67 protein-coding genes and 1 other RNA gene are annotated in these 83086 nt (G+C 59.7%); 26 read left to right on the top strand and 42 right to left on the bottom strand.

Annotated elements, in window-relative coordinates:
* The coding region (gene sucB, locus HMPREF2928_RS05085; protein WP_246823565.1) for a 2-oxoglutarate dehydrogenase, E2 component, dihydrolipoamide succinyltransferase at positions 1-1374 on the top strand (1374 nt) is incomplete at its 5' end.
* A 191-nt stretch (positions 1375-1565) separates the two neighbouring features.
* Here sucB and HMPREF2928_RS05080 read toward each other — a convergent pair.
* Complete coding sequence (locus HMPREF2928_RS05080) at positions 1566-3302, bottom strand: peptidase (RefSeq protein ID WP_070687532.1); 1737 nt, start codon at positions 3300-3302, stop codon at positions 1566-1568.
* A 139-nt stretch (positions 3303-3441) separates the two neighbouring features.
* Here HMPREF2928_RS05080 and lipB point away from each other — a divergent pair, with 139 nt between their 5' ends.
* The 5 genes from lipB to budA all read left to right on the top strand — a co-directional run bounded on the left by lipB (position 3442) and on the right by budA (position 9424).
* A complete protein-coding gene (gene lipB, locus HMPREF2928_RS05075) occupies positions 3442-4200 on the top strand; it encodes a lipoyl(octanoyl) transferase LipB (protein ID WP_256370608.1) in 759 nt (252 codons plus the stop codon).
* Between the two features lie 164 nt (positions 4201-4364).
* Entirely contained in the window at positions 4365-5372 is a 1008-nt protein-coding gene (gene lipA / locus HMPREF2928_RS05070; protein WP_049349534.1) for a lipoyl synthase, read from the top strand.
* A gap of 209 nt (positions 5373-5581) precedes the next feature.
* On the top strand, positions 5582-6298 hold the full coding sequence (locus tag HMPREF2928_RS05065; RefSeq protein ID WP_049358567.1) for a DUF4191 domain-containing protein: 717 nt from the start codon (positions 5582-5584) through the stop codon (positions 6296-6298).
* Between the two features lie 311 nt (positions 6299-6609).
* Entirely contained in the window at positions 6610-8034 is a 1425-nt protein-coding gene (glnA, locus tag HMPREF2928_RS05060; RefSeq protein WP_005508615.1) for a type I glutamate--ammonia ligase, read from the top strand.
* 640 nt (positions 8035-8674) lie between these two features.
* On the top strand, positions 8675-9424 hold the full coding sequence (gene budA / locus HMPREF2928_RS05055) for an acetolactate decarboxylase (protein WP_049327712.1): 750 nt from the start codon (positions 8675-8677) through the stop codon (positions 9422-9424).
* A gap of 108 nt (positions 9425-9532) precedes the next feature.
* Here budA and HMPREF2928_RS05050 read toward each other — a convergent pair whose 3' ends face one another.
* Entirely contained in the window at positions 9533-9961 is a 429-nt protein-coding gene (locus HMPREF2928_RS05050; protein WP_005505456.1) for an HIT family protein, read from the bottom strand.
* Between the two features lie 53 nt (positions 9962-10014).
* Positions 10015-10692: an MBL fold metallo-hydrolase gene (locus HMPREF2928_RS05045; protein WP_005505455.1), complete on the bottom strand. Its 678-nt coding sequence runs from the start codon at positions 10690-10692 to the stop codon at positions 10015-10017.
* Positions 10693-10849: 157 nt separating this feature from the next.
* On the opposite strand from HMPREF2928_RS05045, the gene HMPREF2928_RS05040 reads away from it, so the two are divergent.
* A complete protein-coding gene (locus HMPREF2928_RS05040) occupies positions 10850-11314 on the top strand; it encodes a Fur family transcriptional regulator (protein ID WP_005505454.1) in 465 nt (154 codons plus the stop codon).
* A gap of 266 nt (positions 11315-11580) precedes the next feature.
* On the opposite strand, the gene HMPREF2928_RS05035 is transcribed toward HMPREF2928_RS05040, so the two are convergent.
* The 5 genes from HMPREF2928_RS05035 to HMPREF2928_RS05015 form a co-directional block, all read right to left on the bottom strand.
* Positions 11581-12501 carry a metal ABC transporter permease gene (locus tag HMPREF2928_RS05035; RefSeq protein ID WP_005505453.1) on the bottom strand — a complete coding sequence of 307 codons (921 nt, stop codon included), beginning with the start codon at positions 12499-12501 and terminating at the stop codon, positions 11581-11583.
* Positions 12498-13397 (bottom strand): metal ABC transporter ATP-binding protein, encoded by a 900-nt coding sequence (locus HMPREF2928_RS05030; protein ID WP_005508610.1) that lies wholly within the window; start codon positions 13395-13397, stop codon positions 12498-12500. The genes HMPREF2928_RS05035 and HMPREF2928_RS05030 overlap by 4 nt, the downstream gene beginning before the upstream one ends.
* Positions 13398-14405: a metal ABC transporter solute-binding protein, Zn/Mn family gene (locus tag HMPREF2928_RS05025; protein ID WP_070687530.1), complete on the bottom strand. Its 1008-nt coding sequence runs from the start codon at positions 14403-14405 to the stop codon at positions 13398-13400. It lies immediately after the preceding gene.
* A 354-nt stretch (positions 14406-14759) separates the two neighbouring features.
* Entirely contained in the window at positions 14760-15842 is a 1083-nt protein-coding gene (locus HMPREF2928_RS05020; RefSeq protein ID WP_049361912.1) for a hemolysin family protein, read from the bottom strand.
* Complete coding sequence (locus tag HMPREF2928_RS05015) at positions 15839-17173, bottom strand: hemolysin family protein (RefSeq protein WP_070687528.1); 1335 nt, start codon at positions 17171-17173, stop codon at positions 15839-15841. Before HMPREF2928_RS05015 ends, HMPREF2928_RS05020 begins: the two co-directional genes overlap by 4 nt.
* A gap of 590 nt (positions 17174-17763) precedes the next feature.
* Here HMPREF2928_RS05015 and HMPREF2928_RS05010 point away from each other — a divergent pair.
* The 8 genes from HMPREF2928_RS05010 to HMPREF2928_RS04980 all read left to right on the top strand — a co-directional run bounded on the left by HMPREF2928_RS05010 (position 17764) and on the right by HMPREF2928_RS04980 (position 27782).
* Positions 17764-21441, top strand: a complete 3678-nt coding sequence (locus HMPREF2928_RS05010; protein WP_070687843.1) for a multifunctional oxoglutarate decarboxylase/oxoglutarate dehydrogenase thiamine pyrophosphate-binding subunit/dihydrolipoyllysine-residue succinyltransferase subunit — start codon at positions 17764-17766, stop codon at positions 21439-21441.
* A gap of 220 nt (positions 21442-21661) precedes the next feature.
* Complete coding sequence (locus tag HMPREF2928_RS05005) at positions 21662-22261, top strand: GDSL-type esterase/lipase family protein (RefSeq protein WP_005505446.1); 600 nt, start codon at positions 21662-21664, stop codon at positions 22259-22261.
* Between the two features lie 230 nt (positions 22262-22491).
* Entirely contained in the window at positions 22492-22566 is a 75-nt protein-coding gene (locus HMPREF2928_RS09320; RefSeq protein ID WP_095343185.1) for a 50S ribosomal protein bL37, read from the top strand.
* Positions 22567-22723: 157 nt separating this feature from the next.
* Positions 22724-23464 (top strand): sigma-70 family RNA polymerase sigma factor, encoded by a 741-nt coding sequence (locus HMPREF2928_RS05000; RefSeq protein WP_070687524.1) that lies wholly within the window; start codon positions 22724-22726, stop codon positions 23462-23464.
* A gap of 88 nt (positions 23465-23552) precedes the next feature.
* The gene (gene rsrA / locus HMPREF2928_RS04995) at positions 23553-23885 is read left to right on the top strand and encodes a mycothiol system anti-sigma-R factor (RefSeq protein ID WP_083311382.1); all 333 of its coding nucleotides are present in this window, start codon (positions 23553-23555) and stop codon (positions 23883-23885) included.
* A gap of 261 nt (positions 23886-24146) precedes the next feature.
* The gene (gene aroA, locus HMPREF2928_RS04990) at positions 24147-25637 is read left to right on the top strand and encodes a 3-phosphoshikimate 1-carboxyvinyltransferase (protein WP_070687521.1); all 1491 of its coding nucleotides are present in this window, start codon (positions 24147-24149) and stop codon (positions 25635-25637) included.
* Positions 25638-26765, top strand: coding sequence for a ribosome small subunit-dependent GTPase A (rsgA, locus tag HMPREF2928_RS04985; RefSeq protein WP_070604484.1), 1128 nt, complete (start codon positions 25638-25640; stop codon positions 26763-26765).
* An 81-nt stretch (positions 26766-26846) separates the two neighbouring features.
* Entirely contained in the window at positions 26847-27782 is a 936-nt protein-coding gene (locus tag HMPREF2928_RS04980; protein WP_070604482.1) for an inositol monophosphatase family protein, read from the top strand.
* A gap of 114 nt (positions 27783-27896) precedes the next feature.
* On the opposite strand, the gene HMPREF2928_RS04975 is transcribed toward HMPREF2928_RS04980, so the two are convergent.
* The 17 genes from HMPREF2928_RS04975 to glf form a co-directional block, all read right to left on the bottom strand.
* Positions 27897-28496, bottom strand: coding sequence for a hypothetical protein (locus HMPREF2928_RS04975; protein ID WP_070604480.1), 600 nt, complete (start codon positions 28494-28496; stop codon positions 27897-27899).
* Between the two features lie 1246 nt (positions 28497-29742).
* Positions 29743-30115: a transfer-messenger RNA gene (ssrA, locus tag HMPREF2928_RS04970) on the bottom strand.
* A gap of 313 nt (positions 30116-30428) precedes the next feature.
* The gene (locus tag HMPREF2928_RS04965; protein ID WP_049345766.1) at positions 30429-31316 is read right to left on the bottom strand and encodes a DUF4190 domain-containing protein; all 888 of its coding nucleotides are present in this window, start codon (positions 31314-31316) and stop codon (positions 30429-30431) included.
* Positions 31317-31555: 239 nt separating this feature from the next.
* A complete protein-coding gene (locus HMPREF2928_RS04960) occupies positions 31556-32011 on the bottom strand; it encodes a DUF4190 domain-containing protein (RefSeq protein WP_049349499.1) in 456 nt (151 codons plus the stop codon).
* Positions 32012-32138: 127 nt separating this feature from the next.
* Positions 32139-32633, bottom strand: coding sequence for an SsrA-binding protein SmpB (smpB, locus tag HMPREF2928_RS04955; RefSeq protein ID WP_005505423.1), 495 nt, complete (start codon positions 32631-32633; stop codon positions 32139-32141).
* An 18-nt stretch (positions 32634-32651) separates the two neighbouring features.
* Positions 32652-33779: a peptide chain release factor 2 gene (gene prfB / locus HMPREF2928_RS04950; protein ID WP_005508590.1), complete on the bottom strand. Its 1128-nt coding sequence runs from the start codon at positions 33777-33779 to the stop codon at positions 32652-32654.
* Positions 33780-34041: 262 nt separating this feature from the next.
* Positions 34042-34665: a pilus assembly protein TadG-related protein gene (locus HMPREF2928_RS04945; RefSeq protein WP_083311381.1), complete on the bottom strand. Its 624-nt coding sequence runs from the start codon at positions 34663-34665 to the stop codon at positions 34042-34044.
* The gene (locus tag HMPREF2928_RS04940; RefSeq protein ID WP_168165532.1) at positions 34628-35134 is read right to left on the bottom strand and encodes a pilus assembly protein TadE; all 507 of its coding nucleotides are present in this window, start codon (positions 35132-35134) and stop codon (positions 34628-34630) included. Before HMPREF2928_RS04940 ends, HMPREF2928_RS04945 begins: the two co-directional genes overlap by 38 nt.
* Positions 35100-35555, bottom strand: coding sequence for a TadE family protein (locus tag HMPREF2928_RS04935; protein WP_070687519.1), 456 nt, complete (start codon positions 35553-35555; stop codon positions 35100-35102). Before HMPREF2928_RS04935 ends, HMPREF2928_RS04940 begins: the two co-directional genes overlap by 35 nt.
* Positions 35555-35782 (bottom strand): hypothetical protein, encoded by a 228-nt coding sequence (locus tag HMPREF2928_RS04930; protein ID WP_070615005.1) that lies wholly within the window; start codon positions 35780-35782, stop codon positions 35555-35557. Before HMPREF2928_RS04930 ends, HMPREF2928_RS04935 begins: the two co-directional genes overlap by 1 nt.
* Positions 35783-35890: 108 nt before the next feature.
* Positions 35891-36823, bottom strand: coding sequence for a type II secretion system F family protein (locus tag HMPREF2928_RS04925; RefSeq protein WP_070629383.1), 933 nt, complete (start codon positions 36821-36823; stop codon positions 35891-35893).
* Positions 36820-37674, bottom strand: coding sequence for a type II secretion system F family protein (locus HMPREF2928_RS04920; RefSeq protein WP_070687518.1), 855 nt, complete (start codon positions 37672-37674; stop codon positions 36820-36822). The genes HMPREF2928_RS04925 and HMPREF2928_RS04920 overlap by 4 nt, the downstream gene beginning before the upstream one ends.
* Positions 37674-38936 (bottom strand): TadA family conjugal transfer-associated ATPase, encoded by a 1263-nt coding sequence (locus tag HMPREF2928_RS04915; protein ID WP_070687517.1) that lies wholly within the window; start codon positions 38934-38936, stop codon positions 37674-37676. Before HMPREF2928_RS04915 ends, HMPREF2928_RS04920 begins: the two co-directional genes overlap by 1 nt.
* A 468-nt stretch (positions 38937-39404) precedes the next feature.
* Positions 39405-40178 carry an ABC transporter ATP-binding protein gene (locus HMPREF2928_RS04910; protein WP_005505398.1) on the bottom strand — a complete coding sequence of 258 codons (774 nt, stop codon included), beginning with the start codon at positions 40176-40178 and terminating at the stop codon, positions 39405-39407.
* Positions 40179-40182: 4 nt separating this feature from the next.
* Complete coding sequence (locus tag HMPREF2928_RS04905; RefSeq protein WP_005505397.1) at positions 40183-41064, bottom strand: ABC transporter permease; 882 nt, start codon at positions 41062-41064, stop codon at positions 40183-40185.
* Complete coding sequence (locus tag HMPREF2928_RS04900) at positions 41061-43067, bottom strand: glycosyltransferase (RefSeq protein ID WP_070687516.1); 2007 nt, start codon at positions 43065-43067, stop codon at positions 41061-41063. Before HMPREF2928_RS04900 ends, HMPREF2928_RS04905 begins: the two co-directional genes overlap by 4 nt.
* 2 nt (positions 43068-43069) lie before the next feature.
* A complete protein-coding gene (glf, locus tag HMPREF2928_RS04895; RefSeq protein WP_005508581.1) occupies positions 43070-44257 on the bottom strand; it encodes a UDP-galactopyranose mutase in 1188 nt (395 codons plus the stop codon).
* A gap of 644 nt (positions 44258-44901) precedes the next feature.
* Here glf and HMPREF2928_RS04890 point away from each other — a divergent pair.
* A complete protein-coding gene (locus HMPREF2928_RS04890) occupies positions 44902-49392 on the top strand; it encodes an FtsK/SpoIIIE domain-containing protein (RefSeq protein WP_246823564.1) in 4491 nt (1496 codons plus the stop codon).
* Positions 49393-49403: 11 nt separating this feature from the next.
* Here HMPREF2928_RS04890 and HMPREF2928_RS04885 read toward each other — a convergent pair whose 3' ends face one another.
* On the bottom strand, positions 49404-49844 hold the full coding sequence (locus HMPREF2928_RS04885; protein ID WP_070687514.1) for an alpha-N-acetylglucosamine transferase: 441 nt from the start codon (positions 49842-49844) through the stop codon (positions 49404-49406).
* Between the two features lie 472 nt (positions 49845-50316).
* Between HMPREF2928_RS04885 and HMPREF2928_RS04880 the strand changes: the two genes are divergently transcribed.
* Complete coding sequence (locus HMPREF2928_RS04880) at positions 50317-50565, top strand: WhiB family transcriptional regulator (RefSeq protein ID WP_005505386.1); 249 nt, start codon at positions 50317-50319, stop codon at positions 50563-50565.
* A gap of 154 nt (positions 50566-50719) precedes the next feature.
* Here the strand turns inward: HMPREF2928_RS04880 and HMPREF2928_RS04875 are convergent, their stop codons facing one another.
* The 3 genes from HMPREF2928_RS04875 to HMPREF2928_RS04865 all read right to left on the bottom strand — a co-directional run bounded on the left by HMPREF2928_RS04875 (position 50720) and on the right by HMPREF2928_RS04865 (position 55025).
* On the bottom strand, positions 50720-52294 hold the full coding sequence (locus HMPREF2928_RS04875) for a sensor histidine kinase (protein WP_070687513.1): 1575 nt from the start codon (positions 52292-52294) through the stop codon (positions 50720-50722).
* A 350-nt stretch (positions 52295-52644) separates the two neighbouring features.
* Positions 52645-54336 (bottom strand): CpaE/TadZ family protein, encoded by a 1692-nt coding sequence (locus tag HMPREF2928_RS04870; protein ID WP_070687512.1) that lies wholly within the window; start codon positions 54334-54336, stop codon positions 52645-52647.
* Positions 54333-55025: a CpaB family protein gene (locus tag HMPREF2928_RS04865; protein ID WP_070615027.1), complete on the bottom strand. Its 693-nt coding sequence runs from the start codon at positions 55023-55025 to the stop codon at positions 54333-54335. The genes HMPREF2928_RS04870 and HMPREF2928_RS04865 overlap by 4 nt, the downstream gene beginning before the upstream one ends.
* Positions 55026-55387: 362 nt before the next feature.
* On the opposite strand from HMPREF2928_RS04865, the gene HMPREF2928_RS04860 reads away from it, so the two are divergent.
* A complete protein-coding gene (locus HMPREF2928_RS04860; RefSeq protein WP_044150292.1) occupies positions 55388-55621 on the top strand; it encodes a helix-turn-helix domain-containing protein in 234 nt (77 codons plus the stop codon).
* Between the two features lie 183 nt (positions 55622-55804).
* Here HMPREF2928_RS04860 and HMPREF2928_RS04855 read toward each other — a convergent pair whose 3' ends face one another.
* Positions 55805-56473 (bottom strand): hypothetical protein, encoded by a 669-nt coding sequence (locus HMPREF2928_RS04855; protein ID WP_005508573.1) that lies wholly within the window; start codon positions 56471-56473, stop codon positions 55805-55807.
* Positions 56474-56680: 207 nt separating this feature from the next.
* On the opposite strand from HMPREF2928_RS04855, the gene HMPREF2928_RS04850 reads away from it, so the two are divergent.
* Positions 56681-57625, top strand: a complete 945-nt coding sequence (locus HMPREF2928_RS04850; protein ID WP_070687833.1) for a LysM peptidoglycan-binding domain-containing protein — start codon at positions 56681-56683, stop codon at positions 57623-57625.
* Between the two features lie 93 nt (positions 57626-57718).
* Positions 57719-58396, top strand: coding sequence for an Rv3235 family protein (locus HMPREF2928_RS04845; RefSeq protein WP_049342198.1), 678 nt, complete (start codon positions 57719-57721; stop codon positions 58394-58396).
* Between the two features lie 124 nt (positions 58397-58520).
* Here HMPREF2928_RS04845 and secA read toward each other — a convergent pair whose 3' ends face one another.
* From secA to HMPREF2928_RS04795, 10 genes are all read right to left on the bottom strand, one after another.
* Positions 58521-61136 (bottom strand): preprotein translocase subunit SecA, encoded by a 2616-nt coding sequence (secA, locus tag HMPREF2928_RS04840; protein WP_049342199.1) that lies wholly within the window; start codon positions 61134-61136, stop codon positions 58521-58523.
* Between the two features lie 372 nt (positions 61137-61508).
* Positions 61509-62150 (bottom strand): ribosome hibernation-promoting factor, HPF/YfiA family, encoded by a 642-nt coding sequence (hpf, locus tag HMPREF2928_RS04835; RefSeq protein ID WP_246823563.1) that lies wholly within the window; start codon positions 62148-62150, stop codon positions 61509-61511.
* A 209-nt stretch (positions 62151-62359) separates the two neighbouring features.
* Complete coding sequence (locus HMPREF2928_RS04830) at positions 62360-63286, bottom strand: ComF family protein (RefSeq protein WP_083311380.1); 927 nt, start codon at positions 63284-63286, stop codon at positions 62360-62362.
* 42 nt (positions 63287-63328) lie between these two features.
* Positions 63329-65035, bottom strand: a complete 1707-nt coding sequence (locus HMPREF2928_RS04825) for an LpqB family beta-propeller domain-containing protein (protein WP_070687510.1) — start codon at positions 65033-65035, stop codon at positions 63329-63331.
* A 234-nt stretch (positions 65036-65269) separates the two neighbouring features.
* On the bottom strand, positions 65270-67024 hold the full coding sequence (gene mtrB, locus HMPREF2928_RS04820; protein WP_070634794.1) for an MtrAB system histidine kinase MtrB: 1755 nt from the start codon (positions 67022-67024) through the stop codon (positions 65270-65272).
* 34 nt (positions 67025-67058) lie between these two features.
* Positions 67059-67760 (bottom strand): MtrAB system response regulator MtrA, encoded by a 702-nt coding sequence (gene mtrA / locus HMPREF2928_RS04815; RefSeq protein ID WP_012903206.1) that lies wholly within the window; start codon positions 67758-67760, stop codon positions 67059-67061.
* Positions 67761-67815: 55 nt separating this feature from the next.
* Positions 67816-69120 (bottom strand): uroporphyrinogen decarboxylase/cobalamine-independent methonine synthase family protein, encoded by a 1305-nt coding sequence (locus HMPREF2928_RS04810; RefSeq protein ID WP_049358411.1) that lies wholly within the window; start codon positions 69118-69120, stop codon positions 67816-67818.
* A gap of 150 nt (positions 69121-69270) precedes the next feature.
* Positions 69271-69660, bottom strand: coding sequence for a chorismate mutase (locus HMPREF2928_RS04805; RefSeq protein ID WP_049342203.1), 390 nt, complete (start codon positions 69658-69660; stop codon positions 69271-69273).
* A gap of 101 nt (positions 69661-69761) precedes the next feature.
* Positions 69762-70985 carry a tRNA 2-thiouridine(34) synthase MnmA gene (gene mnmA, locus HMPREF2928_RS04800; protein WP_049358409.1) on the bottom strand — a complete coding sequence of 408 codons (1224 nt, stop codon included), beginning with the start codon at positions 70983-70985 and terminating at the stop codon, positions 69762-69764.
* 195 nt (positions 70986-71180) lie between these two features.
* Positions 71181-72428 carry a cysteine desulfurase family protein gene (locus HMPREF2928_RS04795; protein ID WP_070687509.1) on the bottom strand — a complete coding sequence of 416 codons (1248 nt, stop codon included), beginning with the start codon at positions 72426-72428 and terminating at the stop codon, positions 71181-71183.
* A 160-nt stretch (positions 72429-72588) separates the two neighbouring features.
* Here HMPREF2928_RS04795 and HMPREF2928_RS04790 point away from each other — a divergent pair, with 160 nt between their 5' ends.
* Positions 72589-73056 (top strand): tRNA (cytidine(34)-2'-O)-methyltransferase, encoded by a 468-nt coding sequence (locus HMPREF2928_RS04790; protein WP_005508556.1) that lies wholly within the window; start codon positions 72589-72591, stop codon positions 73054-73056.
* 1 nt (position 73057) lies between these two features.
* A complete protein-coding gene (locus HMPREF2928_RS04785; RefSeq protein WP_070687508.1) occupies positions 73058-73705 on the top strand; it encodes a uracil-DNA glycosylase family protein in 648 nt (215 codons plus the stop codon).
* 205 nt (positions 73706-73910) lie between these two features.
* Here HMPREF2928_RS04785 and HMPREF2928_RS04780 read toward each other — a convergent pair whose 3' ends face one another.
* On the bottom strand, positions 73911-75239 hold the full coding sequence (locus tag HMPREF2928_RS04780) for a S1C family serine protease (protein ID WP_070543765.1): 1329 nt from the start codon (positions 75237-75239) through the stop codon (positions 73911-73913).
* Between the two features lie 374 nt (positions 75240-75613).
* Between HMPREF2928_RS04780 and HMPREF2928_RS09150 the strand changes: the two genes are divergently transcribed.
* The 4 genes from HMPREF2928_RS09150 to HMPREF2928_RS04765 all read left to right on the top strand — a co-directional run bounded on the left by HMPREF2928_RS09150 (position 75614) and on the right by HMPREF2928_RS04765 (position 81861).
* Positions 75614-75781 carry a hypothetical protein gene (locus HMPREF2928_RS09150; protein WP_168160863.1) on the top strand — a complete coding sequence of 56 codons (168 nt, stop codon included), beginning with the start codon at positions 75614-75616 and terminating at the stop codon, positions 75779-75781.
* 308 nt (positions 75782-76089) lie between these two features.
* A complete protein-coding gene (locus HMPREF2928_RS04775) occupies positions 76090-78492 on the top strand; it encodes a non-ribosomal peptide synthetase subunit (protein ID WP_070687507.1) in 2403 nt (800 codons plus the stop codon).
* Between the two features lie 269 nt (positions 78493-78761).
* On the top strand, positions 78762-80831 hold the full coding sequence (locus HMPREF2928_RS04770; RefSeq protein ID WP_070687506.1) for a TPM domain-containing protein: 2070 nt from the start codon (positions 78762-78764) through the stop codon (positions 80829-80831).
* Between the two features lie 265 nt (positions 80832-81096).
* Positions 81097-81861: a PspA/IM30 family protein gene (locus HMPREF2928_RS04765; RefSeq protein WP_070543768.1), complete on the top strand. Its 765-nt coding sequence runs from the start codon at positions 81097-81099 to the stop codon at positions 81859-81861.
* 120 nt (positions 81862-81981) lie between these two features.
* On the opposite strand, the gene HMPREF2928_RS04760 is transcribed toward HMPREF2928_RS04765, so the two are convergent.
* Positions 81982-83086: S-layer homology domain-containing protein (locus HMPREF2928_RS04760; RefSeq protein ID WP_141754958.1), on the bottom strand; the 1105-nt coding region annotated here is incomplete at its 5' end.

Here is an 83086-nt window from a genome sequence, read left to right as displayed (position 1 = left end):
CCCGCTGCTGCTCCGGCTGCTCCCGCAGCTGCTGCTGCAGGCATCGAGGTCGTACTGCCCGCACTGGGCGAGTCCGTCACCGAGGGCACCGTTACCCGCTGGCTGAAGGAAGTTGGCGAGCAGGTTGAGGTTGACGAGCCCCTGGTTGAGGTTTCCACCGACAAGGTTGACACCGAGGTTCCCTCCCCCGTAGCAGGCGTTGTTGAGCAGATTCTCGTCCCCGAGGACGAGGACGTCGAGGTCGGCGCTGCTCTGGCTATCATTGGCGACGGTTCCGGTGCTGCTGCTCCGGCTGCTCCCGCAGCTGTTGAGGCTCCCGCAGCTCCCGCTCCGGTTGCTGAGGCTCCCGCTGCACCCGCTGCTGCTCCGGCTGCTCCCGCAGCTCCTGCAGCTCCCGCTGCACCTGCCGCTCCGGCAGCTGCTGAGGGCGAAGCATACGTGACCCCGCTGGTCCGTAAGCTCGCTAAGGACAACGGCATCGACCTGTCCACCGTCAAGGGCACCGGTGTTGGTGGCCGCATCCGCAAGCAGGATGTTCAGGCTGCTATCGCTGCTAAGGGTTCCGCTGCTCCCGCCGCTGCTGCACCCGCTGCAGCTGCTGCTCCGGCTGCTGGTTCCGCAAAGGCACCGCACACCTTCGAGGTTTCCCCCAAGCGTGGCACCGTCGAGAAGACCGCACGTATCCGCCAGGTTATTGCAAAGCGTATGCGTGAGTCCCTGGACATCTCCACCCAGCTGACCCAGGTCACCGAGGTTGACGTGACCCGCATCGTTCAGCTGCGTGCAAAGGCTAAGGACGGCTTCGCTGCTCGTGAGGGCGCTAAGCTGACCTTCCTGCCCTTCTTCGTCCAGGCATCCGCTGAGGCTCTGCAGCAGCACCCCGCTCTGAACGCTTCCATGACCGAAGACTACAAGCAGATCACTTACCACGGCTCCGAGAACATCGCGATTGCTGTGGACACCCCCAAGGGTCTGCTGGTTCCCGTCATCAAGAACGCTTCTGACCTGGGCATTGCTGGCCTGGCAAAGGCTATTGGCGACCTGGGTGGCCGTGCACGTACCGGCGACATCTCCCCCGAGGAGCTGTCGGGTTCGACCTTCACCATCACCAACATTGGTTCCTTCGGTGCACTGTTCGACACCCCGATCATCAACCAGCCGAACGTTGCAATCCTCGGTACCGGTTCCATCGTGAAGCGCCCCATGGTTGTTAAGGATGTTGATGGTAACGACGTTATCGCTATCCGCTCCATGTGCTACCTGTCCCTCACCTACGATCACCGCGTGGTCGACGGTGCGGACGCTGGTCGCTTCCTGCACACCCTCAAGACCCGCCTGGAGGAGGCAAACTTCGAGTCTGAGCTGGGCCTCTAAGACCTGCATAGATTCAAGGAAGTTTCCTTGTGGCGGTGCCCTGATGGGTAACCGAGCGTAGCTCTCCGGGTTTTCCCGGACAGTGAGCAAAAGGCGGCGGTTCCATCCACTTCGGTGGGTGGGGCCGCCGCCTTTTGTTGCGTCCGCGTTTCTACAGCGTCAGTTACACAGTGTTAGTTACTCGGTGTCAGCTATGCCGGTACGGGTTCGGCGCGGGCGATCTCCCAGCCTTTCTCACCTCGATGCAGGTCGAAGATGACTTTCTGGCGAGTGACGCCGTTTTCTTCGCTGAGTTTGCGGGCTTCCTGCTCGGTTTTATCGGCGCGGTAGCCGGGCGCAGAGACTACCGCCATCACGCGGATGTTCTCGCTGTCGCGGCTGAGTTCTTCGGCGGTGTCGACGGTGAGCTCTGCACCGCCTCGGGCACGGCGTTCTTGGTTTCGCTGGTCGATCAGGGCTCGTAGAATCTGATCGCCCTGCGCGCTCTGATCCTGTGTGCTCTGATTCTGTATTGCCGTGCCACCGGGGTCCTGCTCCCCCGTTGCGTTCACGGCTTGAGCGGAGACGGGCTGTGCCGTTGCCGGGGCGTTCTGCCCGTAGAGGGTGAACCCGAGAGGCAGCGCAATAGCCCCCAGTGCGAGCGCGGCGAGTCCCAGGCGTGCAGCCAGTCCCAGGCGCGCGGAGGGGCGGGCGAAAGCACCGCGTAGCACCGTCAGGCGGGATGTGCCCGTCGCATCTGCGTTCTTTAGAGCGGGCGGCGCAGTCTTTGCGAAGCTTGCCGTGGGGCTCACAGTGGGGCTCAACGGCTTAGAACCTGCGGTAGCTGCGCGCCCCGATTTCTTCACGCCCGGCTTCTTCACGCGAGGCAGATGCTCTGCCAGGTAGCGTTGAGCCTTCTGCGCCTTTGAGAGCTTCTGTACCGGCGCGGGCTCCACAGCTGCGGGAATGAGGGCGCGGGCTCGTTCTGAACAGCTCAGGTAGACGTTGAGCGGGCGAGGCGGCACCTCCTCCGCCAGGGCGACCACGGAGCTGAGCCCTGCGAGCGCCGCATCCTGGGTGGGTGCGTCCAGCAGGTATTCGAGGGCTCTGCCGAGGCGCTCAATCCACTCGCTGCTGGGTGCCCCATCGGTTGCAGTACCGACCACTCCCATGCGCTGTGAATCCATGCGCAGTGAGAGGGGTACGCGGGCGGCGGAGGGTTCCGGTGCGTGCCCGCAGGCGGCTTGCCAGAGCAGTGCCGCTGCGGAACGTGCGTAGTTGCCCCGAGCGGCGGTGAGCTGTTCCGTATCTAGAGGAGCCGCTTCACGATAGACGGCATCAGGTAGCAGGAGTTTGGGCACTCCGGCGGCGCTCAGAGCGATATATTCGGCGCTTAGTTCGGCGCGCCCCTCCCCCACCTTTTTGAGACTGCCGAGCGCCCGGTGCAGGGTGCGTGCCAGGGTCATGAGCTCGGCGGGTGTCAGGGCGCGAGCGCGCAGGAGCTTGTCAAGGGTGCCCGCATCGAGGGGCTCGTACCAGAGGCACAGCTGATCGGCGCTATCGGCGCTCTCACTAGTAACGGCGTGGAGCTTGGCGAGTCCGGGCGCGTTACGTAGAGCGGCGGCTACCTGCGGGGTCTGGACGTGCCTCTGGGCGGATGCATCCGTATTTTCCTCGAATCCGTACCCGTTGGCTGCCGCGCGCAGAGTGGGCGCGGCGGGAGCCAGCTGGGTGGAGGGAGCTACAGGGGTGGAGGGAGCAGGCGGGGCAGGCTGAGAAATGGTGCGCAGGGTGTAGCGTCCGGGGTGCGCGGAGGGTACGGAACGTACGGCGGGTGCGCTCTCGGTGGGTGCACTTGCGGTGGTTTCGCCCCGGTACTCGACAATCTGCAGGGTGGGTAGAGCCGGGTTGGCGATGCTTTCCAGAACGTGTGCTTCTTTGCTTCTCATACCATCATGTTATCAAATTACATCAAACAATATCTTTAAGCACACTAAAACAGTTTAAATACCCCAAAGAACCCCAAAGGTGAATTCAGGCATTTATCTGCTTATTCGCCCTTCCTCCCATTGAGCATACCCTCACGTAATATTCCGACGTGTTCGCTCATCACGTGATTCAGGGCGCCCTAATTTTCTTCCCTCCACCAGCAGTACTAAGGTAGAAAGTATGTCTGTGACGATTGAACGCGTGGGCTTCGCCCCGAACTATGTGAACTATGTTGAGTGCCTGGACGAGCAGTACCGCATCCACGATGAGGTGGCTAACCGCACCCGCCAGAATACGATTCTTCTGCTTGAGCACGAGGCAGTGATTACTGCCGGTAAACGCACCGAAGACCACGAGTACCCCGCAGACAAGTCCACCCCCGTCGTCAAGATTGACCGCGGCGGCAAGCTGACCTGGCACGGCCCCGGCCAGCTGACCGGCTACCCGATTCTGCGCCTGCCCGAGCCCATTGACGTGGTGGCGTATGTGCGCATTATCGAGGAAATCATCATTAACGTCCTTGCCGGTCTGGGCATTAAGGGTGAGCGCGTTGAGGGCCGTAGCGGCGTGTGGATTCTGGGCAACGGCATCACCCAGGACAAGAAGATCGCGGCACTGGGCATGCGCGTTTCCCGTAACACCACCATGCACGGCTTTGCGATTAACTGCTGCAACGACACCGCACCCTTCCAGCAGTTCATTCCCTGCGGCATTAGCGATGCGGGTGTTACCACTATTTCGGAGCAGCTGGGCCGCACCGTCACCCCCGCCGATATTTTGGAGCCGCTGGAGGCGGAGCTTCTGAAGTACCAGGACCGCCTGGCGGAGTCTTTCGAGCCCATTGCGGCGCAGGACTAAACGCAGGGTTAGACGCAGTCAAGAAGCATCGAACGGGCCGTACACGTAACGCGTCCGGCTTTGTTCGTCATATACGAAAATCAGTTTCACCTACGCCTGAGCGGGCGTAAAATAGAAGATGGCCCACCTGCACAGAGGGCACATCTAGACCAAGGAGAAGACTTTTGAGCACCGCACCTGAAGGACGCAAGCTACTGCGTGTGGAGGCCCGCAACGCTGAGGTTCCCATTGAGAAGAAGCCTCACTGGATTAAGACCAAGGCTATTGTTGGCCCCGAATACAACGAGATGCGCGAGCTGGCTCGCGGTCAGGGCCTGCACACCGTGTGTGAAGAGGCAGGCTGCCCCAATATTTACGAATGCTGGGAAGACCGTGAGGCAACCTACCTGATTGGTGGTTCCGAGTGCACCCGCCGTTGCGACTTCTGCAATATTGCGACCGGTAAGCCCGTTGCTGTTGACTACGCTGAGCCGTTCAAGGTTGCTAAGAACGTGAAGGTCATGGGTCTGCGTTACGCAACCGTGACCGGTGTTGCTCGTGACGATCTGGAAGACGGCGGTGCGTGGCTGTACGCAGAGACCACCCGCCAGATTCACAAGATGTGCCCGAACACCGGCGTTGAGATGCTCGTCCCCGACTTCAAGGGTGTTCCCGAGCATGTTCAGAAGGTGATTGACGCTAAGCCTGAGGTTTTCGCGCACAACCTGGAGACCGTCCCCCGTATCTTCCGTCAGATTCGCCCGGCGTTCCGTTACGAGCGTTCCCTGGATGTTATTACCCAGGCTAAGGAAGGTGGCATGGTCACCAAGTCCAACCTGATTCTGGGTATGGGCGAGACCGATGACGAGATTTACGAGGCGCTGTGCGATCTGCACGATGCTGGTTGTGACATCATTACCCTCACCCAGTACCTGCGCCCCGGCCCGCTCTTCCACCCGATTGAGCGTTGGGTGAAGCCGCAGCAGTTCGTGGATTTTGCGAACATGGCTGAGGAGATTGGTTTCGCTGGCGTTATGGCGGGCCCGATGGTTCGTTCTTCGTACCGCGCAGGTCGCCTGTGGGCTCGTGCAATGCGTAAGAACGGCTACCCGATCCCCGAGAACCTTGCCCACATTGAGGGTGAGGGCGCAGCCCTGCAGGAAGCCTCCACCCTGGTGGCTGCAGGCTACTAAGCCTTTTCAGAATCTTTCTGAGAGCGTTGAGGCTCCTCGAACCCGGTGTTCGTCCGGTGTTCGGGGAGCCTCCCCTTATACCCCGTCCCTTGTGCGGGTAGGGTAAACTAGAAAAATTGCAGGCATACACTGCATCGTTACGTCACTATGGTTCCGTGAGCGTTTGAGGCGCTTCTCGGGGCCGCGGAAGAACCAGCCGAGGAAGAATCGTGGCAGATAAGCGCGAAGAGAAGAAAAAGAAGAAGGAACGCACTCCGGGCACTTTCGCCCAGATGAAGCAGGTCTACCAGATGACCAAGAAGTCCGACCCGAATATTGGTTGGATTCTGAGTCTGTCGGCTCTGGGCACCCTTTTGGTTTTCCTCCTCATCGGTATTGCTCTGGGTAACTGGGTTACTTTCCTGATTCTGGGTCTGGGCGTTGCCGCTATTGTGGCGATGCTTCTGCTGGGTCGCCGCGCGCAGACTGCGGCTTTTGCTCAGATTGAGAACCAGCCCGGTCGTAGTGGTGCGGCGATGAACTCTGTGCGCCGCGGCTGGATCGTTGAGGAGCAGCCCGTTGCTGCGAACCGCAACCAGGATCTGGTGTTCCGTGCGCTGGGCCGTCCCGGTATCGTGCTGGTGACCGAGGGCCCTCACAGCCGCGTGAATTCCCTGGTGAACACTGAGAAGAAGCACCTGAACCGTGTGGCTCCCGGTGTGCCGGTTCACGTGATTGAGACCGGTCACGATGAGGGTCAGGTTGAGCTCAAGGACGTTGTGAAGACCATGAATAAGCTGCCGAAGGCTCTGACTCAGCAGGAGATGCAGGTTGTTTCGGGTCGTCTGAGCACTCTGAACACGATGCGTAACCCGATGAATGGCCTGCCTAAGGGTGTTGACCCGATGCGTGCTCGTCCTGACCGTCGTGCGATGCGCGGCCGCTAATTGAGGATTTTATATAGGTGTGAAGGCTCTGGTTTTTCCTTTCGGGGAAAATCCGGAGCCTTTTACCATGTCCAGTGATTGTTCTCGCAATCAGGGTGTTTGTCTGGTGCCTTGCGCTGTGGGTTTGCCTTTGATGCAACAGCTTTCCAGGATTTGTAACATTACCGAAACACGATAGTCACGCATACGCAAAAAATAACCACTATGCTGGATATGTCACAGGGTTTTGCCCGCGGCCAAAAACTAAACCAAGACTGAATGAGATGAGGGAAGATACCCCCTCGCGGTCAGTCGAACAAGGAGCAGTCCTCATGTTTACCAGCCCCCAGGAAGTTCTCGACTTTATCAAGAACGAAGAAGTAGTCTTCGTTGATATCCGATTCACCGACATGCCCGGCGTGCAGCAGCACTTCAACCTGCCCGCCAAGGCAATTGATGACGATTTCTTCGTCAACGGCCAGCTTTTTGATGGCTCCTCCATTCGCGGCTTCCAGGGCATTGCTGAGTCCGACATGCAGCTGATCCCCGACGTTCAGTCCGCATACGTTGACCCCTTCCGCATTGAGAAGACCCTGGTCATCATCTGCTCCATCGTGAACCCCCGCACCGGCGAGCCCTACCACCGTGACCCCCGCGGCGTCGCTGAGCGTGCCGAGGCGTACCTGCAGTCCACCGGCATTGCAGACACCGCATTCTTCGCATCCGAGGCTGAATTCTTCGTCTTCGAGGATGTCCGCTACCAGGTCGAGCCGAACTCCGTGTTCTACAAGATCGACTCCGATGAGGCACCCTGGAACACCGGCCGCAAGGAAGAGGGCGGCAACCTGGGCAACAAAACCCCCGTCAAGGGCGGCTACTTCCCCGTCTCCCCCGTCGACAAGCAGGCTGACCTGCGTGACGCAATGTGCGTAGCAATGGACGAGGTTGGCCTTGAGGTTGAGCGTAGCCACCACGAGGTGGGCGCAGCCGGCCAGGCAGAAATCAACTACAAGTTCGACACCCTCACCAAGGCTGCTGACGACCTGCTGAAATTCAAGTACGTCATCAAGGGCACCGCAGACGCATGGGGCAAGTCCGTGACCTTCATGCCTAAGCCCGTGTTCGGTGACAACGGCTCCGGTATGCACTGCCACCAGTCGCTGTGGCAGGACGGCGAGCCTCTCTTCTACGATGAGCGCGGCTACGCTAACCTCTCTGACACCGCACGCTGGTACATTGGCGGTCTGATTGAGCACTCCTCCGCTGTTCTGGCATTCACCAACCCGACCGTGAACTCTTACAAGCGTCTGGTTCCCGGCTACGAGGCTCCCATCAACATGGTGTACTCGCAGGGTAACCGTTCCGCCGGTATCCGCATCCCGATTACCGGCACCAACCCGAAGGCTAAGCGCCTGGAGTTCCGCGCACCGGACCCCTCCGCTAACCCCTACTTCGCGTTCGCTGCTCAGCTGATGGCTGGTCTGGACGGTATCCGTAACCGCATCGAGCCGCCGGCACCGATCGATAAGGACCTGTACGAGCTGCCCGCCGAAGAGGCTAAGGACATCAAGAAGGCTCCGGCTAACCTGGAGGAAGCTCTGGCGGCTCTGGAGGCTGACCACGACTTCCTGCTCGAGGGCGGCGTCTTCACCGAGGACCTGATTCAGGCTTGGATTGACTACAAGCGTAAGAACGAGCTGGAGCCGCTCTCGCTGGTTCCGCACCCGCTTGAGTACCAGCTGTACTACGGCGTCTAATCTTTCTTCCTGAACGGTGCCCCTTGTAGGGGGTGCGTTCTGGAGAACAGGCAACGGCCTATATGTTCCTCTGGGAACGTATAGGCCGTTGTTGTGTTTTCTGAGGGGTTTCTACTGGTTTTCTACGGGGCACAGGCTCGCCACACTCTTTTGGTGACGGTTCGTGTCTAATATTTTTCTGCTTCGATGAGCCTCGTGTGTCTTAGTTGCGCTTAGAGTGGCTCTAAGGGCTAAGCTGTTGGTGCTGGCGTTCCCTCCCTTTTTGTCGTGCAACCGGAGGGAACGCCAGTCTATTTTTATGCCCTCGCGTTGCTTGCGGTATATCAGCCGCGCTAAGTCAGCCGCACTTGGGTAATTCACGCCAGGGTGATTCGTGCAAGGGTAACCCGTGCCTGGGTGATCCGTTCAAGGGTCACATCATAAGATGTCGTACCTGCTAGTCCCGGGGTTCTTCCTGCACGGGCGTACAATGAAAGTGCGTGCGCCCGGCCGGCGGCACCTACGAATTCCGCGAGAAACGACATCACAACGCCGTGTTCTCCCCGCCGCCCTTCATACTTTCAGCATCTGCTGGGGCGAGTATCGCCGATGACCGACCGACCCGTCTGACGCCGCATCCACTGTAACGAGGAGAAATCTCATGGCATATCAGCCGACCATCCTAAACGGTGAAACTGTTTTCCGTAACGAAGTTTTTCAGACCGGCCTCATGTCCCAGCTGCTGGACGGCATCTACGATGGCGAGATGACCATCGGTGAGCTCCTGAGCCACGGCAACTTCGGTGTGGGCACCTTCAACGGCCTCGACGGCGAAATGGTCGTCCTCGACGGCGTCTGCTACCAGGTACGCCACGACGGCTCCGTGTCTCTGCCCGACCTGCGCCAGCAGACCCCCTACGCCGTGGTCACCAACTTCGTGCCCATGATTAAGCGCGAACTACCGCATAACCTACTCCGTAAGTCTGCCTCGCAGATTCTGGATGACTTCACCGTCTCCAAGAACTACATGTACGCCATCAAGATTTACGGCGAGTTCGAATGGGTCCGCACCCGCACCGTCATCAAGCAGGAGAAGCCCTACCCGAAGATGGTTGCGGCCACCGAGAACGAGGACATCGTCCAGTTCGATAACGTGACCGGCACGATTGTTGGCTTCCGCACCCCGATCTACGAGCAGGGCATCTCGGTGCCCGGCTGCCACGCCCACTTTATCGATGATGAGCGCGTTCAGGGCGGCCACGTGGTCGACTTCAAGCTGCGCTCCGCAAAGGTCGAGATTTGCCCCGGTACCGGCCTGCAGCTGCACCTGCCGCTGACCCCCGAGTTCTCCTCCGCTAACCTCTCCCCCGAGGACCTGGCTGACCAGATCTCCAAGGCTGAAAAGCACTAAGTTTCTTTCCCACCGGGATATAGCAACGGGCTATATTAACGAAGGAGCCGCCCTCTACAGAACTGTAGAGGGCGGCTCCTTCGTGTTTATACGCGCTGTAAAGGGCGCTTACGCCTCAGGCACGAACTCGCCGTGGCCGCGCTCGCGCAGGGCAGCACGCACCTTCTCGGCTGCTGCGTCCAGCTCTTCGGCGGTAGCATCCTTCTTCGCGTTGGCGGGATCGTAGTCAGCCATGCCGTCAGCCGGGAACAGGTGGATGTGGGTGTGCGGAACGTCGAAGCCCGCAATCATCAGAGCCACACGGTCCTTATCAAACGCTTGATCCAGGGCACCAGAAATCTTGTGCGCCACAGCGAACAGGTGCGCCGCCAGCTCAGCCGGCAGGTCGGGCCAACGGTCAATCTCTGCGCGGGGAACGAGCAGCAGGTGACCTTCCGACAGGGGCATGATGTCCAGGAAGGCGACGCAGTGCTCGTCCTTCCAGACGAAGCGGCCGGGAATCTCACCCTCAATAATCTTGGTAAAAATCGTGCTCACAATAATCTCCTTCATGCGCCGTCACCGGCACGTTTGAAGCTCAGTGGTCAGGCTTACGCCTCAACCTCAATGCTCTCACCGGGGTTCAGGTGCTTCAGCTCAGTGCCGTACTTCGCGCCGAAGTTCGTCACCAGACCCTCAATAATGCCGGTGCCGTTCTGGTTAATCATGCCATTGTGAATCGGAACCACACGCTGAGCGCCGGTCGCAATCACAAAATCAATGACTTCCTGAACCTTCGACCAGGGCGCGTGAATCGGCACCAGAACGGTATTCGCACGCACGCGGTGAGGAACCACCAGCGAGTCACCCGGGTGGTACAAGGCACCGTTAATCAGGTAACCGACATTGGCGATGGTCTGAATCAGCGGGTGAATCAGGGCGTGCTGACCGCCGTAGGTCTTCACCTCAAAACCGGGGATGCTGAACTCAGAATCAGAGGAAACAACGGTAACCTCGGCAGCGGGCACAGCCTCCTTAATGACCTGGGCAACAGCCTCGGGAGCCCAAATCTTCAACGGGGTCTGCGACTCGGCACGCTGAGCAATCAGCGGCAGCACCGACGGGCCGTCAAAATGGTCCGGATGCGCGTGGGTCACGAACAGGTAATCGGCGCCTTCCAGCGCGGTGGCGTGTTCGCCTTCTGCAGCAAAGTTGCCGGGGTCAAGAACGAGGGTGCGCCCCTCATTCTCAAGGCGGATACATGAGTGGGTGTACTTCGTCATTTTCATAGTTTTAGTCTACCGTTAACCCTCATTCGTGCCTGTTGATGACTTCAATTTTTGAGATAAAGCGCAAATCAACCACCTTTTGAACGCCTCTAGTGTAAAGTCGTAAGACAAGATCGACCACACAATGGGACGGATTTCCGCCCCGAAAGGTTCAGCAATGGACACTCATATTCCCGTACGGAGAATTACGAAGCCCGCCGAAGCCCGAAATACCCGCCAGCGTCGCATCATCAAGGCGACCATGGAAGAGCTCGGCGATTTCATCTCAGCACAGGATCTGCACCTGACCCTCGCGAACCGCAAGGAACAGGTCTCTCTCGCAACCACCTACCGCGTGCTGCAGTCGCTGGCTAACGCCGGTGAGCTCGACTCGGTCAAGGGCGTTGAGGGTGAGACCCTGTACCGCCACTGCCGGGTGAAAGATCACCACCACCACCTGCTCTGCCGCCGATGCGGCACCGCCATTGAGCTGGAAGCACCCGCCCTTGAGGACTGGGCACTGGCGATGGGTAAGCAGCACGGCTTCTCGGAGCTGGAGCACGTGGTTGAAGTGACCGGTTACTGCCCGGACTGCACTTTGGCACGTCGCGAGGAAGAATCGCAGGGCGGCGCTGCACGCTAACGTTGCAGGCTAAGCCGCAACCTCTAAGCCCCTCAATCTGAGGAGCTCTCCCCCCACCGGGGAAAACCTTCTCAACGAAGGATACGGCGCCTTCAAAAATCTTCGACGCCGCTACAGCACGACACACAGGGCATCTGGACAAGGCAACACAACGCCACACAGGTTGAGCCCGCATTGCGCACCGGGTACATGACCCGTAGCGCTAACACAGCACGACAACGAAAGAGCCCCACCTCATTCCCGAGGTGGGGCTCTTTCTATAGGTCTTATGCCTTCTCAGCCAGTTGGCGGCCCGACGCGCTATGGCGGCGCTTCACGCCACCAATCACACGGCACACCACGTAAATCAGGAAGGAAATACTGGTCACGTAGGGACTAATCGGCAGCGAACCGGCAAGAGCCAGCAGAATACCGCCCACGATGGAAGCCTCCGCAAACAGCACCGACAGGATCAGGGTGCGCACCGGAGAGGCAGTCACCTGCATCGCCGCAGCCGCCGGAGTAATCAGCAGCGCCAGCACCAGCAGCGAACCGACCACCTGCACCGACAGCGCCACAGCAATACCCAGAATCACCATGAACACCAGGGACAAAAAGCGCATCGGCACGCCCTTAGCACGCGCGACCTCCGGGTCCAGGGAGGCGAAGCTCAGCGGACGCCACACCATCACCAGCAGGCTGATAATAACCACCGCACCAATAATCATGGTGTGCAGCTGGTCGGCATCCACGGACACGATCTGACCGGTCAGCAGACCGAACTTATTCGCGCTACGGCCCTGGTACAGGGAGAGGAAGAGAATACCCAAGCCCAAGCCGAACGGCATGAGTGCACCAATGACCGAGTTCGAATTGCTCGCCTTAGAGCCTAGAAAGGCAATCAGCAGAGCCGAGGCAATCGAACCGACCATGGAGCCGGTCACCACGTCATAGCCGAGCAGCAGGGCAAGGGCGGCACCCGCGAAAGACATTTCAGAGACGCCGTGCACCGCAAAGGCATGGTCGCGCATCATCACAAAAATACCGACGAAACCACCGATAAGGCCCAGAACAGCGCCAGCAAAAATGGAGTTCTGCAGCATCTGCAACAACTCGCCGTAGCGGTCAAAGACGAAGATGCGGGAGAGCAAATCATTCTGCGCGGCGGCAACCGGTGCCAGAGCGGGGAGGGAAGCAAGAATGGTCATCGAGTGGTTCCTCCCGGAAGGTGTAGGGTGCGCTGCGGTTCAGAAAGACCAGACTTCAGGTGGGAACCGTGAATGTTCTGGTCGGTGCCCTCAATATGGCAGTGGTCGCTGGCGTGAGTCTCACCCACCACCACGTAACGGCCATTAGATTTGAGCACGCTCACCGGGGTTCCGTATAGGGAGGTGAGAGTCTCGCTGGTCATGACCTCTTCCACCGAGCCGACCGTGAAACGGCCGTTCGCCAGGTAGAGCACACGATCCACATGCTCAATGATGGGGTTGATTTCGTGGGTCACGAACACCACCGCCACGCCGCGTTCACGGTTGAACCGGTGAATCAGCTCAGCCACCGCGTATTGGTGGTTGAGGTCCAGGGAGAGTAGCGCCTCGTCAGCCAGCAGAATTTTCGGGTCGTTCGCGAGCGCCTGGGCGATACGCAGACGCTGCTGCTCACCGCCGGAGAGCAGACCCACCGGCACGTTCGCGTATTCGGTCGCGCCGACGGCTTCGAGGAGTTCGTCAACCTTTGCGCGGTATTTGCGGCCGTGCAGGCGGATGCCCCAGCGGTGCCCGTCCACACCAAGCCCCACGAGGTCGCGGGCACGCATCGGGGTGGAGGTGGGGATGGACTTCTGCTGCGGTACGTAGCCGACGCCGGCGTTGCCCAGACGTGCGGGTTTGCCGAGCACAGAGATTTCGCCGGCGTTGAGTCCGGTCAGGCCGAGAACGACTTTGAGGAAGGTGGACTTGCCGGAGCCGTTGGGTCCGAGCACGGCGAAGTATTCGCCTGCGCCGATGTCGAGGGTTAGATCTTTCCAGAGGGTGCGGGCCCCGAAAGCGAGGCTACCCCCGCGAATGGAAATCGCGGGGGCGGCACCGTTATTGTTGTCAGTCACTTAGGAGAGCGCCTTTTCGAGGTTGCTGACGTTAGTCTTCATCCATGCCAGGTAGTTGGTGTTCTCCGGCAGGGTTTCGGTGAAGGATACGTAGTTCACCGAGGCGTCCTTAGCTGCCTGCAGCACCTCGTTGGTCTGGGAGGTGGAGGTCTGCTCGTTGTAGGCGAGCAGCTGGACCTTCTTCTCGGTGACCATGTCCTTGGTTTCCTTCAGGACGAGTGCGGGGACGTCGTTGCCGGCTTCGGCTGCCTCAGCGAATTCGCTGGGGGTTGCGTTCTCTGCGCCGGTGGAGGAAATCAGGTAGTCCGGCACAGGCTCGGTGGACAGGTACTTCTTACCTTCACCGGCGATTGCCTTGGCGGTGGTGTCCAGTGCGTCCAGTTCCTTGGAGAAGGTGGATGCGTTGGTGCGGAACGCCTCAGCGTGTGCGGAGTCGATGCCTGCAAGCTCTTCAGCGATCTTCTGGGCGACCTTCTTCATGGTTTCGAAGTCGTACCAGAGGTGCTCGTTGAACTCGTGTGCGTGGGCGTGGTCGCCGCCGTCTTCGTGGTGTTCGCCGCCGCGGTGGTCCTCGACCAGGTGGGTGTATTCGGCGTCGGTGAGCTTGCCACTGACCTTGACCGCGTTCACGATCTTCTGGGAGGTGTTGTCCTTGCCGGCGAGGTCTTCGAGGAACAGGTCGTAGCCTGCGCCGTTGATGACGATCAGGGATGCGTCCTTTGCCTTGAGGCGGTCGGCGCTGGTGGCTTCGTAGGAGTGGGGGTCGGTGCTGGTGGAGGCGATGAGCGCGGTGACCTCAATGTAGTCGCCGCCGACCTGCTTGGCGATGTCTGCGTAGACGTCGGTGGAGGCGACGACCTTCACCTTGCCGTTGTTGGAGCCAGCCGAGGAGGACGAACCGGAGGAGGGGCTGTTCTCGGTTGCGCAGCCTGCCAGCAGCAGGGAGGACGCTGCGAGTGAGCCCATTGCGGTGAGGAAGTGCTTGCGGGTGATCTTCGGGTGCGACATGAGGGCTCTCTTTCGGTTCGTTCTAGTCTGTAGGTTTCTTAACTACATCATGCGCACACCCGTATAAACAACTCTTTATTGGTGTCATTTGGGTGCTGTTAGGCAACCCTTTTCCCTGTCAGTAGCTTATGCAACAGGGATAGTTAGCTCAGCCTACTGTGCTCCCCCACCGCTACTTTATACTGCCGCTTCATCCCGCCGTCTGAGAGAGTGCCCCTTGGGTGCATCCATAAGCCGTTTTTGACCGCCAAACAGCCCGCCCCGCGCTCTCCTTGACGAGGGCACCGGGCGGGCTGTGTGTTCAAGATTTCCCTGTTTTATTCGGGATATCTCACGATACGGCTACTGGGCTTATTACTGGGCTTCGCGCGCCTGCTGTCGGCGTACACGCTCACGCACCGCGTCCTGGGTGGTGTCGTTGATTTCGCCGACGAGCTCCTCCAGCACGTCTTCGAGGAAGACCACGCCGAGGGTTACGCCCTGTTCATCCATAACCTGTGCGATATGGGTTCGGCTACGCTGCATGGAGGCGAGCGCATCGTCAATATCGGTGGTCGGGGTGAGCGTGTCCAGGGAACGCAGCTTGTACCAGGGGAAGGGCTCCTCGAACCGTTCGGGGGCGATGGCGAGGGCATCCTTCACGTGCAGGTAACCCATGTAGGTTCCGTCGCTATCGGTAATGACGAAGCGGGAGTAGCCGCTGCGTGCCACGGCGCGTTCCAGTTCGGCGGGGGTGCTGCCGAAGGGCAGGGTGACGAGCTTATCGCCGGGCACCATGATTTCGTAGACGTCCTTCTCGGTGAATTCGAGGGCGCTTTCAATCACGCCGGCGTCGTCTTCCACGGTGCCTTCTGCGGTTGAGGTTGCCACGATGGTCTGCAGCTCGCCCAGGGTGAAGGTGGAGGCGACCTCATCCTTTCCTTCGACCTTCATGAGCGCCAGCAGCTTGTTGGACAGGTTGTTCAGCAGGGCGACCACGGGGGCGAAAATCTTGGAGAAGGTCACCAGGGTCGGCACAATCCAGAGAGCCACGCCGCGGGCGGCGAGGGTCACGGCGGCGTTCTTGGGAACCATCTCGCCGAAGATCACGTGCAGGTAGGTGACCAGGATCAGGGTGATGCCGAAGGCAATTACGTCCACGATTGCGTGGGGCAAGCCGACCAGGTGCAGGGGCACCTCCAGCATGTGGTGCAGCGCCGGTTCTGAGACGTTCAGGATCAGCAGGGAACAGATGGTGATGCCCAGCTGGCAGGTGGCGAGCATGAGCGAGACGTTTTCTAGCGCGTAGATGACGGTCTGCGCTCGCTTATTGCCTTCTTCAGCAAGCGGTTCGATTTGTGCTCGTCGGGTGGACATGATGGCGAATTCACCGGCGACGAAAAAGGCGTTTCCGGCGAGCAGGATGACGAGCAGTGCGATGGCTACCCAGTCGTTCATGCGTTGCCTCCCTTCTCGGTCTGTTCCTGTGCGCTAGGTGCGGGGGTGAATCGGATGCGGTCCACGCGGCGGCCTTCGAGGGTGTCGACGCGCAGGGTACCGCCGGGTACGGGGACACTGTCGCCTACTTCGGGGATGCGGCCGAGGCGTTCCATCATGAAGCCGCCGACGGTCTCGTATTCGGGGCTTTCCTCAACCTCGAGCCCGGGGATGAGGGTGTTAATTTCGTCGGGGCGGCGCAGTCCGGAGAACACCCAGTCGCCGTTGCCGTAGCGTAGGGGGCGTTCGGTGCGGCCGCGGTCGTGTTCGTCGGAGACTTCACCGACGATTTCTTCGACGAGGTCTTCGAGGGTTGCGATGCCTGCGGTTCCGCCGTATTCGTCGAGGACCACGGCGAGCTGCAGGGCACCCTGGCGTAGCTGGGTGAGTAGCGCGTCCAGGTGCAGGGTTTCGGGGACCTGCAGCACGTCTTCTGCGAGGGCACCGGCTTCGAGGGTTTCGCGAACCTCCGGGGGCACGCCGACCGCCTTCTTCACGTGTACGACGCCCACGATGTTGTCGTGGTCGCCCTTGTAGAGAGGGAATCGGGAGTGGCCGGTGGAGCGTGCCAGTTCGATAACTTCGGCAACGGGTGCGGTGTCTTCGAGCATGGCGACCTGGCCGCGCGGGGTCATTACTTCGGAGGCGGTCAGCTCGGAGAAGCGCAGGGTGCGGTCCACGAAGCGTGCCGCGTCGGAGTCGAGGGTGCCTTCTTCTGCGGAGCGGCGCACCATGGAGGAGAGCTCTTCGGGGGTGCGTGCGGCGGAGAGTTCTTCCTTGGCTTCCATGCCGAAGCGTCCGAGGATCCAGTTGGCGGAGCCGTTCATGATGCGCACGAGCGGGGACATGACGCGGGTGAAGGCGAGCTGCGCGGGGGCGACTCGACGCGCCACATCGTAGGGTTCGGCGATAGCGAGGCCCTTGGGCAGCAGTTCGCCGACGACCATGGAGAGCAGGGTTGCGATGAGCATCGCCAGCACCAGGGTGAGTACGTCGGTCACGCTGGTGGGCAGACCCAGGCTGCTGATGGCGCCGGTGGTGAGCGCCTTGATGGCAGCGTCGAGGGTGTAACCGGTCAGCAGCGTGGTGATGGTGATGCCGATCTGGCAGCTGGACAGCTGAGTGGAGAGGGTTTTGAGGCAGCGCAGGACGGCGTCGGCGGCTTTATCGCCGGAGTCCTTTGCCTGCTGCACGGTGGCGGTTTCGAGCGCCACGAGGGAGAACTCTACGGCAACGAAGAAGCCCGTGCCCAGGATGAGGAGCAGGCCGATGAGTAGGAGCATCAGATCCACGCGGTCACCGCCTCCGCGGGGTGGTTTGCGCTGTGCTGGTTCTGGAGTAGAGATTCAGCAGGCAACCTGTCCAGATGCTGAGCACTCGAGGAGGGGTTATTTTCGGGTGCACTGATGCCATGGGGTGCAGCGTGTGCTGGCAGTATTCTGCGCTGGCTAGTAGTCAGAGTCTTACTCAAAGGGTCATCCATACCCAATATTTTAGCGAAGGTTTCGTCTCTTCCCAGTGCTGTAGAGTGCCTGCTCACAAGCACAAGACAGCACTTGTTGCACACGCGGCTCATTGCTAATCCGTAAGAGTGAAAAATTGCATTGCGGATATGGCGCGATGAGCTGGAAAGTTCACCGTGCTTCTCTTTACACTTATACATAGGAGCATGAGTGTGCCGCCAAGCAAGCGGATGAACCCCGACGTTCACGGCACGCTAGGCAGGTTTGTACGGTGCACACCCCGCACATACGGCCACCATCTTAGGCGATGCGCACATGCTCAGCGTGATGATTCGCCCCTCGAAGACGCGGGTCGTCTATGCCGGGGAGAGTCCCGGACGCGACGGATAAATTCACACTAATTGGAAGAGGCGTTTAACGTGCCCAATCTGCCAGAACATCTGGTGCCTGAGGAATTTGCCGGTAACGAATGGTTCGTTGAAGAACAGTACGAGCGTTACCAGAAGGACAAGAACCTCGTGGACCCTTCATGGTGGCCCATTTTTGAGACCATCGACAAGGCGCTGGGAGGCGCCGGTACCGCTAGTGCAGCTCCTGCTGCGGCACCCGCCGCACCGGCTGCACCTGCCGCACCTGTAGCAACTCCCGCCCCCGCGGCACCGAAGCCTGCGGCTGCGCCTGCTAACCCCACCCCTCCCGCTGCTACCAAGAAGGCTGAACCTGTGGAACCTGTTGAAGACAAGATTGTCCCCCTCCGCGGCCCTGCTAAGGCAGTTGTCACGACCATGGAAGAGTCGCTGACTGTCCCCACCGCAACCACCGTTCGTGCGGTCCCCGCAAAGCTGCTCATTGAGAACCGTGCTGCCATCAACAAGTACCTGGCAAGCACCCGCGGCGGCAAGGTCTCCTTCACCCACCTGATTGGTTACGCAGTAATTCGCGCAGTGGCAGCGATGCCTTCGATGAACGTGACCTACGGCGTGGACGAGAAGGGCAAGCCCGTTGCAATCCACAACGCACACGTGAACTTTGGTCTGGCTATTGACCTGCCCCGCCCCGATGGTTCCCGTAACCTGGTCGTTCCGAACCTCAAGGGTGCTGAGAAGCTGAGCTTCCGCGAGTTCTGGGATGCGTACAACGACATCGTTAAGCGTGGCCGTAACGGCGCGCTGACCATTGAGGACTTCCGCGGCACCACTGTTTCGCTGACCAACCCCGGTGGTATTGGTACCGTCCACTCGGTGCCCCGTCTCTCCAAGGGCCAGGCAGCCATCATCGGTGTGGGCGCGCTGGAGTACCCGGCTGAGTTCCGTGGCCTGTCCGAGAAGCTCATCACCCAGCAGGGCCTGTCCAAGATCATTACCCTGACCAGCACCTACGACCACCGCGTCATTCAGGGTGCAGGTTCCGGTGAGTTCCTGAAGCTGGTTGAGCACTACCTGCTCGGCGGCGACGACTTCTACGACGCAATCTTCCGCGACCTGAAGGTTCCTTTCGAGCCGGTTCGTTGGGCACGCGACAACCACGTCGATGACGCTCACGAAATTTCCAAGGTTGCACGTATTCAGCAGCTGATTCACGCGTACCGCGTGCACGGCCACCTGACCGCAGCAACCAACCCCGTTGGTTACAAGATGCGTTCGCACCCGGACCTGAAGCTGGAGAACTACGGCCTGACCCTGTGGGATCTGGACCGCGTCTACCCGACCGGTGGCTTCGGCGGTTCCGAGCGTCTGCCGCTGCGCACCATCCTGGAGCGTCTGCACGAGGCATACTCCGGCTCTCTGTCCGTTGAGTACATGTACTCTGAGGACCCCGAGGTTCGCGCATGGTTCCAGGAGCGCCTGGAGCGCGGCGTTGCTAAGCCCACCCGCGAGGAGCAGCTGCGTGTTCTCTCCAAGCTGGTTGAGGCTGAGGCATTCGAGAACTTCCTGCAGACCAAGTACCTGGGTCAGAAGCGCTTCTCCCTGGAGGGCGGCGAGTCCCTGATTCCGCTGCTGGATGCTGTTCTGGACAAGGCCGCTAACAACGACCTGAAGGGCGTTGCCATTGGTATGGCACACCGCGGTCGCCTGAACGTGCTGACCAACATTGCTGGTAAGTCCTACGCTCAGATTTTCCGTGAGTTCTCCGGCACCGCAGCGCCCTACGAGGGTGGCTCCGGTGACGTGAAGTACCACCTCGGTACCGAGGGTGTATTCACCTCCGATTCCGGTAAGCAGACCCAGGTGTACGTGGCTGCTAACCCCTCGCACCTTGAGGCTGCAAACACCGTGCTCGAGGGTATCGTCCGCGCTAAGCAGGACGTCTACCGCGAGCAGGGCGTTGAGGGCCACCCGGTCCTGCCGATCCTGATTCACGGTGACGCAGCGTTCGCTGGCCAGGGCATCGTCATGGAGACCCTGCAGATGGCTGACCTGAAGGCGTACACCACCGGCGGCACCGTGCACGTTGTGGTGAACAACCAGATTGGCTTCACCACCCTGCCGAACGACGGCCGCACCGCAACCCACGCCTCCGACATTGCGCGTATGACCAAGGCTCCGGTCTTCCACGTCAACGCTGATGACCCGGATGCAGTGGTTCGCGCCGCACGCCTGGCATTCGAGTACCGTGAGCGCTTCGGTCGCGACGTTGTCATTGACCTGATTTGCTACCGCCGCCGCGGTCACAACGAGGCTGACGATCCGTCGATGACCCAGCCGAAGATGTACCAGGATATTGACGTCCTGCCCTCGACCCGCACCCTGTACGCACAGGACCTGGTCGGTCGCGGCGATGTCTCTCAGGAAGAGGCAGACGAAGTTCTGGACTCTTACCACTCGAAGCTGGACGCTATCTTCGTCGAGACTCAGTCTTCGGCACCGGCTCCTGCTGGCGCGCACGTTTCCGGTCTGGAACTGCCCGCTGCTCAGCAGAACACCGAGGTCGTTCACGGCGGTAAGACTGCGATCTCCCGTGAGACTCTGCAGCACATCGCTGACGCGTTCGGTAAGGCTCCCGAAGGCTTCACCGTCCACAAGAAGCTGAAGAAGCTCATGGAGCAGCGCGTTGAGATGGGCCGCACCGGCAACGTGAACTGGGGTATGGGTGAACTGCTCGCCTTCGGTTCGCTGCTGATGGAGGGCACCGACGTTCGTATGAGCGGTCAGGATGTTCAGCGCGGTACCTTCGTTCAGCGTCACGCTGTTCTGCACGACCACATCACTGATGAAGAGTGGTCGCCGCTGGAGCACCTCTCTGAGGACCAGGGCAAGTTCCGTATCTACAACTCCTTCCTCTCTGAGTACGGCGTTCTCGGCTTCGAGTACGGCTACTCTGTGGAGCGCCCCGACTCGCTCGTGGTGTGGGAGGCTCAGTTCGGTGACTTCGCAAACGGCGCTCAGACCATCATTGATGAGTTCGTGTCTTCCTCCGAGCAGAAGTGGGGCCAGCGCTCCTCGCTGGTTATGCTGCTTCCTCACGGCTACGAGGGTCAGGGTCCTGACCACTCCTCGGCTCGTGTTGAGCGTTACCTGCAACTGTGCGCTGAGAACAACATGACTGTTGCTTGCCCCTCGACTCCGGCTTCGCACTTCCACCTGCTGCGTCGCCACTCGCAGCACCGTCCGTACAAGCCGCTCGTGGTGATCAGCCCCAAGCAGCTGCTGCGTCTGAAGGCTGCTGCGTCCTCCATCGAGGACTTCACCGAGGGTTCGTTCCAGCCGGTGATTGGTGACCGTTCGGGTATTAACCCGGCTCAGGTTGAGCGTGTGGTCTTCGTATCCGGTCGTCTCTACTACGATCTGGAAGCTGAGCGCGAGCGCCGCGGCGACACCAAGACCGCTATTGTCTCGGTGGAGCAGCTGTACCCGTTGCCCGAGCAGGAGATCAAGGAGCAGCTGGCTCTGTACTCGAACGCTACCGACGTTGTGTGGGCTCAGGACGAGCCTGCTAACCAGGGTCAGTGGCCGTTCATGGCTCTCAACCTGCAGCCGCTGATCGACCGCCGTATGCGTCTTGCTTCCCGCTCCGCAGCTGCTTCCCCGGCTGCCGGTACCGGTAAGCTGCACGCAGCTGAGGCTGAGGCTCTGCTCAAGCAGGTCTTCGAAGGCTAAGGTCTTCTACAGCTGATCGGCTCATGATTTAGCTCTTCAAAACCCGTCTTCCCGTCAGATGTTTCTGGCGGGAAGACGGGTTTTTTAGTCTCGGATACTTACCGGATAGGGTATTAAGTTCGAAAAGAGGCCGGTAAGCGCTTATCCTAGATATGAAGACTATTACTCACGTGCCTTGCCGCCTCTCACGGCGGGCGCATCCTGCTGAAGAAAGAATTCCGTGGAGCAACGCAATATTCGAATTGTGGCAGTCGGCGATGACCTGCTCGCCGGTGTTGGCGACCCCCGTACCCTCGGCTGGTTTGGCCGCGTTATGGCGCGCACCCCGCAGACCACCGCATCCATTGCGGCATATAACCTTGCCGCCCCCAATGAAGGTAGCGAGCAGCTGAACGCACGCTGGTTCGAGGAGGCGCGCCGCCGCTTCGTTCCCGGTGCTGATAACCGCCTCATTATTGCTCCGTCGACCTTTGACATTGATTTGGGTCTGACCAGCGCTCGTTCGCGTTTGAACCTGGCGAACATTGTGGACATGGCGTCGCAGAACAACATTAAGGTTCTAGTTGTTGGCCCGCCGCCGACCCTGGACGCTGAGCGTAACCGCCGTATCGCTGACCTGTCGGCGGCATACGCGGATGTGGTGACCCGCCGTAACCACGTGTACGTGGATACGTTCAACCCGCTACTTCACCACGAGCAGTGGCGTAACGATCTTGCTGCGAATGATGGTCGTCCGGGTCAGTCCGGTTACGGTCTGATGGCGTGGCTGGTTCTGCACCGCGGCTGGTACAACTGGCTGAACATTCCTGAGCACGGCTAAGAGCCCGCTCCCCCGGCTGGGGTTGTGAGCTGATGCGAAGAAAGTTCGTGTTTTTTAGCTCATATCCCGGTTCCAAGATGCAATCATGCCGTTTCTATGAAAAAATAGACGGCGTTGCCCTTATAGCGTGGAGCACCGGTTTTCGGTGACCGCCTCTGCTAGGGCAGGTAATAGGGGGCACGCACCGCGAAGGTGGGGCGTGCATCCATGAACACTATAAGGAGGCTCTGATGAGCAAGCGCGGTCGTAAGCGCAAGGACCGTCGTAAGGGCGGCGCAAACCACGGTAAGCGCCCCAACGCATAAGGTATCTTGCATACACTTTAAAACCCCGGCGTTTCGGATATTATTCGGACCCGGGGTTTTGCTTTACCCGCAGATGTTTGTGCGCATTCTGCGGAATAAAGAGAAGAATTCTACGTTATGGAAGTGAACGCCTGGCGCGTTCCTGTAGAGGAGAAACATGGCTGGAACCAACACCGCGGCGGATACCCGCGAGCTACGCGAACGCTTTACCGCGGACGCTATGCAGTATGTGGATCAGCTCTACGCTGCTGCCCTGCGGATGAGCCGCAACTCTGCCGATGCTGAAGACTTGGTGCAGGAAACCTACATGAAGGCTTTTGCTTCGTACCACCAGTTCACCGAGGGTACGAACCTGAAGGCATGGCTGTACCGCATCCTGACGAATACGTACATCAATTTGTACCGTAAGCGTCAGCGTGAGCCGCAGCAGTCTCAGGGTGAGACGGTGGAGGATTGGCAACTGGCTCAGGCGGGTGAGCATGATGCGGTGGGTCTGCGTTCTGCTGAGGCGGAGGCGCTGAGTGCCCTGCCGAATACGGAGGTTCGTGAGGCTCTGAATGAGCTGTCTGAGGATTTCCGCATGGTGGTGTACTACTCCGATGTGGAGGGGTTCGCGTACAAGGATATTGCGGAGATTCTGGATATCCCCCTGGGCACGGTGATGTCTCGTCTGCATCGTGGCCGCCGTATTCTGCGTGAGAAGCTGCTCGATTATGCGCGTGAGAACGGTCTGCGCCCGTCGACCATCGCAAAGGTAGAAGCGAAGGCTGAGGCGAAAGCCGTAGCAAAGGCGAGCGCTAAGGGGCAGCCGGCAAAGGCTACTAAGGGCACTAAGGCGGCCAAGGGCGTAAAGTCCCCTCCGGCGGGCTCTGGCTCCGAGGCGCCTGCGGATTCTTAGCTTCGCTCTTCTACAGGTGAGCTAGCCCCCATGAGGTTGGGGTTAGACTCCCCTAACGCTTTATACCTTCCGTGTGAAAGGAACCCCGATGTCAACCACAGACAAGAATTCTTCTGTCCCCGAAGCCCCCGAAGCCGCCGATGCCCCTGCGGCTTCTGAGCCGCTGGAGGATTGCGGCGGCCAGCCCTGCTCAGCGACCCTCAAGCGCCTCTACGAATTCCTCGATAGGGAGCTGAGCCCCGAGCAGCTGCGCACGGTTCAGACGCATCTGGATGCCTGCCCCGACTGCGCGGATGTGAAGGACTTTGAGCTGATGATTCGTGAGAAGATGCGTTCTTCGTGCACTCAGCAGGCGCCCGAGCAGCTGAAGGCGCGTCTGCTGCAGGATGTGCAGAAGTTCTGCGCCGAGGCTAGCCTCTAAGCTGCCTCAGGCTCTTGCCCCACTGGGGGTACAGACATCTGATGATGAGTGAAGGCGGTGCACCAATAACGGTGCGCCGCCTTCACGCGTATTGATTGGTTCGCGCTGTCTGGTTCGCGCTGTCTGGTTCGTGTTGCCTATCTCACCGCTGGAGTCCTCAGCGGCTCGCAAACCCTCAACCGGTAGAATAGGGGTAGACGTTAACCGGCGCAGCGTCTCTGAGTCTGTGCCCTCCCCATGATTTGAACCAGAAGAGGATGTATGAGCGACGCAGCAGTGCAGCTTTCCCCCGGTGATTGGCCCGCTCCCCTGGCACCCGCCTCCAGCGAAGCCGCTGGCAAGAACGCGCTGGTGCATATTCCGGGTTCTAAGTCGCTCACGAACCGTTATCTGTTGCTTGCGGCTCTGGCTGATTCCCCCTCGTATTTGCGTGCGCCGCTACATTCGCGCGATTCGGCGCTGATGATTGAGGCGTTGCGTCAGCTGGGTGCGGGTATTGAGCTGGTGCCGACCGATTCGCCGTTCGGTCCGGATGTAAAAGTCACTCCCCTGAGCTTTGTGGAAGCGCATTCCGCTCAGTCGCGCACCGTGTCGATTGAGTGCGGTCTTGCGGGTACCGTGATGCGTTTTGTGCCCGCTCTGGCGGCGCTACTGCCGGGTGAGTTCGCTTTTGACGGTGACCCGCACGCTCGTCAGCGTCCGATGGGTCCGGTTCTGGAGGGTCTGCGTCAGCTGGGTGTGCAGGTAGATTGTGAGCAGGGCGAGAACGCTCTGCCCTTCGTGCTGCGCTCCCCCGGTCTGGCGAGCGTAGAGGGGGTTTCTGAGGCGCCCGTGGTTCGTATTGATGCTTCGACCTCGTCCCAGTTCGTTTCGGCTCTGCTGCTGATGGCGCCTCGCCTGCCGCAGGGCATGGTGCTGGTGCACGAGGGCTCTTCGGTGCCGTCCATCCCGCACATTCAGATGACCGTGGAGGCGCTACGCCAGATGGGTATTCGGGTGCAGGAACACTACCCGAACCAAGGCAACGAAACAGAGGGCGGCGAGTACCGTTGGACGGTTCACCCCGGTTCTTTCCCCGGCTTTGAGATGACCATTGAGCCGGACCTGTCGAATGCCGGTCCGTTCCTTGCCGCCGCGGTGGTGACCGGCGAGTCGGTAACTATTCCTCACTGGCCGGCACCCGCGGCTGATTCTTCGGCGGGTACGACCCAGGTGGGCGATATGTGGCGTGAGCTTCTGCCCGCGCTGGGTGCGCAGGTTCGCTACGCTGAGGGCCGTCTGACTGTGATCGGTCCGGCGCAGCTTCCCGAGGGTGACTTCTCCTTTGACCTGTCTGCCGGTGGCGAGTTGGCGCCGACCATGGCGGCTGCCTGCGCTTTCGTGAAGGGTCGCGTTGAGCTGACCGGTATTGCGCATCTGCGCGGTCATGAGACGGACCGCCTCGCAGCGCTCGCCGCTGAGATTAACCGCCTGGGAGGCACCGCCCACGACACCGCCGATTCGCTGGTGATTGAGGCGCTCATCCCCGCTGCCGCTGAGGCTGCGCCGGTTCTGGCGCGCACCTACGACGATCACCGTATGGCGACCTTCGCGGCGATTATTGGTCTGCGCCGCCCCAATGTGGTGGTGCAGAACGTAGCCACCGTAGCTAAGACCATGCCCGAATTTACCGCAATGTGGGAGGACATGCTGGCGCAATGGCAGACCGGCGCCTCCACCGCTGATGCTACCGCTGACCAGGAGGTCTTCTAAATGGGTTCTTCCCGCATGAACGTGCGCGATTTCTCCGAATGGGATGAGTCGGATGTGCGCGTGCGCCCCAACAAGAAGGGCTCCCGCCCCCGCACGAAGGACCGCCCGACCTTCAAAGAAGCGATTCGTGGCAGGGTCATTACGGTGGACCGCGGCCGCTGGTCGGTCGTCGTGGATGAGGGTACCGAGAAGGAGCGTACCCTCATTGCGGCGCGCGCTAAGGAGCTACGCCGCACCGCGATTGTAACCGGCGACTTTGTGGACCTGGTGGGTGACACCTCCGGCGCGAAGGATACCCTGGCGCGCATTGTGCGTCTGGGCGAGCGCACCTCGATTCTGCGCCGTAGCGCCGATGACACCGACCCGTCGGAGCGCGTGGTCGTGGCGAATGCTCAGCAGCTGGTGATTGTGGTTGCTGCGGCGAACCCGGAGCCGCGTACCGGTTTCATTGACCGTGCCGTGGTGGCGGCGTTTGATGCCGGTATCGAGCCGATTCTGTGCATTACGAAGACCGATGTGCGCTACCCGCAGAACCTGCTGGATTACTATGCGGCAAGCGGTTTGAAGATTGTGCTGTCTTCGTCTTCGGATGGTTTGGCGCCGAGCCAGGAGGGCGCTGCCGGTTTGGAGTCGGCACCGGTTCAGGAGCTTCTGCAGGAGCTGCTGGGTCAGGTGTCGGTGCTTCTGGGCCATTCGGGTGTGGGTAAGTCGACCCTGGTGAATGCCCTGACCGGCTCCGAGCGTGCGACCGGTCATGTGAACGCGGTGACGGGCCGTGGCCGCCACACCTCCTCGTCGGCGTTGGCGTTGCGTCCGGTGAATGCGAACGGCGACCCGATGGAGCCGGGCACCTGGATTATTGACACTCCGGGTATTCGTTCTTTCGGTCTGGCGCATGTGCCGCCGGAGACCGTCGTGGAGGCGTTCGTGGACCTGGCACCCGGTGCGGCGGATTGCCCGAAGGCGTGTACTCACGCGGCGCAGGCTCCCGAGTGCGGTCTGGAGGCGTACGTTGCTGCCGGTCACGCCGGTGAGAGCGGTCCCGCCCGCCTGGACTCCTTGCGTAAGCTACTGCTGTTGACTCCTGAAGAGGGCGATTCGGAGAAGGAACTGGGCGCTCTCGTCTAGGTTCTCTGCCCTGCATTACACACAGCACTACACACACATTTTTGCTGACTACATCACCGAATACTGAAGAAGAGCATTACCATGAGCCGTCCCCAGCAGTACACCGACGATTTGCGTCTTGCGCATATTCTTGCCGATAGCGTCGATCGTGTGAGCGCCATGCGTTTTCGTGACCGCCCGGTCTTCTCCCCCGCATCCGAGGCACTAGAGCCCGCCGAGGCGGCACCCGCTGCGGCACCGTTGGCGCCGTGGCAGCAGGCTACTCAGCAGCCCGCGGAGCCGCAGGTGCAGGAGCCTGCCGATTACGCCTCGGGTGTGGCTCAGGAGGTTGAGGAGCTTCTGCGCGCGCAACTGTCACGTGTGCGTACTCGTGACGGTATTGTCGGTGCGCATGCTGGCTATAACGGTCAGGCGGCGCGTCAGTGGGTGATTGCGCCGATTGCGGAGCTGGATAATTTTCGCCGCGGCGTGCCGGTGTGGGCGACTCTGATTGCTTTGCTGGATCAGGGTGAGCCGGTGGTGGGTGTGGTGTCTGCACCCGCGCTGGGTCGCCGCTGGTGGGCTGCTCGCGGTTCGGGCGCGTACACGGGTAAGTCTTTGGCGCAGGCTACTCGTCTTGAGGTGTCTTCGCTGACTCAGCTGGATCAACTGTCTGCCGCGTACACCGACCTCTCTTCCTGGAAGGCGGCCTCTGAAGGCGCTGTGGACCGCTCTGGCGAGCTTGTACAGCTTCTGGGCTGCGTGGGTCGTTCCCGTGCGTACGGTTCGTTCTGGGCGGCGTGTATGCTCGCTGAGGGTGCCGTGGACACCGTCGTGGACGCATCCCTGTCTTTCTATGAGGTGGCGGCGCTACTGCCGCTGATTCGTGAGGCTGGCGGCGTCGCCTCCACCCTGGAGGGCGACCTGCCCGAGAACGCGGGCGTTTCAGCCGCCGGTGTGCACCCGGTGTCCCTGGTGGCAAGTAATACGGCGGCGGTCCAGCAGCAGGTGCTGGAGGCGCTCGCGCCCCAACCCTAGCCTGCACTCCCCCCCTCCCCGGTGACGGTGACAATATAGCGAGGCGGCGGCTTTCCGGTAAGTGGAAAGCCGCCGCCTCGCTATGTATCGCTATGAGAGCAAGCGTTGTCAGTTTTAGGACAGCATGGTGAGGGTGCCGAGCAGACCCAGCAGGCTCAGACCCGAGATGATGTACGCCAGAATGTTGAAGGTCGTCATCTTCGAGGTGTACTTGGTGACGTGACCGGCGTTCACCTTCGCCGAGTAGATGGCAAGCCAAATGGAAACACCGACCGGGATCAGGCCCACGAGCAGCAGAGCAATCACCATGATGTTGGGGCTCAAACCGGAGCTATACGCAGAGGAGCTATAGCCGCGGGAGTTGAGCGTTGCTTCAGAGTGGAGTGCCGCTACCTGAACCCACGCGTAGAGGGTCAGCGCCAGGGCGCCCAGGGAAGCGCCGAACGCGCCGATGGAGTAGAAGTAGCCGGGGCCGCGGAAATCACCGGTGGTCTCGCCGTAGGGGCGGCGGTGCTCAGCCGGCACCCGGTAGATGTCCGGGATGCGCTGGTAGCTGTCGTCGCGGTCGCGCACGTTAGCGGGTGCCACGCCCAGGGCGGGGCCACCGGGTGCGGCGCTGAGGGGAGCGCCGGGTGCTACGCCTGCAGGTACCGGCTGCGGGGAGTTTGCGTTGCTCTGCTCCGGGAAGGAGGGGGCGGGAATCTGGTTTTCCATGGTGTGTCCTTGAGTGGTCGTCATAGTAGCTACCGCATCGTAGCGGTGGTGCGCCTATAAGCGACTTTTGGGTTGCTCTCGTACGTTGCCGATGAGGTTGAATGAACAGCCGACACCGAACAACGATATCTACCCTTCGATACTACGGCATAGGGTGCGTTTTCGTCTTCTCTGATGACGTTCTCATTACAATGCGGTCACCTGAGCACCCTCCAAGCACGCAGGCACGCCCCGAGTGACACCGAAATTGGGCATAAAAATACCCGGCAGGTGACACCGTGGGGCGTCCTGCCGGGTGGTAGAAACCTACCGCGGTTCTTCCTCTTAGAAACTTCTAAGCGATGTTTTACTTACTAGGTCCCTTAGGAGGTCCCTTAGGGAACTTTGAATCACTCTCAAGCGTCCTTCTGGCTGCAAAAGTGACCAAAAGACCTCCTAAAATTGCACTTAGAATTGATACTGGATTAAAGAACTCCCCGTCTCTGGCAAATGAGATAATCACCCAGAACACCGGAACAATAGTGAGAAAAAATCCTAGTGTAAATATATTCTTCGTACGCATTGGACCTCTCCCAGGTTAAAGAGTGAGAGTGCAGGACACTGCTGCAACAGCTAGCGCAGCGGCAATTGCTGCCGGACCTCCAAGGGCTTTTCCAAAACCACCAACAAATGCTGGCCCTAAAGCTCTTGCAATCGTGGAAGCAGCTAGCCCCCAATTCCAAGCAGAAATTGCGGTTGTGATTGCATTCCCACGTCACATAGTGATGTATCTTACATCACTACTCAGCAGTCTATCAGAGAGTCTCGCCAGATGTAACACGTAAATTTACATTACATGAAAAATATGCTTCTTCTGTCATGCACGCTCTCAGTGTCGGGTCCGCTGCCGCATTTAATCGCGCGGTCGAGGCCCATGATGGTGGCCACCACGCCGTCGATCTTCTCGGTGGATTTTTCTTTGTCGGGTTTGATGGTCCCGGCAGGGTCGGTGCGGATGAAGATGCTGTCCGTCTAAACCTTTCGACGCCAGCCCATACTTTTTGACGTTAGCCCAAACTTTTTGACGCCCAACCCACGAGCACGCCGGTACACCCCAGAACAGACCGACAATTGGGCATAAAAATACCCGGCAGGTGACGCCGTGGGGCGTCCTGCCGGGTGGTAGAAACCTACCGCGGTTCTTCCTCTGGATTGGAACCGATTATCACCGCCGCACACCCGTGAAGGTGAGCGGGCGGTTGGGAGATCGTGGAGATGCGGGGAATCGAACCCCGGTCCGATGTGGCGTCAACGGGGCTTCTCCGTGCGCAGTTTATGCGAACGCTACTTTTCGGCTCCGGTACTTGCATAAACACATATACCGACGAACCTAGTCACGTAAAAGTCCCGCTAACCCCCGCAACAAGGGCTAGCAGCAGTGGCCTTTTAAGTCGATGCCGGTAACTGAGCCAAAGGCATGCTCAGGCCGACAGACGGCAACTCGCGCTTAGGCAGCGAGTGCGAAGTCAGTGCGCTTAGATTCTGCACTTAATTTTTTGCAGAGGGCGTTAACGAGATAACCCTGCATCCTCGGCACGCTTCACCCATCTCAACTCACATCGTCGAAACCGATCATCCCCCTATGCTTTTATCAAAAAGCCCACCGTCTTCTGAAAGTTTTCCTCGACATACCTTGATGCCGCGGTGCCATTCAAACACGGTAGAGATTCAGTATATCTAAGATGTTTAACGGCGTGCAAGTCCCCCACCCACGCAGGTACACCCTCCGCTAGAGGCGAATAAAGCGAACAGATCAGCGCAGCAGCAACACCATAGCCTGACACAGCGCATAAAAAACAGGGTGAGGCTCCCCAGATCATCTGGGAGCCCCACCCCGTTCGCGTACCGCACTGGGTAGCCAAAATTAGGCAGTCAAAATTAGGCGGTCAAACCTTAGCGGTGAGCCGGAACAGTCATGCGGTTGTTCGGGTTGTCACCAATCTGGCAGACCACGTTACCGTGACCGTCCTCGGTACCAACCTCAAGGCATTTCTCAGCGGTCTGGAAGAAAGAAATGTATACGAAAAGCATGCAAATCGAAATCAGGACAGACACCGCACCGGTGATAATACCGGTCAGCGCGAATGCCTTACCCGCGCCAACTTCCTTAGTCTTCTTCAGGGACAGCGCACCCAGAATAATCGCGGCAATACCCAGCAGAATACCAAATACGAGGAAACCGGTCAGCACAGCCGCAATACCGAGGATCATCGCAGCCAGCGCCATGCCGGGAGCCTTCTTCGTCACGGGAGCCGCATACGGGTAACCCGCGGGCTGGCCGTAACCGTAAGCATCCTGCTGGGGCTGCTGCTGGTAAGAGTTCTGCTGGTAGTTGTAGTCAGCGGGCTGCGCCTGGTAGGAAGCCTCCTGGCCGTAACCGTACTGGTTCTGCTGAGCGGGCTGCGCCTGGTAGGAAGCGTCCTGACCATAGCCGTACTGCTGCTGAGCCTGACCGTAGGTGTTCTGAGTCGCAGCGCCCTGGGCGGAGGTACCCTGAGCAGCGTTCTGGCCGTAAGCATTCTGCGAAGAAGACTGCGCACCGAACTGACCGTACTGGTTCTGCTGGGCCGAGTTCTGCGGAGTAGCGTTCTGTTGCTGTGCCTGGCCGTAGGTGTTCTGAGCGGATGCGCTCTGACCGTAATCCTGGCCGTAGGTGTTCTGTGCCGAAGGAGCCTGGCCGTAATCCTGACCGTACGAGCTCTGGGCGGAAGAATTAGGCTGCTGAGCAGCGTAGGGGTTCTGTGCGTTCCCCTGGTTGTTTCCGTAGTTATTCTCAGACATCCGTCGTTCTTTCCTTCACAGTTGCAGCGAACAATTTATACTCGCCCAACGCACCATTGCGCGCTGAGTTCGGTTCCATTATATAAATAAGCCGCCATTTGGGTCATCTATGAAGTCCAAGATTCCAGAATCATCCCCCAGAATCCACCAATCGGGCAGAATCAGCGCAGAAACAGAGCAAGGGACCGAATAGTTCAACACTATTCGGTCCCTTCACGTCTCTATATGCTCAACGCGGCTTAGCGGCGGGCAGCGTCGTAGTCCTCGGGAGTCAGGGTCATGGTCTGACCGGCCATGGTGCACACGTAGTTACCGTTCGAATCCTGCACCGCGTTCTCAACGCACTGGCTCGCGAGAACAATGCCGAGCACCATCATAGCAGCAGCAGCAATCATGCCCAGCGCGCCGGTGACAATACCACCAATCGCCATGCCCTTACCGGAAGCGGTACCGTTCTTCACCTTCACCAGGGCAACAATACCCAGAATCACGCCGACCAGGCCCAGAACAGCACCAAAAACCATCAAGCCAGTGAGCAGACCAATAATACCCAGAATCAGCGAAGCAATCGCCAGAGCCGAGCTCGGGGTCGGCTGGTAGCCGGGGTAGCCGCCCTGCATGTTGTATGCGGGTGCCTGCTGCGGTGCGGGGATGAACTCGCCCGGGTTCTGCTGGTAGTTCGGGTTCTCAGACATGTGTCTCCTCAAAAACGTATGGTGCTCGCGGTACACCGCGAATTTTCAACCATTATACGCGAGGAACCGCGCCCCGCCCCTACCGGCAGTCACCGAACCAGCCGCGCATCCAGCCGTTGCCTCAGCCCTAACCGAGGTTACGGTAACGCATCGCGCGGCGCGCCTCCAGGTCATCCTGACGCTCACGCAAAGCCTGACGCTTATCGTACTCACGCTTACCGGTCGCCAAAGCAATCTCAACCTTCGCGCGACCATTCGAGAAGTACAGCTTCAGAGGAACCACCGTGTAACCGGTCTCCTTCAGCTTCTGCGCCAGCTTATTAATCTCAGAACGATGCAGCAGCAGCTTACGGCGACGACGAGCCGCATGGTTCGTCCACGTACCGTAACCATACTCCGCAATATGAATACCCTCGAGCCACATCTCGTTATCGGTCACCTGGCAGAAACCATCCACAATGGACGCCCCACCATCACGCAGAGACTTCACCTCAGTACCCAGCAGAACAATGCCCGCCTCATAGGTATCCACAATGTTGTAATTGTGGCGAGCCTTCTTATTCTGGGCAATAATCGCGTTATTCGGGTCCTTCTTCGCGTCTTTCTTCTTTTTCTGAGCCATCACTCAATCCTTCACGTCTTAGCTCTCTTCAGCCGCGCGCCCCGAAGCGCGCCAGCGAATACCAGCATCAATAAAGGCGTTCAAACCGCCATCCAAAACATTAGAGGTATTACCTTCCTCGTAGCCGGTACGCAGATCCTTCACCATCTGGTACGGATGCAGAACATAGGAGCGCATCTGGTCACCCCAGCTTGCCTTAATGTCGCCGGCAAGCTCCTTCTTCTTCGCGTCCTCCTGCTCCTTACGCAACAGCAACAGGCGAGACTGCAGCACACGCAAAGCCGCCGCACGGTTCTGCAACTGCGACTTCTCATTCTGCATCGACACCACAATACCGGTCGGCAAGTGAGTCATACGCACCGCCGAATCCGTCGTATTCACCGACTGACCACCCGGGCCCGAGGAGCGGAACACATCCACCTTAATCTCAGACTCGGGAATCTCAATAGCATCCGTCTGCTCAATCAGAGGAATCACCTCAACCGCCGCGAACGAGGTCTGGCGGCGGCCTTGATTATCGAACGGCGAAATACGCACCAGGCGGTGAGTACCCGCCTCCACCGACAGACGGCCAAAAGCGTACGGTGCGTTCACCTCGAAGGTCACCGACTTCAGGCCCGCCTCCTCAGCGTAGGAGGTGTCCAGAACCTTCGTCGGGTAGCCGTTCTTCTCCGCCCACCGCAGGTACATGCGCAGCAGCATCTCCGCGAAATCAGCAGCATCCACGCCACCGGCGCCCGAACGGATTGTCACCACAGCCTCACGCTGATCGTACTCACCCGACAGCAGCACCAGCACCTCAAGCTCCTCCAGCTTGGCGCGAATCTCAGCGCACTCACGCTCAGCGTCAGCAAGCAGCTCGGCGGCAGTTTCCTCGTCCTCAGCCTCGGCAAGCTCCACCATCACCTCAACATCATCAATGCGAGAAGACAGCGAACGCAGACGATTCAGCTCCGACTGCTTATACGACAGTGCACTCGTCACCTTCTGCGCGTTCTCCACGTCATCCCACAAATCGGGTGCGGCAGCCTGCGCAGACAGGTCCTCAATAGCGCGCTCAATCCCCTCAATATCGCTCACAGCAGCAATAGAGGTGAAAATCGCGCGAAGCTCTTTAATCTCAGCAGAAAAGTCGAAGGATGCCATAGCTTTTAACACTATCGCGAAACGGCCAGAAAGTCCCGCCGTTACAGCCCGCAACAGCCCACAGCGCAGAAGGATAAGGCAGGCAGAGGGAAGAACCCGCGCAACGAAGACCTAAAAAGGGCATAAAACGAGGGCGCATCCGCTAGCCGTTACACTACCTTGCGGATGCGCCCTCGCAGTCTAAGGGGCTCACAACACACCAATAAGCGAGTGAGCCGATAAGCCCGTGCGCCGATACGCCCGTGCGCCGTTGATGGACGCACTAATCGGTGGACGGACCCTGGCTCGTCTTCAAACGCGACGAACCGTGAGCGGTCACCTCAATACCATCAGGCACCAGAATCGACAGCAGCGGCGGACGAATACGAGCCGACAGGTACACGTGCACACTGTGATCAGAATCCACGGACACATTCTCCAGACGCAACGCATGAAAATCCTGCCCCGGCTGAACCTCAGCCAGGTACGCGCTCGCATACTCCCACGCCGCCGAACCACTCGCTTCATCAGGAGTGCGCATCGTGCGGGTAATCGAGTTCGCCTGAGCGTCCGCCACATCCTGCAGATGCTGAGTTTGCAGATACGCGCCCGTAATCGCCACTGTCACCGAACCGATGAGCAGAAGCAACGCCAGCATGCCCACAATCAGCGGGGCAATGCTGCCCTCTTCCGGGTCTGAGGCGACCGGGTCAGCGGCGAGGCGGTCTGAGGCGATCGGGTCAGCGGCGAGCGCCCGGCTCTGCGCACGGGCACGAACCTGTAGACGGGCACGACGGCATGCGTTAGCGTAGCGCTCCCGCACCGAGGAAAGCAGGCGAGCCGGCGATAACAGGTGAGCGGGCGAACCATTAGGAATCAGCATGACCAGACCCCCAACTCGTCGCATGAGAACTCACCGGAATCACGCCGCCACCCATAAACGAAGGCAGTAGCGGCAGACGCGCCTGAACCGTCACCGTGGCGTACGCCTTTGTACCCGAGACGCACTCCCCCGACGCACAGCTCAACGACACGCTCACATCGGAAGGCTCAACCCCGTAATCCGCGGCAGCATGCACCGCCAGACGCTGAGCCAAATCCGGGCCAACCGACGAGTCCTGCGGCTGCTCCTGCACGTACAGCACCACCTGGGCGCTCGCCGCATGAGCCGCCATCACCGAAGACTGCAAGCTAAAAATCGTCAGAATGCCGTAGAGCACCGGGATGAGCAGAGTAATACCCAAACCCAGGAACTCCACAATGGCGCTACCCTCTTCAGGATTATGCCGATTAGAGCGGCTCTTCAGGCGTTCCTTCACACGCTGCCGAAGCGAAAAGTCGCTAATCACCGGAACGCTGCTCCGCATAAATCGCATGCCCCTTCACCTCAATAGAATCCGGAAAACCCCACGGGCCCAGCACCGGCAACGGAGACTTCACCGTCACCTCCAAAGTGCGCACACCCGTAGAATCACTACTCTGACGGTACGAAATATTCTCAGCATACGAAGACGGAAGAACCCCCTCAATCATCTGACGGGTACGCTCCATGCCCTCCTGCGGAGTGCGGTCACGCATCGTACCGTAACGTGCCCCAGCCGCCGCAGCATCCACCAACATGGTTCGTGCATACAGGGCGAAAGAAACCTGCAGAATCGCCATGGTCAGCAACACCAACAGCGCACCGACCATGACGAATTCCGTGCTGGCGTCACCGCGCTCGCTCTCCTCCACAGAATATTCCGCGGAGGATAGCTCAGCGGCAATCAGCTCAGAAGCGATGCGGGACTTACGCATTACTGGTGAACCAGAGCAATCGCGTCGTTGAACATCTTAGTCAGAGCGGGCTGAGCAATCGCCAGGATAGCGGCAACCAGCACGGCGCTCATCATGGTGATCATGACCCAGCCGGGCACGTCGCCGCGCTCGGGGTCATCCTGCTTGTTCTTCAGGCGCAGAGCCAGCAAAGATGCGATAGCCAGGGCGATCAGCACGGTGAGGGTGGTGCGGAAACGACGGAACATAATTTTCTCCTTCTATCAAAGGGGGTAGTGTGTGGTTGGTGCGGCGCGCCAGGCAATCAGCCCAGCCCACCGCGGTGCAGCCGGTACAGTGTGTACCCGCCGCAAAATCTAAAAGTTCAAACGCATGAGCGACAGGCCCGGGAAGACCGCAAAAATTACAGTCAGCGGCAGGATGAAAAACACCACCGGGGCGAGCATCGCAATCTCCTTCTTACCGGCTGTTTCCATCAGCTCACGCTTAGCGTTATCGCGCACATCCTGAGCCTGCGCACGCAACACATCAGCCAGAGGGGTACCGCGCTCAATCGCAACAGCAATACCCTCAACGAAGCGGCTCAACGCCGGAACGCGAGTACGCTCCGCAAACTCCTGCAACGCGCTCAGCAGCGAAATACCGGTGCGGGTCTGCGCCAAAATCTCAGAAAACTCACGAGCCAACTCGCCGCGAGAGGTCAAACAGATACGTTCCAAAGCCGCCAGCGCCGACTCGCCCGCCGTCACCGACAGAGCCATCATCTCCGCCAGCGCCGGGAACTCAGCAACCAGCTGCTTCTCACGCTTAGTCACCGCCTCACCCAGCCACCAGTCACGCGCCAGAAAGCCGCTCAAACCGCTCACCAGCACCAGCACAAGAGCCACCAGGATGGAGAAACGCTCCTGCACCACGCCGATGACGGTCAAGGCACTCATGACGGTCACACCGGCAAGAGCCCACAGCAGCTGCTCAGCACGAAACGCGCTCACACTCTGCGAAGAGCCAGCACGACGCAGACGCTCCTGCACTGAACTATCGCTCAGCGACGAGCCGCTCAACGACGAAGACAGCGAACGCAGAAGCGGCGCACAGAACGCCGAAATCGCCTCCAGCAGGCTCGGCTCACGGCGCTCCTGCTCCTTCAACAGCGACTCACGCAGAGTCTCACCGCGCAGCTGCGACGCCACACGATCAGAAAACGAAATACTGCGAGTATTCAGCACCGACGAAAGAATCAGACCCACGCCGGTCGCCAACAGCAGACCAAAAATCAGAGGCAGGTTCACCCGAAAACCCTCCGTTCACGCGGCAACTCACCAATACGCAGCATCAGACGGTACGCCGCCAAAGAAATAGCGGCACCGGCAATCATCAGCATCGCACCGGCAAACGAGTTATAAACCATGCGCGCGGCAGGCTGAGTCGCCATCAGACACAGCACAAACCAGGGCGCCACACAGGAGAGACGAGCCGCATTCACAGTCCACGACTGGCGAGCCAGAAGCTCCGAACGGGTACGCGCATTCTCACGCAGAAAATCACTCAGCGTGCCCAGCAGCTTACCCAGGTCCGAACCACCCACCTCGCGGGCAATCTTCAACGCCTCAATAATGGTGTCCGCCACCGGGTCAGAGAGGTACTCCTTCAAACGGTTCAGCGAGGGCACGAACTCACCCGACGCACGGTAATCACGGGAGAAATGGGCAAAGGCATCACGCAGCTCTTCCGGGCCGCGGTACGAGAGCTGAATCAGCGCCTCCGGCAAGGACAAACCGGCACGAATCGCCGAACGCAGGTGGTCCACCGCATCCGGCCACAACTGCCAAATACGGGCATCCGCCGCGCGGGCACGATGATTCACAATCACGCGAGGCGCCGCAAAACCACCAATCAGGCCCAGCAGACCCAGCGGCAAAAGCTGAGTGACCATCAGCAACAGAACCGAGGCAGTCACACCGCTGGCGACGCTCACCCACATGAACGTGCGAGGAGTCAGCGAATGCATACCCGCCTTACGCAACGCCACAACCAGCGCCGGGTCGTTACTCGGCTTCGGTGGCTTGCCGTTATCAGGAAAGCAGGAAAGGTAAATCAGGCAGACGCCCAACCCCAAAATCAGGCTCAGAAACAGGGGCATTACTGACCCGCCTTCGCCGCAGCCAGCACCTGCTCGGGGCGGTGACCGGCACGAATCCAACGGTCCGGGTTCGGCAGCTCCAACGCTACGCACACCATCTGACCGTCACGGCGCACAAACAGCGGGGACATCTCAATCACGCCGTCCTCAACGCGGCCGCCCAGCATGCTGATCTCTTCGACCTGGCGCTGACCGCGCGAATCGCGGCCGCAATGCACCACAATGTCAAAGCAGGACGCCACGGTCGGCACCACGAACGCCGAGGAAATATTCTCGCCCGCCAGCAGCGGCAGGGTACAAATCTTGGTCACCGCGTCACGCGCCGAGTTCGCGTGAATCGTGCACATACCTGGCAGACCCGCGTTGAGCGCAATGAGCATATCCAGGGACTCCGCCTCACGCACCTCACCAATGAGGATGCGGTCCGGGCGCATACGCAGAGCCTCCTTGACCAGGCGGCGCAACTCAATCGCGCCGGTGCCCTCAAGGTTCGGCTGGCGGCACTGCAGGCCCACCACATCGCGTAGCGGAACCGCGAGCTCAAAGATTTCTTCGCACGTAATCACGCGCTCACGCGGCGGAATAGACGCCGACAGACAGTTCAGCATCGTGGTCTTACCCGCCTGGGTTGCACCCGAAACGAGGATGTTCATGCCGCTCTCCACCGCCGCGTGCAGCAGGGACGCCGCGCCGGCGCTCAGCGAGTTCATGCGCACCAGGTCGGGCAGGCGGCGGGCACGCACCACGAACTTACGGATATTGATGCTCGTGTGCCTGCGAGTAATATCCGGAATCACCGCGTGCAGGCGGGAGCCATCCGGCAGGGATGCATCAACAAACGGGGAAGAAAGGTCCACGCGGCGACCCGAAGGCTTGAGCATGCGCTCCAGCAAGCTATTGATCGCCTCGGCGCTCAGGTGCAGACCGGTCAATTCGCTTTCGCCGTTACGGGCGATAAAGATTTCGTCGGGAGAGTTGATCCAGATTTCTTCAACGCTCTCGTCATCGAGGAACGGCTGAATCACACCAAAGCCGCAGATTTCATCGTGCAGGCGCTGAATCACGGATTCGCGGTCACCCAAATCCGGCAGGGAAATGCGGGCGCGCCGCTGCTCATAATCGGTCAGGTGCTCGTCAATGAGCCCGCGCACCGCATGCTGGTCCTCGTGCGGGTCCAGGCTGCGGTGGCGCATTGCCTCACGGATATTCTCCTCGAGCAGAGTTAGATGCTCCGCCCTGGTATCCAGTACGGTGTTCTCCATTGAAATGATCCGATGCTGTGCGTGGTGTGGTTGTGTGGAATACAGTGAAGCATTGATACATCAATGCCACCATCACCCTACCCTCAGCGCATCAAATTTATCAAAATGTAATAAAATGCCCCTTAATATTTACGAGTATAGTATTTAAGTATTTTTGATGCATAGAATTGCACATATCGTTACCCAACGTGCACTAAAATCCAAAACACCTAGTCAGCTGTGACTCGCAGAACAGTTGCAGGTACGCTCCTCGAACCGCTCACCGTTGACCACCGCTATATTACACTCGGTGCACACGTAACATTTCGTCTTAAAAGCCGCAGCCCCCCCTAGTAAACCGCAAGAACCCTACCCAGCAGCAGCGCCTTCCCGTGCGCAACTTTCGGGCGCTCCTTCCCAGGTACAGCAAAGGGGCGTGCACTCCCCCATCGGGAATACACGCCCCATCACAAGCGATACATCTAGCGGTTAGTCGCCGCCACGAATCACCTTCACAGCTTCCTTAATCGGACCGTCAAAACGCAGGTTACCGTGCTCCAGCACCACGCCGCGGTCACAAATCTTCGACACCAAATCCAGGTCGTGGCTCACCACGGCAAGAGTCTTACCGGCAGAGCACAGCTCCTGAATCTTCGCAATACACTTCTTCTGGAACGGCTCATCGCCCACCGCAAGAATCTCATCCACCAGGAAGATATCCGGGTTCGTATGCACCGCAACCGAGAAGGCCAGACGCAGATACATACCCGAAGAGTAGAACTTCACCTCTGTATCGATAAAGTCGTGAATCTCAGCGAAATCCACAATCGAATCAAAGGAAGCCTCAATCTCATCCTTGGTCATACCCAAAATCGCGCCGTTGAGGTACACATTATCGCGGCCGGTCAGATCCGGGTGGAAACCAGCGCCCACCTCAATCAGACCCGCAATATTGCCGCGCGTGAGAACCTCACCCTCATCGGCGCGCATCACACCAGAAATCATCTTCAGCAGCGTGGACTTACCCGAGCCGTTCAGACCCAGAAGAGCCACACGCTCGCCCTGACGAATATCCAGGCTCACGCCGTTGAGCGCATTGAACTTCTCCGAAAGATCACCCTTGCGGCCCTTAATCAGCCACACAAAAGCTTCCTTCATCGAACGGGTGTGGCGCAGAACGAAGCGCTTCACCAAATTCTCCACGTGAATCACCACGGGAGCGTCCGGGCTCACCGGCGGGAACTCAAGCTTCTTAATATCCACAGAATCAGAGCTCCTGGGCGAAGTTGCCCTCAAACTTACGGAAGAGCAAATCACCAATCAAAACGGTCAGCAGAGAAATACCAATGGCAATCGGAGTCCAGAAGCTGAAGAGATGCGGAACCACCTGCGAAGCAGGAAGCGCCAAATCCTCAGGACGGAGCGTCGGATGCCAGAAGCCATAGTGGAACAGCTCCACCGCAACGGTCAGCGGGTTAATCATGAACACGTTGAACACCCACGGGTACAGGGTGTCACGCACCATGGTCCAGGAGTACAGCACCGGCGAGAACCAGGTAGCCACCATCAGCAGCATGTCCACGATGTTCTCCGAATCTCGGAAGAACACGTTAGCCACACCGAAAATCAGACCCAGACCATAGGACAGCAGCATCACGATGAGCATGCCCGCCAGAATCGACTCAAAAGCCAACAAGGACGGATGCCAGCCCACCGCAAAGCACGCCAGGAGCATGACCACAATCTGCGGCACAAAATGCACCAGAGCCACCCACACCGTAGACAGCGAGAACAGCTCACGCGGCAGGTAAATCTTGCGAATCAGAGCACTGTTAACCACCATGGCGCGAGCACCATTGCCGAACCCCTCCGAGAAGAAGTTAATAGCAATCATGCCCGAGAAAAGATACACAGCGTAGTTGTGCATACCGCGTTCCAGGCCAAGGAAAAGACCCATGGCAATGTAGAACACCAGGAACTGCACACCCGGCTTAATGTAGGACCACAGAATACCCAGCACCGAGCCGCGGTAGCGGACCTGGATTTCCTTATCGACCAGAAGTCGAAGCAGGTAGCGATTCTTCATCGCATCCAGAATGCCGCGGCCGCGACCGGGCGCCTTCAGGGGAACAGACTTCAAATCGCTCATCGGGTCAGCTCAGAATCCGTATGCTCAGCAAAGGTCTTAGCCCACGCATCGTAGGACGCAACCTCTGCAGCCTTCGAACGGTACTGCTCACGCAGCTGCTCCCAGCCGGTCACCAGCTGGACGTGCAGCTTAGCTGCCTGAGCCAGCTTCGACTTCAACTGCTCGGGGTCGCGGCGGTACCAGAACAGGCCGGTACCCTCAGCGTTAGTCGCCAGAGCCGAATCGAACTTCGACAGGGTCCACCAGTTGGTCTCACCGTAGTTCAGCTGAATCTGCGGGTGAGCCTTCGCCTCTTCGCTCACCGGCTTGAACAGCTGACGAGCAACAGTCTTCGCGGTCCAGGAAGCAAGCTTCTTGTAACCGGGGGACGCGAAGGAACGACGGCCACGGAACGGAGGCTTCTTCGTCTGAATAGCCGGGAAGTCATCCACATTCGGCTTCACCTGAGACTCCGGGTACTCCTTAGCCATCGCACGAATCACCGGCAGACGCTGCGAGAGCGAGGGGTGCAGGTGATCGGGGCCGGAGAGTAGATCCTCCAGCGCCATCAGGCGGCCAGCCTCAGTGTAGTACTGCATGGACAGGGTGTGCTTGACGTCCAAGAACAGGGACTCCAGCAGCACGCGGCCACCCTTATCGAAGGGCGAGTGCAGCAGCGCCGTAATGAGGCGGTTGCGCTCGTGGTAGTACGCCTGCCAGCCGACCGAGTCATCCTTATCAGTCCAGGAAACGTGCCACACGCCCGCACCGGGGAAGGACACGGTAGCGAAGCCCGCGGCCTTAGCGCGCAGACCGTACTCAGCGTCATCCCACTTCAGGAACAGAGGCAGGGACAGACCGATTTCCTTGATGACGGCGGTCGGGATGAGGCACATCCACCAGCCGTTGTAGTCCACGTCCACGCGGCGGTGCAGCCACGGGGTGTTACGCAGATTGTGGTGGCCCAGGTTGTGACCCATAGCCATGTCTTCGTGCGGCTTAGCGTAGAAGTTACGCCACGGGTCAACGACCTCACCGAACGCATGCAGGACCGAGCGGTCGAACATGTCGAACATGTGCGCACCCACGATGGTGGGTTCCTTGCAGTAGTTCGCGAAGGTCACCATACGCAGAATCGACTCGGGCTCAACGATGACATCGTCATCGAGCAGCAGCACGTAATCGGAGCCGTTGTTGACAGCCTCAAACATGCCGCGCGAGAAGCCACCGGAACCACCCAGGTTGCCCTGGTTAATGATGCGGAACTTACCGGAAAGAGGCTTGACGACCTCTTCGAAGTCCTCGTGATCCTGCACCTTCTGGGTGCCCTGATCCACAATCAGGAACTCGTGCACAGCATCGAAAATCTCGGGGCTCTCACCCAGAGCACGAATGTTGTTAATGCAGTACTCCACCTTGTTCATGGTGGTAATCTGCACAGTCGCCTGACCAGCCTTCACGTCTGCGCGGGGCTCAATGTCGCCCAGCCAGTTCGCTTCAACCAGCTCAAGGTCGGTGGTGCCAGCCAGGTCGAACCAGTACCAGCCGCCGTCACCGAACGGTGCCAGGGGCAGCGTGAAGGTGTTGGTTTCCTCGCCGGAGAGCAGCTTCGCATCCACGCGCTGAATCACGCCACGGCCGTTGGACTTGTACACAATGACCATGCCCTCGCCGCGAGTCTGAACGCTCAGCACGACCTTCTGCAGGTCAGTCCAGCGGCGCCAGTACGAGGCGGGGAACGCGTTGAAGTACGTACCGAAAGACAGGCTCTGGCCCGCGTTCACGGTGATGGAGCGGCGGCTGTTCAGGCTGTTCGCGGCATCACGGTTCGCGCTAGCGTTCGATACAGACTGACCGGAGGTGTTCATCGCCTCCGCAATGGAGGTGGAAGCGTCGCCGTCAATACGGGTGGGCAACTGAACGCCGGTTGCGACACTCGCGTCCACGTACAGGGGCACGACGTCAGTCTCAACCGCGCTCGGGAAAATAACCCGCTGCAGGTTCTTCAAAGTCTTATCAGCCATGGTTATGCGTCAACACCACCGGACTCGATCTTCGCACCGTTAGCGAAGTGCGGGCGGATCTTGTTGTCGAACATGGACAGTGCAGCACCGATAGCCATGTGCATATCCAGGTACTTGTAGGTACCCAGGCGGCCACCGAACAGCACGTTGTTCTCACCCTTAGCCAGGTCGCGGTACGCCAGCAGCTTCTCACGGTCCACGGAGGTGTTGACCGGGTAGTACGGCTCGTCGCCCTTGTTCGCGAAGCGAGAGTACTCGCGCATGATGACGGTTGCGTCCTTGGTGTAGTCACGCTCGGGGTGGAAGTGACGGAACTCGTGGATGCGGGTGAAGGGAACATCAGCATCGGGGTAGTTCATCACGGAGCAGCCCTGGAAGTCCTCAATCGGAAGGACTTCTTCTTCCAGGTCGATGGTACGCCAGGACAGGTCACCCTCAGCGTAGTCGAAGTAGCGGTCAACCGGGCCGGTGTAGACCACGGGAATCTGACCCAGGACGTTCTCGCGAGAGTACTGGTGACCGGGCTCGAAGAAGTCAGTGTTCAGGTGCACCTCAATGTTCGGGTGCGCCGCCATACGCTCCAGCCATGCTGCGTAGCCGTCAACGGGCAGACCCTCGTACTTGTCGTTGAAGTAGCGGTTGTCGTAGTTGTAGCGAACCGGCAGGCGGGAAATGATGGATGCGGGCAGCTCTTCCGGCGGGGTCTGCCACTGCTTAGCGGTGTAGTGCTTGATGAACGCCTCGTACAGGGGGCGACCAATCAGGGAGATACCCTTATCGTTCAGGTTCTGCGGGTCGGTACCAGCCAGCTCGCCAGCCTGCTCAGCGATAAGCGCCTTTGCCTCTGCGGGAGAGTAAGCTGCGTTGAAGAACTGGTTGATGGTACCCAGGTTAATCGGCATGGGGTAGACAATGCCGTTGTGGCGGGTGTACACGCGGTGTACGTAGTTGGTGAACTCGGTGAAACGGTTCACGTACTCCCAGACACGCTCGTTGGAGGTGTGGAACAGGTGCGCACCGTAGCGGTGCACCTCGATACCGGTCTGCTTCTCCTTCTCGCTGTATGCGTTACCACCGATGTGGGAACGGCGGTCCAGCAGGGCAACCTTCAGGCCCAGCTCAGTGGCAGCCTGTTCTGCGATGGTCAGACCAAAGAGGCCCGAACCGACTACTACGAGGTCAGCGGTCAATGTTTTCTCCTGTATTATCACGGCGCACCGCCGCTTCTGAGAGGGCGGTATTCACCTACCAGATTGGACACATCCGAGGGTTCTCAGTCGCGCCGCAATCCGCACGGGTAGGGGCAAAAAGCCCCACCCATGATGGATATAGTCATAATCTAAGATACCCGTTTATCATGCCTCACGCATACTTATGACGTGTTTTTAGTGGCTTTTGGACTATTGTTCGCACACTCTTTCCCCAAGTGAATATTCTTCACGAACCCCGAGGTCAAGCGGGTCTGAGCGAGTTCCTTTTTCTGCAGACTTTGACGTTCCACCAACGGCGAGGAAAGTTGGTTTACGGGTAAATATTCATCGTGAATAGCGATCGCGATTTTGCTGAACCACCAAACGATCGACGGGACAAAGCCGTGACCCAATTCGGATATCGGAGTCTTCTAAGGGCGTCAATGAGGATGCGCGAGCAGGGTCAAGCATGGATGTTTCAGCGGGTGCACTGCCGGGCTTTCGAGCGGCAATCTGGGCAGTATGTCGGTGAGTTATCCACAGTTTTTCGAAAAACGGGGCGAAAAATTCAAAAAATACGAACATGTTAATTTATGTACAGATAATTTATTGAGCTTTAATGCTTTTTAATGTTTTCTGAGGGTATGACTCTCTTCTTTCTCGACCACCACAACACCACCGACGCGCTCCCCTACCCCCGCGTACTCCGACTCGACGGCGAGGCGGCACCCACCGGAATACAGCTGCACCCCGATAGCGCACACCAGCAGGCTCTAGAGCAGGCACTCAACGAAGCTCTACATCACCCTGCACCCGGCGCGCACACTCAGGCACAGGAGACGACGTTCCAGCTACTCCCCGCGCACGATAAGAACCCCGCCGGCGCCTCGAATGCGCCAAACAGCCACATCCCGAACGAATCTCAAACTCCGGGCGCGCCCGCCGTCAGCATCCTGCACATTCTGCGCGGACCCGACGCGGGCGTAACCTTCCCCATCAGCCGCGGCCGCACCAGCCTCGGCAGGGCGGCACTACCTGCCCGTGGAGGAGAACAGTCGCACCACATTCACCTGCAGGACCCCTTCCTCAAGCCAGTGCACGGCAGCTTCTACGCCGATAGCTCCGGCATCCGCTGGGTCGAGAAACGCCCCGCCGCAAGCGAGGGCAGCGAGAACGCACAGGGCGGTAAGAAGATGCAGAGCGCCGAGCCGCGCATCCTGCTCTGGGATGAGCCTTTCCGTCTCGGCTCCTCACTCTGCATGCTCACCTCCCCCAGCGCAGACGGCGAACACACCGTAGAAAAGGCGAGCACGCCTGCCACGACCTCTGGCGAGCCCGTGCAGATGCTCGCTCCCCTGGGCGATGCAGGAAACCCCTTTGAGCCGGTGGTGGTGAACCCTCCCGCGCCGCGTAAGCTCAAGCAGATTCTGTTGAGCGTGTGCCTGCCGATCGTGGTGGGTCTAATCATTGCGCTGGTGACCGGTATGTGGTTCCTTCTGCTGATGTCTGCAGCGTCTTCGCTGCTGATGCTTCTGCATTTCTTTGGCGGTCGGGCGGAGAACCGTGCCGCATCGCAGCAAACTCATCAGGCGGCGTTGCAAGAAAAGGAACGTGCCCTCGCCCTGCCGACCGCGGGCGACCTGGCGATTTCGGGCCCCTCTGCCCTGCATGATGCCGCCTACCCGGCTATTGTGCTCGGGTGCGGTCCCCGCCATCCCTACCTGCGCGGCCGCAACCTCCCGCTGGGCGCTCTGGAAAAGCAGGATGCGCCCCACTATCTGCCGCTACCCACCCCGACTCTCGGTCACTACCTGAATCTGGAGGAGGCGCATCTGCGCGCCTACCTGGTGCAGCTGGTGGCGGGTTATCCGGGTTCGGTGCACGTTCTGCTGGCTGGCACTGAGAGCGCTGATCAGCAGCGCACCAATAGTCTCTTGCAGACTCTGGCTGTGGTGCCGGGCGTGAGCGTGCATTGTCTGCCGGGCGCGCAGCAGGAGAAGTATCTGCAGGCCCTGCAGAGCAGCTTGCAGTCGGAGCTTTCGGTTCCGCCGCTGATTCTCATGCCCCTGCAGGCGAGCCCTGTCTACGCTCCCCTGCTGACCGCGCTGAACTCTGGGGCAGTCGCGGAGGCTTCGCAGTCCCGTGCATTCGCTTCCCCGCGTGAGCAGAAGATGAACGCCCCGGCGCTCTGCGTGCTGGGCAACGCTGAGGGTGATAGTTCCACCCATGCACCCGGTGCGCTTTTTGGCGCCGCCTGGGTTGAGTGCGCGAGTGAGGGTAGCCACCGTCAGAGTATTCGTTACCGCGCGCAGGGTTATGCGGCGCCTCCGGTGCAGCCCACCGAGGGTGTCTACCAGGTGCATCCGCTGGCGTGTGAGGGTCTGTGCCAGCACGCCGACGGGCTCAGCGTTGAGGCGTTCTGTGCCGCTCTTGAGAACCTGTACCGCACCGGATGCGAGCAGGAGCAGGGCGCGCTCGGTGAGGCGCAGGTGCACCAGTCGGCGCATCTATTCTCTTCCCTGCAGGCACAGAGCGCGCGACAGAAGAACCGCACCGATGACATGGCGGTGGAGTCCGTTCTGCAGCGCTGGTCCGCTCAGCGTTACGCCTCCGATATTCGCTGCTACCTGGGTGTTTCTTCGGGTGGATCGCTGAATATTGGTCTGTCTGAGCACGGCCCGCACTGGCTACTCGGTGGCACGACGGGTGCCGGTAAGTCGCAGCTGCTGCGTTCGCTGGTGCTCAGCGCTGCGCTACGTTACCCGCCCGAGCGCCTCGGCCTGATTCTGGTAGATTTCAAGGGCTCGGCTGGTTTGGGTCCTTTGGCTCAGTTGCCGCATGCGCTCAGCGTGTTGAGCAATTTTGATATGTCCGCGGTGGAGCGTGCGCTCGAATTTTTGCGCGCAGATATTCACCGCCGCGAGGTGGATCTGCAGGCGCTCGGCGTGAACTCCTACCGCGACTACCTGGCATCCTGCCAGGCTGCGATTACGACTCCGCGCTATCCCGAGCTGCTGATCGTGGTGGATGAGTTCCGCATGCTCATCGATTCCATGCCGGACGCTATGGCTGAGCTGATGCGCATTGCCACGATTGGTCGCTCACTGGGTCTGCACTTGGTGTTGGCGACTCAGCGTCCGCAGGGTGCTATTTCACAGGATATTCGCGCCAATATTGCCACGAGTATCTGCTTGCGTGTGGCGAGCGCACAGGATTCCTATAACCTGCTGGAGCATGAGTCTGCGGCGTATATTTCGGCGGCACATCCGGGTGCCGGGTATGTGCGCCTGCCGGATGGTCGTTCCCTGCCGTTCCGCGCCCCGCTGGTGGATGCGGTCCCTTCGAACAGCGATGCTCGTCCGGTGCAGGTGCTGGGTCTTGAGGAAGGCGGCTGGCGTGAGCTGACTGCCGTTTCTGCCGTTCAGACGTTGGGCGGCAATGAGGATGAGCTGCTGATTCATTCGGCACAGCAGATTCGTGCGCTTTATGAACGCGAGTACGCTCCGAAGAATCTTCAGAAGAATGCGGCAGTTGAGGATGAGTACTGCCCGATTCCGCCGGAGCTTCCCGAGAGCACCCAGTTGCCCGTGGTGGAGGCGCCGGTGAGCGAACCTGTAGCGTACGGTATTGACCCGGCGGCTACCTCTCAGGTTGTAGATTCTCAGGAACCCGCAGACTCTGGCGCGGCTTCCGAGGGGTATCTGCTGGGCGAGCTGGAGATTGCCCGCTACGGTGTGCGCCGCCCGATCAGCTGGTCGGGTCAGCAGACGCTGGCGCTGTTGGCTCAGAGCGCCGAACGTGCCCCGATGCTCTACGGGCTTTTAGCTCAGGCGTTCGCCGCCCGCACGCCGGTTGTTCTGCTGACCTCTGACGGTGCGCTCTACCGCGACCTGGAGCCCTACGCCGGTACCTTTGAGGCGCTCGTGGGTGCGCAGGAGCTTTCGCATCTGCGTTTCTGCCTGGAGGAGCTGCGCACCCCGAACCTGTGGGGCACCGAGGCTTCCGCCCGCCCGCTCATTGTCGTGGACGGTCTGGACAGTTGGCTGGAGGCACTGGTCCGCCAACCCGATACGGAGAACCTGCTCTACGATCTACTCTCGCAGGGGTGCCGTCGCGGCTATTCGGTAGTGTTCACCTCCGCGTTGAACCCGCGCGGTCGTTTCGCTGCAGCGGCACATGCCACGCTGTTGAGCCGCCGCTTCTTAGACGCCGACCTGATGCGTTCCACGAGCAAGGACTACCCGACCCCGGCGCAGAGCCACTACTGCGTGGAGGGTGCCATTAATGAGAAGTTGATTGGGGATCAGCCGCTGAGCGCGTCGATTCTTTCGCCCTGCGTTGCGGGTTTCCAGGAGCTGATTCAGGTTCTGCGGGGTAACGCCGCGAGCGCTTCTAGCGGGTCGAATACTCGCCCCGGCACTCTTCTGCGGCAGTTCCCCGAGTACTATCGCATGCCCTCGACCGAGTACGTGACCGCCGCCCACGCCGCCTGCAATCCTCAGGGCGCTAAGCTGCTGGTCGCATTTGACCGCCGGCAGATGCCGGTGTGGATGAGCGTCCCGGCTGGCGCGGTAGTTCCGGTGCAGGGTTCCCGGTCTGCGGGTAAAAGTACCCTGTTGGAAAGCATTGCTCAGCTCAACCCGCAGCTGGAGACCCTCGTCCTTGAGGGTTCTGGCGGCACCACGGGTTCTGGCGGCACGTCGGGTGAGCCGCCGAGCGTGGAGCGTACCCGTGCGCTCCTGGACTCGGTGACAAACCCCGCGCGCACGCTCGTGCTCATTGATGATTTGCAGTACCTGCAGCCCGCCGTTCAGCAGCTACTTCTGGAGCGTCGAGGCGAGTTCCGCGCCATGCTGGTCACCTACACGCCCTGGCCGAGGCGCGCCTCCTCACCCCTGCTGGCTGCGCTCATGGGATGCTCTCGTGCGCTTCTACTCGCACCCGCATCCCTGGCGGATGCCGACATGTGCACGGTGACCGCGCTACCACTGGATCGATTCACGCAGGGTGAGCAGCCCGCCGGTCGCCTGGTGGTGGTGGATGGAGCCTCCGTGTACGCGGCGCAGGTTCCCCTGGCTCTGACCACGGCAGCGCAGGCTGTAACAGCTACGCAGAAGGTGCCGGTAGCGGTCTAGGGTTTAGTGGTTTAGCGGCGTCGGCGGCTGTACTTCTCTGCTTCTTCGCCCGATGCCTCGGTGACCGCCTCAATATAGCGGCGACTGCTGGGCATGAGCACGAAGATGAAGGCAACCGCCGCACCAATAACACCCGCAATCGTGATGGACTGGCCAATGTTCAGACCGTAAGCACTCACGTTCATAACGAGGGTACTTGCGGTGACCCACAGTGCGCAGAGGGTAATCAGAATCATGGGCAGGCGCGAACCGAAGCGGCCGCGGTAGAAACGCAGGCCAAAGTAGGTCATGCCCGCGGCAATGAGCACCTGGAGTACGCCGCCCACAATCGCCTGAGCAGTAGACATTCCGCTGATGATAAAGGGGTAGAGGATGCCGCGAATCAGGATGTATGCCGCGAAGGTTTCGGTCAGGGCGAATGCATAGATGACGTTGAACGGGCGTGACGGCACGGTGGGCTCCTCATGGGTAGTGTCGGCGGCAGACCGGGATGTACTCAGCCCGATGTGCTGGTGCGTTAGCGGGTGGGTACTCCCCTGCCTCGGGTTCGCCTCGGGTTCACCGCCTCGTCGTCGGTGCGGCATTTCAGGGGTAGGTACCGCTTTATATTATGCCTGAGGTGCCGCTCACCCAACCGCCCACGTCTCACCCATGAGACGAGACGCAGAATATGTGTGTCAGTATGCGATTCCCCGCCCCCTCAATTAGACAAAGGTTTGCCTAAGTGATAGATACCTCAGCGTAATACTGAAGTTTTTAGAGAAAAGTACTTGTCACATCCGCTCCAACATGCGAAAGTTGATAAGTCAATTTTCACCCTAACGCTGGGTGAGCATCCCGTCAGCGGATGTATTTGACACGCGCACAGGAAAATAGATGTGTCTTGCCACCGCGTGAGACCGTAAATCATGAAGGAGGTCCACCGTGGATTGGCGTAGTCGTGCAGCTTGTTTGGACAAGGATCCGGAGCTGTTCTTCCCCGTAGGAAACACCGGACCTGCCCTGTTGCAAATTGAAGAGGCTAAGACTGTCTGCCGCTCTTGCGAGGTTGTAGACGTCTGCCTGAAGTGGGCCATCGAGACCGGCCAGGACTCCGGCGTATGGGGTGGCACCAGTGAAGACGAGCGTCGTGCGATGAAGCGTCGCGCAGCTCGTGCCCGCCGTGCATCCTAACTTCCGGAGTATTCAATAGGGCATCAAAAGCGTGGTGCAGTGATATAAAGTCACTGCACCACGCTTTTGCCATATACAGAACCTATCTAGACAGCAAACTGCCGCCACCCCGTACTCGGGGCGGCGGCAGTTCTACATGTCATACGAGAAGGGCTTAGACGAGCACCGCGGTAATCACCACGCGGGTGCCCTTCGGTTCATTAGCCTCCCAGCGAATCGAGCCGTTCAGCTCGCTCGCCACCAGGGTACGCACAATCTGCATGCCCAGGCCTTCCTTACCGGTCACCGGGCGGTAGGCGTTCGGGCCGGACTCTTCAATCTTCTTATCGCCCATGCCCTTACCGTCATCAGTAATCACGACGGTGAGGATGTTCTCACCCTCATCGTTGGTGCCGCGAATACCCTCGAGAGTCACGGTGCCGGTCTCGCCGTCCAGGCCGTGCTCGACAGCGTTCGCGACAACCTCGTTGATAACCAGTGCCAGAGGGGTAGCGAACTGGCTCGGCAAAGACCCAAAGGAACCAATCAGCTTGGTAGACACGTGCTGGCCGGGGGAAGCAAGCTCAGCGGCAAGGTGGAACTGACGCTCAATCAGCTCATCAAAGTCGACGTTCTGAGTCAGGCCCTGCGAGAGCGCCTCGTGCACGGTAGCGATCGTTGCCACGCGGCGCATCGCCTGCTCCAGGCCCTGACGTGCCTCATCAGTGGTCATACGGCGTGACTGCAGGCGCAGTAGAGCGGACACGGTCTGCAGGTTGTTCTTCACGCGGTGGTGGATTTCGCGGATAGTCGCGTCCTTGGTCATAAGTTCCAGTTCGCGGCGGCGCAACTCGGTCACGTCACGGCAGAGAATCACGGCGCCCTCACGCTCGATGCGGGCGCGCCTCTGCACCAGCAGCGGGATGGATCGCATGGTCACGCGAGCACGGGCAATAACCAATTCGGTGCGCAGGTCGCTACGACCGGCAAGGACCAGCTGCAGGGTTTCGTCTGCCTGTTCACCGGCAGGAAGCATCGCACGGGTGACGTCGGCAAGGTTTTGCTTTTCGAGGTAGCCGGTCATGCCCATGCGGTTGTACATGGAGTTCGCATTCGGGGAGGCAACCACCACGCGGCCGGCGGGGTCAAGCACAATAATGCCGTCGATCACGCGGGGGTTGCCCTGGGTGTTGTTTCCCTGGGCGAGGGGGTCGGGCCACAGGCCGGAGTGCACCATGGAGAGCATGGTGTCGGCAGTATATTCGTAGACCTCGTCGCTGATGGAGGGGTAGCCACTGGGTGTGGCAATCTTGTGGCTGGTCAGCAACGCAATGGTGCGGTTGTTGCGCACGATAGGCACGAAGGTTACGTGTACGCGCGGGCGGGCACCAACGCCTTCACCGCTTCCTTCGTCGGTGTAGGTGCTGATGTTCTGGTCAATCCAGACGCGGTATGCTTCGTCGCGGATTCCGTCTTCCATGTCGTGGTCGATGATGTCGTGGTGGAAGAGGGTTCGGACGTTGGAGGGGCGCACGTGCGCGAAGGCACGGAAAGTACTGGTTACGCTGGGACCGGATACGGCGTCCGGGGAGCTGCCGTCGGCAACAACGTAGTCGGTGGGGAACCATAGAACCAGGTCACTCTGGGCGATGTCAGAGATGACCTGCCATTCGCCCATGATGAGGTGAACGCGTTCAGTGTCGCCGGGACCGAAGTCGCAGGCGCTCATAATTCCTTCTGCAAAAGACATATGTTTGTGTGCTTCCCTAAGTTCGGGTGTGTTCAACCATTTTACGGTTTGTTCGCCGCAAATCCCATTCAAACGACAATACGTGGAATAGTTTACAGAGCATTTCTTGGAGCGCGCTTTTTAATCGCATATATGACGCAGCGCAATGAGATGCACCCCTCAGTTGTACAGTGAGGCATTCGCACTACTCCCCCGTTTCGACCCCCGTGTGAAGGCGCAAAAACCCGGCGTATCGGCGCTCTGCAGTTCCTAGAAGAAACCGAGAGAAACACCGATACGCCGGGGTTTCGTTCGCCCGCCTCTGGCGGGCATTAGTTGTAGCTGAACGGACCTGTACGCCGGGGCTGAAGTTAAGCGCCGGGGCGTACCGCGTACATACCCTCGAGCATCGCCTCCAGGGACTGCACGACCGCGTGGCGGGGCGCCACCTCCAGCAGTGCCTCACCGTTGCGGCGCAAACGGTCCATGACCTTCCGTTCGTACGGAATCACGCCGGCGAGCGGGATGGACAAGTAGCGTGCCCAGTTCTCGCGCATCTTCGCCTCGGGATTGAACCCGGCGGCTTCGCGGCGGCTGCGGTTAAGCCAGTACTGCACATCCGTTTCGGGTGCGAACAGATCCGGGCGTGCCTGCACCTCGCGGGCGAGGTTGATCAGGCGCGGCAGGCCAATCACATCTGCTTCACCCAGTACGATCACGCGGTCGGCGCAGGCGAGCGCGGTGAGGGTCGCGGCGTTACGGCGCGGTGCCGGACCGTCAAAGGTCAGTTCCTCGTCGACCTCGATGGGGGCGGCAACATCGCAGATGACCAGGTCGTAGCGGTGCTTGAGCCATTCGAGCACCTCGGCGAAGGCGCGGGCACGCACCTCGGGCCAACGCGAGGAGGAGGTGATGCCGCTCAAGAAGTCGAAGGTGCCGTTTTTGAGGGGCACTCGCTCCATGATGGCGCCGGCTTTCTTCTCGTCGAGCTGGGCGCGGTCGGCGTCCGAGCAGAGAATTGCCAGGCCAGAGCCGGTATCCTCGAGCGCCATGAGCGCATCCAGGCTGGGCGCGTAGGTGTCTGCGTCGATGAGGCAGACCTGCTGACCCTGCTGCGCCGCGAGGGCGGCGAGGTTGAATGCGATGGTGCTTCGGCCGGGTGCGCCGTGAGTGCCCCAGACGGTCACGATCTTGCCGAGGCGGTGGCCGGGCTGGTAGCGGGAGGGCGCGGCGGGGTCCTGGTTGATGTCCGGGTGCTGTGGCAGGGTGCCGTCGTTGTTCTCGTTCTGCACATGCAGGGCGTAGTCGTTGCCGGGTGCGAAAGAGTCGACGATGGCGGCGGCCTGGCTGAGCACGGATTCCTCGTTGCTGGGCACAACGGAGGAGGCTTCCGCCGGGTCATGCGCGCTGGGTGCGCCGGGTGCACCGGGCGCGTTTCCGGCGGGGGCTGCGGGGTCGATTCCGTAGCTTCCGTAATCGGCGCCGTAGGGCGCGCCGGCGTTTACGGCAGTACCCGCGGCGGGGTCGTAGCCGTAGCCGCCCGCCCCATGGCCAGCAGCTCCGTTATCGTAACCGTAGCCACCGTACGCGCTGTCGTAGCCGTACCCTGCATCGTATCCGTAGCCTGCGTCCTGACCGTAGGCGGCGTGCGCCTCCGGCTGATGCACCGCCTGCGCGGGAGCCTGATTCGGGGTCTGTGCGGGCACGCCGTAGCCTGCGGTGGGTCGGGCGAGCGCCGCATCCACAGCCTGTTCGAGCGAGCCCAGAATCTCTTCGAGAGCAGCTTCGGGGCGGATTCGGTGCGCCTGCGTGGGCAGCGGCAGGTTGTCCGGGGCGATAATCGCCAGGAGCACTTCAGAGGCGGCGAGCGTATCCACGGTGGAGGCGCTCATTTCGGCGGGCACATGGACGCAGAGCAGCACGCGGGCAATGCCGGTGTGCGCCATGCCGACGGCTTCGCTGAAGTCCTGCACGGTACGCGCCACGGAAACGCGGCCGCGCTGGGATTCGATGCGGGTCAGGAGCGAACCGTCATCGCCGTAGAGGATGACGGGGATGTTCACTGGCCCTCCCCGTAGGTGCCGGGGATGAGGCTGATCTTGGAGTCGCTGTTGCTTTCTTTCACGAGGTCGGTGAGGGCTTCTTCCTTGACCCACAGCTGCACGGTTGCTTTGCCGTTGGCGCCGAGCACGCCCTCGTCGACAGTGATGGCGACGATTTCTGCGTTGGTGACGATGGCGCGGGCACCGTTTTCGGCGCGGTTATCGCTCTTGGTGTCGGGGTTGCGCGGGCCGGAGGTCCACACGTCTACGCGCTCGCCTGCCTTGAGTGCGGAGGCGGCGGTGCGGTCAATGCTGACGGTGACGAGGCGGCGGCCCGGGGAGGTTTCGGTGCCTACGGATTCTTTGCTGATGAGGTTGCCGGCGGGGATGCGCTGAATCGCGATTTTGCCGTTCATCTGCGCGGCATCGGCGCGGGTGAAGTACTTGTCTTTGGCGGAGTCGATGTTCGCTTCGATTCGGGCTAGTTTGTCTTCGGTGATTTTTTCGCCGAGGCGGATTTCGCTTTTGGCGGTGTAGTACTCGGTTTTGCTGTTATTTGCCTGCACGTAGAGCTGCACGCCGGTGATGGAGGCGAGCACGAGTAGTACACCGAGAATGAATCGCCAGTCTTTGACGGTGGGCCTTTTGAGACGTTTGGCGTGGGGCTCGGTGAGGGTGGAACGCTTCGTCGCGTTCTGTCGTATGCGCATGATGTGGTTGTGCCTTTCGGTGCGGAAGCCGGCGGTGATTCCGGGTGTTGTTCAACTGACCGATGAGCGAGTGGTGTGTTTTCGATAGTGCTTTATTTGGTTCTGACACTAACCCTAACAGCATATTTCATTTAGTACTCTCTCTCAACAAGAGCCGTGTTTATGAAATATTTTTGAGTCTTGCCCCTTTTGAAGGGGTGATTAGATAACTTTTCAGCTCATATAAGGCTTTTTGCGAGCAAATTTCACGGTGATGGCATATACTGAAAGTACTCAATAGATGTTCTGTATGGACTCTATGTAAAAGGCTACTAACGGTAGCTAGGGGCCCAGGATTTCACTCACGGAAAGGATCCAATTCGATGACTGCACCTCGTTTCCTCACTCTGAGCGACGTCGCCGAGGAGCTGCAGGTTTCGCTTTCGCAGGTACGTGCTCTGGTGCGTAGCGGCGAACTTCCCGCCATCCAGATTGGTGGGCGTAACCAGTGGCGTATTGAACGCTCTCGTTTTGAAGAGTACATTACCGAGCGCCACGAGCAGACTCTGGAGGCAATTGCTTCCGGCAAGCTCACTGCAAAGGCTAAGGCTGAGTAGTATTCGACATGCACCTCGCGGGCGTAACGCTCGAGTGGTTTCAGAAAGGTCCGCTCCTCTCGCATGAGAGGGGCGGACCTTTTTGCATGTATTTATGCTTTGATGCGGGTGTTTATGCTTGTCGGGTGGGACATTACGCTAAGGCCCTTTCCGACGGCATCACCCGCTATTTGTCGCATATTTTTAGCGCGAGATGCGGGCAATCACCGCGCTGACGCGAGCCAGCGGAATGGTGCGCACGCCGGCGCCGCGAGGTGCACGGGAGTAGCCGGAGGCACCCTGACCGTAACCAGCCTGCCCATAACCACCCTGACCATAGGTTCCCTGCGCGCTGTAGGCTGCACGCGCGTACTGGTCGCGTTCATAGATGCGCGGGTACTGGCCGCCGTTGAGCAGGCGCAGTTCAAGGAAGTCGGCACCGACTCGCTCGATCACGCCGTCGTAGCTGACGGTGCCACCCTCGAGGGAGAGGCGGACGGGTTCGCGCGCCATGGCGAGGGAGCGGAGGGCGAGCTGAATTTTCATGCGGTAGCGTTCGGGGCGAATATCGGCGCGCCCAGGCGCGATGCCACCTTCCCACCAGAGCATTCCGCGCAGGGGGATGATGATGTTCTCGCCGCGCGCTTCGATGCTGACCCATTCTTCGCCAACCATTTCGAGTTTGCCTTCGTAGGTTTGCATGTCGGTGGCGCAGATGCGGATGGGGCCGCCGACCTGCGCGAGGAGGCGGTCGTCGAGGGTGATGGTGGAGTACTGGACGCGGGCGACTTGGCGGGCGTCCTGTTCCATATCCCAGGCGCGTTCGGAGGCGAGGCGCGCCTCAATGTCTCGTAGGAACTTTTCCATGCTCATGCTATGACCCTACCTGAGGATGGGGGCGGATACGAACCGGGACATTTTCTGGTCAGATGATGATTCTCAAACCTGATTTTTGTACCAAATTCCACCAAATTATATGTTTTTCATGCATTTTGATGCTTTTTGCTTCATTTTTAGCGTGACTTCCTGTATAAATGAAGCAACACCAAAACACATCAAACACACCATTTGGAGGTCATTGTGGACCATCTTTCCACGCCGGGTCAGGCGCCCGCAGCCTTCGCTTCACGCCCTGCCGCCGCGCCTCGTACTGTCAGCGTAGAGGTAGCCGCCGGCACCGGCTCCGCAACCGAGCCCGGCGCTAAGGCAAGCTACCAGGACGCGCTGCTCTTCATCGCCCCTCCCCTGCTTTCCGCGGCGGTCTTGGGCGCGTTGAGTATGAACCTGCACCGCATCCCCTCGGCACACCCGCTGGCAGATGCTTCGTTGCTCTGCGCTGGCGCGGTAGCAATCCTCATTGCCGCCTGGTGGTTCATCAGTTTTATCTACGCGCTCTTCTACGCTTGGTCTTTGCGCGTTTCGAGCCACAACGCTGACCGCACTGTGCTGAAGGTTCCGGCGATTTTCCGGCCGCGTTTTATGCGCCGCATCGTTCTGACGCTTGGCGGCACGGCTCTTGGAGTGGGTGCGGTCTTGGCTCCCGCACAGGCTACGGTGGCTACGCCCAGCAACGCCGGGGTAAACGGCACGGAGGGCATGCCGCAGACGACCATTTCAGCAGTTATGGCAGCAGATTCATCGATTACCGCGGCGGCAGACGCCAGCTCAGATGCGGTTCTCTCCGATACCGCCCCGAATCAGTCCGCTACTCCCCTGACCCTTTCTGCTGAGGTTCCCAATATTCCCCTGGCTCCCGAGCCTTCGGAGGCGGCAGGCTACCTGCAGGACCGTAGCCCCTTCTTTTCTCCTCCCCGCACCGAGGCGGGCACCTACTCTTACACGGTTCAGGCGGGCGATACGCTCTGGTCGATTGCCGCCGACCAGCTGGGCGAAGGCACCGACGCCTCCACCATTTACGACTACACCCTCGACATTTACGAGGCGAACAAGGACGCTCTGGGTCAGAACGCCGAACTGCTCTACGAGGGGCAGGTTCTGCAGATTCCCGAACAGCCCGTTCACTAACCTCACCCGCGTCTTCCACCCCATTCCACCTCATCCTAACAGTCTTTCGTTCGCTCAACTCACCTCACATACCCTGCACCGAAAGGAGCCGTCATGAGCTTCTCCAACCTTCTCCCCCGTTCCCCGTGGACCCCGCCGCATCAGCCTGCCTCCCGCGACAACCAGCCTGCCAGCCCGTATTCAAAGCGTCAGGCGGCTCGCACCTCCCAGCCGGTGGCTCAGTCGGTGCCCCAGCCCGCGAGTGCCGAGCAGGTCGCTCCGCTACCGGAGCAGGGGCAGGGCACGATGGCTCTGGTGCAGAGGCGGAACAGCGCGTCGGTCTATTCGCTGTTGCCGCTGCCGCGTTATGAGCAGCATTCGGCGCAACGCCCGAAGGTAGTGAAGAGGGGCCGCCCGCTGCGTCCTGCGGATGCATTGGCTCGCCAGTTGGAGGGTCGTTGCGCGGGTGTGGCGATTGCTTACCTGGAGATCATGTCGGCTCGTCGTTCGCGTCAGCAGCTGGCGCAGTGGGTGTCAGCAGATTGTTTCCACCGTCTGCTACCGTTCTTCCCCAAAAATCCGCGTCAGGTGCGCAAGGAGATGCTGTTGACTCTTCCGCCGGTTCTGCTGCGGGTGCGAGCGCAGAAGGTGCACGAGGAGCTTTACGAGGCGGTGGCGCTATTGCGTTGTGCGGATAAGGTTCGCGTGGTGACCATGCAGATGCGGCTGATTCACGGCATGTGGCTGATTACCTCCATCGAGCAGCCGCAGAGCCGCTTGGACGAAGACTAAGGCTTCCCCGGCTTCCCCTACAAAACACACAGACAAACAGAGAGGGTGCGAATCCGGTATTGGATTCGCACCCTCTCTGTTGCGTCTATAGCGTTTTCGGGTTTACGCCGGGTTTACACCGAGGCTAGCTCTCCTTGGTGCGCTCAACGTGAACCTGCTCGTGACCGTCCTCATCGGGGGCGGAGTACTGCAGGAACTTCGGGCGCGAAGGCTCAGCCAGGCGCACAGCAGAAGCCTGAGTACGCTGCTTGGACAGGTCCAGGTTGAACAGGTAGGTCACGGTCTCTTCACGGACCGCACCGAGCATCGACTGGTACATGTCGTAGCCTTCACGCTGGTACTCGACCAGCGGGTCACGCTGAGCCATTGCACGCAGACCGATACCTTCCTTGAGGTATTCCATCTCGTACAGGTGCTCGGGCCAGCGCTCACCAATGACGGACAGCATGACGCGGCGTTCAATTTCGCGCATGCTCTCTTCGCCGACGCTCTTTTCACGCTCCTCGTAGATGAGGTGTGCGTCCGCCAAAACTTCCTTCACGATCTGGTCGCGAGTGATCTTGGTGCGGTCGCCGGCGTCCTCTGCCAGGTCGTCCACGGTGATGGAGATGGGGTACACCTGCTTGAGGGCGCTCCAGAGCTCGTCGAAGTCCCAGTCCTCGGCGTGGCCTTCAGAGACGCGGGCGTCAATGATGGTGGTCAGCACCTCGTCCACGAAGCCGGAAATCTGTTCCTTCAGGTCGTCACCGTGCAGGATGCGACCGCGGTCCTTGTAAATCGCTTCACGCTGGCGGTTGAGCACGTCGTCATACTTGAGCACGTTCTTACGCTGCTCAGCGTTACGGCCCTCAACGTTTGCCTGTGCGGTAGCGATAGCGCGGCTAACGATCTTGGAGTCCAGTGCGGAGTCCTCGGGGGCTGCCGCCATGAGGCGGGTCGCCATGCCGGTGTTGAACAGGCGCATCAGTTCGTCGGTCAGCGACAGGTAGAAGCGGGACTCGCCCGGGTCACCCTGACGGCCGGAACGACCGCGCAGCTGGTTGTCGATACGTCGGGACTCGTGACGCTCAGTGCCGAGCACGTACAGGCCACCGAGCTTGGTGACTTCATCATGCTCTTCTTTAGCGGCGTCTTCGCAGGCCTTCAGAACCTCGGGCCAGCGTGCCTCGTACTCTTCGGAGTTGGTGTTCGGGTCCAGGCCGAGCTCACGCATCTTCTCGACGGCCTCAAATTCGGGGTTACCACCGAGCATAATGTCGGTACCGCGACCAGCCATGTTGGTTGCCACGGTGACGGCACCCTTACGGCCCGCCTGCGCAACAATAGCAGCCTCACGCTCGTTGTTCTTTGCGTTCAGCACCTCGTGGCGCACGCCTGCCTTCGCCAGCTGGCGAGAAAGGTATTCGGAGTTCTCCACGCTTGCGGTACCCACCAGGATCGGCTGGCCCTTTTCGTGGCGTTCCTTAATGTCCTTGACGACCGCCTTGAACTTGGCGATTTCGTCGCGGTACACCTTATCGGGGTTGTCGATGCGCTGCACACCCTTGTTGGTGGGGATGGGCACCACGCCGAGCTCGTAGGTGTTCATGAACTCTGCCGCTTCGGTTTCCGCGGTACCGGTCATACCGGACAGCTTGTCGTACATGCGGAAGTAGTTCTGCAGAGTCACAGTCGCCATGGTCTGGTTCTCAGGCTTGATTTCGACGCCTTCCTTCGCCTCAATCGCCTGGTGGATGCCGTCGTTGTAGCGGCGGCCCGGCAGAATACGACCGGTGTGCTCATCAACAATCAGGACCTCGCCGTCGATGACCACATAGTCCTTGTTGTTGGTGAACAGCTCCTTCGCCTTAATGGAGTTGTTCAGGAAGCCAATGAGCGGGGTGTTCTTGGATTCGTAGAGGTTCTTCACACCCAGATGGTCTTCCACCTTGTCAATGCCGGATTCGAGGATGCCGACGGTGCGCTTCTTCTCGTCTACTTCGTAGTCTTCACCGCGCTTGAGCAGGGTCGCGGCAATGCGCGCGAACTCTGCGTACCAGCGGTTCGCCTCACCGGCTGCGGGGCCGGAAATGATCAGAGGGGTACGCGCCTCATCGATCAGGATGGAGTCCACCTCATCAATAATGGCGAAGTTGTGGCCGCGCTGAACCTGCTCCTCCACGGTCCATGCCATGTTGTCGCGCAGGTAATCGAAGCCGAACTCGTTGTTCGTACCGTAGGTGATGTCTGCGGCGTACTGCTTACGACGCTCGTCAGGTTCCATGGAGGAGAGAATCACGCCGCACTCCATGCCGAGGAAGCGGAACACGCGACCCATGAGGTTCGCCTGGTACTCAGCCAGGTAGTCGTTCACGGTCACAATGTGCACGCCCTTGCCGCTCAGCGCGTTCAGGTACGCGGGCAGGGTCGCGACAAGGGTCTTACCCTCACCGGTCTTCATTTCGGCAATGTTGCCCAGGTGCAGCGCTGCACCACCCATGAGCTGCACGTCGTAGTGGCGCTTGCCCAGGGTACGCTTGGATGCTTCACGGACCACCGCAAAGGCCTCCGGCAGCATAATGTCGAGGGATTCGCCGTCCTTGACGCGCTCGCGGAACTTGTCGGTTTCCGCTCGCAGTTCCTCATCGGTCATAGATGCGAAGCTGTCCTCGAGCGAGTTCACCGCCTTGGTGTACGCTTCGAGCTGTCGCAGAACCCTCTTATCGCCGGTTCGGAGGATTTTCTCCAAGAAAGATGCCACTGAGCTTCTACTCCTTGCTTGTTTCGGTATCCTCACCAAGGGCGCGCGAGAGTGCGCGCGGTGAGGCCTTCCTACATATTGTATGGCAGAGCCGCCTAATTCGCCCGTCCGAGCTATTTTTTACGCTGTACGCCCACGAGGTGACATTTGGTGACGTTGCGCGTCGTTCATCCTCTGGCGGAGGTGGAGGGAGCACCGGGTTCCGGGGTCGGGCGCATCCCCGCGCTGAGAATCCGAGCCGAGAACCTCAGCTGTAGAAGACAGAGAAAAACCCGGGGGCCTGGAGAAACACGGGGTGTGTTCCCAGACCGCCCGGGTCCTTAGCCTGCTCGCTGGGCATGCCACCTCAGCTGCCAGCAGGTACGTTGGGTTTTACTCGTTATCCAGAGTAATAATGCCGTAGCTCCAGCCCTTACGGCGGTATGCCGCAGCCGGTGCGCCGGTCTCGCTGTCAATGTACAGGTAGAAGTCGTGGCCGACCAGTTCCATACGGTCAACAGCTTCTGCGGGAGTCAGACGCTCACCCTTGAAGCTCTTGCGGCGAATCTCAATGGGAGATGCTGCTTCATCGGCGAGGGTGACCTCGCTGTTGTCGAATGCTGCTTCTTCCACCGGAACATCCGGCAGCAGAATCTCGGTAATTGCTTCGGTAACCACAGGAATCGAGCCGGTAGCGTCCGCCACGGAGACGGGGTGCTTGCCACCGCGCTTGTGCAGCTTGCGGCGGTCACGTGCACGGCGCAGACGCTCCAGGAGCTTGCCGTAGGTTTCATCGAAGACCGCGAACTTGTCGTGACCCTGGGCTTCGGAACGGAGGACAGGGCCAGTACCAACAACGGTAATCTCAACGCGGATGGACTCGCCACCCAGATGACCGTCCTTGCTGAACTTGACGTCGATGTCCTTCACGTTATCGCCGAGCTGAGCGAACTTCTGAACCTTGTCGCTCACGTATTCTTCCAGGCGTTCGGTGACCTTGATATTGCGGCCGTAGATGTTGACTTCCACGATCATTCCCTCCAGGTTGGGGGCTTATACCGCGTCCGGTTGGACCCGGTACGGGGGTTCGACTTCAATGCCGTTCCCTTGTATATATTTTAGTACGAAACATGTTTCATATCACTAGATATGACAAATATTTAGCCTAAATAATAGCTATTCGTCCGTCTGCGAACTTTATTCGCTAAAAATCGTGTATCTCTTGCAACTAACTACAAGAAACGCTATATCTGAGCCTTTTTCGGTACCGCCGCCACAGCACACACGCCTAGCACCCGCGAACCGGATTCCTGCAGCACACGCACCATCTCAGAGGCGGTCGCACCGGTGGTCACCACGTCATCACAAATAATGCTCACCCGATCCGCGCACAGGGCAGGCTCCATAACGCGCAAGGCACCGTGCATCCGCTCGGCACGACCCACAGCGCCCAAGCTCTTCTGCTCATTCTTTGCCTCAGAAGCACCGAGAAGAGAAGTACCCACACGAGAAGATAAGGAGGCGCCGCTCCCCCGCCGACCGCGAGGCGCATACCCGATGACGTCCACGGCACGCACTCGCACCGAGGCGGGCAGACGCTGATTGAGCTGCCGCGCCGCCTCCTGCACCAAAAGATTTGCTGGCGAATAGCCGCGGCGGCGCACGCTCTGCGCAGAGGACGGTGCCGGAACCAGCAGAACCTCAACTGGTGCGGCGGAGGTGCCCACAGAAGAGATAGAAGACCCCGGCACGCTCTGAAGCTCATCCCGATGCGCCCGAAGAAGCTCGTACACGCTACGCGCCAAACCCTCACCCAACAGGGGCAGCAAATCGGTGCGACCAGCGTTCTTCAACGCCAACAGGGCACGCGGCATCATCCCTTCATACCGGGATGCCGCACGCACCTCGGGAGCAGCCGCGCCATCAAGAGGCTGCAGAACCTGCACACGCTCCACACGCGCCAACGCCGAATACAGCTGCGGCAGGCAGCTTTCACACAGCGGTGAGTCGGCACCGTATGCCACCGGCACAGCACAGCACGGGCAGGTACGCGGCATCAGCACCTCGCCCAAAGACCCGCCGGCGCTCTTGAGAGCACCCGCAAGCCCGGTCAGAGACTTGCTCCAGGACCCATTCACGGAATCGTTCAAACCACGCTGTACTGAACTCACCGAAAACAACCTTTCCGCGCGCGCCGCTCCCAGCCACAGGGGCTAACCGGCGTAACTAATCTCGTGCAGGGTCGTGTCCAGGCGGATCCAGCCGCGCTCCTCCATCAGGTAGCACGAACCGTCAGAACGGTGAGCAATAATATTCGACGTATTATCCGCCGTCGAAATGGTCATCACACCATCCAGACGGTCCAGCTTCGTCTCTTCACCGCTGAGGGAAATCACCTCAGACTCACCATTCTTCACGTTCACCACCACGACGCTCTGGTCGCCAGCCCAACGGGCATTACGCGGAGTCACAGAAGAACTCAGACGCACCATCTCCGTCAGACGCAGAGGCTTGCCAGCATCATCACGCACAATGCCGGAAATAATCACAGCCGACGCACCCTCAGTAGACGCCACAATCGCCATGCGTGCACCATCGTGAGAAACATTCACGCTCGTAAAACTCAAATTACGCTGCCAGGACAAACCAATATCCACACCGCGCTCACGCTCGGTTGCGTCCTCAGAATCCGGCTTGAAAGCACGCACAACGCCCTCACCATCGGCAGCCCACACCCAGCCGTACGCATCAAAGCTGGGAGCAGTCAGCGCGGTACTCTGCCACACGCGGCGGGCAGTGCCCTGATACACCGTGTACAGGCTCGCAGCATCATTCGCCAAGCAGGCGTAAACATCCGCCGAATAGCCCATCGCCGGGGAACTCAACTGGGTCACGCCACGCAGAAGCAATTGCTCACCCGCATTGCTCATATAGTCATCACGCGCCACCATCTGGCCGTTCGAATTAATAGCAACCGTGCGGGCAGGAACACCCGGGTTCAGCTTCACCGCAGAAAAGCCGCTCGGCGCGTTCTCAGGAATCAGAGTGCCGTTATAGAAAACCTCAGTCTTGCCCAGACCCGAGAAGTTCTCCAAGCCGTGCATAATCTGCTCACGCACACGCGCCAAACGGTTATCGTCCAGGTGCTCACCCGAGAGGCGAACCAGCACATCCTGGTTATCGCTCATGTTAGCGGTCTCAAGGCTCATCGACTCATTCAACGCCGAGAACGCGACATCCTTCAGGTAGGATGCAGGACCAATCATGAGGGTACGCACCAGCAGCTCAAAGTAGCGGTCCGTATGCGGGAACCAGCGGATATCAGGCACAGCATAACGGAACGCACGATCATAGAAATACAGGCGGCACGGGCTAAACACGCGCTCAAACTCAGCGCCATCCAGCCACAAACCATCCGGGCACGAGTTAATGCGCCATTGGTTATCTTCCATGACCACCGTAAAATCCTGAGTCTCAGTCTGAGCCTCCGGGAAGGTGCTCGTAATACCCTGGCTGCTCACCGTAGCAGTCTGCTGGAAACGCACATGGTACATCCCCTCAGCAGTCCCGCTATCGTCGCTACGAGGCTGCACCGTATTCCGGTACACACGAGTCGTACCCATAGGATTCCAACGGCCCGCAAAAGAAGAACTCAAATACTGGCGCGCCACCGCATAGTTCTCGATACTGTCCGCACCGGCACGCACGAAGCCCTCAATAATCGCCTCGGGAGTAGCACCCGCCAGCGGACCCGGCGCACGCGCCGGAGAAGTATTAACGCTCTTCACGTCCAGACCGCTACTGTGCTGAGTCACTTTGTCATTCGAAGGAAGACCCGCGCAAGAGCTCACGAGCGTCGCCAAAGACACCGCACCCCAAGACAGCACGGCGCGTCGAGAAACAATAGCCCTGTGAGACATGGAGGTCTTAACCTTCCTCTACAAACAAAGACAAACACTCACCTGCTAACGCTACAGGCCATCGCAGCGCGGTGAAAAGATAACCACAGTGAAATAGCAACACCGTGAAAATATACCTGCATTGATTGTACTGGGTAAACAGTGCAAATACGCAAGGATAAGCGTAAATACAGCCGAGCAACACCAACACACCGATATACGGCAGAAGCGTAAGCCTCTCTCCGTCCGAACCCCTTAGAGCTCGTCCTCAATGTTCACACGAGGAGCAATGTTGGGCAGCGTATCCTTCGCAGTCGCCGAACGATGCGAGATTGCCTCAGGCTCACCCGTCACAAGAACCGGCGACTCCCCCAAAGGCGCGCCATGAATCAGCGGCAGGTTCATCGTGAAGCAGGCACCGCGGCCCTTCTCGCCCCACGCCTCAATCGTGCCACCGTGCAGACGCACATCCTCAGCAGCAATCGACAGGCCCAGACCCGTACCGCCCAGGGTACGCTTACGAGAAGTATCAGCACGCCAGAAACGGTTAAACACCTGAACGGCTTCGTCCTCAGACAGACCGATACCGTGGTCACGCACCGCAACGCCCAGGTTCGTGGCGTTCGCACCCACGTACACGTCAATCGGTCGGGATTCGCCGTGCTCAATCGCGTTGTACAGCAGGTTACGCAGCACACGCTCAATACGCACGCGGTCCATATCAACCATGATGCTCTCATGGCTCGTATGCACGTTCAGCTTAGTATTCGTGCGCTCCAGGTGCGGCAGAGCCTCCTGCAGAATATTCGACAGCACACGCATGAAGTCTTCAGTGTCGATGGTCAGCATTGCGCTACCGGCATCGAAACGAGAAATCTCCAGCAGGTCAGAAAGCATCGACTGGAAACGATCCACCTGATCGTGCAGAAGCTCCACGGTGCGGCTCTGCGTGCGTTCCATCTCGTCACGCGTATCGTACAGAAGTTCCGTACCCAAACGCACCGTCGACAACGGGGTACGCAACTCGTGCGAAACGTCAGAAACGAATCGCTGCTGCAGAGTCGACAGGCGCTCCAGCTGAACAATTTTCTCCTGCAGCGAGTCAGCCATCAGGTTGAAGGAATAGCCCAGACGCGCCGCCTGATGCTCACCGTGTACAGACACACGCTGATCCAGGTCACCGGCAGCCAGCTTCTCAGCGGTAATAGCGGTCTGCGTAATCGGGCGGACCACAAAACGAGTCACAATCCACACCACAGAAAGCACCACAGTAAGCAGTGCACAGAAACCACCAAAAAGAACAAAGTTAATATGCGCAATCGTGGCGGAAGAATCCGTCATATCGTACACAAGGAACAAACCGTAATTAGGGTTCTGTGCAATAGAAATATGTGTACCAACAATAAGCACCGGATAGGTACGCTCACGATTATTTTCGACAGTAGTCACCGTAGACGTCTGCCAGAAAATACCCTCTTTATCGCGAACAGTTGTTTTGAAATCATTCGGAATACTCGAAGAATTCAAAGAATTATTACTACTCTGCTCGGGAATAAAGCCCTGCTTACCTTGACCTTCCAAAGGCACAAGAATCCAATTGCGCTTACCCGAACTACCCGCATCCAAGACGGTCAGGGTACGGCTCACATTACGGCGAATCTCGCTGTCACTACGAGCCTCAGAGGAGTCCAGCACACTCTGAACGTTGCGGAAACCACTCTCCGATTCCGCCAGCGCCTGAGACTTCTGATTCTCAAAAAGACTCGACGCAATCTGGCTTGACAAGGACCAACCCACCATCAAGAAGCTCAGGAACATCATGATGCCCGCGGTTCCCAGAGCACGGAACTGCAGAGATTCCTTCCACAGACGCTGAGCGCGCTGCATCAGGCTCCTACTACTCTGCTTTTTCGCCTTACGCGGCTTGGAAGTGCGGGTACGCGAAGAGGCGGAGGCTACCGCCTCCGCCGTCAAAGCGCCGTGCTCATGGCTCGACTTCGCAACAGACAATCAGGTTATCCCTTCGCCTATGAATAGGTTCCGATTAGCTACCGGAAGATCCCACCAGCTCGGTCGGAATCTTATAGCCAACGCCACGAACCGTCTGAATAAAACGATCCGCACCCAGCTCATCAAACTTAGCGCGCAAACGCTGGACGTGCACGTTTACCAGCGAATCGCTCACATCAGTGTAACCCCAGACCATATCCAGCAGTTCCTGACGGCTCAACGCCTGACCCGGGTGGCGCACCAGCGCAGCCAGCAGGTCAAACTCCAGAGGAGTCATCGGAACCTCAGTGCTGTGGTACTTGACGGTACGACCGTCCATATCCATGACAATATCGCCAATGGACACCACCAGCTGGCGGCTCTCGCGCGGACGCAAACGAGTACGAATACGCGCCAACAATTCAGCGTGCTTAAAAGGCTTCGCAATGTAATCATCAGCACCAGCCTCAAGACCCTTAACAACATCTTCAGTGTCGCTTTTAGCGGTCAACATAATAATCGGCACATTAGAAGAGCGGCGAATTTGCTGGCACACTTCAATACCGTTCATGCCAGGAAGCATCAAATCCAAAAGCACCAAATCGGGAGTGGAACGCATAAAAGTTTCAAAAGCGCGTGCACCATTTTCACAGAAAACAGCGTTAAAGCCCTCTTGCGCGAGCACGAGGCCAATCATTTCCGCCAGAGCATCATCGTCATCAACCACCAAAATGGTGTGTGCGTCGCTTGCGCTCACAGTACCTCCCTAAAGAATTGTCGTAAATACTTACATAAAAAAGCTGATTCTCTAATCATACCGCGCACTCAGCCAATGCACGGGCACACTCTGTCACCCGAGCCAGCGAAGCCGTGGCATCCAGCATACTTACCGCGGCTGAAGTCATCCCAGCAGGCACGGAACCGCTCTGAATACGCTCATCAGGCATCAAACCCACCGCGCTCAACTGGGTCGGCTCAAGACCAACCTCGCGCCACAGGCTGTACAGGCGGCGCACCTGATCAGGAACCCGCGCAGAGGTCACCACCGGCAGCCACAGCTGAGCCTGAGCCTCCAAAAGTTGCGCCACAGGTTCCCAGGAACGAGGGTCGCTCAGCGGCGGAACCTGCAGCGTGCCCGGCCCCTTGAGGCGGGCACGATCAGGATGCAACAGCAAAGCGCAAGGAGCGCCGCCCTCAACACGCATCGCCTTCACAAGAGCCAACGCGTCAAGGGTGGGGCGGGACTGGCTCAGCAGCTTCAGCTCCTGCACAGGCTTGAGCGCGGTGCCATCCACATCCAGGATGAGCTGCAGATTCAGCTCGGCGAAACGCTCCGAGATACGGCGGTACACCTGCTGATAGTAGTGAGGTTGCAAAGCCGGCAGGGAGCGGAAACCACTCACCGTAGGGATGGCCCCCTCCATCAGACGCTGAAATTCGGATTCATCCAGCTGCACGGCAATCAGCGCCCGCGGAGCTTGCAGAGCCTCGCGCAGAGAACCCATCCAGCGTTCCAGGCCTTCCAGGAACGACTCCAGCAGGTCACGGCTCGCCCCTGCATCACTAATGGCACGCTCGCCGCCGGGCAAATAGATACTGGCGGCAAGAGTCAGCGGACCGGCCAGCTGAATCTTATACGCCGGGGCGGTATCCTGCCCTGAACCGAAACGTTTCTTCTGCGAGCCCACGCGGTCAGCGAGAAGATTGATATCGGAGAGCAGACGGTCCTGCGCCAGGGCAGACTCGCGCGCTCCCCTGCCGCCGCTATGCACCATGCGCCACCCAAACGAGGCACCGTCAAAGGCAAGTCCCTCGCACACCGCCAGGGTGCGTGCCAGCGGGGTACTCCGCCAGCCCAGCGCAGGCAGATGCGGCAGGAACGGCAAGTGCGGGGAACCCAGCTCGCCCTCCACACGGGACATCGCCTCAGCCAGGTCATCGCCGGGAAAATCGCCCAGACCGCTAGCACGTACCAGCGGACGCTCCGTAGCGAGCGCGGCGAGGTCCTGTTCGGTCAGTTCGTCCCCTTCGGGGGCACGGTACTCACCGGGCAGTAGCAGGCGCTCCGGCACCGGCTCGGTGCGGGCATTCTGGCGGGAGGAAGATTGAGGGGGCATAAACGAGTGAGGTTAAGACAGGTTAGGGAAAAGTGCGGGCGGGTCGATGCTCTGCCGCTGGACGCTCAGCACGATGGATGCTCAGCAGGGATGAGAGCGGGGCTTTTCGGAGAGGCTGAGATCTCGAAGAGGGTGAAATCTTAGAAAGTCTTAGCTTTCAGACTTTTCAGTCTCTTCGTCCTGGTCAGCGTGCTCGTTCGCGATGCGCACGTGGTGGCGAATCACCTCAGAGATGATGAAGTTCAGGAACTTCTCCGCGAATTCCGGGTCCAGGCTGGATTCCTTCGCCATGGCACGCAGGCGAGCAATCTGCGCCTCTTCACGACCGGGGTCGCCAGCGGGCAGGTTGTGCTTAGCCTTCAGGACGCCCACGCGCTTGGTTGCCTGAAAACGCTCCGCGAGGATGTGCACCAACGCTGCATCGAAGTTGTCGATGGAGCGGCGCATGGCGAAGAGCTCCTCGTAAACCTCCGGCGCGACTTCATCGCCCATGGAGGTGGCGTGGGGGTCAAATTCGCAGGAAGTGTGTTCGGCAGTCATCGGTCTCTCCTCAGTCCGGTTGTGGTCTTCTGTGCGTTGCGCTCGAGCAGGCTGTTGCGGCAACAGCTGCGAATAGCGGGGTACGCGGCTATTCTGTGCGGCTAGTCGGCGCTGGTGGAGGCGCCAGCAGACAGGGTTTCCTGAATGTCTTCGCGGTCCAGCGAGTAGGCGCGGGCGATCGTGGACTGACCCAGTACGCGGGTGCCCTGGTAGAGCACCATGGTCTGTCCCGGTGCCACGCCGGAGAGCGGATCCAGGAGGCGCACTACGGTTTCCAGACGCAGTGCGCCTTCTTCTTCAGCTTCGGGGTCGGGTGCCCAGGTCATGTACGCCTTGGCGCGGACCGGGTCGGCGTGCGCGCGCACCTGTGCGGTCACCTCGAACTCTTCGCTGCGGGCGCCCAGCTGCGCGGGCTGTTCCAGGAAGCGTGCCGCCTGTTCCACGGGGACACCCGCCCAGGTGGCGCGGATACCGCGGATTTCGTGCACGGCAAGTAGCTCGCGGGAGCCGACGATGACTTCATTTTCCTTGGGGCGCACCTCAAGCACGAAGCGAGGCTTGCCGTCGGCGGCGGGGCGGCCCAGCGCCAGGCCCTTACGCTGGCCTACGGTGTACGCCTGCGCGCCGGGGTGCTCGCCGAGCACCTCGCCGTGGGTGTCCTTGATGAGGCCGGGGCGCATTGTGATGTGGTCGCCCAGCCAGGCGCGGGTATCACCTTCGGGGATGAAGCAGATGTCGTAGGAGTCCGGCTTCTTCGCCACGGAGAAGCCGCGCTCTGCCGCCTCCGCACGCACCTGTGCCTTGGAGGGGGTATCCGCCAGGGGGAACCAGGCGTGCTTGAGCTGTTCGTGGGTGAGCACGCCGAGCACGTAGGACTGGTCCTTGGCCCAGTCGGCGGCGCGGTGCAGTTCGCGGTTACCGTCTTCGGTGGTGATGACGCGGGCGTAGTGGCCGGTCACTACGGCGTCGAAGCCGAGTGCGAGGGCGCGTTCGAGTAGCGCGGCGAACTTAATCTTTTCGTTGCAGCGCATGCAGGGGTTGGGGGTTCGTCCGGCTTCGTATTCGGAGATGAAGTCGTCGACGACGTCTTCCTTGAAGCGTTCGGAGAAGTCCCAGACGAAGAAGGGGATGCCCAGCTGGGAGCAGACGCGGCGGGCGTCCATGGAGTCTTCGAGGGTGCAGCAGCCGCGGGAGCCGGTGCGCAGGGTGCCGGGCATGCGGGATAGGGCTAGGTGAACGCCGACTACTTCGTGTCCTGCTTCTACGGCGCGGGCTGCGGCGACTGCGGAGTCAACGCCGCCACTCATAGCTGCAAGAATTTTCACTGCCTATCCTTCTGTTGTGTTGAGCTTCTAGGAACGTTCGGAGCGTGCCCTGTGTGCGGGCGGACTTTCCGTTACTGTAGCTACCCATTGTACGCAGGGGCTCGGCGGGATATTGGGCAGTGCACCCTCAGCCAGCCCTCAGCGAACGCTGAGATTGCAGGCTGAGGGCGGTTGGGTATCTTCTCTTCTGCTTTTCTAATGCCAGCGGGAGGCGTCCGGCAGCTGCGAGGACAGTCCCGCCTTTGCTGCCTGTTCGTAGGCGGCGGGTAGTGCCGCGATGAGGCGTGCGATATCGGCTCCGGTGGTGGAATGGCCGAGGGTGAATCGCTGGGCGCTGCGGGCGGTGTCTTCGTCCATTCCCATTGCCATGAGCACGTGGGAGGGGCGGGTCACCCCGGCATTGCAGGCGGAGCCGGTGGAGCTGCTGATGCCCTGCATGTCCAGAAGGAAGAGCAGGGTGTCGCCTTCTGCATTTTCGAAGGTGAAGTGGGCGTTGCCGGGCAGTCGCTTCTGGCCAGGGTATTCTTCGGTGAGCGGGTTTTCGCCGCTCAGGTGCGCCTGAGGGATGAGCGCGCTAATTGCCGCAACGAGTTCGTTGCGTAGCGCGGCGATGCGGGCGGATTCTTCGGCGATGTGCTGTACCGAGTGCACAGCGGCCTCTGCGAAACCTGCGATGGCGGGCGCGTCGATGGTGCCGGAGCGTACGGAGCGTTCCTGACCGCCTCCGTGAAGCACGGGGGTCAGCTGCACGGCGCGGGTTGCTACCAGCGCGCCGATGCCCATGGGCCCACCGATTTTGTGGCCCGAGATTGCGAGGGTCGCTACCCCGCTGGCGTGGAAGTCGATAGGCACCGCGCCGAATGCCTGCACAGCGTCCGAGTGCACGGGAATACCGTATTCAGCAGCAATGGCGGCGATTTCGGGGATGGGCTGTACGGTACCGACCTCGTTGTTCGCCCACATGACGGTCACGAGCGCGACGTCTTCGGGGTTCTTCTCGATGAGTTCGCGGACGGTCTGCGGGTTGACGCTACCGTGCTCGTCTACGGGGATCCATTCGAGCTGCGCGCCTTCTGCCTTTTCGAGCCATTCGCAGGTTTCTTCCACGGCGTGGTGCTCAATGGAGGAGACGAGAATTCGGGTGCGCTGAGGGTCTTCTTCGCGGCGCTTCCAGTAGATGCCCTTGACAGCGAGATTGTCCGATTCGGTGCCGCCGGACGTGAAAATAACCTCGGCGGGGTCGGCTCCAACAGCGCGGGCGATGCGTTCGCGGGCGTATTCGACGGTGGCGCGGGCGTCGCGTCCTACGGCGTGCAGGGAGGAGGGGTTGCCGCCGTTGCGCATCTGTTCGACCATCGCGTCGATGGCTGCGGGCAGTACGTCGGTGGTGGCGGCGTGGTCGAGGTAGACGCGGCCGTTCTGACGGGTGGTTTCTGCGCTCATGGTTCCTCCTGCTGGGTTGTTCGGCGGTTTTTCGCCTCGCTTATTTTATCGCGCTCTATCCGCGCTCTTCTAGGCGTGTTCATCTGCGGCTGGGTCGGCGAGCGCTACTGCCCCGGGACGCTCGGGGGCTGGTCGGGGGCTGCGCGGTACACTTAGGAACGTGTTCAAGATTCTTTTCTATACCCCTGAGATTCCGGGCAATACCGGCAATGCTATCCGTTTGGCGGCGATTACTGGCGCTGAGCTGCACCTGGTGAAGCCGCTGGGCTTTAACTTTGATGATGCGCATCTGCGCCGCGCGGGTCTGGATTATCACGACCTGGCGGTGGTGACGGTGCATGAGACCCTTGAGGATGCGTGGGAGGCTCTTGCCCCGGAGCGTGTTTTTGCGTTCACGACGACTGCTTCGACGTCGTATGCGGATATTGAGTACCGTCCCGGTGACGTGTTCATGTTTGGTCCGGAGTCGGTGGGTCTGCCCGCTGAGGTTCAGCAGGACCCGCACGTGACCGAACGCGTGAAGATTCCGATGAAGCCGGGTCGCCGTTCGCTGAACCTGGCTAATTCTGCGTCCATTGCGATTTTTGAGGCGTGGCGTCAGAACGGTTTTGAGGGAGGCGCTATCTAGCATGGCTGCAGCACACCATAATCTGCCGGGGCCTCTGGTTCAGCAGATTCTGGAGACCGTCCCTCCCCTGGCTGAACAGATTCGCCAGGATCCGCAGAATAGGGAGTTCACGGAGCAGGGTTGGGAGCCGGTCTATTCGGCGTCGCCTCATGCCCGTATTGTGGTGATTGGTCAGGCGCCTGGGTGTGCCGCGCAGGAGAGCCGTATCCCGTGGAATGACCCGAGCGGCGTGAAGTTGCGCGAGTGGATGGGCGTGACGGATGAGCAGTTCTATAACCCCGACCTGATTTCGCTGTTGCCGATGGATTTCTATTACCCGGGTAAGGGCGCGCACGGCGATAACCCTCCGCGTAAGAATTTCGCGCAGAAGTGGCATCCGCAGCTTCTGGAGCTGATGCCGGATGTGCAGCTGATTCTGCTGGTGGGGGCTTACTCTCAGAAGCACTACCTGGATGGTGTGCACGCCCCAAAGGCGCAGAGGAACCTGACGGAGACGGTTCGTGCGTGGGAGTCTTATCTTCCTAAGTTTCTGCCGCTGGTGCATCCTTCGCCGCTGAATTTTAGGTGGCAGGCGAAGAACCCGTGGTTCGAGCAGGAGGTTGTCCCGGCTTTGCGGAAGCGCGTGGGCGAGGTTCTCGAGGGCCTCTAACCTGCCCCTATCTGCAACACCAATACAGTTTGCTGTACTAACGAAAGAAGCTCCCACCCCGCATATGGGGTGGGAGCTTTCTTTCGTTACACCATGTGGCACTCTTTTAAAGTTAGAGTTACTGAACGGTAGAGCCGGCTGAGCGGGTGTTTCCCAACCGCGTTTCTACCTGTTCAGAGGCAGAGTGCGTTTTACTTCTGGCTGTTTACTTCTGGCTGTCGGCGTCGCCCAGGGTCACGGTGATGTCATGGGTGGAGGAGCCGCGCTTAATCTTCAGCTTCAGATCAGAGCCTGCTGCCGCGGCACGCACGGTACCGTTAAGCTCGTCGCTCTTGGTCACGGCGTGACCGTCGGCTTCAATCACGACGTCGCCGGATCGCAGGCCTGCCTTCGCGGCGGGGCTGTTAGATTCTACCGAGGCAATTTCAACGCCACCGGGGATGAGCTTGGACGAGCCCGAACCGGTGTCCGCGGGGCTGTTCTTTACGCTCGCGCCCAGGTAGCCGTGGGTTGCCTTACCCTTGGCAATGATCTCGGAGGAGATGCGCTTGGCGTAGTTGGAGGTAATGGAGAACGCCATACCGTCGGCGGTGCCGCCGTCCTGGCTTGCCTGACCCTGCGCGTTAATGCCGACCAGTTCGCCCTTGAGGTTCACCAGCGGGCCACCGGAGTTACCGTGGTTGATGGGCACATCAACCTGAATCATGGGGATGTAGTTCTGACCCTTCGCGTCAGCGGGCTGCACGCGGTTGACGTTCGAGACTACGCCGGCGGTCACCGATTCGCTACGACGATACGGCGCGCCGAGGGCAACCACGGCTTCGCCGGAGACCAGCTTGGAGGAGTCGCCCCAGGTGATGGGCTGCAGGTCCAGGCCGGAGGGGTTAATCTTCAGGACTGCCAGGTCAGCGGCAGAGTCCAGGCCTACCACGGATGCGGTGCGTACGGTACCGTCGCTCAGGCGAACCTCAATGGTGGATGCTTCTCTGGAAGATTCGAGGGTGACCACGTGGTGGTTGGTGAGGATGTGGCCGTCCTTGTCGAGGACGACACCACTACCGCCGCCGGAGGTGGAGCCACTTGAGGCCATGATGGTCACGGTAGAGGGCAGGACCTTCTTCGCGGTTTCTGCTACGCCTGCCACGGTGGAAGAGTTGCTGATATTGGAGCTGACGGAACCACGGGAGGAGGTGCTGGTGGAGCTGTTATTCGATGCTGCGATGCCGCCTCCGACACCCGCGCCAACGCCACCGCCAACGAGGGCTGCAAGCAGAGCCGCGGTGAGCACAACACCTGCGCCGTAACGCTTGTTGTTATCGGTGTTCTGGCGTGCAGACTGCGCCGAAGCGACCTGAGCAGCGGCTGCCTGGGGGTAGGTGTAGCCGGGAGAAGCATATGCTTGCGGGTATGCGTTCTGACCCTGCTGCTGGTTCGCGGGCTGGTAGCTTGCCTGTCCGTTCACGTTCTGCAGGGGACGGGTTGCATCCGTGACGCCGTCATTGCCGCCGTAGGACCATCCATTGTTTTGAGTCATGAGTTCTCCTAGAGTCGTGCGTATGCGTCACCCTGGGCACACGCTATCTTTCTACTGTAGATGGTGTTTCATTGCGTTCTATATCTTTTTGCTGTTGGTTATCGGGGAGTTCCCTGGGAATTTTCCGCGCGCCCTTTCATCGGCAGCTGATTCGCTGGTCTGAGATACCCGACGATTTGCTCGGCAGCTAGTTTATTTTGGGGCTTTGTTCGCTACTCACTCTCAGGTTTCTCTTTTAAAGCACTCGGTTTTTCTTCACGGTTTACACAGCATGACGCTTCTTGGTACACAGCTTGAACACAGGGTCAGTCCGTAATGTTGAAGGCGCATAGAGCCGAGAACAAAGGCAAAGGACAAAGGCAAAGGAGAAACCCATGATGATCGGCACCCTGATTTTCTGTGCGATCTTGGCAAGCTCCATCGGTATTGGTGCGGGTATTGTGGCGTGTTGCTCGGGAATGGTGTACCGCCGTCATCGTGCGGAAAAGGCCTCCGAGCTGGCTCAGCAGATGGCTACCCACGCACTGACTGCCGGTAGGTAGCGTAAAGAGTTTGATAGTTTTCCGGGGCGGGAGATGAGAGCCCTGCACCGGGAGGGGCGAGAATCCCCAGTATGTCCCGAAGGGTCGGTGTGAGGACCGGCCCGGGTGTGATAGTGAGTTGAGTGATGATCGATGCGGTGTGAGCCCCCCCCCTGCATGAGGGCGCACGCCGCATCGTCCTTTAACCTTGGCGCAGATGCTGGAAGCACTGGCGGAGAGCACCCGGTACCCCGGCTACTTCCCTTTTAGTATGCGGTAAGGCAACGGCGTTGCGAGCACCCGGGATTTAGCTGGGTTATGGTGAAGTCATGAGGATTATTTCTGCTGTTTTCGCTCTTGTTGGCGCGCTGCCGATCATGCCTGCGGCGGTGGCGTCTTCTTTGGACGGCGCTACCCGCCTGTACGCGTTGCTTATATTTGTTCTAATCTGCGCGGCGGTAGCGTTTTTCGCGTCATTGAGCCCTTCGCGCCGTCGTGCGCGTGAGATTAGGCGGCAGGTATTGCAACAGCAGCAGAACCAGGCGATGAATCAGCAGGTACCGCCCCCGCAGGCACCCAATCAGCAGGGGCCTTCACAGCAAGTACCCCCTCAGCCGGTTCCTTCGCAACCAGTACAGGGCGCGGTGAGCTACCCGATGCACTACCAGCCGAAGCCAGCGCAGCCGGGTAATAGTGCTCAGCAGGCTCAGCAGAGTCAGCAGATTCAGGCGACCTCGCCTCACCTTGCCTCATCTCAGCCTCCTCAGCAGCCGGTGGCTGCACCTTCGCCGTTGGAGCCGATGCAGGCAGGCGGTGCCTCCGGCTCATCTTTGGTGCAGAACCATTCAGCAGAAAGCCAGGAGCAGCAGAGCATGTCCCAGAACACCCCGGCGCAGCCTGAAGAGCGCCCGCAGCAGGAGGCCGCCCAGCAGGCTCCCAAGAGTAACCCGGCACAGAGTAACCCGGCGCCCTCTGACCATTTCTCTCTGAGTACCAACTTCAAGCTCATTCCCCCTCTAGAGAACGCGCAGCGCAGCCGCTACCCCATGGTGCTTTCTGCCAGTACATCAGAGGATGAGGTCTTTGCGTTGCCGTCGATTAGCGGTGTGCCGCAGCATCTGCTGGTGGGCACGCAGGAGAATCATGTTCCGCTGAATCAGCGTCCGCGCCTACAGCAGATCAATATTCTTGAGAACTACCTCATGCGTGCGGTAATGAACCTGCAGACGCTCGAGCGTGCGCAGATTTCCCCGCTACACAGTTTCAAGGAGACTGCTCAGGCTGACCGCACGGTGCTTGCCGCCGAGCTGGAAGAGACCATCCGGGTATCTCGGCTGAAGCTGAGCGGGGCGCTGGAGTTCTATACGTCCCTGCCTCGTCTGGCGGAGGCGCCGGGTTCTTTCGCTTTTGCCCGTGATCATGCGCTCTCCCTGAGCGCCACCGTCATTAGCCTGACGGAGGAGTGCTTTGAGCGTACCTTCCGTTGGCGTCTACTGGAGGATACCCTCCCGGATTCTTTGAGCGACCGCCTGTACGCGGTGCGTTATCTGCGTGAGAGTGCCCAGAAGCTGGCGGCTTTTGTGGAGCTGAGCGAATTTGATCGCGCTATGCAGCTTGCCGAGACTTGGAAAAAGACTGTTCGTAAGGATTCAAATCTCGATGAGGCCAAGGTCTGGAATGAGATGACCGAAGTCGCCTTTGACGTTCTGCCCGAGTTGCGAGAGCAGGCGTTGAAGGGCGTTCAGTCTACGCTGGAGTTTAGCGAGCTTTTCTACCGTCCCGGCGAGGACGGTACGCACCGTATGCTCCGCCCGGAGCAGCTGAGCGAGTTTGAGCTCAAGGGCGTGCAGTCCACGCTGGAAGAGCGCCTGGAGAAGGTGCGTCTTGAGCTTCAGGATGCGGAGTTCTGCGCCGCTGTCTTGAGCCTGCAGGCGCGCTCTGTCATTGAGCTCCTGGAGGAGCTTCTGCAGGTTGAGCAGGACGGCGTTCTAGCGGAGGTTGTGACCGATTTGCGGGCGCTTGCTCATTACTCGCCCGACCTTGCCGAGAAGCCTATCCAGACGTTGATGTTCAGCCGCGAACAGTACGCCCCGGATGGGGAGGATCTTCCGACCATTGGCGAGCGCATCCGTTCCCTCTCGAGTGTTCCCGAGGTTCTGGCGTTCGTTCACTACGAGGGACCGGTGCTTCTGGTGGGCGTCTCGGATCCGTATAAGGCGTTTTCCGGGGAGAGTGCCGAGGGTCTGCTTTCGGAGGAGAAAAGGTTATCTTCCATGCCGTTGTCAGTGCTGCGCACCCATTCGCGGCTTCTACGGCAGGTGCTTCGTCTGCAGAATCTACGGTTGAAGCTGGCGTGGGTGAGTAGCTGTAGCGGCTACATGCCTTTGAGCCTGGTTGAACGGTATTACGTCGGCTCCTCTGCCGGGGATGAGGATTTGAAGGAGCTGACCGAAAATATTGAGGCGCTCGCTGAGCTTCTGGATGCCCATTCTAATTCCCAGGTGTATAAGGGCCGTGGTGTGCCGACTACGCCCTTTTTGTGGTCACAGATGCGAAAGCAGGCAGATCGCAGTTCTAGGTTGCTGAATACTGTGCAGTTCTTAGGCTGGATGTTCGCCTCATCTTCGCGGGTTCAGGTAGTGAACGGCATAGCACAGAGCATCCACGATGTTAATGCCGCGGAGGTAGTGGAGCACCTGATGAGCAATCTAAAGATTGCGCGTCGGCGCTAACTGTCTGAATAGCCGGTGAGCCGGGGTCTAGCATGAGCCTAGACCCTGGCTTTCTTATATACCGGCTTTCCTGTATACCAGCTTTCCTGTATAAAGCCTGGGAAGTCGGTAAACGGTCGGCAAACAGCGGCGCAATATTCTCGTATCTGTGCGTCTGTGTGGCTGTGCCACAGCTACACTAATAATGTGACCAGCACTAAGGTGTGCGATGAACAAGCACGCCGTGAAGTGCAGGTCCGTTCATACTTCACGACAACGGAGGAAAGACCATGACCGAGCACGCCTTTGCGCGTCAGATTCGTCCCGCACGCCCTCGCCTGCGCACTATCTTGGGTGCCACAGTGCTGGCGGCAGGTCTTTCTTGTGCCCCGGTGGTTCTGCCGGCTGGTTCTGCATTTTTGAGCACGTCTGCTCAGGCTGCTGACCCGATGCAGATTACGGGCACCACCGTGTACGATTCCACGAACTCTTTGGGTGATACCGCTACCCTGAAGTCTAAGATTTCTGCTCTGTCGAAGAAGCACAACGTGGATTTGCACGTAGTGGTCATCGATAAGTTTGAGAACCCGTCTACTTCTTCGAGCTGGACGAAGGCGCTTGCCACGAAGAACAATTGGGGTTCTGCCGATGTGGTGCTGGTGATTGCTACCGAGTCTCGCCAGGCGTATTTCTTGGCGGGTAGCACGAAGACCCTGTCGAGTGATCAGCAGACGAAGGTGTACCAGAACTACATCAAACCGAAGCTGCAGAATAGCGACTATTCGGGTGCGGCTCTTGCCGCAGTTGAGGGTATCGAGGCTCAGAAGGGCGGTAGCTCTTCGGGTGTTGTATCCGGCGTGCTCGGTGTGGGTGCGGCGGCGACCGTGGGTGCTGGCGGTTACGCGATGTACCGCCGCCGCAAGAAGAAGAACGCTCAGCAGCAGCCTCAGCGTTCCTACGGTGCGCCTCGTAACTACTCCCCCATTCCGGAGGTTCCGCTGGAGGAGCTGCGCACTCGCGCCGGTAGCGCCCTGCTGCAGGCTGATACGACGATGAGCCACGCGAAGCAGGAACTGGATTTTGCGCGCGCACAGTACAGCGATCAGCAGGTTGCTGAGTTCGCCCAGGAGATTGCGCGTGCTGAGGATCTGATGCGTAAGTCCTTCCAGCGTCAGCAGCTCCTGACCGATAGCATCCCGGATACCGAGGCTGAGCAGCGTGCCTGGTTGACTGAGATTATTGATAACTCTCAGGAAGTCACCCGCATTGCTCAGGAGCAGGACGCTAAGCTGGCTCAGTTGCGCAACCTGGAGCAGGAGGCACCGCAGGCTATTGAGGCTCTGGCTCAGCGTCTGCCGCAGCTGCGTGCCTCGGTGGAGGAGATTGCCGCCCAGTACCGCGCGTTGAAGGAACGTTACCTGCCCAGCGCGCTGGAGCCCATTTCGAAGACTCCTACCCTGTTGGAATCGAACATGGTGCTGTGTGCTGCGGAGGTTGAGAAGGCTCAGGCGACCGTTGCGATGGCTCGTTCGGAGGCGGTTGCTCACCTGCGCACCGCTGAGGAAGCCGCCTCGCAGATTCAGGCGCTGGGTGCGGCAGTGAATACCCGCTCGCATGAGCTGGAGCAGGCTCAGCTGGGTCTGAGCACCGACCTGCTGAGCATTCAGCGTGACGTGGCTGAGGCGAAGAGCCTGGCTGCATCTCAGCGCCGCGATGATTTGGGTGCGGTCGCTGCCGGTATGGAGGCGGTGCTCAACCAGGTCAACCAGAGCGCTTCGGCTCGCCCGAATGACCCGCTGACTCTGGCGAACCAGCTGCGTCAGCTTTCCGCTGAGCTGGATAAGGCAATGACGAATATGCGTGCTACCCGTGAGCGTTCTCGTGCGGCTTCGCAGAACCTGGATCGTACGATGCGTTCTGCGTACGCTGCGGTGAACGGTGCGCGTAGCTACATCAATAACCGCCGTGCTGCGGTGGGTCCGATGACCCTGACCGCTGTTTCTGAGGCGGAGCGTCACCTGGGTCAGGCTCAGCGTCTGGCTTCTTCGGATCCGCTGAACGCTATGAAGGAAGCCAACATGGCGATTCAGAAGGCGACCGATGCGCAGAACCGAGCTCAGAGCGAGGTCGGCAACTACTACAACAACCAGAACGACCGCGGCGGCGGCAGCTTCGGCGGTGACCTGGCGAAGGGCCTGCTGCTGGGCGCTCTGATGACCGCGATGAACTCCGGCACCAGTAGCTGGGGTAGCAGCGGCGGCCACAGCAGTGGTGGTAGTAGCGGCGGCAGCTGGGGCGGCGGCTTCAGCGGCGGTGGCGGCGATTGGGGTAGCGGCGGCGGTGACGGCGGTAGCTTCTAACCGCCTCCGATGCTACCGATTCTGTCGGTCGGTTTTTGTAGGTTTTTCTACAGTCTGACCGGCGGGGTGGATAGCTTACCTCACCGCTTTCTTCCCCAGTCGGAAAACACCTGAGGTAATTTACCAAAAGTTTAGGTTGCAGAAATCAGGCGTGCATCATTTTCACAGCATGCACCCAGAAATCTGCCACATAATTAGTTATACGGGCACGGCTCACGAGGAGCGTAGTGCTCCCCCGCAGCCCGTGAACAGAAAGTAGGAGATTATGGCTAAGCAGACCATCTTCGGCCGTATTGCACAGCTCGCTAAGGCAAACATCAACGCTCTGATTGATGCAGCTGAGGACCCGGAGAAGATGCTGGACCAGATGGTTCGTGACTACACCAACAACATCCGCGAGGCGGAGGCTGCAGTAGCACAGACCATCGGCAACCTGCGTCTGCTCGAGAAGGACCACGCTGAGGACGTCAAGACCGCTCAGGAGTGGGGCACCAAGGCTCTGGCAGCTTCTAACAAGGCTGATGAGTTCCGCGCAGCTGGCGACGTTGCCAACGCTGACAAGTTCGATAACCTCGCGAAGATTGCTCTGAACAAGCAGCTGCTGGCTGAGAAGGCTGCGCAGGCTGTTGAGCCTCAGCTGGCTTCTCAGACTCAGGTTGTCAACCAGCTCAAGGACGGCCTGGAGAAGATGCGCTCCAAGCTTGAAGAGGTCAAGTACAAGCGCGATGAGCTGACCGCACGTCAGAAGACTGCAGCAGCTCAGACCCAGGTGAACGACGCTCTGAAGGCGTTCGACGTTCTGGACCCGACCAGCGAGATGAGCCGCTTCGAAGAGAAGGTTCGCCGCGAAGAGGCACGCGTCATCGGTCAGCAGGAGCTGGCAGCTTCCTCCCTGGACGCACAGTTCAACACCCTGGACCAGATGGAGCGCGACACCGAGCTGGACGCTCGCTTGGCTGCTCTGAAGGCAAAGAACGCTCCGGCAGCTCCGGCTCCCCTGGCTGTGGAATCCCCCACCCAGACTCTCTAAACCTGGGATTCTCAAGCCTGGTCTAGCGCATAACTTCATGAGCTAAACCTATAAAGATCCGCCCCGTTCCTGAACTCATCAGGAACGGGGCGGATCTTTATGCGTTAAGGGGTGCGAGCTTTAGTTCGCGTAAATGTACAGGTAGCCTGCCATCGCGGAGCGGGTAACCGCATCCGAAGAGGTGGAACCGGTACCGATACCGTTGGAGGCAGCCCACGCCAGAGCCTGGGACGCGTAGCCGCCCTGAGCCTGTGCCGGGGAGCCAGCTGCACGGTACATGAACTCAGCCATGGTGGACTCAGTGACGGCCTCCAGGGGGCGGAAGTCGCTACCGTTGATGCCCTGCTGGCTCAGCCAGAAGATCTCCTTGTACGCGGGGTGGTTGACCGGAACATCGCTGAACGGCGAAACAGCCGGTGCGTTCACTGCGGGGCGACCAGCCACGCGGTACAGGTAGGTTGCCAGCTGTGCACGGTTGACCGATGCGTTCGGGCGGAAGGTGCCGTCCGCGAAGCCGAGCATGATGCGGTGATCAGAGTTCCAGCTGATCTCGTTGTAGTTCGGGTTCGAGTCGGACAGGTCGCTGTAGCCCAGCGCGGGGGTCTTACCCGCAAAGTCCAGGGAGGACGCCAGGATGTGCGGCAGGTCGTAGTCGTGGTGGCTGAAGCCGTCAATCAGCTTCACGCGGGCGTCGGAGAAGCCAGCGCCCAGGTATGCGTTGTAGCCGGACTCGACTGCGCCACGTGCGCTCCAGGTGACGGGGTAGGTGTTACCGGAGGTGTCGTTCGCGCCAACCCACCAGTACATAGGCAAGCCCTTAGTGGTTGCATCAGCGTCCACGGAGCCGTCCGAGTCGCCGCCTGCAACCATGATGGAGCCGCCACCGTTACGCCATGCGGTGTTGTGGTCGGTCAGCTCGTAGGTGATGAACTCAGCGCCACCGGAGTAGCCCATGGTCCACACCTGGGAAGCGTCCAGGTTGTTCTGGCCGATGAAGGAGGAAGCGAAGGAGCGGAAGAACTCACCGTTGGTGTTCATGTCTTCCCACCAGGTGATGCCGTTGCCGGATGCGTTGGTGTCCGGGGAGATAATAGGCACGAAGACCATGTTGCGGGCATTAGCGATCTTGCCCATCGCCGCGAGCATGCCCTCGTCGGGGGTGTAGACCTTGGACTCGTCACGCTGCCAGTAGTCACCGTCGAAGTAGAAGACCACGCCAACGGGC

It is taken from the genome of Rothia sp. HMSC072B04 (genome assembly GCF_001813725.1).
GTDB lineage: Bacteria > Actinomycetota > Actinomycetes > Actinomycetales > Micrococcaceae > Rothia > Rothia mucilaginosa.
This window is presented reverse-complemented; position numbering and strand designations above follow the sequence as displayed.

Coding starts and splice junctions, on each gene's coding strand:
- HMPREF2928_RS05025 (WP_070687530.1), bottom strand. CDS start 14,405: ATGTCGCACCCGAAGATCACCCGCAAGCACTTCCTCACCGCAATGGGC.
- HMPREF2928_RS04795 (WP_070687509.1), bottom strand. CDS start 72,428: ATGAGCGCAGAAACCACCCGTCAGAACGGCCGCGTCTACCTCGACCAC.
- HMPREF2928_RS04875 (WP_070687513.1), bottom strand. CDS start 52,294: ATGTCTTTTGCAGAAGGAATTATGAGCGCCTGCGACTTCGGTCCCGGC.
- HMPREF2928_RS04805 (WP_049342203.1), bottom strand. CDS start 69,660: ATGACTGCCGAACACACTTCCTGCGAATTTGACCCCCACGCCACCTCC.
- HMPREF2928_RS04810 (WP_049358411.1), bottom strand. CDS start 69,120: ATGCCCCCTCAATCTTCCTCCCGCCAGAATGCCCGCACCGAGCCGGTG.
- HMPREF2928_RS04935 (WP_070687519.1), bottom strand. CDS start 35,555: ATGCGTAAGTCCCGCATCGCTTCTGAGCTGATTGCCGCTGAGCTATCC.
- HMPREF2928_RS05020 (WP_049361912.1), bottom strand. CDS start 15,842: ATGAACGACTGGGTAGCCATCGCACTGCTCGTCATCCTGCTCGCCGGA.
- HMPREF2928_RS04785 (WP_070687508.1), top strand. CDS start 73,058: ATGGCTGCAGCACACCATAATCTGCCGGGGCCTCTGGTTCAGCAGATT.
- HMPREF2928_RS04965 (WP_049345766.1), bottom strand. CDS start 31,316: ATGTCTGAGAATAACTACGGAAACAACCAGGGGAACGCACAGAACCCC.
- HMPREF2928_RS04945 (WP_083311381.1), bottom strand. CDS start 34,665: ATGCGACGAGTTGGGGGTCTGGTCATGCTGATTCCTAATGGTTCGCCC.
- HMPREF2928_RS04930 (WP_070615005.1), bottom strand. CDS start 35,782: ATGTTCCGTCGTTTCCGCACCACCCTCACCGTGCTGATCGCCCTGGCT.
- prfB (WP_005508590.1), bottom strand. CDS start 33,779: ATGGCATCCTTCGACTTTTCTGCTGAGATTAAAGAGCTTCGCGCGATT.
- HMPREF2928_RS04905 (WP_005505397.1), bottom strand. CDS start 41,064: ATGAGCGATTTGAAGTCTGTTCCCCTGAAGGCGCCCGGTCGCGGCCGC.
- HMPREF2928_RS04975 (WP_070604480.1), bottom strand. CDS start 28,496: ATGGAAAACCAGATTCCCGCCCCCTCCTTCCCGGAGCAGAGCAACGCA.
- glnA (WP_005508615.1), top strand. CDS start 6,610: ATGTTTACCAGCCCCCAGGAAGTTCTCGACTTTATCAAGAACGAAGAA.
- hpf (WP_246823563.1), bottom strand. CDS start 62,150: ATGATCGTGGAAGTCAACATCTACGGCCGCAATATCAAGGTCACCGAA.
- rsrA (WP_083311382.1), top strand. CDS start 23,553: ATGTCAACCACAGACAAGAATTCTTCTGTCCCCGAAGCCCCCGAAGCC.
- HMPREF2928_RS04780 (WP_070543765.1), bottom strand. CDS start 75,239: ATGACTCAAAACAATGGATGGTCCTACGGCGGCAATGACGGCGTCACG.
- budA (WP_049327712.1), top strand. CDS start 8,675: ATGGCATATCAGCCGACCATCCTAAACGGTGAAACTGTTTTCCGTAAC.
- HMPREF2928_RS04865 (WP_070615027.1), bottom strand. CDS start 55,025: ATGCGCATACGACAGAACGCGACGAAGCGTTCCACCCTCACCGAGCCC.
- HMPREF2928_RS04860 (WP_044150292.1), top strand. CDS start 55,388: ATGACTGCACCTCGTTTCCTCACTCTGAGCGACGTCGCCGAGGAGCTG.
- HMPREF2928_RS04845 (WP_049342198.1), top strand. CDS start 57,719: ATGAGCTTCTCCAACCTTCTCCCCCGTTCCCCGTGGACCCCGCCGCAT.
- HMPREF2928_RS04915 (WP_070687517.1), bottom strand. CDS start 38,936: ATGGAGAACACCGTACTGGATACCAGGGCGGAGCATCTAACTCTGCTC.
- HMPREF2928_RS04980 (WP_070604482.1), top strand. CDS start 26,847: ATGAGCCGTCCCCAGCAGTACACCGACGATTTGCGTCTTGCGCATATT.
- HMPREF2928_RS04890 (WP_246823564.1), top strand. CDS start 44,902: ATGACTCTCTTCTTTCTCGACCACCACAACACCACCGACGCGCTCCCC.
- HMPREF2928_RS05040 (WP_005505454.1), top strand. CDS start 10,850: ATGGACACTCATATTCCCGTACGGAGAATTACGAAGCCCGCCGAAGCC.
- HMPREF2928_RS09150 (WP_168160863.1), top strand. CDS start 75,614: ATGATGATCGGCACCCTGATTTTCTGTGCGATCTTGGCAAGCTCCATC.
- HMPREF2928_RS04960 (WP_049349499.1), bottom strand. CDS start 32,011: ATGTCTGAGAACCCGAACTACCAGCAGAACCCGGGCGAGTTCATCCCC.
- HMPREF2928_RS04825 (WP_070687510.1), bottom strand. CDS start 65,035: ATGTCTCACAGGGCTATTGTTTCTCGACGCGCCGTGCTGTCTTGGGGT.
- HMPREF2928_RS05000 (WP_070687524.1), top strand. CDS start 22,724: ATGGCTGGAACCAACACCGCGGCGGATACCCGCGAGCTACGCGAACGC.
- aroA (WP_070687521.1), top strand. CDS start 24,147: ATGAGCGACGCAGCAGTGCAGCTTTCCCCCGGTGATTGGCCCGCTCCC.
- HMPREF2928_RS04900 (WP_070687516.1), bottom strand. CDS start 43,067: ATGGCTGATAAGACTTTGAAGAACCTGCAGCGGGTTATTTTCCCGAGC.
- HMPREF2928_RS05045 (WP_005505455.1), bottom strand. CDS start 10,692: ATGAAAATGACGAAGTACACCCACTCATGTATCCGCCTTGAGAATGAG.
- HMPREF2928_RS04855 (WP_005508573.1), bottom strand. CDS start 56,473: ATGAGCATGGAAAAGTTCCTACGAGACATTGAGGCGCGCCTCGCCTCC.
- smpB (WP_005505423.1), bottom strand. CDS start 32,633: ATGGCTCAGAAAAAGAAGAAAGACGCGAAGAAGGACCCGAATAACGCG.
- HMPREF2928_RS04920 (WP_070687518.1), bottom strand. CDS start 37,674: ATGCCCCTGTTTCTGAGCCTGATTTTGGGGTTGGGCGTCTGCCTGATT.
- HMPREF2928_RS04765 (WP_070543768.1), top strand. CDS start 81,097: ATGGCTAAGCAGACCATCTTCGGCCGTATTGCACAGCTCGCTAAGGCA.
- rsgA (WP_070604484.1), top strand. CDS start 25,638: ATGGGTTCTTCCCGCATGAACGTGCGCGATTTCTCCGAATGGGATGAG.
- HMPREF2928_RS04775 (WP_070687507.1), top strand. CDS start 76,090: ATGAGGATTATTTCTGCTGTTTTCGCTCTTGTTGGCGCGCTGCCGATC.
- HMPREF2928_RS05035 (WP_005505453.1), bottom strand. CDS start 12,501: ATGACCATTCTTGCTTCCCTCCCCGCTCTGGCACCGGTTGCCGCCGCG.
- HMPREF2928_RS05080 (WP_070687532.1), bottom strand. CDS start 3,302: ATGAGAAGCAAAGAAGCACACGTTCTGGAAAGCATCGCCAACCCGGCT.
- HMPREF2928_RS04940 (WP_168165532.1), bottom strand. CDS start 35,134: ATGCGATTTATGCGGAGCAGCGTTCCGGTGATTAGCGACTTTTCGCTT.
- HMPREF2928_RS04770 (WP_070687506.1), top strand. CDS start 78,762: ATGACCGAGCACGCCTTTGCGCGTCAGATTCGTCCCGCACGCCCTCGC.